Source organism: uncultured Roseobacter sp., from assembly GCF_947492555.1.
GTDB lineage: Bacteria > Pseudomonadota > Alphaproteobacteria > Rhodobacterales > Rhodobacteraceae > Roseobacter.
In genome coordinates this window covers 177,501-290,198 of sequence record NZ_CANLNE010000002.1, presented here as the reverse complement: position 1 = coordinate 290,198, position 112,698 = coordinate 177,501, and the positions used below count along the sequence as shown (strand labels likewise).

107 protein-coding genes, 1 tRNA gene and 1 rRNA gene (2 of these 109 running past the window's edge) are annotated in these 112,698 nt (G+C 60.6%); 57 read left to right on the top strand and 52 right to left on the bottom strand.

Features of this window, described 5'->3' with window-relative positions:
• Positions 1-122, top strand: partial view of an aminotransferase class IV gene (locus tag Q1A07_RS08440; RefSeq protein WP_299779747.1) — the 3' portion only. Its footprint begins 793 nt before the window's first position; only the last 122 of its 915 coding nucleotides appear in the window; its start codon lies beyond the left edge, outside the window; it ends in the stop codon at positions 120-122.
• Positions 123-293: 171 nt separating this feature from the next.
• Here the strand turns inward: Q1A07_RS08440 and Q1A07_RS08435 are convergent, their stop codons facing one another.
• Positions 294-647: a hypothetical protein gene (locus Q1A07_RS08435; RefSeq protein WP_299779745.1), complete on the bottom strand. Its 354-nt coding sequence runs from the start codon at positions 645-647 to the stop codon at positions 294-296.
• Positions 648-1,352: 705 nt separating this feature from the next.
• Between Q1A07_RS08435 and Q1A07_RS08430 the strand changes: the two genes are divergently transcribed.
• A complete protein-coding gene (locus Q1A07_RS08430; protein ID WP_299779743.1) occupies positions 1,353-1,943 on the top strand; it encodes a L,D-transpeptidase in 591 nt (196 codons plus the stop codon).
• Between the two features lie 111 nt (positions 1,944-2,054).
• Here Q1A07_RS08430 and Q1A07_RS08425 read toward each other — a convergent pair whose 3' ends face one another.
• Positions 2,055-3,482 (bottom strand): aldehyde dehydrogenase family protein, encoded by a 1,428-nt coding sequence (locus Q1A07_RS08425; protein WP_299779741.1) that lies wholly within the window; start codon positions 3,480-3,482, stop codon positions 2,055-2,057.
• Between the two features lie 161 nt (positions 3,483-3,643).
• Here Q1A07_RS08425 and Q1A07_RS08420 point away from each other — a divergent pair, with 161 nt between their 5' ends.
• Entirely contained in the window at positions 3,644-4,297 is a 654-nt protein-coding gene (locus tag Q1A07_RS08420) for a peroxiredoxin (RefSeq protein WP_299779739.1), read from the top strand.
• A 32-nt stretch (positions 4,298-4,329) separates the two neighbouring features.
• On the opposite strand, the gene Q1A07_RS08415 is transcribed toward Q1A07_RS08420, so the two are convergent.
• From Q1A07_RS08415 to rbfA, 13 genes are all read right to left on the bottom strand, one after another.
• Entirely contained in the window at positions 4,330-4,788 is a 459-nt protein-coding gene (locus tag Q1A07_RS08415) for an Lrp/AsnC family transcriptional regulator (RefSeq protein ID WP_299779737.1), read from the bottom strand.
• A 97-nt stretch (positions 4,789-4,885) separates the two neighbouring features.
• The gene (locus Q1A07_RS08410) at positions 4,886-6,022 is read right to left on the bottom strand and encodes an SGNH/GDSL hydrolase family protein (RefSeq protein ID WP_299779735.1); all 1,137 of its coding nucleotides are present in this window, start codon (positions 6,020-6,022) and stop codon (positions 4,886-4,888) included.
• 147 nt (positions 6,023-6,169) lie between these two features.
• Positions 6,170-8,308 (bottom strand): polyribonucleotide nucleotidyltransferase, encoded by a 2,139-nt coding sequence (gene pnp, locus Q1A07_RS08405; protein ID WP_299779733.1) that lies wholly within the window; start codon positions 8,306-8,308, stop codon positions 6,170-6,172.
• A 167-nt stretch (positions 8,309-8,475) separates the two neighbouring features.
• Complete coding sequence (locus tag Q1A07_RS08400; protein ID WP_299779731.1) at positions 8,476-8,991, bottom strand: hypothetical protein; 516 nt, start codon at positions 8,989-8,991, stop codon at positions 8,476-8,478.
• Between the two features lie 30 nt (positions 8,992-9,021).
• Complete coding sequence (locus Q1A07_RS08395; protein WP_299779729.1) at positions 9,022-9,456, bottom strand: ion channel; 435 nt, start codon at positions 9,454-9,456, stop codon at positions 9,022-9,024.
• A gap of 77 nt (positions 9,457-9,533) precedes the next feature.
• Positions 9,534-10,124 carry a LysE family transporter gene (locus tag Q1A07_RS08390; RefSeq protein WP_299779727.1) on the bottom strand — a complete coding sequence of 197 codons (591 nt, stop codon included), beginning with the start codon at positions 10,122-10,124 and terminating at the stop codon, positions 9,534-9,536.
• A 157-nt stretch (positions 10,125-10,281) separates the two neighbouring features.
• Positions 10,282-10,551 carry a 30S ribosomal protein S15 gene (rpsO, locus tag Q1A07_RS08385; protein ID WP_195821173.1) on the bottom strand — a complete coding sequence of 90 codons (270 nt, stop codon included), beginning with the start codon at positions 10,549-10,551 and terminating at the stop codon, positions 10,282-10,284.
• Between the two features lie 195 nt (positions 10,552-10,746).
• Positions 10,747-11,418, bottom strand: coding sequence for a hypothetical protein (locus Q1A07_RS08380; protein ID WP_299779718.1), 672 nt, complete (start codon positions 11,416-11,418; stop codon positions 10,747-10,749).
• 112 nt (positions 11,419-11,530) lie between these two features.
• Positions 11,531-12,046, bottom strand: coding sequence for a DUF1643 domain-containing protein (locus Q1A07_RS08375; RefSeq protein WP_299779716.1), 516 nt, complete (start codon positions 12,044-12,046; stop codon positions 11,531-11,533).
• Positions 12,047-12,138: 92 nt separating this feature from the next.
• Complete coding sequence (locus Q1A07_RS08370) at positions 12,139-12,627, bottom strand: hypothetical protein (protein WP_299779714.1); 489 nt, start codon at positions 12,625-12,627, stop codon at positions 12,139-12,141.
• A gap of 186 nt (positions 12,628-12,813) precedes the next feature.
• Positions 12,814-13,725 (bottom strand): tRNA pseudouridine(55) synthase TruB, encoded by a 912-nt coding sequence (truB, locus tag Q1A07_RS08365; protein ID WP_299779712.1) that lies wholly within the window; start codon positions 13,723-13,725, stop codon positions 12,814-12,816.
• A gap of 106 nt (positions 13,726-13,831) precedes the next feature.
• The gene (locus Q1A07_RS08360; protein ID WP_299779710.1) at positions 13,832-14,572 is read right to left on the bottom strand and encodes a phosphodiester glycosidase family protein; all 741 of its coding nucleotides are present in this window, start codon (positions 14,570-14,572) and stop codon (positions 13,832-13,834) included.
• A complete protein-coding gene (gene rbfA / locus Q1A07_RS08355) occupies positions 14,569-14,991 on the bottom strand; it encodes a 30S ribosome-binding factor RbfA (protein WP_299779708.1) in 423 nt (140 codons plus the stop codon). Before rbfA ends, Q1A07_RS08360 begins: the two co-directional genes overlap by 4 nt.
• Positions 14,992-15,079: 88 nt before the next feature.
• On the opposite strand from rbfA, the gene dapB reads away from it, so the two are divergent.
• Positions 15,080-15,898 (top strand): 4-hydroxy-tetrahydrodipicolinate reductase, encoded by an 819-nt coding sequence (gene dapB / locus Q1A07_RS08350; RefSeq protein ID WP_299779706.1) that lies wholly within the window; start codon positions 15,080-15,082, stop codon positions 15,896-15,898.
• 83 nt (positions 15,899-15,981) lie between these two features.
• Positions 15,982-16,338, top strand: coding sequence for a dihydrodipicolinate reductase (locus tag Q1A07_RS08345; protein WP_299779704.1), 357 nt, complete (start codon positions 15,982-15,984; stop codon positions 16,336-16,338).
• An 89-nt stretch (positions 16,339-16,427) separates the two neighbouring features.
• Here Q1A07_RS08345 and Q1A07_RS08340 read toward each other — a convergent pair whose 3' ends face one another.
• Complete coding sequence (locus Q1A07_RS08340) at positions 16,428-16,622, bottom strand: DUF1674 domain-containing protein (protein ID WP_299779702.1); 195 nt, start codon at positions 16,620-16,622, stop codon at positions 16,428-16,430.
• 83 nt (positions 16,623-16,705) lie between these two features.
• On the opposite strand from Q1A07_RS08340, the gene Q1A07_RS08335 reads away from it, so the two are divergent.
• From Q1A07_RS08335 to Q1A07_RS08305, 7 genes are all read left to right on the top strand, one after another.
• Entirely contained in the window at positions 16,706-17,977 is a 1,272-nt protein-coding gene (locus tag Q1A07_RS08335; protein WP_299779700.1) for an RsmB/NOP family class I SAM-dependent RNA methyltransferase, read from the top strand.
• Between the two features lie 118 nt (positions 17,978-18,095).
• Positions 18,096-19,847 (top strand): heparinase II/III family protein, encoded by a 1,752-nt coding sequence (locus Q1A07_RS08330; protein ID WP_299779698.1) that lies wholly within the window; start codon positions 18,096-18,098, stop codon positions 19,845-19,847.
• 12 nt (positions 19,848-19,859) lie between these two features.
• On the top strand, positions 19,860-21,446 hold the full coding sequence (gene purH, locus Q1A07_RS08325; RefSeq protein ID WP_299779696.1) for a bifunctional phosphoribosylaminoimidazolecarboxamide formyltransferase/IMP cyclohydrolase: 1,587 nt from the start codon (positions 19,860-19,862) through the stop codon (positions 21,444-21,446).
• 15 nt (positions 21,447-21,461) lie between these two features.
• Positions 21,462-21,947: a signal peptidase II gene (gene lspA, locus Q1A07_RS08320; protein ID WP_299779694.1), complete on the top strand. Its 486-nt coding sequence runs from the start codon at positions 21,462-21,464 to the stop codon at positions 21,945-21,947.
• 51 nt (positions 21,948-21,998) lie between these two features.
• Positions 21,999-22,496: a DUF3035 domain-containing protein gene (locus tag Q1A07_RS08315; protein WP_299779692.1), complete on the top strand. Its 498-nt coding sequence runs from the start codon at positions 21,999-22,001 to the stop codon at positions 22,494-22,496.
• Between the two features lie 110 nt (positions 22,497-22,606).
• Entirely contained in the window at positions 22,607-23,941 is a 1,335-nt protein-coding gene (locus tag Q1A07_RS08310; protein ID WP_299779690.1) for a pitrilysin family protein, read from the top strand.
• Positions 23,938-25,257, top strand: coding sequence for a pitrilysin family protein (locus Q1A07_RS08305; protein ID WP_299779688.1), 1,320 nt, complete (start codon positions 23,938-23,940; stop codon positions 25,255-25,257). The genes Q1A07_RS08310 and Q1A07_RS08305 overlap by 4 nt, the downstream gene beginning before the upstream one ends.
• Positions 25,258-25,341: 84 nt before the next feature.
• On the opposite strand, the gene Q1A07_RS08300 is transcribed toward Q1A07_RS08305, so the two are convergent.
• The 3 genes from Q1A07_RS08300 to uraH form a co-directional block, all read right to left on the bottom strand.
• The gene (locus Q1A07_RS08300) at positions 25,342-27,684 is read right to left on the bottom strand and encodes an aldehyde dehydrogenase family protein (RefSeq protein ID WP_299779685.1); all 2,343 of its coding nucleotides are present in this window, start codon (positions 27,682-27,684) and stop codon (positions 25,342-25,344) included.
• Between the two features lie 23 nt (positions 27,685-27,707).
• Positions 27,708-28,706 (bottom strand): deoxyribose-phosphate aldolase, encoded by a 999-nt coding sequence (deoC, locus tag Q1A07_RS08295; RefSeq protein WP_299779683.1) that lies wholly within the window; start codon positions 28,704-28,706, stop codon positions 27,708-27,710.
• Between the two features lie 99 nt (positions 28,707-28,805).
• Positions 28,806-29,165, bottom strand: coding sequence for a hydroxyisourate hydrolase (gene uraH, locus Q1A07_RS08290; protein ID WP_299779681.1), 360 nt, complete (start codon positions 29,163-29,165; stop codon positions 28,806-28,808).
• Positions 29,166-29,270: 105 nt separating this feature from the next.
• On the opposite strand from uraH, the gene puuE reads away from it, so the two are divergent.
• The 7 genes from puuE to rmuC all read left to right on the top strand — a co-directional run bounded on the left by puuE (position 29,271) and on the right by rmuC (position 37,857).
• Positions 29,271-30,683, top strand: coding sequence for an allantoinase PuuE (gene puuE, locus Q1A07_RS08285; RefSeq protein ID WP_299779679.1), 1,413 nt, complete (start codon positions 29,271-29,273; stop codon positions 30,681-30,683).
• On the top strand, positions 30,680-31,489 hold the full coding sequence (locus tag Q1A07_RS08280) for a bifunctional allantoicase/(S)-ureidoglycine aminohydrolase (protein ID WP_299779677.1): 810 nt from the start codon (positions 30,680-30,682) through the stop codon (positions 31,487-31,489). Before puuE ends, Q1A07_RS08280 begins: the two co-directional genes overlap by 4 nt.
• On the top strand, positions 31,486-31,974 hold the full coding sequence (locus Q1A07_RS08275; protein ID WP_299779675.1) for an ureidoglycolate lyase: 489 nt from the start codon (positions 31,486-31,488) through the stop codon (positions 31,972-31,974). Before Q1A07_RS08280 ends, Q1A07_RS08275 begins: the two co-directional genes overlap by 4 nt.
• Positions 31,975-32,019: 45 nt before the next feature.
• Positions 32,020-33,339, top strand: coding sequence for a nucleobase:cation symporter-2 family protein (locus Q1A07_RS08270; protein WP_299779673.1), 1,320 nt, complete (start codon positions 32,020-32,022; stop codon positions 33,337-33,339).
• A gap of 100 nt (positions 33,340-33,439) precedes the next feature.
• Positions 33,440-34,663, top strand: coding sequence for a urate hydroxylase PuuD (locus Q1A07_RS08265; protein ID WP_299779671.1), 1,224 nt, complete (start codon positions 33,440-33,442; stop codon positions 34,661-34,663).
• 132 nt (positions 34,664-34,795) lie between these two features.
• The gene (gene mutL / locus Q1A07_RS08260; protein ID WP_299779669.1) at positions 34,796-36,619 is read left to right on the top strand and encodes a DNA mismatch repair endonuclease MutL; all 1,824 of its coding nucleotides are present in this window, start codon (positions 34,796-34,798) and stop codon (positions 36,617-36,619) included.
• Entirely contained in the window at positions 36,616-37,857 is a 1,242-nt protein-coding gene (rmuC, locus tag Q1A07_RS08255; protein WP_299779667.1) for a DNA recombination protein RmuC, read from the top strand. The genes mutL and rmuC overlap by 4 nt, the downstream gene beginning before the upstream one ends.
• Here the strand turns inward: rmuC and uxuA are convergent.
• From uxuA to Q1A07_RS08235, 4 genes are read right to left on the bottom strand one after another with little or no spacing between them, the layout of a single operon-like run.
• Positions 37,854-39,035, bottom strand: coding sequence for a mannonate dehydratase (gene uxuA, locus Q1A07_RS08250; RefSeq protein ID WP_299779665.1), 1,182 nt, complete (start codon positions 39,033-39,035; stop codon positions 37,854-37,856). The genes rmuC and uxuA overlap by 4 nt on opposite strands.
• Positions 39,032-40,084, bottom strand: a complete 1,053-nt coding sequence (locus Q1A07_RS08245; protein WP_299779663.1) for a Gfo/Idh/MocA family oxidoreductase — start codon at positions 40,082-40,084, stop codon at positions 39,032-39,034. Before Q1A07_RS08245 ends, uxuA begins: the two co-directional genes overlap by 4 nt.
• Complete coding sequence (locus Q1A07_RS08240; protein ID WP_299779661.1) at positions 40,081-41,088, bottom strand: Gfo/Idh/MocA family oxidoreductase; 1,008 nt, start codon at positions 41,086-41,088, stop codon at positions 40,081-40,083. Before Q1A07_RS08240 ends, Q1A07_RS08245 begins: the two co-directional genes overlap by 4 nt.
• Positions 41,085-42,122 (bottom strand): Gfo/Idh/MocA family oxidoreductase, encoded by a 1,038-nt coding sequence (locus Q1A07_RS08235; RefSeq protein ID WP_299779660.1) that lies wholly within the window; start codon positions 42,120-42,122, stop codon positions 41,085-41,087. Before Q1A07_RS08235 ends, Q1A07_RS08240 begins: the two co-directional genes overlap by 4 nt.
• Before the next feature lie 116 nt (positions 42,123-42,238).
• Here Q1A07_RS08235 and uxaC point away from each other — a divergent pair, with 116 nt between their 5' ends.
• Both uxaC and Q1A07_RS08225 read left to right on the top strand, forming a co-directional pair.
• Positions 42,239-43,600, top strand: coding sequence for a glucuronate isomerase (gene uxaC, locus Q1A07_RS08230; protein WP_299779658.1), 1,362 nt, complete (start codon positions 42,239-42,241; stop codon positions 43,598-43,600).
• Positions 43,597-44,808: a mannitol dehydrogenase family protein gene (locus tag Q1A07_RS08225; protein WP_299779656.1), complete on the top strand. Its 1,212-nt coding sequence runs from the start codon at positions 43,597-43,599 to the stop codon at positions 44,806-44,808. The genes uxaC and Q1A07_RS08225 overlap by 4 nt, the downstream gene beginning before the upstream one ends.
• Here the strand turns inward: Q1A07_RS08225 and Q1A07_RS08220 are convergent.
• The 10 genes from Q1A07_RS08220 to Q1A07_RS08175 form a co-directional block, all read right to left on the bottom strand.
• Positions 44,795-45,667: a sugar kinase gene (locus Q1A07_RS08220; RefSeq protein WP_299779654.1), complete on the bottom strand. Its 873-nt coding sequence runs from the start codon at positions 45,665-45,667 to the stop codon at positions 44,795-44,797. The genes Q1A07_RS08225 and Q1A07_RS08220 overlap by 14 nt on opposite strands.
• Positions 45,664-46,545 carry a DMT family transporter gene (locus tag Q1A07_RS08215; protein WP_299779652.1) on the bottom strand — a complete coding sequence of 294 codons (882 nt, stop codon included), beginning with the start codon at positions 46,543-46,545 and terminating at the stop codon, positions 45,664-45,666. Before Q1A07_RS08215 ends, Q1A07_RS08220 begins: the two co-directional genes overlap by 4 nt.
• A 1-nt stretch (position 46,546) precedes the next feature.
• A complete protein-coding gene (locus Q1A07_RS08210; RefSeq protein WP_299779650.1) occupies positions 46,547-47,434 on the bottom strand; it encodes an NAD(P)-dependent oxidoreductase in 888 nt (295 codons plus the stop codon).
• The gene (locus Q1A07_RS08205) at positions 47,431-48,345 is read right to left on the bottom strand and encodes a phytanoyl-CoA dioxygenase family protein (protein WP_299779648.1); all 915 of its coding nucleotides are present in this window, start codon (positions 48,343-48,345) and stop codon (positions 47,431-47,433) included. The genes Q1A07_RS08210 and Q1A07_RS08205 overlap by 4 nt, the downstream gene beginning before the upstream one ends.
• Positions 48,338-49,339 carry a Gfo/Idh/MocA family oxidoreductase gene (locus Q1A07_RS08200; RefSeq protein ID WP_299779646.1) on the bottom strand — a complete coding sequence of 334 codons (1,002 nt, stop codon included), beginning with the start codon at positions 49,337-49,339 and terminating at the stop codon, positions 48,338-48,340. Before Q1A07_RS08200 ends, Q1A07_RS08205 begins: the two co-directional genes overlap by 8 nt.
• Positions 49,336-50,844, bottom strand: a complete 1,509-nt coding sequence (locus tag Q1A07_RS08195; RefSeq protein WP_299779644.1) for a UxaA family hydrolase — start codon at positions 50,842-50,844, stop codon at positions 49,336-49,338. The genes Q1A07_RS08200 and Q1A07_RS08195 overlap by 4 nt, the downstream gene beginning before the upstream one ends.
• A gap of 9 nt (positions 50,845-50,853) precedes the next feature.
• Positions 50,854-51,801: a phytanoyl-CoA dioxygenase family protein gene (locus Q1A07_RS08190; RefSeq protein ID WP_299779642.1), complete on the bottom strand. Its 948-nt coding sequence runs from the start codon at positions 51,799-51,801 to the stop codon at positions 50,854-50,856.
• A 10-nt stretch (positions 51,802-51,811) separates the two neighbouring features.
• Complete coding sequence (locus Q1A07_RS08185) at positions 51,812-53,437, bottom strand: TRAP transporter large permease subunit (RefSeq protein WP_299779640.1); 1,626 nt, start codon at positions 53,435-53,437, stop codon at positions 51,812-51,814.
• Positions 53,437-54,336: a TRAP transporter small permease subunit gene (locus Q1A07_RS08180; RefSeq protein WP_195821215.1), complete on the bottom strand. Its 900-nt coding sequence runs from the start codon at positions 54,334-54,336 to the stop codon at positions 53,437-53,439. The genes Q1A07_RS08185 and Q1A07_RS08180 overlap by 1 nt, the downstream gene beginning before the upstream one ends.
• 93 nt (positions 54,337-54,429) lie before the next feature.
• The gene (locus Q1A07_RS08175) at positions 54,430-55,452 is read right to left on the bottom strand and encodes a TRAP transporter substrate-binding protein (protein WP_299779637.1); all 1,023 of its coding nucleotides are present in this window, start codon (positions 55,450-55,452) and stop codon (positions 54,430-54,432) included.
• A gap of 190 nt (positions 55,453-55,642) precedes the next feature.
• Here Q1A07_RS08175 and Q1A07_RS08170 point away from each other — a divergent pair, with 190 nt between their 5' ends.
• Entirely contained in the window at positions 55,643-56,332 is a 690-nt protein-coding gene (locus Q1A07_RS08170) for a GntR family transcriptional regulator (RefSeq protein ID WP_299779635.1), read from the top strand.
• Here Q1A07_RS08170 and denD read toward each other — a convergent pair.
• Together denD and Q1A07_RS08160 are read right to left on the bottom strand one after the other, a co-directional pair.
• A complete protein-coding gene (gene denD / locus Q1A07_RS08165) occupies positions 56,296-57,279 on the bottom strand; it encodes a D-erythronate dehydrogenase (RefSeq protein WP_299779633.1) in 984 nt (327 codons plus the stop codon). The two genes, Q1A07_RS08170 and denD, sit on opposite strands and share 37 nt — an antisense overlap.
• On the bottom strand, positions 57,276-58,163 hold the full coding sequence (locus tag Q1A07_RS08160; RefSeq protein ID WP_299779631.1) for an NAD(P)-dependent oxidoreductase: 888 nt from the start codon (positions 58,161-58,163) through the stop codon (positions 57,276-57,278). The genes denD and Q1A07_RS08160 overlap by 4 nt, the downstream gene beginning before the upstream one ends.
• Before the next feature lie 197 nt (positions 58,164-58,360).
• Here Q1A07_RS08160 and Q1A07_RS08155 point away from each other — a divergent pair, with 197 nt between their 5' ends.
• From Q1A07_RS08155 to Q1A07_RS08135, 5 genes are all read left to right on the top strand, one after another.
• The gene (locus tag Q1A07_RS08155) at positions 58,361-59,122 is read left to right on the top strand and encodes an SDR family oxidoreductase (protein ID WP_299779629.1); all 762 of its coding nucleotides are present in this window, start codon (positions 58,361-58,363) and stop codon (positions 59,120-59,122) included.
• Positions 59,119-60,930, top strand: coding sequence for an IlvD/Edd family dehydratase (locus Q1A07_RS08150; protein ID WP_299779628.1), 1,812 nt, complete (start codon positions 59,119-59,121; stop codon positions 60,928-60,930). Before Q1A07_RS08155 ends, Q1A07_RS08150 begins: the two co-directional genes overlap by 4 nt.
• Positions 60,931-61,031: 101 nt before the next feature.
• On the top strand, positions 61,032-61,880 hold the full coding sequence (locus Q1A07_RS08145; RefSeq protein WP_299779626.1) for a fumarylacetoacetate hydrolase family protein: 849 nt from the start codon (positions 61,032-61,034) through the stop codon (positions 61,878-61,880).
• Positions 61,881-62,831, top strand: a complete 951-nt coding sequence (locus tag Q1A07_RS08140; RefSeq protein ID WP_299779624.1) for a 2-hydroxyacid dehydrogenase — start codon at positions 61,881-61,883, stop codon at positions 62,829-62,831. It abuts the gene before it with no gap.
• A 4-nt stretch (positions 62,832-62,835) separates the two neighbouring features.
• Positions 62,836-63,930 carry a mandelate racemase/muconate lactonizing enzyme family protein gene (locus Q1A07_RS08135; RefSeq protein ID WP_299779622.1) on the top strand — a complete coding sequence of 365 codons (1,095 nt, stop codon included), beginning with the start codon at positions 62,836-62,838 and terminating at the stop codon, positions 63,928-63,930.
• Between the two features lie 87 nt (positions 63,931-64,017).
• Here Q1A07_RS08135 and Q1A07_RS08130 read toward each other — a convergent pair whose 3' ends face one another.
• Positions 64,018-64,680 carry a ChrR family anti-sigma-E factor gene (locus Q1A07_RS08130; RefSeq protein ID WP_299779620.1) on the bottom strand — a complete coding sequence of 221 codons (663 nt, stop codon included), beginning with the start codon at positions 64,678-64,680 and terminating at the stop codon, positions 64,018-64,020.
• An 8-nt stretch (positions 64,681-64,688) separates the two neighbouring features.
• Positions 64,689-65,213 (bottom strand): sigma-70 family RNA polymerase sigma factor, encoded by a 525-nt coding sequence (locus tag Q1A07_RS08125; protein ID WP_299781372.1) that lies wholly within the window; start codon positions 65,211-65,213, stop codon positions 64,689-64,691.
• Between the two features lie 255 nt (positions 65,214-65,468).
• Between Q1A07_RS08125 and Q1A07_RS08120 the strand changes: the two genes are divergently transcribed.
• The 5 genes from Q1A07_RS08120 to Q1A07_RS08100 are packed head-to-tail and all read left to right on the top strand — an operon-like array spanning position 65,469 to position 70,080.
• A complete protein-coding gene (locus Q1A07_RS08120) occupies positions 65,469-66,797 on the top strand; it encodes an FAD-dependent oxidoreductase (RefSeq protein WP_299781370.1) in 1,329 nt (442 codons plus the stop codon).
• Positions 66,794-67,552, top strand: coding sequence for a DUF1365 domain-containing protein (locus Q1A07_RS08115; RefSeq protein ID WP_299779618.1), 759 nt, complete (start codon positions 66,794-66,796; stop codon positions 67,550-67,552). The genes Q1A07_RS08120 and Q1A07_RS08115 overlap by 4 nt, the downstream gene beginning before the upstream one ends.
• On the top strand, positions 67,549-68,784 hold the full coding sequence (locus Q1A07_RS08110; protein WP_299779616.1) for an MFS transporter: 1,236 nt from the start codon (positions 67,549-67,551) through the stop codon (positions 68,782-68,784). The genes Q1A07_RS08115 and Q1A07_RS08110 overlap by 4 nt, the downstream gene beginning before the upstream one ends.
• 4 nt (positions 68,785-68,788) lie before the next feature.
• On the top strand, positions 68,789-69,352 hold the full coding sequence (locus Q1A07_RS08105; protein ID WP_299779614.1) for a DUF3833 domain-containing protein: 564 nt from the start codon (positions 68,789-68,791) through the stop codon (positions 69,350-69,352).
• The gene (locus tag Q1A07_RS08100; protein ID WP_299779612.1) at positions 69,349-70,080 is read left to right on the top strand and encodes an SDR family NAD(P)-dependent oxidoreductase; all 732 of its coding nucleotides are present in this window, start codon (positions 69,349-69,351) and stop codon (positions 70,078-70,080) included. Before Q1A07_RS08105 ends, Q1A07_RS08100 begins: the two co-directional genes overlap by 4 nt.
• Here the strand turns inward: Q1A07_RS08100 and Q1A07_RS08095 are convergent.
• The 3 genes from Q1A07_RS08095 to Q1A07_RS08085 are packed head-to-tail and all read right to left on the bottom strand — an operon-like array spanning position 70,077 to position 72,418.
• Positions 70,077-71,138, bottom strand: coding sequence for a saccharopine dehydrogenase (locus Q1A07_RS08095; protein WP_299779610.1), 1,062 nt, complete (start codon positions 71,136-71,138; stop codon positions 70,077-70,079). The two genes, Q1A07_RS08100 and Q1A07_RS08095, sit on opposite strands and share 4 nt — an antisense overlap.
• Positions 71,135-71,755: a glutathione S-transferase family protein gene (locus tag Q1A07_RS08090; RefSeq protein ID WP_299779608.1), complete on the bottom strand. Its 621-nt coding sequence runs from the start codon at positions 71,753-71,755 to the stop codon at positions 71,135-71,137. The genes Q1A07_RS08095 and Q1A07_RS08090 overlap by 4 nt, the downstream gene beginning before the upstream one ends.
• Positions 71,756-71,764: 9 nt before the next feature.
• Positions 71,765-72,418: a histidine phosphatase family protein gene (locus tag Q1A07_RS08085; RefSeq protein ID WP_299779606.1), complete on the bottom strand. Its 654-nt coding sequence runs from the start codon at positions 72,416-72,418 to the stop codon at positions 71,765-71,767.
• A gap of 198 nt (positions 72,419-72,616) precedes the next feature.
• On the opposite strand from Q1A07_RS08085, the gene fdhF reads away from it, so the two are divergent.
• Entirely contained in the window at positions 72,617-75,382 is a 2,766-nt protein-coding gene (gene fdhF, locus Q1A07_RS08080) for a formate dehydrogenase subunit alpha (RefSeq protein ID WP_299779604.1), read from the top strand.
• Between the two features lie 12 nt (positions 75,383-75,394).
• Here the strand turns inward: fdhF and Q1A07_RS08075 are convergent, their stop codons facing one another.
• Positions 75,395-75,577, bottom strand: a complete 183-nt coding sequence (locus tag Q1A07_RS08075) for a hypothetical protein (RefSeq protein ID WP_299779602.1) — start codon at positions 75,575-75,577, stop codon at positions 75,395-75,397.
• Between the two features lie 115 nt (positions 75,578-75,692).
• On the opposite strand from Q1A07_RS08075, the gene Q1A07_RS08070 reads away from it, so the two are divergent.
• Positions 75,693-76,886, top strand: coding sequence for a hydantoinase/carbamoylase family amidase (locus Q1A07_RS08070; RefSeq protein ID WP_299779601.1), 1,194 nt, complete (start codon positions 75,693-75,695; stop codon positions 76,884-76,886).
• Positions 76,887-76,925: 39 nt separating this feature from the next.
• Here the strand turns inward: Q1A07_RS08070 and Q1A07_RS08065 are convergent, their stop codons facing one another.
• The gene (locus Q1A07_RS08065; protein WP_299779599.1) at positions 76,926-77,627 is read right to left on the bottom strand and encodes a response regulator transcription factor; all 702 of its coding nucleotides are present in this window, start codon (positions 77,625-77,627) and stop codon (positions 76,926-76,928) included.
• A complete protein-coding gene (locus Q1A07_RS08060) occupies positions 77,624-79,537 on the bottom strand; it encodes a PAS-domain containing protein (protein ID WP_299779597.1) in 1,914 nt (637 codons plus the stop codon). The genes Q1A07_RS08065 and Q1A07_RS08060 overlap by 4 nt, the downstream gene beginning before the upstream one ends.
• A 226-nt stretch (positions 79,538-79,763) precedes the next feature.
• Between Q1A07_RS08060 and Q1A07_RS08055 the strand changes: the two genes are divergently transcribed.
• Positions 79,764-81,734: an AMP-binding protein gene (locus tag Q1A07_RS08055; protein ID WP_299779595.1), complete on the top strand. Its 1,971-nt coding sequence runs from the start codon at positions 79,764-79,766 to the stop codon at positions 81,732-81,734.
• Between the two features lie 53 nt (positions 81,735-81,787).
• Here Q1A07_RS08055 and Q1A07_RS08050 read toward each other — a convergent pair whose 3' ends face one another.
• Positions 81,788-81,967 carry a hypothetical protein gene (locus Q1A07_RS08050; protein ID WP_299779593.1) on the bottom strand — a complete coding sequence of 60 codons (180 nt, stop codon included), beginning with the start codon at positions 81,965-81,967 and terminating at the stop codon, positions 81,788-81,790.
• Positions 81,968-82,055: 88 nt separating this feature from the next.
• On the opposite strand from Q1A07_RS08050, the gene Q1A07_RS08045 reads away from it, so the two are divergent.
• The 3 genes from Q1A07_RS08045 to Q1A07_RS08035 all read left to right on the top strand — a co-directional run bounded on the left by Q1A07_RS08045 (position 82,056) and on the right by Q1A07_RS08035 (position 84,798).
• Entirely contained in the window at positions 82,056-82,874 is an 819-nt protein-coding gene (locus Q1A07_RS08045) for an ABC transporter ATP-binding protein (RefSeq protein WP_299779591.1), read from the top strand.
• 332 nt (positions 82,875-83,206) lie between these two features.
• Positions 83,207-83,809, top strand: coding sequence for a hypothetical protein (locus Q1A07_RS08040; protein ID WP_299779589.1), 603 nt, complete (start codon positions 83,207-83,209; stop codon positions 83,807-83,809).
• Positions 83,809-84,798 (top strand): branched-chain amino acid ABC transporter permease, encoded by a 990-nt coding sequence (locus tag Q1A07_RS08035; RefSeq protein ID WP_299779587.1) that lies wholly within the window; start codon positions 83,809-83,811, stop codon positions 84,796-84,798. Before Q1A07_RS08040 ends, Q1A07_RS08035 begins: the two co-directional genes overlap by 1 nt.
• Before the next feature lie 33 nt (positions 84,799-84,831).
• Here Q1A07_RS08035 and Q1A07_RS08030 read toward each other — a convergent pair whose 3' ends face one another.
• Complete coding sequence (locus Q1A07_RS08030; RefSeq protein ID WP_299779585.1) at positions 84,832-85,170, bottom strand: SHOCT domain-containing protein; 339 nt, start codon at positions 85,168-85,170, stop codon at positions 84,832-84,834.
• A gap of 137 nt (positions 85,171-85,307) precedes the next feature.
• Between Q1A07_RS08030 and Q1A07_RS08025 the strand changes: the two genes are divergently transcribed.
• The 8 genes from Q1A07_RS08025 to Q1A07_RS07990 all read left to right on the top strand — a co-directional run bounded on the left by Q1A07_RS08025 (position 85,308) and on the right by Q1A07_RS07990 (position 93,281).
• Positions 85,308-85,736: a hypothetical protein gene (locus Q1A07_RS08025; protein WP_299779583.1), complete on the top strand. Its 429-nt coding sequence runs from the start codon at positions 85,308-85,310 to the stop codon at positions 85,734-85,736.
• The gene (locus Q1A07_RS08020) at positions 85,736-86,812 is read left to right on the top strand and encodes a branched-chain amino acid ABC transporter permease (protein ID WP_299779581.1); all 1,077 of its coding nucleotides are present in this window, start codon (positions 85,736-85,738) and stop codon (positions 86,810-86,812) included. The genes Q1A07_RS08025 and Q1A07_RS08020 overlap by 1 nt, the downstream gene beginning before the upstream one ends.
• A gap of 98 nt (positions 86,813-86,910) precedes the next feature.
• The gene (locus Q1A07_RS08015) at positions 86,911-88,194 is read left to right on the top strand and encodes an ABC transporter substrate-binding protein (protein ID WP_299779579.1); all 1,284 of its coding nucleotides are present in this window, start codon (positions 86,911-86,913) and stop codon (positions 88,192-88,194) included.
• A 60-nt stretch (positions 88,195-88,254) separates the two neighbouring features.
• Positions 88,255-89,091 (top strand): ABC transporter ATP-binding protein, encoded by an 837-nt coding sequence (locus tag Q1A07_RS08010; protein ID WP_195821246.1) that lies wholly within the window; start codon positions 88,255-88,257, stop codon positions 89,089-89,091.
• A gap of 18 nt (positions 89,092-89,109) precedes the next feature.
• The gene (locus Q1A07_RS08005) at positions 89,110-89,493 is read left to right on the top strand and encodes a cupin domain-containing protein (RefSeq protein ID WP_299779571.1); all 384 of its coding nucleotides are present in this window, start codon (positions 89,110-89,112) and stop codon (positions 89,491-89,493) included.
• Position 89,494: 1 nt separating this feature from the next.
• A complete protein-coding gene (locus Q1A07_RS08000) occupies positions 89,495-90,694 on the top strand; it encodes a phenylacetate--CoA ligase family protein (RefSeq protein WP_299779569.1) in 1,200 nt (399 codons plus the stop codon).
• Positions 90,695-90,705: 11 nt separating this feature from the next.
• Positions 90,706-91,575 carry an alpha/beta hydrolase gene (locus Q1A07_RS07995; RefSeq protein ID WP_299779567.1) on the top strand — a complete coding sequence of 290 codons (870 nt, stop codon included), beginning with the start codon at positions 90,706-90,708 and terminating at the stop codon, positions 91,573-91,575.
• Positions 91,576-91,595: 20 nt separating this feature from the next.
• On the top strand, positions 91,596-93,281 hold the full coding sequence (locus Q1A07_RS07990; RefSeq protein WP_299779565.1) for an iron ABC transporter permease: 1,686 nt from the start codon (positions 91,596-91,598) through the stop codon (positions 93,279-93,281).
• A 33-nt stretch (positions 93,282-93,314) separates the two neighbouring features.
• On the opposite strand, the gene yghU is transcribed toward Q1A07_RS07990, so the two are convergent.
• Positions 93,315-94,187 carry a glutathione-dependent disulfide-bond oxidoreductase gene (yghU, locus tag Q1A07_RS07985; RefSeq protein ID WP_299779564.1) on the bottom strand — a complete coding sequence of 291 codons (873 nt, stop codon included), beginning with the start codon at positions 94,185-94,187 and terminating at the stop codon, positions 93,315-93,317.
• Between the two features lie 381 nt (positions 94,188-94,568).
• On the opposite strand from yghU, the gene Q1A07_RS07980 reads away from it, so the two are divergent.
• The gene (locus Q1A07_RS07980; RefSeq protein WP_299779562.1) at positions 94,569-95,489 is read left to right on the top strand and encodes a 3-keto-5-aminohexanoate cleavage protein; all 921 of its coding nucleotides are present in this window, start codon (positions 94,569-94,571) and stop codon (positions 95,487-95,489) included.
• Positions 95,490-95,765: 276 nt separating this feature from the next.
• The gene (locus Q1A07_RS07975) at positions 95,766-97,724 is read left to right on the top strand and encodes a glycosyltransferase family 61 protein (RefSeq protein ID WP_299779560.1); all 1,959 of its coding nucleotides are present in this window, start codon (positions 95,766-95,768) and stop codon (positions 97,722-97,724) included.
• On the opposite strand, the gene Q1A07_RS07970 is transcribed toward Q1A07_RS07975, so the two are convergent.
• Both Q1A07_RS07970 and Q1A07_RS07965 read right to left on the bottom strand, forming a co-directional pair.
• On the bottom strand, positions 97,721-99,460 hold the full coding sequence (locus tag Q1A07_RS07970; RefSeq protein WP_299779558.1) for a glycosyltransferase family 2 protein: 1,740 nt from the start codon (positions 99,458-99,460) through the stop codon (positions 97,721-97,723). The two genes, Q1A07_RS07975 and Q1A07_RS07970, sit on opposite strands and share 4 nt — an antisense overlap.
• Positions 99,461-99,529: 69 nt before the next feature.
• Entirely contained in the window at positions 99,530-100,345 is an 816-nt protein-coding gene (locus tag Q1A07_RS07965) for a hypothetical protein (RefSeq protein ID WP_299779556.1), read from the bottom strand.
• A 291-nt stretch (positions 100,346-100,636) separates the two neighbouring features.
• On the opposite strand from Q1A07_RS07965, the gene Q1A07_RS07960 reads away from it, so the two are divergent.
• Entirely contained in the window at positions 100,637-101,314 is a 678-nt protein-coding gene (locus Q1A07_RS07960; protein WP_299779554.1) for an FkbM family methyltransferase, read from the top strand.
• A 142-nt stretch (positions 101,315-101,456) separates the two neighbouring features.
• On the top strand, positions 101,457-102,149 hold the full coding sequence (locus Q1A07_RS07955) for an FkbM family methyltransferase (RefSeq protein ID WP_299779552.1): 693 nt from the start codon (positions 101,457-101,459) through the stop codon (positions 102,147-102,149).
• A 105-nt stretch (positions 102,150-102,254) separates the two neighbouring features.
• Here the strand turns inward: Q1A07_RS07955 and ykgO are convergent, their stop codons facing one another.
• Positions 102,255-102,380 carry a type B 50S ribosomal protein L36 gene (gene ykgO, locus Q1A07_RS07950; protein WP_039685556.1) on the bottom strand — a complete coding sequence of 42 codons (126 nt, stop codon included), beginning with the start codon at positions 102,378-102,380 and terminating at the stop codon, positions 102,255-102,257.
• Positions 102,381-102,468: 88 nt separating this feature from the next.
• Positions 102,469-102,543, bottom strand: a tRNA-Val gene (locus tag Q1A07_RS07945).
• Positions 102,544-102,693: 150 nt separating this feature from the next.
• On the opposite strand from Q1A07_RS07945, the gene Q1A07_RS07940 reads away from it, so the two are divergent.
• The gene (locus Q1A07_RS07940) at positions 102,694-103,554 is read left to right on the top strand and encodes an N-formylglutamate amidohydrolase (protein ID WP_299779545.1); all 861 of its coding nucleotides are present in this window, start codon (positions 102,694-102,696) and stop codon (positions 103,552-103,554) included.
• Positions 103,555-103,557: 3 nt separating this feature from the next.
• Here the strand turns inward: Q1A07_RS07940 and Q1A07_RS07935 are convergent, their stop codons facing one another.
• Positions 103,558-104,811 (bottom strand): DNA polymerase IV, encoded by a 1,254-nt coding sequence (locus Q1A07_RS07935; RefSeq protein WP_299779543.1) that lies wholly within the window; start codon positions 104,809-104,811, stop codon positions 103,558-103,560.
• A 28-nt stretch (positions 104,812-104,839) separates the two neighbouring features.
• On the opposite strand from Q1A07_RS07935, the gene Q1A07_RS07930 reads away from it, so the two are divergent.
• Positions 104,840-105,175, top strand: a complete 336-nt coding sequence (locus Q1A07_RS07930) for an NUDIX domain-containing protein (protein ID WP_366944047.1) — start codon at positions 104,840-104,842, stop codon at positions 105,173-105,175.
• Positions 105,176-105,526: 351 nt separating this feature from the next.
• Here Q1A07_RS07930 and pyrF read toward each other — a convergent pair whose 3' ends face one another.
• A complete protein-coding gene (gene pyrF, locus Q1A07_RS07925) occupies positions 105,527-106,243 on the bottom strand; it encodes an orotidine-5'-phosphate decarboxylase (protein ID WP_299779541.1) in 717 nt (238 codons plus the stop codon).
• Positions 106,244-106,798: 555 nt separating this feature from the next.
• On the opposite strand from pyrF, the gene clpB reads away from it, so the two are divergent.
• The 5 genes from clpB to Q1A07_RS07900 all read left to right on the top strand — a co-directional run.
• Positions 106,799-109,417 carry an ATP-dependent chaperone ClpB gene (gene clpB / locus Q1A07_RS07920; RefSeq protein WP_299779539.1) on the top strand — a complete coding sequence of 873 codons (2,619 nt, stop codon included), beginning with the start codon at positions 106,799-106,801 and terminating at the stop codon, positions 109,415-109,417.
• A gap of 53 nt (positions 109,418-109,470) precedes the next feature.
• Positions 109,471-110,133, top strand: a complete 663-nt coding sequence (locus Q1A07_RS07915) for an HAD family phosphatase (RefSeq protein ID WP_299779537.1) — start codon at positions 109,471-109,473, stop codon at positions 110,131-110,133.
• Positions 110,134-110,232: 99 nt separating this feature from the next.
• On the top strand, positions 110,233-111,138 hold the full coding sequence (gene msrP / locus Q1A07_RS07910) for a protein-methionine-sulfoxide reductase catalytic subunit MsrP (RefSeq protein ID WP_299779535.1): 906 nt from the start codon (positions 110,233-110,235) through the stop codon (positions 111,136-111,138).
• A 23-nt stretch (positions 111,139-111,161) separates the two neighbouring features.
• Positions 111,162-111,767 carry a protein-methionine-sulfoxide reductase heme-binding subunit MsrQ gene (gene msrQ, locus Q1A07_RS07905; RefSeq protein WP_299779534.1) on the top strand — a complete coding sequence of 202 codons (606 nt, stop codon included), beginning with the start codon at positions 111,162-111,164 and terminating at the stop codon, positions 111,765-111,767.
• An 810-nt stretch (positions 111,768-112,577) separates the two neighbouring features.
• Positions 112,578-112,698 (top strand): 16S ribosomal RNA (locus tag Q1A07_RS07900) (it continues 1,339 nt past the right edge of the window).

Sequence of the window (112,698 nt, the reverse complement as noted above, 5' to 3'; positions counted from 1 at the left end):
CATTCGGGGCGCAGACGCCGGTTGCCAGTATTGACGGCAGGCAAATAGGAGACGGCGCGCGCCCTGTGACCGCGCAAATTCAGAAGCTCTACAAAGGGCTGATCACTCAGATGACTGGATAGACACACCTCTGCGTATGGTTCGCCCTAGCCGTCTTAGATCGTCGCCCATTGTTCGATTTATGCACTACAATTCGAGAGTTTTTCGTCATCCGTGCTGACACTGTCGATGTGCGTATTGACTTGCGCGCCTGCGTCTCAGTGCCAGCCCCTTCCCACCATGTCTTTGACTCCTCAGTGCATCCTGAACGGAGCGGTGAGTGGTTTGCCAACGTGATTTCTGCTGTCATTGATGGACCGGGCGGCTTGTTTGCGCGGATAAACGTTTTCCGCACCCTTAGGTACCAGAAGATGCATTACTTCATTGCGCCGACGAATGCCGACGCCTGATTTCTTGGCAACCTTGTACAGATTGACAATCACCATGGATTTCGTCCAGCCGGTTTCCGCGACGATTTGGTCGACCGAAGACCCCTGGCCCAGTGCGTCTATCAAATAGGCGGCCACCGTGCCTTCCTCCGGCAACACAACGTCTGCTTTGTGGCGTGCTGGTTTGACCAGAATGCGGTCTGAATTCAGATGGGTCAACGCTGCCACGCGTCCTGACCGTGCGAGTTCCAATGTCATAAAGCTATCCTCTCTTTAACAACTACCTGGAAGACGGGAGGAATCGCCGAATCTGTCGTGCAGCACTGCCGACGATTCTGTCGCAGGAACGGCCAGACGGGCCTGTTCGAGCCATTTTGGCATTCAACCAACTCCCAAGCTTGCCCCACCCAGATGTCGATTGCGAAAGATGCCCGAGATAAACGCGGTGCACCTGTCTTGCCCAAGTTATGCCACATTTCTGCTCGAATTCAACACACGGTCTGAATCGTCGTTGTCCGGGAAACACTCCTACGTTCCGGGCGAGATTAGGGTCACAAACGATGGTTAACCAGGGGGTAACTAGCGGTAGAAGTTGAATAAAGTATATGCTTTATAAATAGTTACCGAATTCATGCGGACGCGACTGAAAACTTCACGCGACGGTGGAAAAAAGCCGGGAACATACGAATCAGTTTACTGCCTTGTACGCAACATCCATCGACTGCTGATGCAAGTTCGACCGTAGATTGTGGTAGAATTGTGGCCTTAGGTTCCTGTTCCCTGACCATATGCCCGGGGCGTCTATCTTGATCCGGCAACGCTTTTGTTAGCGCCTTGTTCGAGGGAACCTTTTTGTAAGGCTTTGCGATATACTCAAACCAGCCAGCTTTGACGCGTAGGTGAACGTATAGTGAGGAAATTGTTATGAAACGTCGTGATTTTATCTTGGCATCAGGCGCCAGTGTTGTGACCATCGGCGCCGGTGGCGCGCTTGCGTCCGTTCCGGCCAGCCTGCCGGATTACAACATGCCGGAGGAATTCTTGCCGCGAGAGGTGCGGATCAAGAACGACTTTGCGCCCTTTGAAATCCATGTAGATCCGGCGCAATTTGCGCTCTACTGGACGCTGCCGGACCAAAAGGCGATCCGTTATTCGATTGGTATTGGACGCCCCGGACTCTATGAGGCGGGCGAATTCTATATCGGGGCCAAGAAGGAATGGCCCAGTTGGACACCCACACCTGACATGATCGAGCGTGACCCTGAAAGCTATGCGCGCTTTGCCGACGGTATGGCGGGCGGGATCAACAACCCGCTGGGCTCACGTGGTTTGTACCTGTTCCAACCGGGCGTGGGCGACACCTTCCTGCGCGTTCATGGCACGAATGACCCCAAGACAATTGGTCAACGCGTGTCCAACGGCTGCGCGCGGCTCGTGAATGATCAGATGATCGATCTCTATGATCGCGTGCCAATGAACAGCCGTGTCGTTCTCTATCCTGCCGATCTTAGCTGACGAATTTCGCGACTGTGTGACTTGCTTCGACACTACTATCCCGCTGCCCAGGGCGGTAGCGGGATCGTATGGCAGGCCTTGGATCAGGCTTGCCTACATGCTGAATGACAGCTATTCGGCCGCCCAGCCGGACACTGCTTTCACCTCGAGGAACTCCTCCAGCCCGTAAATGCCGCCCTCGCGACCATTGCCGGATTGTTTGTACCCACCAAAGGGCGAACCCTGCGCAAAGCCCTGACCGTTGGTTTCCACCATGCCCGACCGTAGGCGCCGTGCTACGCGTCGCCGTTTCTCGTCATCTTCCGTTTGCACGTAGTTGGTGAGGCCATAGGGTGTGTCATTGGCGATGGCGATTGCCTCCTCCTCGCTCTCGAAGGGAATGATCGAGAGAACCGGTCCAAAGATTTCCTCGCGCGCGATGGTCATTTCGTTGGTGACATCGGCAAAAACCGTGGGTTTCGCGTAGTAGCCGCGGTTCAGACCGTCAGGACGTCCCAGACCTCCGGCGACAAGGCGTGCTTCACCCATACCGGTCTCGATCAGCGCCTGCACCTTTTCGTATTGCGCTTTGGAGACAAGCGGACCGATGTGGCGGCCTTCTTCTGACGCAGGACCCACATGGGTGGCCTTGGCGGTTTCCGCTGCCATTTCAACAGCTTCATCATAGCGCGACTTGTGTACCAGCATGCGCGTGGGCGCGTTACAGGACTGGCCGGTGTTGCGGAAACAGCGGATGGCGCCCTGCTTGGCGGCCTTGGGATGGGCATCCTCAAAAATGATATTGGCGCCCTTGCCTCCCAACTCCAAGCTCACACGTTTGAGCGTATCGGCAGCGGCCTTTGAAATGGCGATACCTGCGCGGGTGGAGCCGGTAAAGCTGACCATGTCGACGCCGGGATGCGCGGAGAGTTGGCTGCCGACGCCAGCGCCGTCACCGTTGACCATGTTGAAAACGCCCGCCGGGAAGCCCGCCTCGTGCACGAACTCGGCGAACAACAGTCCGGAGAGCGGCGCGATTTCCGACGGCTTCAGGACCATCGTGCACCCGGTTGCCATTGCAGGCACAGCCTTGAGAATGATCTGGTTCATCGGCCAGTTCCACGGCGTGATAAGTGCACAAACGCCGATGGGTTCGAGCAGGGTCTTTTCCGTTTCAGTGAAATCCCGGTCAAAGCTGAAGTCCTCGAAAGCCTTCAGGAAACCCTCAAGGTGCCAGCTGCCCGCACCGACCTGCTGCGCCCGGCTGAGATCAATCGGCGCGCCCATTTCCATCGACATGGCCTGCGCCATCTCTTCAGATCGCGCGTTGTAGACCTCCAGCAGCTTCCGCATCAGCGCGGTACGCTCTTCCTTGCTGGTCTGCGACCAACTGTCAAAGGCCGTGCGCGCTGCGGCAACCGCCGCATCCGTATCCGCCTGATCGCCCAGGGAGATTACCGCGCATTGCTCTTCGGTCGACGGGTCGATGACGGCGAAATCATGCGCCTCGGCGGGGGCGACCCACTGGCCGTTGATATAGAAATCACGTTTTTCCAACATGGGTTCTCTCCTGTTTCTATGCTGCTGATCACTGCGACGCAGATGATTTTGCGGCACTCTGTCACCGGGGGCGACCCTCTGCAAGAGAGGGGATGAAAGACGCGAGCGAAGGTATTAGGTTAACGGCACGAGTCACTCACAGCATTGCACCGGAGGACACTATGGGCTTGCGCATCAACGACACTGTGCCGAATTTAACGGTCGAAACAGACCACGGCACGATACAACTGCACGACTGGATCGGCGACAGCTGGGCCATCCTGTTCTCGCACCCCAAGGATTTCACACCTGTGTGCACCACTGAATTTGGCGCCGTGGCGCAATTGGCGGAAGAATGGGAAAAGCGGGGCACCAAGGTGATCGGCGTGTCGGTGGACGGCGTCGAGGATCACAAGAAGTGGAAAACCGACATCGAAACTTTCGGCGGCGCCAAGGCTGGGTTTCCGATCATCGCGGATGACGGGTTAGAGGTCTCAAAAGCCTTCGACATGCTGCCTGCGGAAGCCTATTTGCCGGATGGCCGCACCCCCGCCGACAGTGCCACCGTGCGTTCGGTCTTCATCATCGGGCCGGACAAGCAGCTCAAGCTGAGCATGACCTACCCGATGACCGTGGGCCGGAATTTTGCTGAAGTGCTGCGCGCGCTGGACGGCTTGCAGATGTCCATTGGCAAAGGGGTGGCGACACCTGCAAATTGGAACGTGGGCGATGATGTGATCATCCCGGCGACGGTTTCCGATGAGGACGCCAAGGCCAAGTTCGGCGAGTTCAACAAGATCCTTCCGTATCTGCGCACGACAAAGGCGCCAGAATAGTCAGCCTTGAGGCGGCGCCTCCGGGTGTCGCCTCAAATCGGCAGCTCAGTGGTGGATTTCAGCTCTTTCAGGACGAAACTGGAATGCACTTCGCGGACGATCGTGTTGCGCAGTAATGTGTGGGTCATGAAGGTTTCGTAAGCTTCCACATCCGAGACGCGTATTTTCAGCTGGTAGTCGGCCGTGCCTGAGGTCGCATAGCATTCAACGATTTCCGGGTGACCTTCGATCAGGCTTGCAAAGCCGGATACCGTCTTTTCTGCATGGTCCCGCAGGGTGATGGAGGCCAGCACACAGAGCTTGCACCCAAGCTTGGCCGGATCCAGCAAAGCCACCCGCGCCGTGATCAGCCCGTTGGCTTCGAACTCCTGCATCCTCCGCCAGACCGTGCTTTGCGCCATGCCGCACCGCTCCGACAGCTGCGCCAAGGAAAGCGCTGCGTCCCGCTGAATTTCTTTCAGTAAATGCTCATCGGTGCCAGAAATTTTCATGTTCGCGCCCAGATCCGAGATGATCATTCGTAACCTGTTGGCTCGTACAAAAAAAGCCCCGATGAAACATCGGGGCTTTCTCTTGCCTGGGCGGAACTCACGCTGCGCGGCGGCGCCTTGCGATCACACCGAGGGCACCAAGTCCTGCAAGCATCAAGGGCAAACCTGCGGGCAGCGGCACAGGGGCCGGTATCTGGCTTTCGATGCGGGAAAGCGCGAACTTGGCAAACTCAGACTGCGCAATCCGGTTTGGGTGCACACCATCCGCAAAAAGCACCTGATCGGCGCGTGTAGGGTCAAAGAGAGGCTGTCCATCAGCATCTAATCCGACAAACGAACAATTTCCCGCGACCTGCAGGACGCGCAGGCTGGTTGTGCAGGGAAAAATCGTATCGACAATACCCAAAGTGTCTGCACGATCGATCAGGTCATTGAAGTACGAAAACTGGTCGACCCGTGTGATGGTCAACCCATCATCCGTTTCCAGTTTCTGAAGCCCGTTCTCGAGTTCCGCATTGAAGAGGAGCGATGCACCTTGAATGGCCGCTGCGCGACCGTTGAGTTTCGCCACAGTAGCCTCGGCCACGGCGATGTCCGCGGGGTCGGTCGCCGGGTCGAGCTTAAGGGCGGCAAGGGTCGCCTGCGCCACGACCAGCTCTGCATTGAAGGCCGGTGTGCGGCTGATATCCGGCAGGTTGGAGACGAGGAAATCGTCGAAATGGGCACCAGTCGCCGCCACGGCGCGGATGCCGTCGATCACCTCACCGGCGGTTCGGACGGGGTTGAACTCCGGCGTGCCCAATTGCTGAAAAAAATCGTTGGCCCCGAAGAGCACGGACACCAAAGGGTTGGACCCGGCGTTTCCAACAGTGGCCGCGAAGGTGGCAGCCTGGTTTTGGAAGGTCGAGAGTGCGGTGAGCGCTGCTACCTGCGCGGGAGGTACGGTGGCGCCGCCGCTGTAGTCGGTGGTGTTTGTGTTGCCGGCGGTGGCGCCGCCAAGCGCGTAGTTCTGAGTTTCTTTCCGGGCGGCGCGGAACCTGTCGGCGATGATTTCAGTCCAAACGGGACCGTTGGAGAAGCGCCCGCCAACGCTGGGCGGCGCGAGCTGGACCAGCTTGCCGTCGTCGGACAGGCTGTCGCCAAAGGCGTAGTAGCTGGTGAAGTCGAGCGTACCCGAATGGGCACCCGTGGCCAAGCCAATGGCCAGCCCGAATGACAGAATCTGGTTTTTCATGAGGCCCTCCCAAGCCGTGATCGCCAGAAGGTTAACACCCTTTTTACGTGCATCTAGCCTGACCCAGCGGCAAGCGGAAAAGACGCTACGTCACGAAAAAGGCCCCGGCGTTTCCACCGGGGCCCTGATTTTCACGTGCTGCGCAGATTATTCGTCTGCAGGCGCTTCTTCTTTTTTGACTTCTTCGCCGGTCTCCTGATCGACGACCTTCATCGACAGGCGCACCTTGCCGCGATCATCGAAGCCCAGCAGCTTGACCTTCACTTCCTGACCCTCTTTGAGAACATCGGAAGGATGGTTCAGGCGGCGGTTTTCGATCTGGGAGACGTGCACCAGACCGTCGCGCTTGCCAAAGAAATTCACGAAAGCGCCGAAATCGACGATTTTCACGACTGTACCGGTGTAGACCATGCCTTCTTCGGGCTCGGCCACGATGGAGTGGATCATGTCGTAGGCTTTCTTGATAGAATCGCCGTTGGGCGAGGCGATCTTGATGGTGCCTTCGTCGTTGATGTCCACTTTTGCGCCGGAGACCTCCACGATTTCGCGGATGACCTTGCCACCGGAACCGATCACTTCGCGGATTTTGTCGGTGGGGATCTGCATGGTCTCGATGCGCGGTGCGTGGATCGAGAAGTCCGCAGCACCGGTCAGCGCCTTGTTCATCTCACCCAGAATGTGCATCCGGCCATCTTTCGCCTGCGCCAGAGCTTTCTCCATGATCTCGGGCGTGATGCCCGCGACCTTGATGTCCATCTGCAGCGATGTGATGCCGTTCTCGGTGCCTGCGACCTTGAAGTCCATGTCGCCGAGGTGGTCTTCATCCCCCAGAATGTCGGACAGGATCGCATATGAGCCGTCGTCTTCCAGGATCAGACCCATGGCCACACCGGCCACAGCCGATTTCAGCGGCACGCCCGCGTCCATCATCGACAGCGACCCGCCACAGACGGATGCCATGGAGGACGAGCCGTTGGATTCGGTGATCTCGGAGACCACGCGCACTGTGTAGGGGAAGTCGGTGGCTGCGGGCAGAACCGCCTGCAGCGCGCGCCATGCCAGCTTGCCGTGACCGATTTCGCGGCGTCCGGGAGGGCCCACACGACCAGCTTCACCGACCGAATAGGGCGGGAAGTTATAGTGCAGCAGGAAGTTGGATTTGAAGTTGCCGTGCAGCGCGTCGATGAACTGCTCATCGTCGCCAGTGCCCAGCGTGGTCACGACCAGACCCTGTGTCTCACCTCGAGTGAAGAGCGCAGACCCATGGGTGCGGGGCAGAAGGCCGGTTTCGCAGACGATGTCGCGGATTTCGTCGGTTTTCCGACCGTCGATCCGCTTGCCTGTTTTCACCACGTCACCGCGCAGGATGGAGGCCTCAAGCCCTTTCATCGCGGAACCGAGGTTCGGGTCCTCTGCCTGCTCTTCAGTCAGCGCTTCCATGATCCTCTCGCGGGCGGCGGCCACGGCTGTGGTGCGCTCCTGCTTGTCGGAGATCGCGAAAGCCGCGCGCATGTCGGCCTCACCAGCCGCCGCGATTGCCGCAGACAGCTCGGAATAATCCGCTGGCTGATAGTCGAAGGGCTCTTTAGCAGCTTCCTCGGCCAGTGAAATGATCAGATCGAGCACCGGCTGGATGTTCTCATGCGCGAATTTCACCGCGCCGAGCATTTCCTCTTCGGTTAGCTCGTAGGCTTCGGATTCGACCATCATCACGGCGTCTTTGGTGCCGGCAACGACAAGGTCCAGGCGCTGCTCGGGGTTCAGACGCAGGTCCTGCATGTCGTCCACGGTCGGGTTCAGGATGTATTCGCCATCTTCAAAACCAACGCGGGCACCGGCGATGGGGCCCATGAAGGGGGCGCCGGAAATCGTCAGCGCCGCAGAGGCTGCGATCATCGCGACCATATCGGGGTCATTGACCAGATCGTGGGAAAGCACGGTGCACATCACCAGAACTTCGTTCTTGAAGCCGGGGACAAACAGCGGGCGGATCGGACGGTCGATCAGACGCGCGGTCAGCGTTTCTTTTTCAGTTGGGCGCGCTTCGCGCTTGAAAAAGCCACCCGGTACCTTACCGGCGGCGTAGTATTTTTCCTGATAGTGCACGGTCAGTGGAAAGAAATCCTGACCTGGCTTTTGTTTCTTGGCAAAGGTGACGTTTGCCATGACGCTGGTTTCGCCCAGCGTTGCAATCACCGACCCATCCGCTTGACGGGCCACTTTTCCGGTTTCCAGTGTGAGCGTCTCTTCGCCCCACTGCATCGACTTTTTCGTTTCGTTGAACATCTAGGTTCCTCAAGTTGGCCCATTGGCCATTTGCATAGGGGGCGTATTCCCCCTGACCCCGGTATCTTCTTTTGGCGGCGCTGAGGTCCGGGCGCCGGCTTTCAGATTGCGCGTACGTACACGAGATCGCAGCCATTGGAAAGGGACGGTTTACGCAGCGTTCGAGCCTAACCCCATGGCTTTTTGGGTGGCGTTTTGTAGACGGATGGCGCATCGGGGAAAAGGTCACCGGTGGCGCCCTCCGCATGGCCAAAGCGGATCATCCACGGTTTGGGTGGGGCAATCTCGCCGCCTGGGGACCATTCGAAATATCCCAGCGCGCCGCTGGCGGGGATCGGGCCAATAGGGTGTGGGTTCTCCAGCAGCAGCCCTGCGTCGCCGCCAAACCACGGGCTGTCACTCTCGGTGATGATCTCTACCACATCCACGGTGCCGATGATCGCGCCGCGCACAAGATCGTCAGGGCGTGGACAGGTGGCGCCGTGCTGCGCAAAGCGCCAGTGCAGGTAGCGGTATTCGTCTTCCTTCATGCCGGTCGCGGCGTGGATACAGATGGGACCAGGCACCATGCGCCCTGCGCGGATTGATCCGAGCGAGCGGTTTTCGATGATCTTGCCGCCATGAATGATTGCCCAGGCGGAAGGCTGTCGAACAGAGAGGGCAAGGCGTGGCAAGTCGGGCATAGGCAAGACCTAGCGCAGACGCGCGATGGATCACGGGTCGTTTTCGCCCTCGCCCAGGATGCGCGTGAAGAGGCCAACGACGAAGGCCGTCGTGATGCCAAAGGTCAGGATACCTGTGGCAGAGATCATTGCCCCGGCGATGCGGTACCCGGGGTCGAGCACCACATCGCCGTAGCCGACGGTGGTGTAGGTCACGAGCGAATAGTAAATCGGCGCTTCATAGCCGGGCAGCGCGCCCACGACCCAGATTGAGAAGGCGCTGATGTAAATCTGAATGGTATGCGAGGCCAGCAGCACAAGAAACAACGCGCAGACGATGAAAATCTGATGCCGCGTGGTTTGCTCTTCGCTGAAGTGATCATGTTTGCGCAGATGTTTTATCAGGCGGGCGATGATGAGAATGTGCAACAGGGCACAGACCAGAAGCACTGTGCCGCCGAAGGTGATCTCGAGAAGGACAGGCATGGTGCGCCCCAGGTTGGTTTTGACAAGGATTCGGAACGGTTTACGCGGCGGCGCGGGGCTTGTCCAATGGTCTGCAGTCAGGCCTGAGAGAGGGCTGCGAGCAGGACCACGGCCATCATCGAGGCGGCCATGGCGATGTTGATGGCACGCTGTGTCCGGTGCGGCAGGTTCATCCGTTGCAGGGTAATGCCGAGCCAGAGCCACGCGAAGTGGATCGGAATCCAGATCGCATTTATGATCAGGAACTTCAGGGCGATTTCAAGGGCAAAGCTCTGTGGCCAGAAACCGAAACCGCTGAAGAGCGCAGTGTTGACCGCATAGGCCTTGGGGTTGATGGCCTGCAGCAGGATGCCACCGCCGATGCCGGGCGGTTTTGCGCGTTCGATAAAGGCGACCTTGCTGCCCGCGAGCGCGATGCGCAGGGCGAGATAAGCCAGATAGGCAACGGAGGCAAAGAAAAGCACAAGGCGCAGGCGGTCGTCAGCGAGGATGGCAGCGGTGACGCCTGAGACCACGGCCAGTGAGACCAGATTGGTGCCGATGAAGAGACCCACGACATAGCGGCTGCCAGCGGCGGCACCAAAAGCGGCACCCACACCTGCAGTGGAAAGCACGCCGGGGCCGGGGGTGATGATCAGGAAGAAGACGGCGGCGGCGAAAGTGAGCATGGGGGCACTCTATGCAGCCCGTGGCGCGGGTAAAGAAAAACCGCGCCGGGTGGGGCGCGGTTTTTTGAAAACTCGACCGGGTGCCGGACCACAGGTTTGCTACGCAAACCCACTTGTCCGCACTCGGAGAAAATCGCTGAGCGATTTGTCCCCTTAATTATCTCCGGAGGCCCAGGCGTTTGATCAGGTCCTGGTAGCGGGCCTCATCCTTGCCTTTCACATAGTCGAGAAGCTTGCGGCGTGTGGCCACCATCTTCAGCAGACCACGACGGCCATGGTTGTCTTTCTTGTGGGTCTTGAAGTGCTCGGTCAGGGTCGCGATGCGCGAGCTGAGGATGGCAACCTGAACTTCGGGCGATCCGGTGTCGCCTTCCTTGGTTCCGTATTCCTTCATGACGCGGGCTTTGTCTTCAGCAGTGATCGACATCGGGGGCTCCTATACAATAAGTGTTTGAGTCAAGGCGCAGGCCGGGATGTCGTCCAGCACAGGCCGATGGAGATACCGTCCTTGAGAAAGATTCCCCAAGGCGATGCGCGCGTATAAGCGCCCTGATTGGAAATGGCAATTGTTGAATTTGGGGCTTGGCCGGAAGACTGGTCGCCAGCACCATTCGATGTCTGATCAGACGGCTTCCAGACCGATCACCATCGCGGAACTCAAGGGGATCAGCGTTAGGTCAGCAACGCTCAGTTCGGCATCCCCATAGACCTCGGCGACATTTTCACCGTTCATGGAAACCTGCATCACCTCGGGGTCATCCGGGTCCGGGGCAACGCCGACATCCGGTTCTGCCGCGCCCTCGTGCGTATCATCCCAGACCAGCATCAAGCTTTCTGTTTGTGCCTGATAGTCAAGGACCTCAGAACCGTCCCGCTGTTCAATCCAGTCACTCAACAGTACTCCGTCTCCCTCTGGAGGGGCGTCAAACTCTACCTCGTCTGCTTCAAGCATCGCGGAGCTGTAGATGATTTCTTGGGAGGGAGCAGTCTCTGCTGACGGATCTGTTTCCGCAGCTTCCGGTTCAGCCATCACTTCATTGAGAATGTCATCGCCCCAGTCGCCTGCTGGATAAGCTGTTTCAGCCGTATTGAAAGCCACTTGCGTGTCAGACTGCAGTAGCCCACCAGCATCGCTATGCTCTTTGATCTGACTGAGAAGGTCTCCGACGTCCGAGGTCTGCTCGCTCTCGTCCTGCAGCAGGTCTTCTTCTTCCTCGTCAACGTCGGCCTTGATTCCCACAAAGGCAGCAGCGCCGACTCCCGCCACACCCATCAATCCGGCCAGCCATAACATCAGATCAAGACCTTTTACCGTTCATGCGCGGCACTCTGACAGATCAACCACCATAGGCGATGCCGCAATCCACATTGGGTTCTAGGGTCAAATCCTGACCAATATGTTAACGTCAGCCGGGCCTGTCCCAGCGTTCCGGCTGTCTGGCATAGGGCAGGTAAAGAGGATGACGGGGATGTCCTTCCTTGGACAGGCCCAGGTGAAAGAGGTCACATCCCGCATCAGTCAGCAGATTGGCGACTGCCGTGCCCCGCGCCAGATGCGCGCCGTGCACACCCCAGGCGGCGATGACCTGATCCGCTTGTTGCGCAGCTTCAATCAATACCACGTCGTTCTCCGGTCCGATGGGACAGGCGGCGCGGCGCATCGCCTTGGGATCGGTGTCCCGCCAGGCAAAGATATTGGTCACCTGAAAGCCGCCAAACCCTAACCTGCGGGCGCGTTGTTCGCAGCGCTCCACCGTCGGGTCGTTTCTGATTTCATCGGCTTTCGACGGGTTGAGCATGACAAAGTTCACGCGCCTGCCTTCGGGCTGCCAGATCCGGCGCAGGCTGTAGCGATACGCAGCGCAATCAGAATAGACCGCTTCGGACCAACTGTCGGCGCTTTGATGGGTGCGGGTGAGCATGTGGCTTCATGCCACCCGGTCGGCAGCGCCGCAAGACAGACGTGCAAAAGGCCGCCCCGGTGAGGCGGCCTTCTCGAAAAGTGTGTTTGTGTTCAAGCGGTTGCGGTGACGCTTTTGCGGGGCAGCTCCAGCACTTCGCCGCGCAGTTCCAGGATTGCGGCGGCAACCAGGGCGTAGACGATGTGGCCCCAGAGCGCGACCCAGGTGATGCCGGTGAAGCCGAGAAAGGGTTTCATACCTGCCACGAGATGCGCCATGCCGTAGAGGGCAAAGACCCAGAGGGCGACGCCGTAGACAGCGGCGGTGATACCCCAGTGCAGCTGCGGCAGGACGGCACGCTGGACCGGGCGGGCAATGGCGAAGTAGCCAACCACGTAGAAGACCAGACCGGTCAGGGTATGCAGCAGATAGGCGGCACCGGACGGGGCGGCGCCAAAGACGGATTTCAGTGTGGCACCGGCAAGACCGACAGGCGCAAGTTTCGCGTAGCCAAAAAGCGGGCTGAGCGCCTGTCCGAAGGTGTCAAAAGCGATGGTTGCAAAGGCGCCGGCGGTCAGGATTGTCAGAGCTGTGCGTTTCATATCAGGGTCTCCATGTTGGAACGGGTTCGACTTCTGACCCCGATATGGCAGTGCTGGCTTGTCTTGTGCAGCCTCCTCACACAAGGCTTACCTTCCCGCGGATTTTCGTAACATTCTTTGTAACAAACCCCCGATCTCACTGACATCGGCGCGAGGTTTGCGTCAGATTGAAATATTTGGAACTGATCAGTTCTTAATATTCAGCACGCGGGTGGGATGCAACTCCCCCGATTTATAGCGCCCGATGGCCAGAGCCTGACCTTCGAAAGAGGCCCAGACCTCCTCGCCATAGTCAACATCACTTGCCAGCACCATGCCGGGATTGCCATTGCGCAACCGGGCGGCCCCTTCAGGGGTGGCCTTGACCTCGGGCAGGGCGACAAAGGCCTCCGCAACGGGGCGCAGATGCTCATCAAGCGCAGAGGTCCTTGCAAGCGCTTCGATCTTGTCCATGGTCAGCCCGTCGGTGGCATCAAATGGCCCCGACCAAATGCGGCGCAATTCCCGCACGTGCCCGAAGCAGCCCAGAGCCTCCCCCAGATCGCGCGCAATGGACCTGACATATCCGCCCTTGCCGCAGACCAGCTCAAGGGTGACGTGATCCGGGTCCGGACGGTCGATCAGCAACAGGCTTTCGACATAGAGGGGGCGGGCGGCGATTTCCATCGTTTCGCCATCGCGGGCGCGTTTGTAGGCGCGTTCACCGTCGATCTTGACGGCAGAGAATTGGGGCGGGACCTGCTCGATATCACCTACAAACGCCCCAAGCGCCTGCTTGATTGTCTCATCATCCGGGCGCAGATCGCTTTGCGCGATGACCTCACCCTCCGCATCATCGGTGTTGGTTGCCTGGCCAAGCCGCATGGTGAATTCATAAGCTTTCAGTGCGTCGGTGACATAAGGCACCGTCTTGGTCGCCTCGCCTAGCGCAACGGCAAGCACGCCGGTGGCGTCGGGGTCCAGTGTGCCCGCATGTCCCGCCTTCTTTGCGTCCAGCGCCCAGCGGACCTTGCTGACCACCGCCGTGGAGGTCAGGCCCGCAGGTTTATCCACCACGAGCCATCCCGAAATCTCTCTGCCGTTTTTCCTGCGTCCCATGATGCCTCACGTGCTCCTGCGCGCGGTGCAATAACGGTCTGTGCCCCTAACCGCCAGCGTTCTTTTTGCTGTCTTGCCGCAGAATCGCCGGATCCTGCGGGATACCCTACTCTGCCGGGGTCACGACGCCGACGATGGGCCCGAGATTGAACCCGAAGTCGCTGCGCCCCAGAGCAGGCGCATAAAGCCGCGACACCTTGCCATCAAAGTAAAGCGCGTTGGGCAGGTCCAGATGATCGCGAAACAGCAGTCCGAAACTGTGGAAATTCACCGGTTCATCCGAAATGGCAAAGACGACCCTTCGGCCATCTGACGACGTCCCCACACCGTTGCGAATGAACTCAGAGGTGCCGTCTTCCAGAAATCGCGGGTGCAGTGCGCCGTCGATGACCAGCATCGGCCCGGATTGCGTGGCGTCGCGGCACTCGGGTTGTTCCTGAAGGAAGGCCAGCGTTTCGAAGACATCCGCCCGATCTTCACGCAGGCAGAACACACCATTGGGCAGCAGGCCGAAGTTGCCGGGGCCTGCGGTGTCGATGACCCGCATGATCTCCTGCCCATCTTCGACATAATGCCCGACCGGCGCGCGGTTGTCATGATACATGCCCGCGTTCATGGCGAAGACCAGCTTTTGCTGCTGCGCTGCAAGCTTTCTGTCGACCTCTGAAAACTGGCCCAAAGGGGCGCCGTCTTCGTCATAGAGAAAGAGCTCAAGCGCTTCGGTGGCGGCATCCACTTCACAGACGGTGTAGCGCGTGTCCTGAAATGTCACGGGTTCACACTCCACAGCCCCTGCGTCATGCGCAAGAAGGCACAAAGCAGCGGTTGAGAGCAGTACGCGGATCATTCCGAATCGGGCTCCTCGCTGCTGCTTGCGTCGGTGTCGCGCCGCACGTCGTCACGGTTCAGCATTTCGCGTGTCTCATCCATCCGGTCGAAGGTCTCATCAAGCTGAAACCGCAGGTCAGGCGCGAATTTCAGCGATAGCTTCTTGGACACGACCCGGCGCAATTCACCCTTGTTGCGGGCGAGAAGGCTGATGACCTCGTCCTGTCCCCGCCCGCCCAGGGGCAGCACATAGGCCGTGGCAATGCGCAGGTCGGGCGACGTGCGCACTTCGCCGACGGTGATCGACATCCGGTTCAGATCAGGGTCATGCACGTCGCCGCGCGCCAGCACATCCGATAGCGCCCGGCGGATCAACTCGCCTACCCTGAGTTGTCGTTGCGACGGACCTGCGCCCTCGTGAAACTTGTTCTTTCCCATGCGCCCCATCTAAGGGGTCACCGGGGCTTTGCCAAGCGTGCGCTGTCGCGATAAGCAAGGCGCGGGGCAGGCAAGCGGGGATTGCAGAATGGACAAGCCGATGAGAATTGCGATCACGGGTGTGTCGGGCCGGATGGGGCGGATGCTGGTGGAGACAATCGAAGCCTCTGACCGGGCCGTGGTGTCGGCGGCCATTGAGCGGGCGGGGCATGGCTGGATCGGGCGGGATCTGGGTGTCGCCATGGGCGGGGCAAGTAGCGGTGTTGTTGTCACGGATGATATCGACGCGGCCTTGTCGGGCGCGGATGTTGTCATTGATTTTACGGCACCGACGGCCACCATCGCCTTTGCGCAGGCGGCAGCACGGGCGGGTGTTGCGCATGTGATTGGCACCACCGGCATGACAGCGCAGGAGATCGCGCAGCTTGAGGCCCCGGCGACGCAGACCGTTGTTGTGCGGGCAGGCAACATGAGCCTTGGGGTCAACCTCCTGGTGCAGTTGACCAAGCGGGTCGCGGCCGCCCTCGACGATGATTACGACATCGAGGTGATCGAGGCGCATCACAACCGGAAAGTGGACGCGCCCTCGGGCACGGCACTGATGCTGGGCGAAGCAGCGGCAGAGGGGCGTGGTGTTGACCTCGATGATGTGTCCGACCGCGCACGCGACGGCATTACCGGCGCGCGCGACAGGGGGCGGATCGGTTTCATCGCCATCCGTGGCGGCGATATCATCGGAGAGCATGATGTGATGTTCGCTGCCGATGGCGAGCGGATTATCCTGCGGCACGTCGCCTCTGACCGGTCTGTGTTTGCCCGTGGCGCCTTGAAAGCCGCGCTTTGGACCGCCGGAAAGCGACCGGGCGCCTATGATATGCTCGACGTCCTGGGTCTCTCTGAGCAATAACTTGCCGAGGGTCGTCCTTTGAGTCATCCAAGGCGCGTGCTGCTGCGTAGTACTTTCATGACGCTTAAAGGAGATGATGTGCGATGCGCTTGATTTTGAGCCTTGCGACAGGTGTAGCGGTCTTGACCGCGACCTCCGTGGCGGCTGAGTTCACCAAGGTCGACAGTCAGCAAGAGTTTCTATCGCTTATTTCCGGCAAAGAGCTCCGACGTCCGTTTGTGAAGCTCGATGTATCGCCGCAGGGGGATATCTCCGGCGTCGGTGCGGCCTGGACTGTGACCGGGAACTGGACCTGGCAGGAAGGGTATTTCTGCCGGGATCTCTTTTGGGGTGGCGATCCGCTCGGATATAATTGCCAGGCTGTTGAGGCGCATGACAACCGCATCCGCTTCACGTCCGACAAGGGGCGTGGCGATTCGGCGGAGTTTCGTTTGAAGTAGTCTGTATCGCTACTGATCCAAAGGCACGCGCTGCGCGCGTACGACATGCGCCCGTTCCGGGCAATTGGCGCGTGCATCAGCTAGATGGGTCAGAAATCGACCGCGAGGCCCTTTTTTTCCCAGTCTCCATAGCGCACGGGTTCCGGCCCGTCCCGCCCGCCCAACTCGGTCGGCAAATTGAGCGACTTGGCTTTTTTACGCCGTTCCTCCGCCTCTGCCAACGCCCGCTGCGCGGCGGGTGGGAGGTTTGATTTGTCCTGCGGTCTGTGCGCGTCGTCTGGCATTGCTACATCTCTTTGATCTGCCACCTTGATATACGCCGCTCTTTGGCGCAGACAACCCGCCAGCATTCAATGGAGCCTTGTGCATGTCCGATACCGGCGTTCCCGCCCGAAAAAGTGCGGTCTACCTGCTCGACCAGATCCTCGGAGAAGGGCGTCTGATGTCAGAGCTTTTGGGCGCAGGCGCGCTGGAGGCGCTGCCGGTGGCAGATCGCGCGCGGGCGGCACGGTTGGCGCAGGATACCCTGCGCGGGCTGGAGCGGGCAGACCGTCTGTTGCAAAAGCATCTGTCGAAATATCCGCCGCTCACCGTACGCAATGCCCTGCGGGTTGGCACGGTGGAGTTGTGTCAGGGGCAGGCGGCGCATGGTGTGGTCAACGCGATGGTCGAACTTGTTGCACGTCACAAAAGGTTGGGGCATCTGAAAGGTCTGACCAACGCGGTATTGCGTAAAATTGCCGCCGAGGGACCGGAGGCATGGGATGCGCTGCGTGCGCCGCGATTGCCAAAGTGGTTGCGTGGGCCGCTGGTGGCGGCTTGGGGGCCGGAAGCGATGGTGGCGATGGAACGGGCGCATTTTGCCGGAGCGCCGCTGGATTTGACCGCCAAAGGCGATGCGGCGGCAGTCGCCGCAGCCACCGGCGGCACGGTGTTGCCCCATGGGTCTGTGCGGATTGCAGATGCGGGGCAGGTGTCCGCCATGGCAGGCTTTGAGGCAGGCGACTGGTGGGTTCAGGACGCGGCGGCGGCCCTTCCCGTGCAGGTATTGGCACCTCAGCCCGACGAGATGGTCCTTGATCTCTGCGCTGCGCCGGGGGGCAAGACAATGCAACTGGCCGCTGCCGGGGCGCGGGTGACGGCGGTGGACGATTCTGCCGGGCGCATGTCGCGGGTGACAGAAAACCTCAAACGCACCGGGTTGGCCGCGGATTTGATTGTGCAAGATGCGCTGGCGCACGCGGGTTCCTACGATGCGATCCTTCTGGACGCGCCCTGCTCCGCGACCGGCACAATCCGCCGCCACCCCGATCTGCCCCACGCCAAGGATGGGTCTGAATTCGGGGCCCTGATCGATTTGCAGGGCGCATTGATCGATCATGCGTGGAGCCTGCTCAAACCCGGCGGCAGAATGGTATTTTGCACCTGTTCGTTGCTGCCTGATGAAGGTGAGGTGCAGATCGATGACGCGCTGTTGCGCCATCAGGATATGCACGTGGACGTGGCGGCGCTGGCTCTGCCGGGTGTCGAGAAAGACTGGCACACCGCTGAAGGCGGGCTGCGTCTGCGTCCGGATTACTGGGAAGAACTGGGCGGCATGGACGGGTTTTACATCGCTTGTCTGCGCAAGTCTGCATAACATCCGGCCCGCCGTTTTTGCATCATGTGATCCACCAAATATAATGCGGTGACTCAAATCAGCCTTCGGGTTAACATGCGTCAAAGCGCCGTCAGAGCGTCCTCAGGCAGAGAACCCCATGTCCGAAAACAGAAGTTTTGCCGCCCGCAAGGTGCATTTTCTAAACCGCTGGCATGCCGCAAAGGCAGGCAGGATGCGCGCCCGCGCGGTCGGCTTCGTCTCTTCGCCCGAGCCGCGCACCATCGGCAGCTTTGCCAAGGGGCGACAATTGCTGGCGGGAAACTTCCTGTTTGCGGGCCATTTGCTGGAGCATAAGGACACCGATCTTTGGGACCTGCCCGCGCCGAATGCAGATTACGAGCAGGAAATTCATGGGTTTGCCTGGCTGGACGATCTGGCCGCAGTTGGGGATTTGCAAGCCCGCGCGGCGGCGCAGCGCTGGCTCTGGAGCTGGATCGAGCGCTACGGGCGGGGCCGTGGACCAGGCTGGACGCCGGATCTGACCGGGCGACGGCTTATCCGCTGGATCAACCATGCGCTCTTCATGCTGCGCGGCAATGATGCACCGGACAGCGATGCCTTTTACCGCAGTCTGCACCAGCAGACTCATTTCCTGGCCAAGCGCTGGCACGGCGCGGCAAGCGGTTTGCCTCGTTTCGAAGCCCTCACCGGGTTGATATATGCGGGGCTGTCGCTGGAGGGGATGGAAAGCATGGCCGTGCCGGCGGTCAGGGCGCTGGCAAAGGAATGTCATAGCCAGATTGACGAGCAGGGCGGTCTGCCGACACGGAACCCTGAAGAACTTTTGGATGTCTTCACACTTTTGTCATGGGCGGCCGCTGCGCTTTCCGACGCTGGTCATGCAGCACCGCCGGAACATCTGGAGGCGATCGAGCGTATTGCGCCCACATTGCGCACCTTGCGTCATTCGGATGGCGGGCTTGCGCGGTTTCATGGTGGAGGTCGCGGGCCCGAGGGCTGGCTGGATCACGCGCTGGCACAAGCCAAGGTCAAGACGCGTCAGCCCGATGGCTTATCAATGGGGTTTGCGCGCCTCTCTGCCGGGCGCACCAGCGTGATTGTCGATGCCAGCAAGCCGCCGACAGGGCGCGCGTCCTACAACGCCCATGCTTCGACACTGGCGTTGGAACTGACCTCCGGGCGACGACCTTTGGTGGTCAATTGCGGCTCTGGCCGGTCTTTCGGGCCGGATTGGCGCCGGGCGGGTCGGGCCACACCGTCACATTCGACGCTGTCGCTGGATGGATACTCAAGCGCGCGACTTGGGGATGCGGATAGGTCCACAGGCCGCGAGGAATTGATCGAAGCGCCAACCAAGGTGCCGATCGAGATTGGTCATGTCAGCGATGGGTTGCGGTTTCAGGGGGGGCACAACGGGTTTGTCGCCACGCATGGTCTGACACATGCACGTACGCTGGAAATGACATTTGATGGCCGCGCCATGGCCGGTGAGGACATGTTGCTGGCGCTGGATGACGCGGAAAAGCGACGGTTCGATCTGGCGCTGGACGCGACCAAACTACAGGGCATCGCCTTCGATATCCGGTTTCATCTGCATCCGGAGGTGGACGCGACGCTGGATCTGGGCGGCGCGGCGGTTTCCATGGCGCTGAAAAGTGGTGAGATCTGGGTGTTTCGTCACGATGGAGGGCAAAATCTGACCCTGCAGCCGTCGGTCTACCTGGAAACCGGAAGATTGAAGCCCAGGGGCGCAAATCAGATTGTTCTTTCGGGCAAGGCTATGTCATACGCCACGCGTGTCCGCTGGTCTCTCTCCAAGGCGCAGGAAACTGCGATTGGTATCCGGGATCTCAGCCAGGATGCGCCTGACCTGACCGACGAGCCTTAAAGGACCCTGCCCATGAACGATCTCGCCCCGCTGCGCCGCGCCCTGTTTTCCGTATCCGACAAGACCGGGCTGGTGGATTTTGGCAAGGCGCTGGCGACACGGGGGGTGGAGCTGCTCTCCACCGGGGGGACGGCGAAGGCGCTGCGCGATGCGGGATTGCAGGTGCGCGATGTGGCCGAGGTGACCGGATTTCCCGAGATGATGGATGGGCGGGTCAAGACCCTGCACCCGGTGGTGCACGGCGGTTTGCTGGCGCTGCGGGACAATGACGATCACGTGGCGGCGATGGAGACGCACGGCATCGGGCCCATCGATCTGGTGGTGGTGAACCTCTACCCCTTTGAGGAGACCGTGGCCAAGGGCGCGGGCTACGCCGAAGTGATCGAGAACATTGATATCGGTGGCCCCGCGATGATCCGCTCGGCGGCGAAGAACCACGGGTTCGTGACAGTGGTTGTGGATGTGGAAGACTATGATGCCGTGCTGGCGGAACTGGACGCGCAGGACGGGCAAACCGGCTATGCGCTGCGTCAGCGGCTCGCGCAGACAGCCTATGCACGCACGGCGGCCTATGACACGGCTGTCAGCACGTGGATGGCGGCACAGGTGGGGGGAACACCGCGCAGACGGACCTTTGGCGGGACACTGGCGCAGACCCTGCGCTATGGCGAAAACCCGCATCAGGCCGCGGCCTTCTACACCGATGGCGACGGTACGCCCGGCGTGGCCACAACCAGGCAGCATCAGGGCAAGGAACTAAGCTACAATAACATCAATGACACCGATGCGGCCTTTGAACTGGTGAGCGCCTTTGATCCGGCGGAAGGTCCGGCCTGTGCGATCATCAAACATGCCAACCCCTGCGGTGTTGCGCGGGGCGCCACGTTGACGGAGGCGTATACGCGTGCCTTTGACTGCGACCGAACCTCGGCCTTTGGCGGGATCATCGCGTTGAACCAGCCATTGGATGCTGCAACGGCGGAAGAAATCACCGGTATTTTTACCGAAGTCGTGATTGCGCCCGGCGCTGACCAGGGCGCAATGGATATTTTCAGCCAGAAGAAGAACCTGCGTCTGTTGACCACATCCGGCCTTGCGGACCCGCGCGCAGCGGGGCTGGCCGTGCGGCAGGTGTCGGGCGGATATCTGGTGCAGGACAAGGATGTGGGTCATGTGGGTCTGGATGACCTGAAGGTGGTGACCAAACGCCAACCGTCGGAGCAGGAGATGGCCGATCTGCTCTTTGCCTGGACCGTGGCGAAACATGTGAAATCGAACGCGATCATATACGTCAAGGATGGCGCTACTGTGGGCGTCGGCGCCGGCCAGATGAGCCGGGTGGACAGCACCAGGATTGCGGCGCGCAAAGCGGAGGATATGGCCGAGGCGATGGGCCTGCCCGCGCCGCTGACCCAAGGCTCGGTCGTGGCGTCGGATGCGTTTTTTCCCTTTGCTGATGGGCTGATCACGGCGGCAGAGGCGGGTGCGACCGCGCTCATTCAACCGGGCGGGTCGATGCGGGATGAAGAGGTGATCGCCGCGGCGGATGACGCCGGGATCGCCATGGTCTTCACCGGCATGCGCCACTTCCGTCACTGATCGGGGGATATCGTCATGCGCGCGCTTGCTCTGGCGGCTCTGGTCGCTTTCATCATCGATCAGCTCAGTAAGTATCTGGTGATCCACGTGATGGAGCTGTGGCGTGTCCGCGCTATCGACGTGCTGCCCCCGGTGCTTAACTTTCGCTATGGCGAGAACCGGGGCATCAACTTCGGCCTTTTTGGTGATGCGTCGGACGCCAGCCGGTGGGTCCTGATTGGGCTGGCCGTCGTGATCTGCGCGGCTGTTCTCGTCTGGGCGTGGCGGCACGAACTAGGGCTTTGGGCGCAGGTCGGCGCTGGCTTTTTGATCGGCGGCGCGCTGGCCAATGTGCTGGATCGGCTGATCTATGGCTATGTATTGGATTTTCTGAACATGTCCTGCTGCAGGGTCGAAAATCCTTTTGTGTTCAACCTTGCGGATGTGTTCATTTTCGGGGGGGCCATCGCATTGGTTTTCCTGTCACCCGATCCCAAGGACACATCAAAAAAAGGCCAGTGACATTGCCTGCTTGCATGGCGTATCAACAGGCAGACCGCGAGGAGACCTGACATGAGCCGGATTTTGGCCCTCATTCTGATCACAGCATCTGTTGGCGCCTGCGCCAATACCGGGCTGCGCGATCTGCGGTCGAACACGCGCGGACCGGATGAATTCATCATCGAGCCGAAGGCACCGCTGCAGACCCCCGACGATCTGACCAGCCTGCCCGCGCCCACACCGGGTCAGGGCAATCTGACCGATAATGATCCGCTGTCTGATGTGGTGGTGGCACTGGGCGGTCGTCCGTCGAACGCAACCGGGGTACCTGCCACGGATGGTGCTCTGGTCACAGCGGCCAGCCGATTTGGCGTGACACCGAACATCCGGCAGAGCCTTGCCGAAGAAGATGCGGATTTCCGCCGCAGGCAGTCGCGGTTCACGCAGTACCGGTTGTTCCGCGAAGACCGCTATCTGCAAGCCTATCGCCGTCAGGCTCTGGACGCCAGTGACGTTGCGGAACGGTGGCGCCGTGCGGGTGCCAGAACGCCAAGCTACCCACCGAATTGACCATAGTGCGGGCCGCGCACTCACTTTCGTGACAGCGTGACTTGAACCGTGCGGTTTGGGACGTATTTCTTGCCCAGACCCGTTGTGCTGGACCTTTGGAAGGACTGACCATGATCCGACTGCCCGCGTTTGCTGCCATCCTTTCGTTTTTGCCCGGTCTGCTGGCCGCTGGCGAAGAGGCCGTGACAACCTTTGCCCTTGATAACGGGATGCAGGTGGTTGTGGTGGAGGATCACCGGGCGCCGGTCGTGCAACACATGGTGTGGTACCGGGCGGGGTCGGCTGACGAACCCAAGGGGTCGTCCGGTGTTGCGCATTTCCTTGAACACCTTCTCTTCAAGGCGACGGACACGCTGGAAGCTGGTGAATTGTCTGCCACTGTGGCGCGCAATGGTGGGCGCGATAACGCTTTTACCTCCTACGATTACACCGCTTACTTTCAACGCGTGGCGGCGGATCGGCTGGAGCTGATGATGCGCATGGAGAGTGACCGTATGCGCAACATTCGGCTTACCGAAGAAAACATCGAGACCGAGCGCGACGTGATTATCGAGGAACGCAACCAGCGCACGGAAAACAACCCGAACGCGCTTTTTGGCGAACAGGTCGCGGCGGCGCAATACCTCAACCACCGCTATGGCGTGCCGATCATCGGCTGGATGCACGAGATGCAGACGTTGGATATGGAGGACGCGCTGGGGTTCTACGAGATTTACTACTCGCCCAACAACGCGATCCTGGTGGTGTCGGGCGATGTGACGCCCGAAGAGGTTCGGACATTGGCTGAAAAGTATTATGGCGTCATCCCGGCCAATCCTGATTTGCCGGAACGTGTCCGGACCGAAGAGCCGCCGCAAACAGCCGAGCGCCGGTTGATCTTCCGCGATGCGCGCGTCGCGCAACCCTATGTACGGCGGTCGTATCTCGCGCCAGAACGGGACCCGGGCGCGCAGGAAACGGCAGCTGCTCTCACATTTCTAGCGGAAATTCTGGGCGGTGGCACAACATCTTACCTGACGGACGCGCTGCAGTTCGACACGCAGATTGCGACGTATTCTGCGGCCTTCTACCGTGGGGTTTCGCTGGATGATACGACGTTCAACCTCATCGTTGTCCCGCGCCCAAATGTCAGCCTGCAAGAAGCCGAAGACGCGCTGGATGCCGCGCTGGCGCAATTCCTGATCGACGGTGTGGACCCGGAACAACTGGAGCGGATCAAGCTGCAGATCCGCGCGGATCAGATCTATGCGCGGGATGATGTGGACCGGATTGCCAACCGCTACGGTCAGGCGCTGTCTGCGGGATTGACGGTAGAGGATGTGCAGGCATGGCCCGACGTGCTGGAGGCCGTGACAGCAGAGGATATCATCGAAGCCGCCCGGGATGTCTTTGACAAACGGGCCTCGGTCACCGGTTGGCTGATGCGTGAGGAGGTCACCCAATGATCCGCTTTTTCCTGTCGATTTGTTTTGTCATCGGTTTCGCGCTGCCCGCCTCAGCCGAGGTGGACATCAAGGAGGTGACATCCGACGCGGGGCTGACCGCCTGGTTGGTCGAAGACCACTCCATTCCCTTCGTGGCGTTGGAAATCCGGTTTCGGGGCGGTGCCTCGCTGGATGCGCCAGACAAGCGCGGGGCCATCAACCTGATGACGGGGCTCTTGGAAGAGGGCGCGGCGGACATGGATGCGCGCGATTTTGCGCGATCTACCGAGGCGCTGGCGACCTCTTTTGGCTTTGATATCAGCGACGATTCGCTTTCGGTCTCCGCCCGCTTTCTGACCGAAAACAAGGAGGCATCTGTCGCCTTGTTGCGGGCGGCGTTGCAAGAGCCGCGTTTTGATCAGGATGCCATCGACCGCGTGCGTGAGCAGGTCCTGTCGGGCATCCGGTCAGACGCCAAGGACCCGAACGAGATCGCGTCGCGGGCCTTTGACCAGATCGCCTTTGCCGGGCATCCCTATGCCACATCGCTCAGTGGGACGGAGCAAAGCGTCGCCGCACTGACCCGGGATGATCTGCTGGCCGCGCACCGCGCGGTGCTGGCGCGGGACCGGATCTATATCGGGGCCGTCGGGGACATCACGCCGGAGGAGTTGGGCGTGCTGATGGATGATCTGCTTGCGGATTTGCCGGAAACGGGCACGCCGATCCCGCTGCGTGCGGAGGTGCAGATCCCCAGTGGCGTCACCGTCGTGCCATTCGACACTCCGCAGTCCGTTGCGATTTTTGGCCATGGTGGCATTGCGCAGGACGATCCCGACTATTTCACCGCGCTTGTGCTCAATCAGGTTCTGGGCGGTGGGGGCTTTGAGAGCCGTCTGATGGATGAGGTGCGCGAAAAACGCGGACTGACCTATGGTGTCTATTCCTATCTGGTGGCCAAAGATCTGGCGGAGGTTTACCTGGGGTCCGTAAGCTCGGCCAATGACCGGATTGCGGAAGCCATTGATGTGATCCGGGACGAATGGGCCAAGGCCGCGGCGGAGGGTCTTACCCAAACCGAGCTGGATGACGCGAAGACTTACATGACCGGCGCGTATCCGCTGCGCTTTGACGGGAACGGGCCGATCGCGCAGATCATGGTGGGTATGCAAATGCTGGGCCTGCCCATCGACTACATCGCGACCCGGAATGATCGTGTAGAGGCGGTCACGCTGGAGGATGTGCAGCGTGTGGCGGCGGAATTGCTGGACCCCGAGGGTCTACACTTCGTTGTCGTTGGCCAGCCCACAGGGTTGGAGAATACGCCCGCCAACTGAGTCGCTGCTGCCAGAATGAGGCGCTGACGCGCCACACCATGTCCTCGACCCGGTTGGGTCGAGTGCTGTCGCCTCGGTCAGGCGTCATTCGCCGTAAGGCACCCAGATGTTTTTGATTTCTGTCGCCGCTTCGAGGAATGCGCGCCCCTGACCGGCAGCGCCTATCCAGTCGCGGGCCAAGCCGTTGTTGACCCATGTGCGTTTGAGATTTGTAGCACTTGCTTTTTCAACGTCTCCAGACAGCGATTTTGCGCCAAAACACCAGACCGCGTCGATATCCATATGGCCTGCCATTTGGGTGGCAACCTCCGCCTGTGGGCCCGTCAGGATATTGACCACGCCAGCGGGAACGTACGAGGTCTCCAGTACTTGGATGAAATCCGTTGCCGCGAGCGGGAAGGGTTCGGACGCGCTCAGGATAATCCGGTTTCCCATGGCGATGGCCGGGGCCATGCAGGAAATCAACCCCAGCAGGGGCGCCTCATTGGTGCAGAGGGCGCCGATTACACCAACGGGTTCTTTCATGGCGAGTGCGACGCCGCGGATCGGCACGCCGTGTACCTGCCCGTCGTACTTGTCCGCCCACGCGGCATAGGTGAAGAGGCGATTGATGGCTGCCTCGACTTCCTGCGCGCCCTGTTTGCCGCCCATCATCTCGTTGAGGCGGTGGGCAAATTCATCCGCGCGGGCGGAGAGGTTTTCGCCTATGTAATAGAGAATTTGTGCGCGCAGGTGGCCGGTGGTTTTGGACCACCCCTTGGCGGCATGAGCGGCTTCGACCGCGTTGCGGAGGTCCTTGCGGTTGGCGAGCGAGGCGTGCCCCAGCAGCTTGCCGGATTTGCCCCAGACCGGTGCGGAATAGCCGCCGTCCGGTCGAGCCTGTTTGCCGCCGATGTAGAGTTTTGCCGTACGATCGATTGGATCTGCCGGTGTACCCTCTCCCTGATTAGGCTGGATGTCCTTGAGGGGCTTTGGTGTGCCTTTTACTCTGGTGTAACCGGACAAACCTTCCCAGCCGCCTTCGCGCCCGAACCCGCTTTCCCGCACACCGCCAAATCCCGCGGCGGCGTCCATCAGGTTGGTGCCGTTCACCCAGACGATGCCGCAAGCTAGTTTGGGCGCGATGTCGAGGGCGAGGTTGATGTTCTCGCTCCAAACCGTGGCGGCAAGTCCGTAGCGGCTGTTGTTGGCCAGCGCGACGGCGTCATCCGGTGTGCGGAAGGTGGTGGAGACGAGCACGGGGCCAAAAATTTCTTCCTGCATGAGCGTGTCGGCAGGGTTCAGACCGGTGATCAGCGTGGGCGGATAGAAGGAACCTTCGGAAGGCAGTTCAGTGGCCGCGACATGGGTCTGTCCGGTGGTGTTGGCCGCGACCAGACCGGCGATGGCGTTGAGCTGCACCGGATCGACGATCGCGCCGACATCGATGCTTTTATCCAGCGGGCTGCCGACGCGCAGCTTGTCCATGCGGGCGCGGAGCTTGGCGTAAAACACCTCTGCCACGGGTTCATGCACCAGAAGGCGTGAGCCCGCGCAACAGACCTGCCCCTGATTGAACCAGATCGCATCGACAAGGCCCTCGACAGCGGAATCCAGATCGGCGTCATCGAAGACGATGTAGGGGGATTTCCCGCCCAGCTCCAGGCTGAGCGCCTTGCCGGAGCCTGCGGTGGCCTCGCGGATACGGCGCCCTACGGTGGTGGAGCCGGTGAAGGCGATTTTATCCACCTCCGCGGCCACGATCATTTCACCCACGGTGCCATCGCCGGTCACGACGTTCACCACGCCTTTTGGCAGGCCCGCCTGACGGCAGATGTCTGCAAAGAGCAGCGCGGTGAGGGAGGTGTATTCCGCCGGTTTCAGCACCACCGTGTTGCCCATGGCCAGCGCGGGCGCGATTTTCCACGCCAGCATCAGCAGCGGGAAGTTCCACGGGATGATCTGACCGCAGACACCCAGCGCTTCGCGGTCGGGCAATTCCTCTTCCATCAGCTGCGCCATGCCCGCGTGGAAATAGAAATGCCGCTGGGCCAGAGGCACATCAATGTCACGGCTTTCCCGGATCGGCTTGCCGTTGTCCAGCGTTTCCAGCACGGCAAAAAGGCGGCTGTGTTTCTGCAGCAACCGCGCGAGCGCATAGATGTAGCGCGCGCGGCCCGGTCCGCCCAAGGCCTCCCACTTGGGTTGCGCCTTGCGCGCGGCCTTGACCGCCGCATCCACATCGGCCTGCGTGGCCTGTGTCAGCGTCGCAAGGACCTCACCAGTGGCGGGGTTGCGGCTGTCGAAGCCTTTGCCGGGTTTGGTAAAGGCCCCGTCGATGAAATGGCCAAATCGGTCCCCCTGATCCACCAGCCATGCCAGCGCTTCGGCGGCACTTTCCGGGGCGACCCCGTAGTCCATCGTTTCAAAAATCTCGGAGATGGTCATGGCACATGGCCCTTTCGGTCGTATCAGCTGGTCGGGTGGCGATAGCTGGCAGAATAATTGCCGGTCACATGGTGTTCGAGCTGCCGTTCGATGTCATTGAGCAGCGACGAGGCTCCAAAGCGGAAGAAGTCGGGCTGCAACCAGCGGTCGCCCAGTTCCTCCTTGATCAGCGCCAGATAGGTGATCGCATCCTTGGCTTTGGAAATCCCTCCCGCTGGTTTGTAGCCGACGCGAAAGCCGGTACGCTCGAAATAGTCGCGGATCGCGCGGATCATCACCAGGGTGACCGGCAACGTGGCATTCACGCTTTCCTTGCCGGTCGAGGTCTTGATGAAATCGGCGCCTGCCATCATGCAGATCATCGAGGCCCGCGCGACATTGCGCAGCGACCCCAATTCGCCGGTGGCCAGGATCGCCTTGACATGGGCGTCGCCACAGGCGGCGCGGAAAGCGCGCATTTCATCGTAGAGCGCCTGCCAATTGCCAGACAGCACGTGGCGGCGGGAGATCACGATGTCGATCTCTGCCGCACCGGCTTTGACGCTTTCCTCGATCTCGGCAATGCGCAGATGCAGCGGTGACAGGCCGGCCGGGAAACCGGTGCTGACGGCGGCAACGGGAATGCCGGAGCCGTTCAGGGCGCGCACCGCCGCCGGGATCATCTCGTGATAGACGCAGACGGCGCCCGTCGTGATCGGGCCCATGCCCATCGCATCCAGCAGGCTTTGCGCGATGGGTTGACGGGCCTTGGCGCAGAGCCGCGCCACACGGTGTTCGGTGTCATCGCCGGACAGGGTGGTCAGATCGATGCAGGTGACCGCGCGCAACAACCATGCGGCCTGGTGCTGTTTCTTGACGGACCGTCGCGCGGGCAGGCTGGCCGCACGCCGTTCAATGGCGGATGTGTTGGCCTGCAAGCTACGCACCCAGTCCAGATCCAACGCCATGCCGGGATTGCGCGGTTCGGTGACCTGCGGCAACTGGTGGCTTGCGGTCGCTGTTTGTGTTGTCTGGCTGAGCATCGCGGCACTCCTGAACCTGCGGGACTGCAAAGTCGCATGGCCCGTCAGGCTTGGCAAGAACCGGCACGCCGCGTCACGCGCGTAATTGGTGCTGAAACTTCAGCTGCCGCGGTATGTCGAATAGCCAAAGGGCGAGAGCAGCAGTGGCACATGATAATGGCTTTCGCTGTCCGAAATCCCGAAGCGGATCGGAATGCTGTCGAGAAAACGCGGCTCTTCCGGCGCGACACCGCTGGCGGTGAGGTAGGGCCCGGCTTCAAAGATCAACTCGTAGACGCCCGCCTCGAACTTGTCCTTGCCGAGGATCGGCGCATCCGTGCGGCCATCCGCATTAGTGACCGCCTCAGCAATTTTCCGGTGGCTGTTGCCGGAGACGCGGAACAGCAGGATGCGGAGCCCTTCCGCCGGGCAGCCACGCGCGGTGTCGAGAACATGGGTGGTCAGATATCCCTCGGGCATCGGCGCGATTCCTGCTGGTTCACCCGCAACCTGCCCGGCCCAGATACGAATTGCAACGGCCCGCAACCCAGTATTGAATGGCGCTGCAGGCACAGGAGTTCGTTTGTGAAACGCTATCCCCGGGATTTTTCAGGCTATGGGGCCAATCCACCAGATGCGCAGTGGCCCGGTGGCGCCCGGATCGCCGTGCAATTTGTGCTGAACTACGAAGAGGGGGGTGAAAACTGCCTGCTGCACGGGGATGCGGCCTCAGAGGCTTTCCTGTCCGAAATCGTCGGTGCGCAGCCCTGGCCGGGACAGCGGCACTGGAACATGGAATCGATCTATGACTATGGCGCACGCGCCGGGTTCTGGCGGCTGCACCGCCTGTTTACCGGCGCGCGCGTGCCGGTCACGGTCTACGGTGTGGCCTCGGCGCTGGCCCGTGCGCCCGAGCAGGTCAAAGCGATGCAGGACGCAGGCTGGGAGATTGCCAGCCACGGGTTGAAATGGATCGACTACAAGGATCACTCCGAGGCCGATGAGGCGGCGGATATGATGGAGGCGATCCGCCTTCACGGCGAGGTTACCGGCGAAAGCCCGCGCGGTTGGTACACCGGGCGCTGTTCGGAGAATACGGTGGCGCTGGCGGCAAAGACGGGTCAGTTCGAATACATCTCGGATACCTACGACGACGATTTGCCCTATTGGGCCAAGATCGGGCGGCGCAAACAGTTGATCATCCCCTATACGCTGGATTGTAACGACATGCGTTTTGCCACGCCGCAGGGGTTCAATTCAGGGGATCAGTTCTTTGCCTATCTGCGCGATACTTTCGATACGCTCTATGCCGAAGGGGCGGCGGGGGCGGCCAAGATGATGTCCGTCGGGCTGCATTGTCGCTTGATCGGCAGGCCGGGTCGGGTGCAGGCGCTGAAACGCTTTGTCGACTATATCCAAGGCTTTGAGGGCGTCTGGTGCCCGCGTCGGATCGAAATTGCGGAACATTGGCGCAAGGTGCATCCGCCAACCCGCATGGCACGGCCCTCGGCGTTGAAGAAAACCGATTTTGTCGAACGGTTTGGAGGTATCTTCGAGCATTCACAGTGGATTGCGGAACGCGCTTTTGAGCTGGAACTGGGCCCCGCGCATGATACGGCGACGGGCCTGCATTCCGCGCTGGCGCGCATGTTCCGCTCCGCCACGGTAGAGGAACGGATGGGCGTGTTGCAGGCGCACCCCGATCTGGCGGGCAAACTGGCGGCGGCCAAACGCCTGACCGCCGAAAGCACAGAGGAACAGGCCAGCGCCGGGCTTGACGCGTTGACCGATGAGGAACGCGAGACCTTTGAGAGCCTGAACGCCGCATATGTCAAGAAACATGGGTTTCCATTCATTATTGCGGTGAAAGACTACGACAAAGCGAGCATTCTGCGCGCTTTCCAGCGGCGGTTGGAGCATGAGAGCGATGCGGAATTTGACGAGGCCTGCCGTCAGGTGGAACGCATTGCCGAGATCAGGTTGGAGGCGCTTTTGTGAGCTATGCATTTCCCCCGGGCGGGCTGCCGGATCAATCCGTACACCCCGAAGGCACGGCGATTTTCACCGAAAGTTACGCGGTCCTGCCGGCCGTCACACAGCGCGATATCGTCACCAGCTTTCTGCCGGAATGGGCAGATACGCGCGTCTGGATTCTGGCCCGACCGCTGAGCGGCTTTGCAGAAACCTTTGCGCAATACGCCGTCGAGATCGCCCCGGGAGGTGGATCGGATGCGCCGGAACCGGACCCATCCGCACAAGCCATCCTTTTCGTGGCCGAGGGAGAGGCGACCCTGACCGTGGAAGGCGATGAATACGCGCTGAAACCGGGGAGCTATGCCTATATCGCGCCGGGGGATTTCTGGACGCTGAGGAATGACAGCACGGCGCATTTTAGATGTCATTGGGTCCGCAAAGCCTACCAATCCGCCAAAAATATTGAAGCGCCCAAAAGCTTTGTCACATCAGACCAATCCGTTGCTCCGACGCCCATGCCCGATTGCGGTGGTGTCTGGGCGACAACCCGTTTCGTGGACCCGGCCGATCTGCGCCATGATTGCCACGTGAACATCGTGACGTTTCAGCCAGGGGGGCGCATTCCCTTTGCGGAAACCCATGTGATGGAGCATGGGCTCTATGTGCTGCAGGGCACCGCCGAGTATCTTTTGAACAAGGATTGGGTCACCGTGGGGCCGGGTGATTTCATGTGGCTGCGTGCCTTTTGCCCCCAAGCCTGTATCGCCACGGGCTCCGAACCCTTCCGCTACCTGCTCTACAAGGACGTGAACCGTCACGTGCGCCTATGAGCCGGGAGATCCGCTGCGCGCCGCTGACCGCAGAAGCCTTTGCGCCCTATGGTGATGTGCTCGATTGCAGCGGTACGCCCGACAAGATGATCAACGCAGGGCTCTGCGGGCGCTACCATGACCGCGCCAGGCTCGATTTCGGTGAAGGTGGTCGCGCAGGCATCAGCCTGTTCCATGCCGAGCCGCGCGCGTTGCCCTACACGCTTGACCTGATGGAACGGCACCCGGAAGGCAGCCAGGCCTTCATCCCGATGACGGATCAGTCCTTTTTGGTGACCGTCGCCCCGGACGCGGGTGGCAAGCCGGGTGCCCCTCGGGCGTTTCTGACCGCGCCCTATCAAGCGATCAACTTTCACAAGGGCACTTGGCACGGGGTGCTGACCCCGCTCGCTGCGCCCGGAATTTTTGCAGTTGTGGACCGGATTGGGGAAACGCCGAACCTTGAAGAAGTTTTGCTTGATCCGCCCTATCGCGTGGTTCCATAACCGGTTGAGGCCGACAAACAGGCTAATCAAGACAGGGACAAAATCATGACCGACACCACATCAGGCGCGTTCCGCGACCCCAATCAGACCCCGCCGCTGGCGCAGGCCGTGCCCTTGGGCTTGCAGCACGTGTTGGCGATGTTTGCCTCGAACGTGACGCCCTCTATCATCGTGGCCGGGGCTGCAGGACTGGCCTTTGGCGGGCCGGAACAGGTCTACCTGATCCAGATGGCGATGCTCTTTGCTGGGGTGGCCACGCTGTTCCAGACAGTGGGGCTGGGCCCGATCGGGGCGCGTTTGCCGATTATGCAGGGCACCAGCTTTGCTTTTGTCGGTGTGTTGGCCGGGGTGGCGGCCACCCAGGGACTCAGCGTGGCGCTGACCGCCTGCATCATCGGCGGCTGCGTGCATTTCGTTCTGGGCGCGTTCATCAAACATCTGCGCTGGCTTTTCCCGCCGCTGGTCACCGGTCTGGTGATCCTTGCAATCGGTCTCTACCTCATCCCGGTGGCAATCAAATATGCGGCAGGCGGGGCAGCGGCCTTCCAGATGGAGGCCGAAAGTTTCGGATCGCTGATGCATTGGTCCGTGGCGCTAAGCGTGGTGATCGTGGCGCTGGTGCTGAAGTTCTTCACCAAGGGCACGCTGTCCAATGCGGCCATCCTGATCGGGTTGATCGTGGGGTATCTGCTGGCACTGATGCTGGGCATGGTAAACTTCGGCGCCGTTGCCAATGCCAGTTGGTTCACCGCCATCACACCCTTGCCCTACGGGTTTGAATTTTCTCTGGGTGCGGTGATTGCCGTGACCTTGGTGTCCATCGTCTCGGCCATTGAAACCGTTGGCGACACCTCGGCCACAACCAAGGCCGGTGCCGGGCGCGAAGCCACCGATGCGGAAATCTCAGGTGCCACCTATGCGGATGGGCTGGGCACTGCCGTTGCGGGTGTCTTTGGCGGCCTGCCCAACACATCCTTCAGCCAGAACGTCGGCATCGTTGGCATGACCGGTATCATGAGCCGTCATGTGGTCACGATCGGCGCACTGGTTTTGATTCTCTGTGGTCTGGTGCCGAAAATCGGGGCGGTGATCGCCTCCATGCCGCTGCCTGTACTGGGCGGTGGTGTCATCGTCATGTTCGGCATGGTGGCTGCGGCCGGGTTGAATGTCCTGAGCGAGATCGAGATGAATCGCCGCAACATGGTGATCATCGCCGTGTCTCTGGCTGCTGGATTAGGGTTGAATCTGGTGCCCACGGCGGTTCAATATCTGCCGGGTGTGGTCAAGACGCTGGCGACCTCTGCGGTGGCACCCACCGCCTTGGTTGCCATCGTGTTGAACCTTGCGCTGCCGGATGATGTGTAGTCAGACGATGATTGATTGAACCCCTGTCCGTTCGGGCACCCCGGCGTGCTGTTGGCAGGGTTTCACATCGATTCATCACCCGCTGCAGAGGACAAATGCCATGTATGATTTCGCCGCCATGGGCGCCTGGATCGAATTCGCGGTGCGGTGGCTGCATGTCATCACCGGCATCGCGTGGATCGGTTCGTCCTTCTACTTCATTGCGCTGGACCTGGGGCTGCACCGGGATCGCAATCTTGCCAGCGGTGCGGATGGTGAGGAATGGCAGGTCCATGGGGGCGGATTTTATCACATCCAGAAGTACCTGGTGGCGCCCGATAACATGCCCGACGGGCTGATCTGGCATAAATGGCAAAGCTACTGGACGTGGATTAGCGGGTTTGTCCTACTGGTGCTGGTCTACTATCTGGGCGCCGAGTTCTACCTGATTGACCCCACGATTGCGGATCTGGCTGTGTGGCAAGCTGTTGGCATTTCGCTGGCCTCGCTGGCCTTTGGCTGGGCCGCTTACAATGCGCTGTGCCGGTTGTTTGTCGACGCCAACCAGACCACTTTGATGGTGGCCTTGTTCGGTGTCCTGGTGGCGATGTCCTATTTCTATACATCGGTGTTCTCAGGCCGCGCGGCGATGCTGCATCTGGGCGCATTCACCGCCACAATCATGAGCGCCAATGTTTTCAGAATTATCATCCCGAACCAGAAGATTGTCGTGGCGGACTTGATGGCAGGGCGCACGCCGGACGCAAAATATGGGAAAATTGCCAAGCAGCGCAGCACGCACAATAATTATCTCACGTTGCCTGTCATATTCCTGATGCTCAGCAATCACTACCCGCTGGCCTTTGCCACGGAATTTACGTGGTTGATCGCCAGTCTTGTGTTCCTGATGGGCGTGACCATCCGTCACTATTTTAACTCACTGCACGCCCGGACAGGGAACCCGCATTGGACCTGGGCGGTCACGGCGCTGATCTTCATTCTGATCGTGTGGTTGTCAACGGCACCGATGTTCCGAGCGGAAGAGCCGGAGACGGCTCAAGGAAGCGCGCTGAAGTTCGCGCAGGCGGATGGGTTTTCTGATGTGCAGGACATTGTCCTGGGGCGTTGCTCCATGTGCCATGCGGCTGAACCGGTATGGGAAGGACTGCATTGGGCACCGAAGGCTGTGCGTCTGGAAACAGAATATCAGATCGCGCGGCAAGCCCGGGAAATCTATCTGCAGGCCGGTATGAGCCATGCCATGCCGCCCGCGAACCTGTCATATATGGAAGAGGAAGAGCGGGCACTGATTGTCGCGTGGTACCTTGCCGCGACCGAAGAATGACCAAGGGTGGCCTAAAGCCCACCCTACCTGCCGCCCACGTCGGGATGAGGTAGACAGGTAAGGTGGGCTTTAGGCCACCATCTGCGCAGAAGCGGTTTTAGAATCGGGTGCGACTATGCTAAACCTTGGGGTATGGCATCTCTCGACCCCAATATAGGCGACAACCGCCCCGTCATTCGGCAACTGGATGAAGCAGCTATCAACCGTATTGCTGCCGGAGAAGTTGTCGAACGCCCCGCCTCTGCGGTCAAGGAACTGGTTGAGAACGCGCTTGATGCCGGATCGCGGCGGATCACGATTGACTATGCGGATGGTGGCAAGACCCTGATCCGGGTGCAGGATGACGGTTGTGGCATGGGCGAAGACGAATTGCCGCTGGCCTTGTCCCGTCATGCGACATCAAAGATCGACGGATCGGATTTGCTCGCCATTCATACCTTCGGGTTTCGGGGCGAGGCTTTGCCGTCGCTCGGAGCCGTGGGGCGTTTGACCATCGCCAGCCGTGCGGAGGGTGCCACAGGTGTGGAAGTCTCTGTAACCGGCGGGCAGATGAGCGCGCTCCGGCCTGCAGCACTGAACACCGGCACGACCGTCACCCTGCGTGACCTTTTTTACGCTACGCCCGCGCGCCTGAAGTTTCTGCGCACGGACCGTGCTGAAAGCCAGGCAATCACCGACGTCATCAAGCGGTTGGCGATGGCGGAGCCCTTTGTGCAGTTCATCTTGCGCGATATTTCAGGCGACGGCGAAGGACGGGAAGTCTTTCGCGCCGACGCTGAACAGGGCGACCTTTTCGGGGCGTTGCAGGGGCGTCTCGCCCGTGTTCTGGGGCGCGAGTTCGCCGAGAATTCTTTGCCCATAGACGCCGAGCGCGATGGGCTGCATCTGACGGGTTTTGCGGCTTTGCCCACATATTCGCGGGGATCGGCTGTTGCTCAGTATCTCTTTGTGAACGGACGGCCCGTGCGGGATAAACTGCTCACCGGTGCTCTGCGGGGGGCGTATTTTGATTTCCTCAGCCGTGACAGGCACCCGGTTGCGGCGCTTTTTATTGATTGTGATCCCAACCTGGTGGACGTCAACGTGCATCCGGCCAAGTCCGAGGTACGCTTTCGCAATCCTGGCGTGGCCCGTGGGTTGATTGTGTCCGGCTTGCGTCACGCGTTGGCCAATGCGGGGCACCGGGCGTCCACAACGGTTGCAGGGGCGACACTGGGCGCGATGACGCCAGAGCCCGTGGGCGCGCGGGTCTACCAGATGGACCGTCGTCCGCCGTCCTCCCACGCGCCAAGCTTTGCTGAGACCGCGCCGGTTTGGGGGCGGGTGGTCGATACGCCGGAACCAGTCCCCGAAACGGAGCCGGAAGAGACACCTGACTACCCGCTTGGGACAGCGCGGGGACAGGTGCACGAGAATTACATCATCGCGCAAACGGCAAAGGGCATGGTCATTGTTGATCAACACGCCGCGCACGAACGACTTGTGTACGAAAAGCTCAAACGTCAAATGGCGGAAAACGGTGTGGCGCGGCAAGCCCTGTTGATCCCCGAAATTGTGGAGCTTTCGGAAGCGGAATGCGCCAGACTGATGGATGTTTCCGTGGAGCTTGAAAAATTTGGTTTAGGCATTGAACCATTTGGAGGCGGCGCAGTTGCCGTGCGCGAAACCCCTGCCATTCTCGGCACATTCGACGCGCGGGCGATGGTCCTCGACATCCTTGACGAGCTTGCCGATCAGAACAGCAGCAACACGCTGCAAGCCAGGATCGAAGCCATTCTCAGCCGTGTGGCCTGCCATGGCTCCATCCGCTCGGGCCGCCGGATGCGTGCCGACGAAATGAATGCCCTGTTGCGCGAGATGGAAGCAACGCCGCATTCGGGGCAATGCAATCACGGCAGGCCGACCTATGTCGAGCTGAAGTTGAGCGATATCGAACGGCTTTTTGGACGCACATGATTGAAATTGCAGGACAAAACTATTCCATGACAGATCCACAGGTGATGGCTGTTCTGGTCGCCGCCGGTATCGCTCTGGTGATCCTGATACTGCTGATCATGACGGTGCGTGCGGCGCGGCGCAGTGCGGCGGTTGCGGCCCCCCTGATGCAGCAAATCGGCGTTCTGGGCCAGCATGTGCAGCAATTGGGCGCGGGCCAGGAACAGCTTCGCGGCGGGTTCCAGACAGTGTCTGACACACAGGCCACCGCGCAGGCGCAGGTCATCCAGACGGTAGAGGCTCGCCTTGCCACCGTGCAGCAGCAGATGCAGGACCGTCTGGCCGACAACGCCCTGCGCTCGGCCCGCTCTCTTTCGGAAATGCAGGAGCGGATGAAGGAAACGCTGCACGGGTCTTCCAAGCAGACAACCACATCGCTGACGCAACTGCAGGAACGGCTGGCAGCCATCGACAAGGCGCAGGACAATATTACCAAGCTCTCGGGCGATGTCCTGTCGCTTCAGGATATTCTCAGCAACAAACAGACGCGCGGGGCCTTTGGCGAGATTCAGCTGCGCGATATCGTCTCCAAGGCTTTGCCGAAGGATAGTTTTGCGCTGCAACACACGCTGAGCAACGGCAAACGGGCGGATTGTCTGATCCACCTACCAAACCCGCCAGGCCCGATTGTGATCGACAGCAAGTTCCCGCTGGAAGCTTACGAGGCCCTGCGCGTTGCCGACACGGACTGGGAATTGAAGGACGCCGTGGCCAAGATGAAGGTTGCGGTCACCAAGCACATCAACGACATCGCGACGAAATACATCATCGACGGCGAAACAGCGGATGGGGCGTTGATGTTCCTGCCGTCCGAGGCCGTCTATGCAGAATTGCACGCCAATTTTCCCGATCTGGTGCGCAAGGGCTTTGACGCCCGGGTCTGGATCGTGTCCCCCACCACCTGCATGGCGACGCTGAACACCATGCGTGCCATTTTGAAAGATGCGCGGATGCGCGAGCAGGCGGGCGCCATCCGGTCCGAATTGTCAAAGCTGGTGACGGATGTGGATCGCCTCGGGACGCGGGTCGGCAACCTTGACCGGCATTTCAATCAGGCCTCGAAAGACATCGAGGAAATCAAGATCAGCGCGGATAAGGCCGGTAAACGGGCGCACCGCCTCGATAACTTCGATTTCGAGGAGATCAGCCCGGATGATGACACGGCTAACGTCGTGCCACTCGCCAAGCAGGACGTCTAACCCGCGCAGGCAGCCACGATGCCGCGCAGTTCCGCCAGCCCGCGCATCCGCCCGATCAGCGGATAGCCCGGCATGCTGCCCGCTTCTTTGTCATAGAGCAGTTCCTGCCCGTGATCCGGGCGCATCGGAATTTGCCAATCTGACCGGCCCGCGTCTTTGCGTTGGGCCTGTTCCTGCATCAGGGTGCGGATCGTGGCGACCATGTCGGTGTCGCCCTCCAAATGCGCAGCTTCAAAGAAATCCGGTCGGTCAGGTTCACCGCCCAGACGCTTGGTGTTGCGCAGGTGCACGAAGTGGATGCGCGACCCAAGTCGTTCGACGAACCCCGGCGCATCGAAATCGGACCGTACGCCCAGCGACCCGGTGCAGAGGGTGGCCCCATTGGCGGGCACATCCACGGCGCTCAGCGTCGCGGCATAGTCATCGGTTGTGGACATCACCCGCGGCAACCCCAGAAGACCAAAGGGCGGATCATCCGGATGGCAGCACAGGCGCATGCCAAGGCTCTGGGCAACGGGCGCAACCTCGGCCAGAAAATCGACCAGATGGGCGCGCAGTTTTTCCGGCCCGATGCCATCGTATGTGGCCAACCGCGCGGTCACGTCTGGCAGGGTCCACGTATCGTTGGCACCCGGCAGACCGGCGATAATGTTGCGCTGGAGGTTCAGGCGCGCGGCGTCCGACATGGTTTGAAACTGCGCGCGCGCCGCCTCGCGCATGGTTTCAGAATAATCCTCTGGCGCTGAAGTGCGGGCCAGGATGTGCAGGTCGAAAACCGCAAAATCCAGCAGGCGGAACAGCATCGCGGTGCCGCCATGCGGCTGCGGCGCACGCAGCGACGTGCGGGTCCAGTCGAGGATGGGCATGAAGTTGTAGCACACCGTCCTGATCCCGCGCCCCGCCAATGCGGTCAGACTGGATTTGTAGTGCTCCAGATGTTGTTGCATCTCCGGGCCTTGCGTCTTGATCTCCTCTGAGACAGGCAGGCTTTCCACCACGTCCCAGCCCAATCCTGAAGCGCTGAGCATCTCCTGACGTATTGCAATTTCGTCTTCGGTCCAGGGCCTGCCGGGGGCGATGTGATGCAGCGCAGTCACGATGCCTTCCACCCCGACCTGGTGCAGATCGTTCAGGGCAATCGTGTCGTGTGGTCCGAACCACCGCCAGCATTGCTTCATGGTTGCCATCCTTCATACAGCGGGTGCGCGGCGTCGAGCGGGAGGTTCACCCGCACGCCATTTCGCGCCGCGTGATAAATTGCCGTCACCAGCGCGACGGAGGCCGCGCCCTCCTCCAGCGAAACGGCGTGGTTGTCTTCTCCGGCCATGTCTTGCGCGATGGCTGTCAGGAAACCTTCGAACCCAATGGGTTCGGGCGCCGTTGCGGCCACACAGGCATCCACCTTGTGCTGGTCGTCCGGTCTGCGGGCGACGAATTGCCAGTCTGTGGCGCCGGGCGCATAGGGCGTTGTGCCGGAGGTTGCGGTCAGGTGCTCAAAGATAAATCGAATGCGGGTTTCGTCCGTTGCGGCACCCAGCGTGATACTGCTGGTGCAGAGCGCGCCATTTGTCATCTGGAAACTGATGGCCGCACAGTCTTCGGTTTCGATGGGGTTCACCCGCGTCGTCGTCATGGCCGACAGGTGGGCGACCGGCCCCATGAAATGGGTCATCAGATCATGGTTGTGAATGGCGTGGCCCAGCACGGCGCCGCCCTGCTCACCCGCCCATGTCCCGCGCCAGGGCACGGCGTAGTAATCAGCGCCCCGAGACCAATGCGTCTCAATCGCGCCAACCTGCGGTGCGCCAGTCAACCCGGCGGCGATCAGCCCGCGCAACTGCGCCAATGCGGGCCCCCAGCGGTATTGGAACACCGGAAACACGCGGCGTCCGCTTTGTGATGCCGCATGGCGGATGCGATCCACGTCCGCCATGGAAGTCGCCAGCGGCTTTTCACAAATCACATGCTTGCCAGCGGAAAGCGCCTGCAGGGCCACGGGTACATGCAGGTGCGGGGGCAGGCAGATGTCGATCAGATCGATCTGCAGATTGTCCAAGGCGACCTGTAGATCGGTTTCGACGCTAAATGTATCGTTCGCGCGAATGCTCTCTGCGCGGGCCGCGTCCTGATCAACGAGGATATCCACCGAAAAGAGCTCTGGCAGTGCGCGATAGGCAGCAAGATGTTCGCGCCCGATGCCCGCGCCAAGGATAGCGACGCGGATCATGGGGCCGCGCCTTCTGCCATGGCCTGCGCTTTCAGCGCCAGTTCCATCACCGTAAAGCAGTGTCGCTGTGTCATCGCAGTTTCGGTCCGGTCGCGGATGTCATGCGCCAGTCTTTCGAAATAGGGCAATCCGGCCCCGCTTGCGTCGATTTTCTCGCAGCGCGTGCCATTGACCAGCAGCAGATGGTCCGTGCCGTCCGCACCGCCGACATCCACGTATTTGCGCAGCTCGATGTAGCCTTCGGTGCCAAGAATGGTCAGCCGCCCGTCGCCCCAGGTGGGCAGCGCGTCGGGCGTGTACCAATCCACGCGGATGTAACCCGAGGCCGTGGCGCTGCGCAGGGAAATCTCCCCAAAATCCTGTAATCCCTGATCGGCCGGGTTGGCGTGATTGGCGACCATGGCATAGGCGATATCCGCCTCCTGCGAGCCGGTGAAGTGCAAAAACTGGTCGATCTGGTGGGAGCCGATGTCCGTTAAAATGCCGCCATAGCGCTCGCGTTCGAAAAACCAGCCGGGCCGCGTGGCGCGGTTGAGCCGGTGCGGCCCAAGACCTGCCGTGTGCACAACCTTTCCAATCGCGCCCGCCTCAATAAGCTCGGTCGCGCGGGTCACGGCGGGCACTTCGAAGCGTTCCGAGAAGTTGACGGACCAGATGCGGCCCGTCTCGGCCACACAGTCTTTGATTTCTTCCAGCTGGGCCAGCGTTGTGCAGCCGGGTTTGTCGGTCATCACGTCCATGCCGTGTCGCATGGCGCGGGTTGCAAGGTTGGCCCGGTCGGCGGGAATGGCGGACACCAGCGCCAGATCGGCACCGCTGGCAAGCGCCGCGTCGAGGCTGTCAAAGCGCGACAACTCGGGAAACCGCTTGGTGAAGCCAGCAAGCGTTTCGGGCGTGCCTTCGGTCCAGTAGCCAAGGCAGGTCGCCCCGATGTCCAGCATGTTCTGCGTCATGCCGAAGATGTGCCGGTGGTCCAGCCCCAAGGCGATGAAGGAGAGCGTCATGTGGGTGTCACCTCTGTGCGTTGTCCGGATGCGTTGGCCCGTTCCATGGCGTCGATCACGCGGTGTGCCTCCAGCGCGCTGGTGCCGGAGGCAAGCGGGGGCTGCCCAGTGGTGATGCATGTGGCAAAGTCTTCGAGAATGGTCTGATGCCAGTCATGAGTAAAGGCCATGGGGTCAGCGCCGCCACCTGTGCTGGCCTCTGCGCCGAACGTCTCTACACGTCCGTCCAGATGAGTCAGCGTCAAAACGCCGGATGCCAGATGGGCGGCTGCCTCTGTGCCCTGGATTGTCAGGCTTTCAGCTTCGCCGGGAAAGGCTGCTGTCGTCGCGGTCAGATTCCCGAGTGCGCCGCTCTCCATTTCGAACACCGCGCTGGCCCAGTCTTCGGCTTCCAGATCATGCAGCGGGGTCTGCCCCATCGTGGCTTGCAACGTCCGGATGGGTCCCAGCAGCCAAAGCGCCAGATCAAGCGTGTGAATGGCCTGATTGATCATCACACCACCGCCATCGCGGGTATAGGTGCCGCGCCCCGGCGCATCGTAATAGGCTTGATCGCGCCACCACGGCACGCGGATATCGACAGTGGCGATATCCCCCAGCGTGCCTGCGGTCAAAAGCGTCTTGAGCTGTTGTGACGCGGCACGGGCACGATGCTGGAACACGATCCCGAGCGGCACTTTTGCGGCTTCACATTGCGCAACGATGGCCGTCGCCGCAGCCAATGTCCGCTCAATGGGCTTTTCCATCAGGATGGGTTTGCCCGCCGCGCTCAGCTCTGCCACCAGGTCTTGCCGCGCGTCGGGTGGCGTGGCGATGATCACGAAATCAATGGTATCGTCCTGCGCGATGTGCCGCACCGTTTCGGCAACCGGAACGGCATAGCCAAGTGCCGTTGTCGCCCTGCCGGCAAACGCCTGCGCGCGCGCGCAATCGCGGCCCATGACGGCGGCCAGTTCGATGCCTTTTGTGGAATGCTGGATCGCCGCAAGATGCGTGTCCGCGACCATGCCGAGGCCGATCAAAACAGTCTTCATACCCCCTCCCGATTGAGGCAACACTTGCAGGAAAGATCGGATAAGGCCAAGCAAAAGATGTACAAGCAGCAAAGCGTGGTATCACGTGGCACAGCGCATGGATCGGGGGGACAGCAGTGCAACATCTGACAGGAACGGCGGCCACTCTTTATGACGAAATACAGGGTTTGCCGATTGTGTCACCCCATGGGCATTGCGCGCCGGAATGGTTTGCGGCGGATGATCCCTTTCCGGACCCGGCGACCCTTTTGGTCGTGCCGGATCACTATGTTTTCCGGATGCTGTATTCCCAAGGGGTGAGCCTCGCGGATCTCGGGGTGGGCACGCCCGGCAAGGGGGCTGACCCGCGCCAGATATTCCGGCTGTTTGCCCGGCACTGGCCGCTGTTTCTGGGCACGCCGTCGCGGTTCTGGATGAGCTATGTGTTGACCCAAACGTTAGGGATCGAAACACCGCTATCCGAGGAGACAGCGGATGAGATTTACGACCGGATTGCCGAAAAGCTGGTTGATCCCGCTTTCCGCCCGCGCGCCCTTTTCGATCAGTTCGGGATCGAGGTGCTGGCCACGACGGATGGAGCCCTGGACGACCTGTCGCATCATCAGGCCATCACCAACAGCACCTGGACCGGACGCGTCGTGCCGACCTTCCGACCGGATAATGTGCTTGACCCCAGCGATCCCGATTTCCTGAAAAACCTGGGTCGCCTTGCCATGCACACCGGGGAAGACGTCAGCAGCTTTGATGGTTTCCTTGCCGCCCTGCGTGCGCGCCGCGCCTTTTTCAAGGCGATGGGGGCCACGGCAACCGACCACGCGATCGAGGTAATCCATACGGCATGGCTGGAGGATCCGGAAAGGGTCTATCAGCGGCTGCGCAAGGGCATGGGCTCTGAGACGGATGCGCGGGCCTTTTACGGTCATATGCTGATCGAGATGGCGCAGATGTCTGTCGAGGATGGGTTGGTCATGCAGATCCACGGAGGTAGCAGGCGCAATACAAATGCCGCGGTCATGGATCAGTTTGGCCGCGACAAGGGCGCGGATATCCCCATTGCCGTGGATTGGGTACGCGGGCTGGAGGCCCTTTTGAACCGGGTGGGGAATACGCCCGATTTCACGCTGATCCTGTTCACGCTGGATGAGACCACTTATGCGCGCGAGCTGGCGCCGATGGCGGGCCATTGGCCGTGCCTGCGGATTGGCCCGCCGTGGTGGTTCCACGACAGTGCTGCGGGGATTGCGCGCTACTTCGACCAAGTGGTGGAAACGGCGGGTTACTGGAACCTTGCCGGGTTCAATGATGACACGCGCGCGTTCCTGTCGATCCCGGCGCGGCACGACATGTGGCGGCGGGGCGTGGCGCTGCATCTGGAGCAGCAGGTTGCGCGGGGTGTGTTTGGTCTGGCGGATGCGCGGGAGATCGCGCCCCTGTTGGCGGTTGATCTGGCGCGGGACACCTACAGGTTAACCACATGATGCCGCGCATTCTGCATATCGGGGTGGGCAACTTTGCGCGGGCGCATATCGCCGATTACACCCAGGATGCGGGTGGCTGGGCGATCACCGGGGTGAGCCTGCGCTCGGCCACGGTGCGCGATGGGCTGCGGGCGCAGGGTTATGATTATGGGCTGTCGGTGCAGGGGCAGGGCGTCAAACAGATCACCGTTTTTGACAGCGTGCTGGTCGCGCCGGAGGACCCGCAGGCGGTGCTGGCGCAGATCACTGACCCCGATGTGCACATCATCTCGGTCACCGTGACCGAGAAGGGCTATCACCTGACGCCGGAGAACCGGTTGGATCTGGAGGATCCCCTGATTGCGCAGGACCTGGAGGGTGGTGGGCCGCGTACGGTGATCGGGTTTCTGGCACGGGGGATCGCTGCGCGGACGACGCCGGTCACGGTGCTGAGCTGTGACAACCGCGCGCACAACGGCGATGTGTTGCGCGGTGCGGTGGTGGCTTTTGCCGCGGAGGCGCGGCTGGACATGAGGGCAGCAAAAGCGCGCTTTCCCAACAGCATGGTGGACCGGATCACGCCCGCGACTTCGGACGCGCTGCGCGCCGAGACGGGAGATACGATGGCCGTGCCGACCGAGCCGTTTCGGGAATGGGTAATCGAGGATCACTTTGCCGGGCCTCGGCCAGACTGGCCGGACGTGGTCCTTGCCAGGGATGTGGCCCCGCATGAGATGCGCAAGCTGCGGATGCTGAACGGCGCACATTCGATGCTGGCCTATGCGGGCACCTTGGCGGGGCACACCTATGTGCACGAGGCGATGGCGGATGCGACATTGCGGAGGGCGGCGCGGGCGCTGATGGCGGAGGCGGCGCAGACGCTGGCGCCCGAAATGCAGAAGATGGCCTCGTCCTATGCCGCGGCGCTGGTGACGCGGTTCGACAACCGCCACATCAATCACAGCCTGCGCCAGATCGCGATGGATGGGACGCAGAAGCTGCCCTACCGGATGATCGACAGTCTGCAGACGCTGCGGGATGCTGGGCCCGCGCTCGCCGCAGGCGTCCGCGCATGGATCGCGTTCTGCCGCGCCGAGGTGGCCGCAGGGCGGGCGTTGCAGGACCCGAAGGCGGAAGAGATTGCCGCTATCGTCGGCTCCGGCGGGTCGGATGCGGACTTGCTTGCGCTGGTTGGCGCGGCGGATCTCAAGGACGTTATTCTGGAATGATCGCGCCGCGGTACTGGACCACGCGGGCGGCGCAGTCATGACCTGACCTCAGGGCTTCGGCCTGTGGCTTGCCCTGTACGAGGGCGCCGAGGTACCCGCCGTTGAAGCTGTCTCCGGCTGCGGTGGTGTCGACCACCCTGGTGGCCGGCGCATAGGTCTGATCCACGGGATCGGCGAGAGAGAGTGGTCCGGTTTCGCCACGTTTGAGCGCACCGCCGCCGGGGTAGGCTGCGAAGCGTGCCGCGACATCCGCCTCGGTCTCTTCGAAGAGGGCCATCTCGTCGTCGATGGAGGGCAGCGCAATATCGGCGCGCGCCCAGAGGGCTTGCGTCACCTCTTGGGCAGTTTGCCGATCCTCCCAGAGCTTCGGGCGATAGTTGCTGTCATAGGCAAAACGCACCGGCGTGTCGGCCAGCCAGTCGATCAGGGCCAGTCGAACCGCGTGGGGCAGGATCGCCATGGTGATGCCGGAGAGGTAGATCAGGTCGTAACCGGCCAGCAGGTTGAAGTCATAGCCGCCATCCGCCTGAAAGAGGTTCCGCGCGGCAGAGGCGCTGCGCCAGTAAGTAAAGGACCGCTCGCCCGCGTCGGTCGTGGTGATCGCGTAAAGGCCGGGTGATTTGCCCTCAATCGTGCGGATCGCCGCGCAGCCAATTCCCTGGGCACCGATAAAGGCGCGAATCTGCTCTGAAAAAGGGTCATCGCCCAGGCAGGTGACATAGTCGACCGAGACATCCCGTGCCGCGCGTTTGACATAGATTGCCGTGTTGAGCGTGTCCCCTGCCACACCGACCTGCGCGGTGGTGCCTTGCATGGAGAGTTCGATCATGGCTTCGCCGATACAGGCCACGCGTGTCATCGCTGTTCCCTTTTCCAGATGATGAGGCCGGAGACTACGATGATCACGGCCCCGATGACCGTCCACCGATCCGGCAAGTGTTCGAACACCAGATAGCTCAGGATTGAGAGGTAGATCATGAAGGAATAGGTGTAGGGCATCAAGGTGTTGGCAGAACCGAAGCGATGGGCGTTGGTCAGCAGCTGATGGCCTGCCCAGCCGAAAACACCCAGTCCGATCAGGACCAGCCAGTCGGCAGCGGTGTCCGGCCATTGCCACGCCCAGACAGCCATAGGCAGCATGACGGCGGTGCCAAGCGCGCCCATGTAGAACTGCATCGTTTCGGTGGCGACCACGCCCGCCAGTTTCCGCGTCATGATGGAGTAGAGCGCAAGGCTGAGCGAGTTGAACAGCGGCAGCAGCATCGCGATGTGAAAGGCCTCGCCAAAGGGGCGGATGACAACCAGAACGCCCGCAAATCCCAGAAGGATCGCGAACCAGCGCCACGGTCCCACCCGCTCGCCCAGCAGCGGCCCTGACAGGGCGCAGACGATGACGGGGCTGGAGAACATGATCGCCGAGGTGACGGTCAGCGGCAGGAAATTCAGCGCGTAGAAATTCGACAGGGTAGCGATGATCAGCAGCATGGCGCGGCTGACCACCTGCCACATGTGCGTGGTCTGAAAGCGGTCGCGGGTGATGCCGCCCCGGGCGATCATTGCCAGCGAGATCACGAAGTGACCGGCGTAACGCATGAAGGCCAGCTGGAACGCCGAAAACCCGGCGATCACCAGCCATTTGGCGCTGGTGTCCACCAGTGAAAACAGGAACCACGCGCCGAGCATCAGGAGGATGCCGAAATGTGGGCGATCCTCGATCAGGCGCGCGGCCACTGCCATGTTACTTGCTCATCTTGCTGGCGTAGAAATCGATCATCTGGCTGACCATATTGTCGCCGTGGCCGGTCTCGGTGGCTTCGCGCAGGGCGCTGAGCGCGCATTTCGACATGATGCTGTCAACGCCCGCCTCGTCGGCCATCCGGGCATAGTAGCCCACGTCCTTGGCGGCGTTCTTGATCGCGAAGGCCAGCTGGTTCGGATCGCCCTTGAGCCCGTAGCCCGCAACGAAATCCATCATGCCGGAATGCAGCGGTCCGGCGGCCATCACGTCGTAAAGCTGTTGGCGGTCGATGCCCGCGACATCCGCCATGGCAAAGGCTTCGGCCATGGCATTGGCGACGGTCATGCCGAAGAAATTGTTCATCAGCTTGATCGTATGGCCCGACCCCAGCGCGCCGAGGTGAAAGACGTTTTCGCCGAGGTCCTTGAGAACCGGTTCCACCTTGTCAAAAGCTGCCTTGTCGCCTGCCGCCATGATGTTCAGCAACCCGTCCTTGGCATGGCTGGGCGTGCGACCCAGCGGTGCGTCCATGTAGGTGCCCCCTGCAGCGGCAACTTCATCGCCCAGGGCCCGCGTGCTGCCGGGCAGCGAGGTGCCGAAATCAATCACCACTGCGCCGGGCTTTAGGCCTGCGATCACCCCATCCGCCCCGCGCATCCGCGACTCAACGCTGTCGCTGGTGTCCATGCAGAGCATCACGATATCGCTCGCTGCCGCCACGTCCCGCGCCGTGGCAACCTCCGTGGCCCCGCGCGACACCGCGGCATCAACGTTTGGACGGGAGCGGTTGGCCGTGACGGTCATGCCATAGCCCTTGTCCTGCAGGCGCCCGACCATGGCTGCGCCCATCAGCCCAAGCCCGATGAATCCGATTGTGGGGTGTGTCATGTCCTGTCCTTTACGTCTTTTGGTTCTGAAATGGTGCCAAAGGCCCGTTTCTTCAGGCCTTTCTGGATTTCGTAGATGGAGATCGGCACATCCGGTTGTGGCTGCGGAATGCGCACCGGAATGTCCTTGAGCCGTGGGTTCAGCGTGGTGTTTCCGCAGAGCATGCGGGTGTCATAATCATTGATTCCATCCCAGCGGGTCATCGACCCCATGATTGGAAAGGCATCTGCCGCCATCATCTCGTAAAACAGAATGCGCCGCGCGCGGTCAGAGGTATTCAGCGCCGAGCCATGCACGATGCGTCCATGATGGATGCTGATCGATCCGGCAGGGCCGGTCAGTTCCACCGCGTCCTTCGGGTCGAGCCCATTCTCTTCCGGCAGCATTGCGCCCGCAAAGACACCGTCCACGTGGTGGTCATAGACCGGCCCTCTGTGCGAGCCGGGGTAGACCATCAGCGGGCCATTTTCGCTGGCCATGTCGTCGATCAACACGCCAATGGCGAGGATGTCGTCATTCGTATGCGGGTAAAACGCATAGTCCTGGTGCCACTCGACGGCGGCGCCATAGCCTGCCGATTTCATGTTCAGCTTGGTTGTGTGCAGACGCAAGTCCGGGCCGATGAGATCACGGGCGGGGCCGAGGATATGATCGGAATACATCAGTTCCCGCATGACATCCGAGATCAGATGTGGCAGTTTGATCCGTCGTAGGCGGGGCGCGTCGGGCCGGTGGCTGTCCTCCAGGTCCAGCCGGTCGTTGCTGGCTGTCATCCCGCGTGCCTCATCCTCGAACCTTGCGATTTCGGCGTGGATACGGGCGAGCCATGCCGTAGGGATCTGGTTTTCCAGAACGAGATACCCTTGCTCCTGATAGAGCGCGATCTGATCGGGGGAGAGCACTTCAGGCATAGGCTGCCCCTTCCACTGTTTCGGTCAGCTGGGTTTCGATCTGCAGGGCGATATCGAGGGTGCGGGTGGCATCGGCGACATCAATGAGGGGCGTGGCCCCGTCGATCACGTCGAGAAAGTGGTCGAGCTGCGCCTCAAGCGGTGCCCGCGCATTCCCCGCTTGCTGAAGGGGAACCCTTTGTGCCGGTTGGCTCCATTCCGTGCCAGACCAGAGGGTCATCGACGGGAAGCTGATTGCCCCGTCCGTGCCCATGATCCACATCATGTCTTGCCCGGTGGTGCCGATGTTGGGGTTCTCACCTGTGCCCGCCTCGAACCCCCAGGGGCTGGGACTGGTGTCGGCGAAGCTGATGGTGCCGGTTGCGCCATTCTCGAAGGCCACGGCCACAGCCCCGCTTTCGATCCGGCTCTGTCCGCGCAGTCCCGCGCCGCGCAGAGCGGAGACCGCCGCGATCTCGCCAATGACAAACCGCAGAATGTCGATGTCATGTACCAGATTGATCATCACCGGGCTGCCGCCCGCCGTGCGCCAGTTCCCGGCGAAATAGTCATCCGGTTTGCGCATCGCCCAGATCAGATTGGCGCATACCACGCGGCCGATAGACCCCTCTGCGATCATGGCTTTGAGCTGTTGCACGGCGGCATGATACCGGCGGTGATGCCCGACAAGCGAGCCGACACCGGCCCGCGCCACGGCGTTACGCAGGGTCTGCGCATCTGTCAGATCGCCCGCGACGGGCTTTTCGATCAGCATATGCCATCCGCGTTTGGCGGCGTCGGTGCCGTGGCGGGCGTGCAGGTCCGTCGGGGTCGCGATGATGACGCCGTCAACCGGGTCCGCCACCTCCGCCATATCGGCAAAGCGCGGGACATTCGGCGCAAGAGACATGTCCGGATCAGCCAGCCCGACGAGGTGGCAGCCCGGATGAGCCTGCACCGCCCCGACGTGCCGGATGCCGATCAGACCTCCCCCAACGACAAGGATGCGTTTCACATCACTGCCCCGATCTGCCAGGGAACGAATTCATAATCGCCCAGGCCCTGAGCCTCGGACTTGGTCATCTCACCACTGGCGACCTTCAGGAAGAGGTTGTAGATTTCGCGGCCCTTCTCCTCGACCGTGGTGCCTTCGGAGAGGATCGTGCCCGCATTCACATCCATATCTTCCGCCATGCGCTGGGCCATCTGCGAGTTTGTCGCCACCTTGATCGTCGGGCTGGGCTTGGAGCCGAAGGCAGAGCCGCGCCCGGTGGTGAAACACACCAGATTGCACCCCCCGGCGATCTGGCCGGTGACGCTGGCCGGATCGTATCCGGGGCTGTCCATGAAGGTGAACCCGCGGGCGCGCACTGGTTCGGCGTATTTGTAGACACCCATCAGGGGGCTTGTGCCGCCCTTGGCCGCGGCGCCCAGCGATTTTTCGAGGATGGTGGTCAGCCCGCCCGCCTTGTTGCCAGGCGACGGGTTGTTGTCCATCGATCCGAGGTTGCGGGCGGTGTAATCCTCCCACCACTTGATGAGGTCTACCAGTTTCTCGCCCGTCGCCCGATCCGTGGCGCGACGCGTCAGAAGATGCTCTGCACCATAAATCTCCGGCGTTTCCGCCAGCACCCCGGTGCCGCCTTGAGCTGCCAGCAGATCGCAGGCGTAGCCGAGCGCCGGGTTGGCGGTGATCCCCGACCAGGCATCAGATCCGCCGCATTGCAGGGCCACCATCAGGTCAGAGGCCGGGCAGGGCTCTCGCGTGGCCTGATTGGCAATGGGCAACATGGCCTCGATCTTCGCGATGCCCAACTCGATTGTTTTGCGCAACCCCGCGACCGACTGAATGTTCATCACCTGAAAGGTGGGCCCCTGTTTCAGGCCGTAAGCCTCCAGCAACCAGTCGATCTGGTTCATCTCGCAGCCCAGGCCGACCATCAGCACGCCCGCATGGTTGGGGTGGCGCGCGTATCCCCACATCACGCGTTGTAGCGCTTCAAAGCCATCCCCGGAATCGGCCATACCGCAGCCAGTGCCATGCACAAAGGCCACCACACCGTCGACGTTGGGATAGTCGGCCAACACCTCGGGCGTGAAATGCGCGGCGATCATCCGGGCGGCGGTGGCGGAACAATTCACCGAGGTGACAATGGCGATATAGTTGCGCGTGCCCACCTGACCGTTTTCCCGGCGGTACCCCATGAAACTGTCGCGCTGGCTGTCGGGCACAGGCGTGACCGGGCGCAGATCGGTGGCGTAGTCGTACTCCGCGTCGGTGTTGCGAAATTCGACGTTCTGCGTGTGCACGTGATCGCCCGCCGCGATGTCACCCGCCGCGTAGCCAATAACCTGCGCATATTTGCGAATGGCGGCGCCCTTGGCGATGTCCTGCGTTGCGATCTTGTGGCCGGAGGGGATCAGCGCGCGCGTGGCAGTGCCCTCGACGGCGACACCAACTTCCAGCGCGCGGGTCGCGGTCACAACGTTATCGACGGGATCAAGGCGGACGGTGTCCATGATAACTCCTCAGGCGCAGACGGGGGCATCGCTTTGCCAGCGATGAATCGGGATGTGAGCCCCGCCAGCAAGCTCTGCGCGGGCCTCTTCCCACATCTGCCGCCATGTGCGCCAGTCGGTCAAGGCCGTCTCCGGCCGTGCGGCGCTGCGGGCGACGAAATCGGGAAAATGCGCGCGGCCGGTGGGTTGGCCGGTTACATTGTAGCGCAGATCAAAGGACCAGCGGAAGGCGTCTGTGCCGTTGGGCAGCGAGGCATGCGGCGTGAGCGGATGTAGCAGCACGATGCCCCCTGCGCGGACTGGCAGGGGCAGGGCCTGTGCTGGGTCGATGAACCCATCAGCGATGGCGGTCTGGGTCTTTGGGCAGTGTGGCAGCATGGTGTCGGGGGTGCCGGGCATCACCTGCAGGCAGCCGTTTTCCTCTGTCGCGTCTGTCATGGCGATCCAAACGGTGACCATCTCGGTCTGGTCGGCTTCTTCCAGGCCGACACCACGGTCCTGATGCCAGTCCGTCTGGGTGACATGGGCGCGGATTTCATTTTCCTGAAGCGCAGGACGGGGCGGTTTGATCCGCACGTGCTGGATCGGATTTGACGTGATCTCGGGACCGATCAGGGCCTCGACAACGTCCAGAATGGCGGGGCAGGTCAAGAGGTCGAAAACAGCGGGGCCGAAATGCATCGGCGTGTCCGGGGTGACTTCATCCCCCGGCAGGCTGATGTCCATCGGCTGGAACCAGTCACATCCGGCCTCATAGGCCGTCAGCAGTTTTTGCCAGAAATCCTGCTGCATGACCTCCTGTGGCAGCAGGCCATCTGCGACCCAACCCTCGCATAGACCGTCCAGCAGGGCTGCGTATTCGCTCTGAACCTGCGCCCTGATATCCGGCGGCAACACGTCTTCCAGCACCAGATATCCATCGGTGGCAAAAGCACGACGTTGGGCATAGGTCAGCATTTTACATCCCTCAGGGTAAGAGCAATGAGACGATGGGGGGCCAGATCAGCAGGACCGACAGGGCGCAAAGCTGAATGCCGATGAAGGGCAGGAAGCCCTTGAAGATATCCGTCAGGCTGATGTGCGGCGGCGCCACGGATTTCAGGTAGAAGGCGGCAGGGCCAAAGGGCGGGCTGAGGAAACTCACCTGCATGTTCATACAGAAGACGACACCGAACCAGATCGCCACGTGGCGGGGGTTCAGCTCGCCGAAGACGCCGATTTCCTCGATCGGCAGGCGCTGCACGATGGGCAGGAACACCGGGATGATCAGCAGCACGATGCCGACCCAATCCATGAAGGCGCCCATGAAGAGCAGGATCAGCATCATCGCAAGGATGATGCCCATGGTCGGCAGATCGGAGCCGACGATGAAATCCGCCACATAGACCGGCCCGCCCGCGATGGTATAGGCACCGGCAAGGGCGGCGGCGCCGATGGTCACCCAGATGATGGTCCCGGTGGATTTCAACGTGCGCATGAGGCTGTCCCAGACCAGCTCGAACGACGCTTCCCCCCGGCAGATGGCGATCACCAGAACGGCCAGCGCGCCCATGCCCGCCGCTTCGGTGATGCCGGTGATACCGCCATAAATCGAGCCCATGACAACGCCGATCACCACGATGGGCGGCACGAGGCCCTTGCCCATCGACCAGCCCAAGGCCGTGCGCGCCTTGCCCAGAACCGCGAACATCATCACGAAGGACAGCGCCACGGCGCCACCGAACCACGGCAACCAGTCTGCGGTGCCATAGGCGATGGCGGCCCCGGTATTGCCCGCGTTCTGGCCGGAGAGCTCAAAGAACAGGGCCCGCAGGAAGAGGGCCGTGCCAAAGCCCGCAATCAGGACACAAAGGAAGGCGAGAAAGAGTTTGGCTTTCTCCATGCCATAGGGCTCACCCTCAATAGGGTCGGGCAGGGGCGCATCCTGCGGACGCAGCTGGGTGCGGATGATGATGTAGAGGATGATGAAACTGGCCAGCATGAAACCGGGCAGGAAAGAGGCGGTGAAGAGCGCCTTGATCGAGGTTTCCGTGATTAGCCCGTAGATGATCAGCACGATAGACGGCGGGATCATCGTGCCCAGGGAACCGGAGGCACAGATGGTGCCGATGGCGAGATTCTGACTGTAGCCGAGACGCAGCATCTGCGGCAGGGCGATGAGGCCCAGCAGCACCACTTCGCCGCCAATGATGCCGGACATCGCGGCCATGATCACCGCCATGATCGAGGTCACGATGGCGATCCCGCCGCGGGTGCGGTTCAGCCAGACGTTGAGCGAGGAATACATATCCTTGGCGATACCCGAGCGTTCGAGCAGCGCCGCCATGAAGATGAAAAGCGGAATGGATATGAGGACATAGTCCGTTAAGAGCCCGTATATTTTCTGCGCGAGAATGTTGAGTGGCCCCGCACCGGGCCTGCCGGTCAAAATGCCGTCGCCAAAGGTCCAGGGCGCGGTCAGCAGTGCCGGTTCGAATTTCATCACCAGCACCAGAACGGCGAGGATGGCAGAGGCAAAGCCCAGCGGCATGCCGATGGCCAGCAAAAGGATCAGGCCCAGCATAAGGACCAGTGAAATTGTACCGATATCCATCAGTTGGATCCTTTGGACTGAATGCTGCCGCGTGTGACGTCGAGGTCGCCGGTGCCGTCCGCGCCGACGGCGGCCTTGATACGCTCCAACTCGTCCTGGTCGATGTCGTCGGCAGCGGTATGGATCACCGGCTCGGCGTTCCAGTCGGAGACCAGATTGACAACGGCCTGAAAAGCCACAAGCACGATCACCAGCAAGACCATGGGTTTCAGCGTGGCCGGAATGGGCGGGTCAAAGGCGGTTCCGAATGTTTCCCACCGATAAAACTTGTCGAAGGCCTCGCCGTAGCCGCCATAAACGAGGAAGAAGGCGAAGGTGACGATCAGCAGCGTGGAGATGCAGTCGCAGGTGCGCTGCAAGGCACGGGGCAGCATGTCATAAAGCAGGAAGATGCGGATGTGGCTGCGTTGCTGCATGGCGTAGAGCCCGGCGCAGAGGAACACAAACCCGGCGAGCCAGAGCGAGAGTTCATTGGCCCAGAGGGTTGGCGCCTCGAAGACATAGCGCAGAACCACCTCGTAGATCATCACAGAGCAGAGCAGGACAATCAGCATCATGGTCAGCCGCCCGATAAAAACGGCAAGGCGGTCCAGCGGCCGCCAGCTTTCGAATTCCATGGGTGCGCGGCGGACGGTGCGCACACCGATGAAGCCGAAGATCGGCAAGAGCAGCAGCGTGATCCAATCCACCATGTCGGCGTAACCGCCAAAAAGTCCGCCCATTTCGGGCGTCACGTCGATGCGTCCGAAAAGCGCGCTGAGCTTGTCAAATTGCGATGGATCCTCGGGGGGAAACCACGAGAGGGTAAAGGCGGGAAGATGCCATGTCAGCCACGCAGCGCAGACGATGAAGGCGAGCGGTACAAGCCATTCGATAAGGCTTCCGGATTTTTCCTGCATGGTTCTCCCCCAGCGGCCGATTGTTGGTGATTGCCCCGGCCAGAGACAAAAAAGACCCCGCCCTTGGCAGGCGGGGTCCGGTTTCAGGCCAGCTTACTGCTTGAGGCCGAGCTGCTCCAGATAGGCCAGATGGCTGTCGACCAGCGCCTTGGCTTCCGGCGTGTCGGCAAACTCAGGCCATGTGGCCTGTGCTGCTGCACGGAACTTCGCAAGCTCTTCAGGTGCCCACTGCGACAGAGTTACACCTTGCTCACGCAGCTGAGCGGCTGCTTCGGCGTTCTTCTTCTCGAACGTCAGCGCGGTGCGCAGGGCCAGCGCTTCCATTGCAACCTTCATGATCTTCTGGTGGTGCGCCGGCATCGCGTCAAACACGGCCTTGTTGCACGCCAGGTGATCCGATGGCATTGAGTGGAAGCCGGGGAAGTTGGCATATTTCACGATGTCATAGAGACCCAGACCGACGTTGTTGGCGAGGCCCGAGGCGTCCGCGCCGTCGATAATGCCGGTTTCAAGTGCGGTGAAGATCTCGGTGAAGTCCATCACGATGGGCGAGGCGCCCAGCTTTTCGAAGATCTTGGTTTCCATGCCGGGGGGCGACCGGAATTTCCAGTCCTTGAAGTCTTCAACCTTGGCAATCGGCTTGGAGGAGGCAAAGCTCTCCTGACCGTAGACCCACCAGCCGATCAGCTCCATGCCGTATTTGTTGTAGAGCGGTGCCGCTGCTTCCCGACCGCCGCCGAAGTAGAGCCAGCTCAGTTGCTGATACGGCGTGTCGTAGCCGCCCATGATGTCGCCGACGAACTGGAAGGCAGAGTTCTTGCCGGTCTGATACCCGCCGCCCGTCATGTCGCAGTCGAGAATGCCCGTGGACGCGGCATCGAAAGTCTCGACCGATTTCACGACGGATGAAGAATAGAACATCTCCACGACGATCTCGCCGTTCGACATGTCCTGAATGTCCTGCACGTATTGTGCTGCCAATTTGCCCGAAACAGTTTCAGGCGCATAATGTGTTTGAATGCGAAGATTGCTTGTCTCTGCCGACGCGGTCAGCGCAGTCGACGCAGCAAAGGCTGCTACAGCGGCGACCGTGGCCGCCTTTTTCATCATTTTCATTTTGTCCTCCCAGACGTTGAGCGCACTAATTTTCGGGACTTGAATGCCCCGGCGGTGATTACGCTAACGAAACGTTAGGCTGAGGCGGGCGCTTCAAGCAAGAAAATATTTTATTTTCCCAGAATTTCGATATTTTCTTTGATTTTCGAAATTTTGAGCGTAACGCTGGAGGGAGACTGGGAGACTTCACATGGCCACGCAGGATGCCGATATTTTTGACGACATGCGTCACCGGCTGATCACGGGCGAGTTTGGGTATGGTACCAAACTGCGCGCGGAAAAGCTACGTCAAGATTACAACTGTTCTGCGAGCACGGTGCGGGAAGTCCTGTTCCGCCTGTCCACCGTGGGACTAGTAGATTTTCAGGAGCAGCGTGGATTTAAGTCGCCATATCAATCGGTTGAGCGACAACACGAGCTGACTCACATGCGTATTTTGCTGGAGACGGAAGGCGCGTGCCTGTCGATACGTTTGGGCGGCGTCGAGTGGGAATCCCGTCTGACCGCGGCCCACCACAAGTTGTCTCACATCGAAACCAGGGTGCGCTCATCGGGCGATCTGATTCCCCTGCTGGGGCTCTGGAGCCGGGCGGAGCAGGAATTCCACGAGACGTTGATCGACGCCTGCGGGTCCGGACTGTTAAAGCGTACGCATGTAGTAATTTACGAACAGTTTCGGCAACAACTGGTCTCGGCGGAGACAAATTATGGGTATTTTCCGGAGAATATTCGCGAGCATCAGGCGATTCTGGATGCCGCTTTGCAGCGCAATGAAGACCTGATGCGCGTCTGCGTGAACGACCATCTGGCGCGCAATCTGACACGGCCCCTGCCGCGCAAATCCTACCCTGATGCCTTCGGTAAATCCTCCGCGATATAGGTCTGTACGATTTCGTCAAAACTGCTCTCTGCTCTGAAGCCAAGCGCCGTGGCGCGGGCCGGGTCGAAGTTGCGCGGCCAGCCGGCGACGATCTTCATGATGGCCTCATCTGGCTGCGGCTTGATCAGATCGACCGCCTTTTGACCCGCTGCGCGGCGCAACGCCTCGATCTGCTCGGCCACGGTGCAGCTGATACCCGGCAGGCTCAGCGCGCGACGGTCTTCGAGCCGATCCGTGTCGAGGGTTGCCGCATGGATCAGAAAGCCAGCCGCAGCGCGTGGTGATGCGTGCCAGTGTCGTACCGTATCCGGCACCGGCAGCACCGCCTCGACCCCGTTGAGCGGTTCGCGGATGATCCCGGAAAAGAAGGAGGAGGCCGCCAAGTTGGCTTTGCCGGGGCGAACACAGATCGTGGGCAGTCGCAGCGACATGCCGTCCATGAAGCCCTTGCGGCTGAAGTCCTGCAGCATCAGTTCGGAGATGGCCTTCTGCGCGCCATAGCTGGTTTGCGGAGAGCAGAGGAACTCGTCGCCGATCTTGTCCGGGAAGGGCGCGCCGAAAACCGCTATGGAAGAGGTGAAGATCACCCGCGGCACATACGCGCCACCGCTTGCGTCATGTTCGCCGCGCAGCGCCTCCAGCAGATGCCACATGGCCATCATGTTGGTGGCCCAGCCCTTATCGAAATCGGTCTCGGATTCGCCCGAAACAATGGCGGCCAGATGATAGATCAGATCAGGCCGCAGACCCGCGAGCTGGGCGATCTTTGCAGGATCGGTCAGATTGCCGGTGATCTGCGTGGGCCCCTCGGGGCAGCTGGGCGGAAAGCCGATGTCAAACAGCGAGATGTCCAGCATGTCGTGGCCCGGCAGGCCTTCAGACAGCAACCGCGTCAACAGTTTCTGGCCAACCATGCCGCCGCCACCGATGATCAGAACGCGGGTCATGTGCTCAATCCGTTTCTGGCTTTCAGTTCGAGATAGAGCCCTGAATGATCCTTCTCCGCGCCATCCATGGCGTCGATGAAATGCTGGAACCTGTCCCGCACACTTTCCGTGGCGGGCAGCGTGAGGCCAAGGCTCGCCGCCTCGTCCAGCGTGTTGTTGAGGTCCTTGACCTGAAACTTGGTCAGCCCGCCGGGGTCGAAATTGCCAGTCGTCATACGTTCGCCATGCTGTTGCAGGATCACGCTGTCGGCAAAGCCGCCCTTGAGCGCGGCGCGTACCGCTGCCGGATCGGCGCCGCCCTGTTCGGCGAGCAGCATAGCCTCGGCCACGGCGCTGATGGTGACGGCGACGATGGTCTGGTTGGCGAGCTTCGAGAGCTGCCCTGCCCCAGAGGGGCCCACGTGAACGGGTCGGCCCATGGCCTCCAAGACGGCGCGGGCGGTTTGATACGAGTCCGGCTTGCCGCCGACCATGATGGCGAGGCTGGCGGCCTCCGCCCCTTTGGTCCCGCCTGAAACCGGCGCATCAAGGTGCGCGAAGCCAAGGCTTTCGAGTAGCTTGGCCTGGGCGCGCGCGTGTTCCGGCTTGGCACTGGACATGTCGATCCAGACTGCCCCGGGGCTGAGCGCCTTTGCAGCCAGCGCCTCTTCGATCACGGCGCCGGAGGCAAAACCGTCCGAGAGCATGGTGATGACGAATTCCGCACCGCTGATGGCGGTCATGGCATCGGGTGCCACGGTGGCGCCGTCCTCAGCCAGGGGTTCGGCCCGGGCCAGGGTGCGGTTCCAGACGGTGAGGTCATGCCCTGCCTTGAGCAGATTGCGGCTCATCGGAACGCCCATCAGCCCCGTTCCGATCAGCGTGATTTTTCGCGATGTGGTCATGGTGCCGGACATCCCCCTTAATCCGTTTTCCAAAGCAGTAGCCAAACTGGCGCTGTTGTCATACGCTAACGAAAACCAGCCATTGGACCAGCCCGTCCGGTGGTTTTTTGATGAAGACGGCAAAATTTGTGCTGCGGCCAGGGGTGGATCACCCGGTGTGGAGAGCCGGCCGCAAGCACTACGGGGGACACTTTTTTATGACAGGGCAACGGCTTAAGGGAAAGCGGGCGTTGGTAACAGCGGCTGGTCAGGGGATCGGGCGTGCAAGTGCTTTGGCCATGGCGGCAGAAGGTGCGCAGGTCTTTGCCACCGACATCAACATGGACGCGCTTTCCACGATTCGGGAGGCGAATCACGAAAATATCGAAATTTTCGAACTTGACGCCCGCAGCGATGAGAGTGTCTCCGCCGGGGTGGCGCGGGCGCAGCCGGACGTTCTGTTCAACTGCGCGGGCTTTGTGCATCATGGGTCTGTGCTGGATGCAACCGATGACGAATGGGACTTTGCCTTTGATCTGAACGTGCGGTCGATGCTGCGCACAATCCGTGCCGCCCTGCCGGGGATGCTGGAACGCGGGGGTGGATCGATCATCAACATGTCCTCGGCCTGCTCAAGCGTGATCGGCGCGCCGAACCGCTTCATTTATGGCACCACGAAGGCGGCGGTGATCGGGCTGACGAAATCGGTGGCGGTGGACTACGTATCCAAGGGTATCCGCTGCAACGCGATCTGTCCGGGCACGGTGGAGAGCCCGAGTTGGCATGACCGCGTGGATGCTTTGGGCAAGCAATTGGGCAGCAAGGACGAGGCGATGACGCAGTTCGTGTCGCGCCAACCCATGGGCCGCGTGGCCACGGCGGAGGAGATCGCGGCGCTGGTCGTTTATCTGGCGAGCGACGAGAGCGCATTTACAACGGGGCATCCCCATATCATTGACGGAGGCTGGTCAGGACAGTGACAGATTCTGGGACCAAGAAAATCGGAATAGAAGACCTGCGGTCGCGCAAGTGGTTCATGAACCCGGACAATCCGGAGATGACGGCGCTCTATCTGGAGCGGTATCTGAATTACGGGCTGACGCGGGAAGAGCTGCAATCGGGCAAACCGATCATCGGGATCGCGCAGACGGGCAGTGACCTCTCCCCCTGCAATCGCCACCATCTGGAGCTGACCAAGCGGGTGCGGGACGGGATCATCGCCGCCGGGGGCACCTGCATCGAGGTGCCGGTGCACCCTATTCAGGAGACCGGCAAACGACCCACCGCGATGCTGGACCGGAACCTGGCGTATCTGTCGCTGGTCGAGACGCTCTTTGGCTATCCGCTGGACGGGGTGGTGCTGAACATCGGCTGTGACAAGACCACGCCCGCGCTGCTGATGGCGGCGGCGACGGTGAATATCCCGGCGATTGCGCTGTCGGTTGGGCCGATGCTGAACGGCTGGTTCCGGGGCGAGCGCACGGGCTCGGGCACCATTGTGTGGAAAGCGCGCGAGATGCTGGCCGCCGGAGAGATCGATGATGACGGGTTCATGGAACTGGTGGCCTCTTCGGCCCCATCGGTCGGCTATTGCAATACGATGGGCACAGCGACGACAATGAATTCGCTGGCCGAAGCCCTGGGTATGCAGCTGCCGGGCTCAGCGGCGATCCCCGCGCCCTATCGTGAGCGCGGGCAGATCAGTTACGAGACGGGTCGTCGGATCGTGGATATGGTTTGGGAGGACTTGCGCCCTTCCGACATCATGACGCGTGAGGCGTTCGAGAACACCATCGTGATCAATTCTGCGATTGGTGGGTCGACCAATGCACCCATCCACCTCAATGGCATCGCGCGACATCTTGGCGTGCCGCTCGACAACAACGACTGGCAGAAGGTCGGTCATGACATTCCTCTGTTGGTCAATTTGCAGCCTGCGGGCGAGTATTTGGGCGAGGACTATCAACATGCAGGCGGGGTGCCCGCAGTGGTGGGGGAACTGATCGCGGCGGGGCTGCTGCCGCATCCCGGAGTGGTGACGGCCAACGGCAAGACGATGGCCGAGAACTGTGGCCATCTGCGCAGCGAAGATACCAAGGTGATCAAGCCGGTGTCCGAACCGTTGAAAGAGCAGGCCGGTTTCATCAACCTGACCGGCAATCTTTTTGACAGCGCGATTATGAAGACCAGCGTGATCAGCAAGGCATTCCGCGCGAAGTATCTGTCGAATGCGGAGGATCTCAACGCCTTCGAGGGCCGCGCGGTGGTGTTTGACGGACCGGAGGATTTTCATCATCGGATCGATGACCCGGCGGAGAACATTGACGAGGATTGTGTGCTCTTCATGCGCGGGGCGGGGCCCAAGGGCTACCCCGGTGGCGCCGAAGTCGTGAACATGCGGCCGCCGTCGTATTTGCTGAAGAAGGGCGTCGAAGCACTTCCCTGCGTGGGCGACGGACGGCAGTCTGGGACGTCCGGCAGTCCGTCAATTCTGAACGCGTCGCCCGAGGCGGCGGCCGGTGGCGGTCTCGCGCTGCTGAAAAACGGCGACCGGGTGCGGATTGATCTGAACACATGCACCGCCGATATGCTGGTGCCGCTGGATGAACTTGCTGAACGGGCGCGCGCTTTCGAAGCAGCGGGCGGCTATGACGCGCCCGAGAGCCAGTCGCCCTGGCAGCAGTATTTCCGCGAGAAGGTGGGCCGGTTCGACGAGGGCATGATCCTTGAGGATGCGGACAAATATCAGGACATTTCCCGCCGGTTCATGCCGCGCGACAACCACTAGCGCTCTGGGCGCGACAATCACCGAGCCGGCCTTCGGCGCGGCGACGAGGAGCGGTGGCCTGAAAGCCCACCTTACCCGCAAACTGAGAAGGACCAAGAAACGTGAAACTTGTGCGATATGGGGAGAGGGGCGCGGAGAAGCCCGGGATGCTGGATGCCGAGGGGACCCTGCGCGATTTGTCGGCGCATGTTGCCGACATTGCAGGAGACGTCTTGTCGGATGCCGGGGTTGAAAAGTTGCGCGGAATTGATCCCGCCAGCTTACCTGTCGTCGAAGGCGACCCGCGCATCGGGGCCTGCGTCGGCAATATCGGAAAGTTCCTGTGCATCGGGTTGAACTACTCCGATCACGCGGCGGAGACGGGTGCGGACATTCCCGCGCATCCGATCCTCTTTTTCAAAGCCAACTCCGCCATTGTCGGGCCCTACGATGATGTCAGCATGCCGCGCGGCTCAACCCACACCGATTGGGAGGTCGAGTTGGGTGTGGTGATCGGCACGACGGCCAAATACGTGAGTAAGGAAAGTGCCCTCGAACACGTTGCAGGCTACTGCGTTGTGAATGATGTGAGCGAGCGGCATTTTCAGACGCAGCTCACGGGCCAATGGACCAAGGGCAAATCTTGCGACACCTTTGGACCAACAGGGCCGTGGCTGGTGACGCGCGATGAGGTGCCGGACCCGCAGACCCTCGCCATGAGCCTCAATGTGAATGGCAAGCGGATGCAGACCGGCAATACCGCTACAATGATCTTCACCGTGGCGGAGATCATCGAACATCTGTCCTCTCTCATGACACTGCATCCGGGGGATGTGATTACCACCGGTACACCGCCGGGTGTCGGCATGGGCATCAAACCGGACCCCGTCTATCTCAAGCAGGGGGACGTTATGGAATTGACCATCGAAGGTCTGGGTGCACAGCGCCAAACCGTGACGGAGGATGCGTGAATGGCTGAGCTTTTCATGATCGGCAGTGCGACAGATGTCATGCTGGAGCGCCTTGGTGAGAAGTTCACCATCCACCGGGCAAAGGATATGGATGATCCGCAGGCGTGGCTGGCAGCAAATGGCAACGGCATCGAATATGTGGCGACCAATGGCCACGACGGGGTAAAGCCCGACTTCATGGCGGCGATGCCGAACCTGAAAGCCATCAGTTGTTACGGTGTGGGCTATGATGCCATTGACACCAGCGCAGCAAGAGCCAGGGGCGTTGTGGTGACCCATACGCCCAACGTGCTGAATGCGGAGGTTGGCACCACGGCTGTTCTGCTGATGCTGGCCTGCTACCGCGAAGTGCTGCGCGACGATGCCTATGTGCGGTCTGGACGCTGGGAGACCGAGGGCAATTCGGCGCTGACACGGTCGGCAGACAACCAGACTGTGGGCATTCTTGGCCTTGGCCGGATTGGTCAGGCGATTGCGGACAAACTGGCACCCTGGGGCACCAGGATTGTCTATCACTCACGTAGCCAGAAAGAGGTGGACTACAAGTATTACCCTAAACTTGTCGACATGGCGCGGGATGTGGACACGCTCATCTGCATCACCCCCGGTGGGCCTGCGACCAACAAGATCGTCAACCGCGAGGTGCTCGATGCGCTGGGACCGCAGGGCACGTTGATCAACGTAAGCCGGGGAACGGTCGTGGACGAAGAGGCGATGATCGCAGCCTTGCAGGACGGGCGTCTTGGCTGGGCGGGGCTGGATGTGTTCGAAGCGGAGCCGCATGTGCCCGAAGCGCTGCGCAAACTCAAAAACGTCGTTCTGTTGCCCCATGTGGGCAGCGCCACGCTGGAGACCCGAGCCGCCATGGGGGCGCTGACGGTGGATAACCTGCTGCAGCACCTGCAGGATGGCACGGTTATCAGCCCGGTCCCGGAATGCGCGGATATGTAAGTCCATGAGCCAGATCGCCTCGGTCACGGCCCGGCTCTTCAATGTCCCGCTAGATGAAGTGCTGGTGGATGCCAAACATGGCTCTCACAGCCACTTTCACCTGATCACGGCGACAGTGACGCTGAAGGATGGTCGCAGTGGCACGGGGTATACGTATAATGGTGGTCGCGGCGGGCATGCCACCGCGGCTCTGATTTCCCACGATCTGGCACCCTTTCTGGTGGGACAGGAGGCCACGGACGTCGAAGCACTTTATGATGCGATGCAGTGGCATATGCATTACGTTGGGCGTGGTGGCATTCTGAGCTTTGCAATCTCGGCGGTGGACATCGCCCTCTGGGACCTGCGCTGTCAGGCAGCGGGTCAGCCGCTCTGGCAAATGGCGGGCGGTGCGGGCAAGACCTGCAAAGCCTATGGTGGCGGCATTGATCTGGCTTACCCGCTGCCCAAACTACTGGACCATGTGCAAAGCTACATCGATGCCGGACTGAACGGAGTGAAGATCAAGATCGGGCAACCCACCGAAGCCGAGGATGTGGACCGCATCCGCGCGGTACGCCAGCAGATCGGGCCGGATGCTGCCTTCATGATCGACGCGAATTATTCGATGACGGTGCCGCAGGCGATCTCGCTGGCAACTGCCGTGAAGGATCAGAACATCCTGTGGTTCGAAGAGCCGATTATCCCGGATAACTACGCAGGCTACGCTGAGATTACGTGGGCGACGGGCATGGCCGTAGCACAGGGAGAGAACCTGCACACGATCCATGAATTCGAGATGGCGCTGGCGCAGGGTGAACTGGGGTTTATCCAACCTGACGCGTCGAACTGCGGTGGAATCACCGGGTGGTTGCAGGTCTCTGAATTGGCGCGGGAAGCAGGTGTTCCAGTGTGCAGCCACGGCATGCAGGAACTGCATGTCAGCCTGGTATCGTCGCAACCACACGGCGGCTGGATCGAAGTGCACAGCTTCCCGATTGACCGCTACACAACACGCCCCCTTGTCATAAAGGACCACCGAGCGGTGGCCCCTGATGATCCCGGGGTGGGGGTTGTCTTCGACTGGCCGCAGCTTGCACCATTCGAAGTGGTGCTCTGACCCGAAGGGTGCCGGAACAACCTGTCCGACCACCCTTCATTGTTCTGAAAATATGCAAATCCCGCCGCTTGCACGGGACGACAAGGATCAGATCTGCAGAAACCGCTGCGCAATCTTCGGGATCAGCCGGTCGAACTGCAACGGTGCGTCGGCCACGGCCAGACAGATGCAATCCTCGTGAATGTCCGCCACGGGCGTGTGATGCATGTCGCTGTCCGCAATCTCCACATCGCCACGGGCGAAGTAATCGTCGTCATCTTGAAACGCGCCCTTCAGCACCATGGTCATCTCTGTTCCGTGGTGTCCGTGATCCGGCATCGCGGTGCCGGCAGGGATAAAGAGCAACCGCGCAGAGGCATCCTTTGACGTCGGCAAGATGGCCTGTTTGACCCCCATGCCCACCGGTTTCCAACGGATCGCTTCCAGATCCCCGCCTACGTAGTCGCGCAGCGGCTTGGGCAGCACGCCGCAGGCATCGGTCTCGGCTGCATGCGGTTTGTCCACGGGGCCTCCGAGGATCAGCGCCAGCGTCGCCTCAAGACTTTCCGGCTGAAGGTCGGCCACGTCGTCTCTGCGCATCTGGTCCAATACTTCACCGCCCAGAGCGTCAAAGCTCTCGGCCTGCGCCCGACAGCTGTCACAGAGCGACAGGTGAGAGGCCACCATTAGGTTGAAGGCCTCGGGTAACGATCCCGCGGCATAGGCCATCAGGATGGCGTCATTCAGGTGATGTTTGATTGTCTCGGTCATCTTACATTTCACTTCATTGCGTGGCGCAGACGGTCCAGCGCCAGTCGAATTCTCGATTTGATCGTGCCCAGGGGCAGACCGGTTTCGGCGGCGATTTCGCTGTGGGTCAGATCCCCGAAATACGCCTTTTCAATCAATTCCCGCTGCGCATCCGGTAACTCTGCCAGCGCCGCACCGAGAATTTCGGTTTCCTGTTGCAGTGTCAGGACATCTTCCTGATCTGGTTCTTCTTCGGGGCCCCACGTCAGGTCCTCCGGTTCCGGTCGCCGTTGCCGGCGGATAAGGTCAATGCGCCGGTTCCGCGCAATGGTGAAAATCCACGTCGCCACGGAAGCCCGGGCGGGGTCGAACTGATGCGACTTGTGCCAAAGCGTCGCCATCACGTCCTGGGCACATTCCTCTGCGAGGGAGGCATCCGCGCCGGACTTCATCAAAAAGCCCTTCACCCGGGGGGCGAAATGGGCAAACAACTCGGCAAACGCCTGCGTATCCTGATCGTCACGGATACGGGCCACATGCTCCACCCAAAGCATCCGCGCAGGTCCGGTCGTTGCAGTCACTTTTCTTTGCCCAGCCTTCTTCATCGATACCGCAGGTGCCGCCGATGGCGTGCCCATCGATCGTGCTCTTGCGTCTATTACATCTGGTTCTACACCCGCTAACATGCTCAGATTACGCTGCGCATGCAGAATTAGATCAAAAAAACTTTGTTTTTAATGCAATGCATCCATTTTATCCAACACGCCGTATACATGGCACTGCAACCAGAAAGACCGGACACGTCCTTTATGCCCTTTGAAGCCCTGACCGAAGGCACCTTTGCTCCCTTTGACATTCCCAGGAAAACTCGAAAAGTCGCCGTCATTGGCGGCGGTATCTCGGGGATGGGTGCGTCCTTTATGCTGGGCAAGGACAGTCACGTTACCCTGTTCGAGGCGGAGCCGCGGCTGGGTGGCCATGCCCGGACGGTGATGGCGGGCAAACGTGGTGACCAGCCTGTGGACACCGGTTTCATCGTCTTCAACCGCGCAAACTATCCCTACATGACGGCCCTGTTTGAGCAGTTGAACGTGCCGGTTGTGGAGTCGAACATGAGCTTTGGGGCGTCCATCGACGGCGGGCGTCTGGAATATGCGCTGACCTCGCTCGACGCCCTCTTTGCGCAGCGCAGGAACGCGGTCACCCCTGCTTTTCTGGCCATGGTGCGTGATATATTGCGGTTCAACAAACACGCGGTCAGCATCGCGGAGGATCGCAGCCTGAGCCTCGGCGCCTTTCTCGACAAGCTTGGGACCGGCAGCTGGTTCCGCGATTACTACCTACTGCCGCTTTCGGGGGCGATCTGGTCGACGCCGACAGAAAAGATCATGGATTTTCCCGCCTATGCCATGATCGAGTTCTTCAAGAACCACGCACTGCTAGGCGTGCACGGACAGCATCAGTGGTACACGGTTGACGGCGGATCCGCCCAATATGTCAGCCGTCTGGCGGCGGCGTTGGAAGGCGCAGGCACTGACATCCGGCTTGGCGCGCCGATAAAATCTGTGACCCGTGGGGCCGGCCATGTGATCCTGCACCCCTTTGGCGGCGCCCCTGAGGTTTTCGACCACGTGATTTTCGCCACTCACTCGGATGACACGCTGCGGATGATTGGTGACCCGACTCCGCAAGAGAAGAAAGCGTTGGGCGCCATTGCCTACCAGCCGAACGACATCGTTCTGCACGCGGACACGGACATCATGCCGAAAAACCGCAAGACCTGGGCCAGCTGGGTCTACACCGAAGACAAGGACGCCCAATCCGACCGGATCGACCTCACCTACTGGATGAACTCTTTGCAGCCCATTCCGCAGGATGACCCGCATTTCGTCACCCTCAACACCAAACGCCAGATCCGCGAAGAGCTGATCTATGACGCCGTGACCCTGCGCCATCCGGTGTATGATCTGGCAGCACTTGAGGCCCAAAAGGACATCAGGACTTTCAACGGGACGGCGAACACTTGGTTCTGTGGTGCCTGGATGAAAAACGGTTTTCACGAAGACGGATTGTCCAGCGCCGTGGACGTGGTGCGCAGCCTGCGCATGGTACACCGCGAGCGGGTTGCAGCCGAATGACCGCCCGGGTCGATCATATCTCGGGCCTGACGTTTCACGGTCGCAAAGGTGCCATTGAGAATGCCTTTCGCTATTCCGTGGATTACATCCTGCTGGATGCCGAAGCACAGGTACGCTGCCCGCGCCTTTTTGCGCGCAACGGATCGGCGCTGACCTCGCTGCATGACAGCGACCATGGCGGCCCGCCCAAAGCGGGTCGGGGTGCACTTTGGGTGCGCGAGGTGCTGGAACAGCATCAGATCACCGGCGTGGCACAGATCGAACTGCTCGCGCAGCCGCGCATGCTGGGACATGTGTTCAACCCGGTCAGCTTTTGGCTCTGCCGCCGTGACGATGGCGCGTTGATCACGGTGATTGCCGAGGTCAGCAATACTTTTGGCGATCGCCACAGCTATCTATGCCACCACCCCAATCTGCGTCCGATTGAGCCCAGCGACACGCTCAAGGCGCAAAAGATTTTCCACGTCTCACCGTTTCAGCCCATCGAGGGCGGGTATAGCTTCCGCTTCGACATCAACGACGCGCGGATCGGCATCTGGATCGACTACACACGAGGCAACGGCGGATTGATTGCCACGCTGACCGGCAAACGCAAGCCGCTGACCAATCGGGCCATCCTGCGGTCCGCCCTTCTTCGGCCACTGGGCGCACGTCGTGTCCTTGCCTTGATCCATTGGCAGGCACTCAAACTCTGGGCCAAGGGGGCGCGGTACCGGGCCCGTCCGATGCCACCTGAGAAAGAGGTCTCACGGTGACGCAGGAAAGCGAGCGATTACCGGCCTATTCCCTTTTCGCGGCGCTTTTGGCAGCCGCTGGCCTGCCTATCTATATCCACGCACCAAAATTTTACGTGGATGAATACGGCGTGTCGCTGGCAGCCCTCGGGGCTGTCCTCTTTGGCCTTCGGCTGCTGGACGTGGTGCAGGATCCGCTGCTGGGCAAGCTGGCGGAAAAGCTGCGGGATCAGCGGGCTATCGCGGTCGCCGCAGGCTGCGCCGTGATCGCCCTGGCAATGGTCGGCCTTTTTGCCATTCCGCCAGTTTTGCCACCGCTGGTCTGGTTCGGCCTTACGCTGACACTGGTGTTTTCCGCCTTCAGCTTTCTGACCATCAACTTTTACGCCCAGGGGGTGATGAAAGGCACGCGCATGTCCGGCCAGGGCCACTTCCGGCTGGCGCGCTGGCGCGAGAGCGGCGCGCTGCTGGGCGTTTGTGTCGCGGCGGTGGCACCCGTTGCTTTGGCATCGGTCTTTGCCGCGCCCTTTGCGTGGTTTGCCATGGGTTTCGCCGTCCTCGCCGTGATCGCCGCTTTGGCGATGCGGTCGGAATGGAGCACGGCTGGCCTTGCGGCGTCCACCGGCTTCGGCGTGGTTCTGAAGGACAAACTGGCGCGCCGCCTGTTGCTGATCGCGCTGGTAAACGCGGCTCCCGTCGCCGTCAGCTCAACCCTGTTTTTGTTCTTTGTCGAAAGCAAACTGGACGCCCCGGGCTTCGAAGGGCCGCTTCTCCTCGTGTTCTTCCTGTCGGCCGCTGCTGCCGCGCCGTTCTGGGGCGCGATGGCCGAGCGATTTGGCCCAAAAGACGTATTGATCGTCGCCATGATCCTCGCAATCTGCGCCTTTGGGCTGACACTGACGCTGGGCCCTGGCGACTGGGTGTTTTTCGCGATCATTTGTGTGATGTCCGGGGCGACGCTGGGGGCTGACCTCACGCTGATGCCCGCCATTTTTGCCAACCGGATGGCGCGGATTTCGCCCTCCGCAGCGGAAGGGTTCGGGCTTTGGTCCTTCGTGTCGAAACTCACACTGGCCTTTGCCGCCGTCACCCTGTTGCCGATGCTGGAGCGGGCGGGGTTTCAAAGCGGTAGCGCGGCGCAGAACACCCCAGAGACGCTGGCCTTGCTGGCGATCCTCTATGCTGCCGTTCCCTGCGGTCTCAAGGTGATCTCCATCGCCTTGCTGGCCATCACCGATCTGAGCGAGGTCTGAGACCATGACTGAGTGGATGTTTTTGGCCTTCGGTGCCGTGGCCGCTCTGGTGGCCCTTTGGCTCTGCAAACGCATCGTCGGATTTGCAGCGCAAAAATCGGAAGACTACGAAGACGGCACACCGGACTTTGACATCCGCAAGCATCTCAATGGCCCGCTCCTCTGCGAAGGCGTCATTTACGGCCCGACAGGGCGGGTCAGCAGCCGGTTTGTTGCAGATTTCGATGCCACGTGGGAGGGCAACTCCGGCTCGATGAAAGAGCATTTTGTCTACGACGATGGCAGCGTTCAGGACCGCGAGTGGCATTTGCAGATCGACGCTCACGGCAAGATCTGTGCACAGGCCGACGATGTGGTGGGGGAGGGGTCCGGTCAGCAACTCGGACCGACGGTGCAGTTGAGATACCGGATCAGATTGCCCGAAGGGTCCGGTGGGCACGTATTGAACACCGTCGACTGGATGTACCTGACGCCAAACGGCACGATCATGAACCGGTCCCAGTTTCGCAAGTTCGGGATCAAGGTTGCCGAACTGGTCGCCACCATGCGGCCAAAGGACATCACATGAAAAACTGGAACGGAAAACGGTATTGGCTGGTGGGGGCCGGGGACGGTCTTGGAGCTGCACTGGCCACCCGTCTGAGCGCGGCAGGCGCCCATGTGATCGTCTCCTCCCGGTCAGAGGACAAGTTAAAGGCATTGGTCGAGGCGCTGCCGTCGGACGGCAGCTACCAGACGGTGGATGTTGCTGATGATCAAAGTGTGAAGGCGGCAGCAGAAGCAATTGGCCCGGTCGATGGCGTCGTTTTTCTGGCCGGGGTCTACTGGCCCTTTCCCGCACAGGAATGGAATGCCGATCAGGCGACCGCCATGGCGGATATCAACTTCACCGGGTTGGTGCGTGTCATGGGCGCCGTCGTGCCGGGCATGGTGCGCCGGGATGCGGGCCACATCGTGATCACCGGCAGTCTCAGCGGTTTTCGCGGTTTGCCGGGGTCCATTGGGTACACCGCCTCCAAGGCCGGGACCATGTCGCTGGCGGAGTGTATGTATGCCGATCTGCGCCAGACTGGCGTGCAGGTGCAGGTGGCCAATCCCGGCTTTATCAAGACGCAGCTGACCGACAAGAACGATTTCAAGATGCCCTTCTTGATGACGCCAGAAGAGGCTGCGGAATACATGTTCAAACATATGAACAGCGACCGGTTCAAGCTGAGCTTCCCGCGTCTTTTTTCGCTGGTGTTCCGGGGCAGCCAGTTGCTGCCGGATTGGCTGTATTTCCGGATTTTTTCCTAAAGACGCGCGGCGTGTTCCTGAAAGGTCTGTGCGGCGCGGGTCCAGACGGCTGCGTCCGGTGTCCCAAGCTGGGCCAGCACCGGCAGGAGCTGTTCAGCGTAGTCCTCGCTGCTCTCCAGCGGCAGCATTGATGGCAAGTTGTCGATGGCGGTTACATCGAGCATCGGTTCGGCATGCACACGCAGGGCGGGCGCGTCCCAGGTTGTCGTCCTGTCGTAGACCTTGATCGGGGAAAAATCGCTGTCCGGGTCACAGGCGATATCGCCAATTACGCTGAGCTTGCGCGGGCGGGTTGGCGCATCTGACGGCACGAAGACCGGCGTGCCGGGACGTGCCAGCACACAGTTGAAAAACAGCTCATGCGCCAGCACCTGGGGGAAGGGACCGCCCGAAGTAGTTTCCGCCATGTCCCACCTGGTGGTCGCCACACCCATGGCCGTGCAGAGATCGGCAACGCCCTTGCCGACGCGCCCCAATGCGCCGATGATCAGGGCATTGGGTCGGTGGCTGCCCGTTGCAACCAGATCAGCCTGCAATTTGGACAGCAAGTGGGTGGAGCTGTCATACGCCGTGATCGGACCCGCAATGTTGCCGGATTGCTGAGCAGCCCAGCACTTCAGCGCCACTGCCGCCCCGGCATACCCGGCCCAATAGCCAAAGGCCGCCACCCGGCGCCCTTCGTCATCCAGCAGGTATTCGAGGTCCAGCAAGGTGCCACCGCCCGCCTTGAAACGCTGCAGCAGGCGCAACCCGGCAGGCTGCCCCTTGAAGGCGTGCCCGAACATGATGTGGCGGTGACGCAGCGGCGTGCCGTCCTCGGGCAGTTCCTTGAGGCCAAAGATAATCGCGTCCCCGGGCGCGTCGGGCCAGCTGTGAGGGCGTTCCATCTGGCACCCTGCGTCGGCGTAGGCCGCATCCGAGATGACACGCGTGGGAGAGTGTTCGACGCTGACCTTCATACCCGTCGCCAAAAGGGAGGCGGCCCCTTTCGGCGTCAGTCCAACACGGGTCTCATTGTTGCGCTGTTCTGCCCGGACCCAAAGATGCAGCTGGCTCATAGCATGCCCTTGGCGGTGACCGCCTGGATCGATGGGCGCGCTGCCATACGCGCCAGATAGGCCTTGATCTCGGGGAAGTCATCCAGGGACACGTTATCCCGTTCGAGCCAGCTGCACAGCATGTAGGCATGTGGATCGGCGATGGAGAATCTGTCCCCCAGCACATAGTCGCCTTCAAGGCAGTCGCTGGTGAAGTAGCGCGCACAGTCGGTCATGGTTTCGGGCACTTTGGCCGCCATGTCGTCAAAGCTTGATTGCTGCGTTGCCCATCTGTCGCCGCGGCGCATATGCGCGTGGTTCACATGCATCGTCGCTGCGAGGAAATGGATCACGCTGCGCATCTGGGCGGCCCGCTCGGGGTCTGCTGGCACCAGATTGGCCCCCGGTGCAAGGGCCGCGACATAGTCCAGCAAGGCGCCCGTTTCGGTCAGTAACGCCCCCGCATCGGTCTCCAGCGTCGGAACGCGGCCCTTGGGGTTCAGCGCCAGATACTCGGGCTTTTTCTGCTCCCCGGACTGGAAATCCACAAGCACCGGCTCATAGGACAGCCCTGCTTCTTCCAGGGCGATGGCCACAGCAATCGAAATCGTCCGCGGGGCGTAATAAAGACGCATCATGATATCCTCTTAAACATGGGTCTGGGCATAATGCCGGTCCGGGTCTTCAAGATGTGGAATGGCGTTGAACATGGTGGGCGACAGCGTGCCGCCGATCGGGAACAGCCGGTGTTGTGAGGTGTTGTAAATGGCCAGTGCCATCTGCGCCATCGCCGTGATGTCGAGCCGGAGTACCTGCCGCATCGCCATGGAGATCAACCCGCCCGAGGTCACCACAAGCGCGGGGCCGTCGCCTTCTGCGATCTCTGCCAGTGCGGCGCTCACCCGGTCTTCGAAATCGCTGAACCGTTCCGGCGCGCCCGCAATCTCGTCACGCTGCCAATAGGCGAAGACCTGTGGCAAATGGGTGGTGAATCCGACCTGATCGGTTGGAAAGGGGATGCCGTGTTCTTCCTCCAGCGCGCGGGCCAGCGTCAGGTATTCCAGCTCATTGAGGCGCGCATCCCGCGTGGGCGTCAGCCCGGTGTCCATGGAGCGGGCTGTTTCAATATGCCTTTTCAACGTGCCGGTGTAGAGTCGTACGTGATGCTGATTCTGGTTGCGCAGATGGGTGCCCAGCCAGGCGGATTGTTGATGGCCGAGTGCGCTCAGCTTGTCGTAGCTGGCTTCATCCTGGGCACCGGAATTGGCCTGACCGTGGCGTATGAGAGTGATGTGAGACATTGGCTCTTCATAGGCGAGCGGTCGCGCGGTGGAAAGGGCGGGTGCCTCCGGCGGGCATATTTGCGGAACAATGAATAGACAGGTGCCTCTTATCGGAAACTTTCTGCCGTGAATCCTGTGCGAGGTGTCGGGATTGGGGCTACGGTGGGGGATGCGCCGTCGCTATAGTCGGGCGGAATTTTGTGGGAGACGGGTGCGATGAGCGACAAAATCACCTTTACGCTGGACGGTCAGCAGGTTGAGGCCGAGGCGAGTCTGACCATTTGGGAAGTCGCAAACGGTCGTGGGCTGGTGATCCCGCATCTGTGTCACAAGCCCGCACCGGGGTATCGCCCGGATGGGAATTGCCGCGCCTGTATGGTCGAGATTGAGGGCGAGCGCACGCTGGCCGCCTCCTGCATTCGTGAGCCCTCCGAGGGGATGGTGGTGACGACCAATTCCGCGCGGGCGGAAGGGGCGCGTAAGATGGTGGTGGAGATGTTGCTGGCCGATCAGCCAGAGCAGGAGGTGGCGCATGATAAGTCCAGCCATCTTTGGGAGATGGCAGCGCTGAATGGCGTCTCCGAGAGCCGGTTTCCGAAGCTGGAGGAGGGGCGCATTCCGCTGCTCGACGACAGCCATGTGGCGATGTCGGTGAATCTGGATGCCTGCATTCAGTGTGGGCTTTGTGTGCGGGCGTGTCGCGAGGTGCAGGTCAACGATGTGATCGGCATGGCCGGTCGGGGGCATGATGCGTACCCGACCTTTGATATGGCGGATCCAATGGGCGAGAGCACCTGCGTGGCCTGTGGGGAATGTGTGCAGGCCTGTCCGACGGGAGCGTTGATGCCTGCGACGGTCGTGGATGACAACCAGGTGGGCGACAGCGCGGATTTCGACAAGGAGGTTGAGAGTATCTGCCCCTTCTGCGGCGTTGGCTGTCAGGTCTCGCTCAAGGTTAAGGACAACAAGGTCAAATACGTCGAGGGCATCAATGGTCCGGCGAACGAGGGGCGGTTGTGCGTCAAGGGGCGCTTTGGGTTTGACTACATCCACCATGACCATCGCCTGACCAAGCCGCTGATCCGGCGCGAGGATGCGCCTGCCAAGGGGCTGAATGTGGACCCGGGCAACTGGTCCGAGCACTTCCGTGAGGCCAGCTGGGAAGAGGCGTTGGATTTTGCCGCTGCGGGCATGAAGGGCCGGGGGCGTGAGATTGCGGGCTTTGGCTCCGCCAAGTGTACGAATGAGGAGGCGTATCTTTTCCAGAAGATGATCCGTCAGGGGTTTGGACACAACAACGTGGATCACTGCACGCGTCTTTGCCACGCATCCTCGGTGGCGGCGCTGATGGAGAATGTGGGTTCGGGCGCCGTGACCGCGACCTTCAACGAGATCGAAAACGCGGATGTGGCGATTGCCATCGGGTGTAACCCGATCGAGAACCACCCCGTGGCGGCGACTTATTTCAAGCAGTTCACCAAGCGGGGTGGCAAGCTGATTGTGATGGACCCGCGCGGGCAGGCATTGAAGCGCTTTGCCAGCCATATGCTGCAATTCCGCCCCGGCGCGGATGTCTCGATGCTGAACGCGATCATGCACACGATTGTTGAGGAGGGCCTCTACGATCAGCAGTACATCGACGCCTATACCGAGAACTGGGAAGCTGAAAAGGCGCATCTGGCGGATTTCTCGCCTGAAGACATGGCCCGGATCTGCGGGATTGAGGCGGAGGTACTGCGCGATGTGGCGCGGACTTTTGCGGGTGCCAAGGCCGCGATGATCTTCTGGGGCATGGGTGTGTCGCAGCATATCCACGGCACGGATAACTCGCGCTGCCTGATTTCGCTCGCGCTGATGACCGGGCAGGTGGGGCGGCCCGGTTCCGGCCTGCACCCGCTGCGCGGTCAGAACAACGTGCAAGGCGCGTCCGACGCGGGCCTCATTCCGATGTTCCTGCCGGACTATCAACCTGTGACCGATGACGGTGTGCGGTCCGCCTTTACCAAGGTCTGGGGCTCTGCGGATTTCTCGAATGAACGCGGGCTGACCGTGACCGAGATCATGGACGCGGTGCATGAGGATAAGATCAAGGGCATGTATGTGCTGGGGGAAAACCCGGCGATGTCCGATCCGGATGTGGAACACGCCCGCGCAGCCCTGGCCAAACTGGATCATCTGGTGGTGCAGGATATCTTCCTGACGGAGACGGCGAATTTCGCCGATGTGATCCTGCCGGCCAGTGCCTTTGCCGAAAAATCGGGCACCGTGACCAATACCAACCGGCAGGTGCAGATGGGTCGTCCGGCGGTGCCGCCCCCCGGTGAGGCGCGGGAAGACTGGTGGATCGAGGTTGAACTGGCAAAGCGGCTGGGCCTTGGCTGGACCTATGAGAGCCCGGCGGATGTCTTTGCGGAGATGAAGCACAATATGCGCAGTCTCGAAAACATCACCTGGGATCGGCTGATGGGCGAAAACGCGGTGACCTACCCGTCGCTCAGCCCGGAAGACCCCGGTCAGGCGATTGTCTTTGGCGATGGATTCCCGCGGCCGGAAGGGCGTGCGCGGTTCACGCCCGCGAGTGTGATCGCCCCCGATGACGTGCCGGATGAAGAATTCCCGATGATCCTGACCACGGGGCGCCAGCTGGAGCATTGGCACACCGGCTCCATGACCCGGCGGTCTGCGGTGTTGGATGGTCTGGAGCCCGAGGCAAACTGTTCGCTGCACCCCTCCACGCTGCGCAAACTGGACGTGGCGCCCGGCGAGCATGTGGTGCTGACCACCAAGCGCGGTAGCATTTCGATCATGGCGCGGGAGGATCGCGCGGTGGCCCCCGATATGGTCTTTGTACCCTTTGCCTATGTCGAAGCGGCGGCGAATATTCTGACCAACCCGGCAATTGACCCTTATGGCAAGATCCCGGAATTCAAGTTCTCCGCCGTGCGTGTCGAGAAGGCGGAAAAGCAGGTCGCGGCGGAATAGCCGCGACCACGATCATTCGTAGCGCTCACCCGGGCTGAGAAGCTCGAAGCCGGTGATTTCGAATTTGTACATATCCGAACGGTCCGGTTTTTCCGCCCGGGCGATCAGCTTGCCATCTGCGTTGGTGTAAACCGCATACGTTGTGTGCAAGGCGCGGTAGCAGTATGTTCCGTTGGGATAGTCGTATTTTATCATGAAGGCTCCTTTGATCGGGTCTACGGCCTGCTGATGCCCGTTTCTGACAGGAGGCCGATCTTCTCCTTTCCAGTGACGGCACCTAGGATCGCCAAAAACCGGAGCGTATTTGTCCATGGTGAACCCTGATCGTTTTCTCGCTGATCTGCACAAGCTGCGGTCCTTCGGAGCCGCGGGCGTCGGCAAGGGTGTTGTGCGCCCGGCCTACTCGGAGGCCGATGTGGCCGCGCGGCGGTGGCTGGCAGACCAGATGCGCGCAGCCGGATTGCAGGTGGCGGTTGACCCCATGGGCAATCTGTTTGGCTTGACCGAAGGTCCGTCCCTTCTGCTGGGTTCGCACAGTGACAGCCAGCCCGAAGGCGGTTGGCTGGATGGCGCCCTTGGCGTGATTGCCGCATTGGAGATTGCCCGCGCCGCGCGCGAAAATGATGGACCGCCTGTCTCGGTTGTCTCCTTTCAGGATGAAGAAGGTCGTTTTGGCGTGACCACGGGATCTGCGGTTTGGTCAGGCCACATGTCGCAGAGGCAGGCAGATGCGCTGACGGATCACGCGGGCGTTCCGCTTTCACAGGCGCGGCAGGTCATGGCGGATATGGTCACGGGCGAGGTTGATCCCGCGCAGTTTACAGGGTTCATCGAGATGCATATCGAACAGGGCCCCACGCTGGACACAAGCAGAGAAAAAATCGGGGTGGTCACGGATATCGTTGGTATTCGCGACATGAAATTCACCTTTGAGGGGCAGCAAAACCATGCTGGCACAACCCCGATGCCACTGCGCTGGGATGCGTTTCAGGCTGTGTCAGCTTTCAACACGCTATTGAATGAGCGGTTTCAGAACGTGGTGACCCCGCAGACGGTCTGGACTATTGGGCATGTTAGCCTGCACCCCAATGCGTCCTCGATCGTGCCAGGGCGGGCGGTGTTTTCGATGCAGTGGCGGGATGCCGATGCCGACCGGCTACAGCGCATGGAACAGATCATCCGCGAGACGGCGCAGGAAGTTGCTGTGCAGCGCGGAATGCAGCTCTCTTACGGGCCGATGCTGGGGTTGGAGCCGGTGGCCATGGATGCGGGATTGCAAGACGCTCTGGTGCAATCGGCACGATCCATTGTGCCGGACAGCTGGCGCAGAATGACATCCGGTGCCTTGCATGACGCCACCAATCTATCGCGATTGATGCCGGTTGCCATGCTGTTCGTGCCGTCGATTGATGGCATCAGCCATGCGTTCGAGGAAGACACCTGTGAAGCGGATCTGGTGACCGGTCTGAAGGTCTTGGCGCAGGCCGTCGGGCTACGGCGCTAAGGTGGCCTGAAGCCCTCCCTACCTGCTGTCTGCCAGCACTCAGCTCCAAGCGACGTCACCGAGGAAAATATAGCCCGCGCCATAGATCGTTTTGATCAGCTGCGGGTTCTTCGGATCTTCGCGCAGCTTGGTGCGCAGGCGAGAGATGCGCACGTCCATCGCCCGGTCAAAGCTTTCGCTGGCCGCCCCCCCCAGATGGTCCTGCATCTGCGCCCGGCTGATCAACCGTTTGGGGTTTTCAAGAAACAGCCGGAGTACTTCACCTTCTGCGTGGGAAAAGGGCGTTTGTTTCCCCTCTGAATCCTCTATTAGATATTGGTCGAAAAACACCTGCCACCCGGCAAAGCGGGCAATCTGGCCCGCTGCGGCTGCGGGCTTCGAGGTGCGCAAACGGGCCCGGATGCGGGCAACGACCTCTGCCGGGTCGAAGGGTTTGATGATGTAGTCATCCGCGCCCAGTTCCAGACCGGTCACCTTGTCCTGCACCAGTGCCCTGCCGGAGATGATGATGACAATAGCCCCCTGTTCCAGCGCCAGCTTGTGCACCAGCGTCAGGCCATCCGTGTCGGGCAGCGACAGATCGACAAGACAGACGTCCGGTTGATGCTGCGCCAGCGCCGCGGTGAAGGCCTGCGCGCGTGCAAAGCTCAGCGTGCGAAAGCCTGCCTCCTCCAGCGCGTCGGTCAGCATGGTACGGATGGCCGGTTCGTCGTCGAGGATGGTCACCAAGGGCGCGGTCATGAGGCGATTGCCTTGCTGTTTGACGGGCCCAGGACGGTGCTGATGTCCTCTGCCGTAAATGGTTTTTGCAGCAGAGGCGCAATTCTCTGGGCGGATTGGTAGAGCGCATGGTCCGCAGGCAGGGAGGTCATCAGGATGACCGGCACGACACCGATCAGACGCTGTGCGAGGTCGATGCCCGTGGCGTCTCCGGCCAGTTGAATATCTGACAGCACCAGTGAGATTTCCGGCAGATCCGCCATTAATGCGCTGGCTTCATCGGCGCTGACCGCCTCGATGACCGAGTGATTCAGATCGGTCAGCATATCGCGGTAGAGGGCGCGCAGATCATCACGGTCTTCCACCAGCAGTACCAGCGCCTGCGGGGTTTCCACCGCCGGCCTGAAGGGCAGTCGCAGGACCACGCGGGCGCCGGCATCGGTGTTTTCCAACCGCAGATCGCCGCCTGCGAGCTTGGTCATGTCGTAGACCATCGGCAGGCCGAGCCCGGACCCTTCGGCCCCTTTGGTGGTGAAAAACGGATCGAACCCGTGGCTGAGCGCGCGGTCCGAAAAGCCCGGCCCTGTGTCCGTGACCTGCCATTCAATCCAGGTGTCATGTACGATGCGCAGCCTGACCAGAATGCGACCCGTCGCCCCACAGGCATCACGGGCGTTGAGGATCAGGTTCAACAGGCTGTCCGTCGCCATGCCACCGTCCAGCATCACCAGACCCTCGGGCGCAGACACATCCAGATCCAGCGCGATGCCCTCTGGCAAGGTGTGATCCGCAAGTCTGCGCAGGTCGTCCATCAACTGACGGAGGCTGGTGGCGCTGGGGCGCAGGGCGCGCTGTTCGGTCATGCCGGCAATGCTGCTCAACAGAGCACCCCCCCGTCGGGCTGCGGCCAGCGTGCCTTCTGCCATTTCGATCACGTCACCGGGCAGATCCTGGTGCCGCAAAAGCTTGGATTGCAGCCCGAGAATGATCGTGAGCAGGTTGGAGAAGTCATGGGTCAGGCCAGAGGTCATCTGGGCTGCCAGAGCACGGCGGTGGGTTTGCTGCAAGGCCACGCGGGCCTGCATTTCGGCGGTCACATCCATGGACAGAATGTAGATGCCCCCCCGGGTGTCGGGGGTAAACGCCGCCCGGATGCGGCGTGCACTGGCATCATCGGTGAACTCGAAAACGGAGGCCTGACCCCCATAGGCCTGCTCCAGATGCGGCACGATCCGGTTGTACGCGGAGGCGCCCAGGGCGCTGCTGATGTGCATGCCGTGAATGTCTGACGGGCGTCCCGGGATCACAGCGTTGAGCTGTCGGTTGGAATAGGTGTAGTGCCCTGCTGCATCGATATGCGCGATATGCGCGGGCATCATTTCCGTGGTGAGCCGGGTGCGGGCCTCGATCTCCGTCAGCTCACGCTTGGCTTCTTGCAGCGCGGCATTCATGGCAGCCAGCGCACGGTTCGTACTGGAAAGTTCCTCTGCATAGGTGTTGAGCTGATCGGACAGTTCCTCCGACCGGCTTTGCAGCAAGGCCTCCTGTCGCTTGGTGCGCGTGATGTCTGTGTAAACCGTGACCCACCCACCCTGCGGCAGCGGTGCACCTTCGACGCTGATGATACGCCCGTTCGAGCGTGTGCGTTCCATGTAATGGGGTTCGAACGCGCGCGCCTGGTCGACCCGTTCAGCCACAAAGGCGTCAATGTCGGTCACATCGCCATACTCGCCGCGCAGGACCAGATGCCGGATCGTGTCCTCAAAAGTGGCACCCCGTGTGACCAAGGCATCTGGCAGATCGAACATGCGTTGAAACGGGCCGTTGCAGACGGCCAGTTGCAGGTCGGAATCGTAGATCGTCAGAGATTGACCGATCAGGTTGAGACCGGCGGCGGTCAGCTCCTGCGTTCTGGAATCGGAAAGGGCCAATGCTGCTCCTGTGACTGCGCGCGGACGGCGCAAACCTATCACGGATTGAGGCGGTGAAAATCCAAATCGTCCCAAAAAGCGGTGTGAGAGATGCGTGTAACAATTCGTAAGGATTGAGAAATCATGACGAAAAAGTTGACGCCGAGCCTAAAAGCAACATTGTTACTGATATGACGGCGTCAGCGCCGCGCTTGTCTGCAAAAGACAAGGTCTGGGAGGACAACAGTTGACTGATCGCACCAAGGGCGCTGACGGACCGCAGTCCGTTCCGGCGCTGTTGCACCGCAATGCCACCGAGTTTGCGAACGCGCCTGCGTATCGTGAAAAGGAGTATGGCATCTGGCAGAGCTGGACATGGGCGGAGACGCGCGAAGAGATCGAAGCGCTGGCGCTGGGCCTGCTGGATCTGGGTGTGGCTGAAGGGGATTTTGTCGCGATCATCGGGCGTAACCGACCCAAGCTTTACTGGTCCATGGTGGCGGCTGAGATGTGCGGCGCCGTGCCTGTGCCGCTTTATCAGGATGCGGTTGCGGAAGAGATGTCATACGTGTTGAGCCATTGCGGCGCGCGCTTTGTGATCGTGGGGGATCAGGAGCAGGTCGACAAGGTGATTGAAGTGCAGGCCGAGCTGCCGAACTTCGAGCAGATGATTTACCTCGATCCCCGGGGCTTGCGGAAATACGATCATTCCCGGTTGCATCAATACAGCCACATCCAGGACGTCGGGCGCGCCAAGCGCGATGAGTTGACCGGGGAGTTGACCGAGCGGCAGAACAAGCTCGACTACGACAGTACCTGTGTGATGCTTTATACGTCCGGGACGACGGGCAAGCCCAAGGGCGTGGTGCTGAGCAACCGCAATGTGATCGAGACGTCGAAGTCCTCGTCTGAATTCGACGATTTGCGGCAGACAGATGATATTCTGGCCTATCTGCCGATGGCCTGGGTGGGGGATTTCATTTTCTCGGTCGGGCAGGCGATGTGGACGGGGTTCTGCACCAATTGCCCTGAAAGTGCCGATACGATGCACGTGGATCTTCGGGAAATCGGGCCGACGTATTACTTCGCGCCGCCGCGGGTGTTCGAGACGCAGCTGACCAATGTGATGATCCGCATGGAGGACGCAGGGCGCTTCAAGAAGTGGCTGTTCGATGTCTGCATGGCACAAGCGCGCAAGGTGGGCCCTGCGATTCTGGACGGCCAGCCGGTGAGCCAGTGGGACCGGTTCAAGTACAATCTGGGCGAGCTGTTTATCTACGGACCATTGAAGAACACGCTGGGCTTTAGCCGGGTGCGTGTCGGGTATACGGCGGGGGAAGCGATCGGCCCGGAAATCTTCGATTTTTATCGGTCTTTGGGCATCAATCTCAAGCAGCTCTATGGTCAGACTGAGGCGACAGTGTTCATCACGGCACAGCCCGATGGCGAGGTGCGTAGTGATACGGTGGGCGTCTGCTGCCCCGGTGTGGAGCTGAAGATCGCGGAGAATGGCGAGGTCTTCTATCGCTCGCCCGGTGTGTTCGTAGAGTACTACAAGAACGCGGAAAGTACCGCGGACACCAAGGATGCCGAAGGCTGGGTGGCGACGGGGGATGCGGGGTTTGTTGAAGAGGACACCGGGCATCTGCGCATCATCGACCGTGCGAAGGATGTGGGGCAGATGGCGGATGGATCGCTGTTTGCGCCCAAGTATGTTGAGAACAAACTGAAATTCTTTCCCAATATTCTGGAGGCTGTGGTCTTTGGAAACGGGCGCGATGAATGCACGGCCTTCATCAACATCGACCTCACGGCGGTGGGCAATTGGGCGGAGCGGAACAACATTGGCTATGCGTCTTATCAGGAGCTGGCCCGGCATCCGCAGGTGATGGACACGATCCAGGCTCATGTGGAGGAGGTGAATACCTCCATCGCGCAGGACGAGATGCTGTCAGGCTGCCAGGTGCACCGCTTTGTCGTGCTGCACAAGGAGCTGGACGCGGACGATGGTGAGTTGACGCGGACCCGGAAGGTGAGACGGCGGATCATCGAGGAGAAATACGCGGATATTATAGCCGCGCTTTACGATGGATCGACGTCGATAAGCACGGTCACGGAAGTGACCTATGAGGACGGGCGCAAGGGCTCGATTTCGGCAACTTTGGAAGTGCGATCAGCAGCGGTACAAGCCGTGGCGCAGAAGATGGCGGCGGAATGATGGGACGACGCTCGGCTGCGCCATCGCCCCGCCCACCCTCCCGCAGGGTGCGCTCAGAACTCTGTGATTGGTCCATTGTAGGCGGCGCTGACCGCGCGGCTGATGTGGAACCTTGTGGAGAAGCCGCGCAGGGTCGTGTCGATGTCGTGAATGGCTTCGGTACGGGTGAGGCCGCGGCTTTTGCGTTTGGCGGCCATCGAGATCAGGCAGGTGCGTTCCCAATCGCTGTGCATTGTGACGATCCTTTTTGCTGCTCCTGGGATCATCATAGACAGACAATGGTTAACATATCGCGGAGCCTGCGGGCGTTGGGGGTAAGCCATGCTTGATCAGGCCGAAGGATACACCACCGAGGACGGTCGTAAGATTGGCGGCGTGGTCATGGAGATGCGCAATATTACCCTGCGATTCGGGGGAGTTGAGGCGATCAAGGACATCTCCTTTGACATCCGCGAAGGGGAGATTCGCGCGATCATCGGGCCCAATGGGGCGGGCAAATCATCGATGTTGAATGTCATCTCGGGGTTCTATGTGCCTCAGGAGGGACAGGTGTTCTACAAGGGTACGCCGCGGCCGCCGATGAAGCCCTATCAGGTGGCACAACAGGGGATCGCGCGGACGTTTCAGAACATTGCCTTGTTCGAAGGCATGAGCGTGCTCGACAACGTGATGACCGGGCGGCTGACCCATATGAAGACCTGGCTGTTTTCGCAGTCGTTCTGGCTGGGCAAGGCGGAGAAAGAGGAAACCGAGAACCGGGAAGTCGCTGAAAAGATTATCGACTTTCTGGAAATTCAGGCGATCCGTAAGACGCCTGTCTCGCGGCTGCCGTATGGGCTGAAAAAGCGGGTGGAGCTGGCGCGGGCGCTGGCGGCGGAGCCGTCGCTCTTGCTGCTGGACGAGCCGATGGCGGGCATGAACGTGGAGGAGAAAGAGGACATGAGCCGCTTTATCCTCGATGTGAATGACGAGTTCGGCACGACGATTGCACTCATTGAGCACGACATGGGTGTGGTCATGGACCTCTCCGACCGGGTCGTGGTGATGGACTACGGCAAGAAGATCGGCGACGGGACACCGTCTGAGGTGCGCGGCAATCAGGCGGTGATCGACGCCTATCTGGGGGTCGCGCATGACTGAATTAGCCCCGTCAGTGGCGCGTCTGTTTTGGGTCGGTATCGCGTCGGTATTACGTTGGTGCGTGGCGAACGGTCGGCCCAGCACGTCTTTAGATCTTCATTTGGGCGTGGCGCCTGTGTTCTGTGCGGCGCGAACATACGCTCACGAACACTCCACTCCTGTTATATTTTTTGAACAAAAGGTTAACCATCGGCGGATTGTTTCCGTGGTACCACCCAAGCATGGGCGAGATCATGCTTAGTCTGCCGGCGATCCTGTCCTTCATGCAATGCCGCGCCCCTCGGGCTGGTGTCACAGAGCAGACGGACAATGGATACCTTTTGGAGGGTACAATGAGTAATTGGTGGTTAATGGGCGCGTTCGCTCTTGGAAGTGTGGTTTACACGAGCACGGACGCGGAAGCGGCGCCTCAATTCTGTGCGGAGCCGAGCCCGGCGATGCAGGAGACTTGCGAGGTTTATCAGTCGTATTGCGCGGCTTATCTGGAGGACCCGTCCTCGCTGGATCGCTCGACCTTGCGCGAAATTCCCAGTGGCGCGCGGGCGCGATTTGCAGCGAGCGAGTTGACGCAGGTCACGCTGGGGTATTTGACGACGCCGAACCCGCAGGTGGCTGTGGTTTATGGTGATGAATATCCGTCGTGCGAACTGCTGATGACGGGGATGCAATACTCGGATCTCTTAATCGCGTATCGCGACTGGCGCGGCGGCGAGGGGGCCAAGTTTGCGGCCACGGCCCCGTTCGAGCCGGTGTCGAAGCGCGAAATGCCGCGGGCCTATGCGGCGGTGTTTTTGGCCGCGCCCCGTGAAGACGGGCGAGTCACGGAGATCACCCTGAACTGGAACCTGAGCGAGGCGGGTCTGACCCGGCTCAAAGTCTCATATCAGCCTGAGCGCGAGCACACGCGGCTTCTGCTGGGACAAGGAGCAAACTGATGCCGGAACAGCTGGCCTTCACCATCGAGGTGTTTCTGAACGGGCTCATGGCGGGGGTGCTCTATGCGCTCGTGGCACTTGGCTTTGTTCTGATCTACAAGGCCAGCGGCATCTTCAACTTTGCGCAAGGGGTCATGGCGTTGTTCGCGGCCATGACCCTCTACGGGATCATGAATGGGCAGGTGCCGTTTGCCCATCTGATCAACGCGATTTTCGGCACGGAGCTTCATTACTTTGGCTGGAACGTGCCGGCCCTGGCGGCGATCTTGCTGACCATAGGCGTGATGATCCTGCTCGCCTGGATGGTGCAGCGGTTTATCTTTCGATATTTGGTCGGGCAGGAACCGATCATCCTGTTCATGGCGACCATTGGGCTGGCGTATTTCCTTGAGGGTGTGGGCGACCTCATGTGGGGCTCTGACATCAAGACACTGGATGTGGGCCTGCCGCAGGGGATCAATGAAACCATTGATGAGACTACCTTCGGGTGGTTCGGTTACGGCTTCTTTATCGACAATCTGGACATCGTGGCGAGTATCGTGGCGATCATTCTGGTGGCGGCGCTGGTGATGTTTGCGCAGTACACCAAGCAGGGCCGCGCGATGCGGGCCGTGGCAGACGACCATCAGGCGGCGCTCTCGGTTGGTGTGTCGCTGAATTTCATCTGGATCTTGGTGTGGTCGCTCGCAGGCTTTGTGGCGCTGGTGGCGGGCATCATGTGGGGGGCTAAATCCGGCGTGCAGTTCTCTCTGTCGCTGATTGCCCTGAAGGCGCTGCCGGTGCTGATGCTGGGCGGGTTCACCTCGATTCCGGGCGCGATTGTCGGCGGGTTGATCATCGGCGTGGGCGAGAAGCTTTTCGAATTCCTGATCGGCGCGCCTTACCTCGGCGGGGCCACGGAGAACTGGTTCGCCTACATGCTGGCGCTGCTGTTTCTGGTATTCCGCCCGCAGGGCTTGTTCGGGGAGAAGATCATTGAGCGTGTTTGAGCGGCGTCTTGCAAAACTTCTGGTGGCGCGTCGCTATTCTTCCAGTGAACGGAAGAGCGCTACGGTGAGTGCGGCTAGGATCGTGACCCCTAATGTGAGCGCCAGGTTCATGTCCCCAAAGACCAGCATGGCAAAGCAAAGGCAGACGCCGACGACACCCAGACAGATGACGATTCCAAAGCCCCATGTCATGGAACCGGAGAGCCTTTTCTCTGGCGGTGCGGCAGGCGTCTCGGTTCCGACGAATTCGGTTTCGACGACATCGACACTGTCGATCAGCAGCGCCCGCCGCGCTGTGTATTCCACGTCCGTAATCTCGCCGCGCGCCAGACGGGCGTCCAGCTCGCGCAGATCTTTCAGGATGGCCGTCATCAGTCCCACTCCTGCCCCCACGCTTGGGTGTGGCAGGGCAAATGGGGCGAAATTGGGAAAATCCGTGAAAGACTGTGACGTGGTTAACGCAGGTGGTGTGAAGCTGAAGGCCAAGGCCGTGTTTTGGGAAGGCGTGCATGCTCATACTTAAATGCCTTCGCTTCGCCGTTCTTTGGGGTCTGTGTTTGACTGGTTCAACCATGGCCGCTGGCGGTGCATGTTCAGGTTTTGCAAATCCTCAAGGAAGCGCCGGACTTGAACGCGTCAAGGGATTGATCAGCGAAGGGCGTTTCGCGGAAGCTTTTGAACGATTTGATGTCTCTGAAGATGCCAAGCGGCGCTTGGCCGAAGGACTGGAGGCTGTCGTATCGGAGGAAGCCTTGGAATGCATCACAATCAAACGATCACGCCAAAACCCCGATTTCATTTCCGAGGTTTTCATGACGGTCGGCGAGAGCGGAGCCCTCTACTGGACAGTCTCGGGCATCGTTGATGGGCTGGCGTTTCGGATGATCAGTTTCACTTATACCGACGAATTCGAAGATATCAGGGAGCTGATCTACTAATGTTTTATCGTGAAGCCGGGGATTTCAGCACCACCTATCCGCAGGACAGCCAGACCTTTCCGATCAAATTCGACCGCTGGCGGTACTATGTGGTGCTGTTCATCGCCGTCGTGGTCATTCCCTTCATGATCAATGACTACTGGGTTAATTCGATCTTCATGCCCTTCCTGATCTATGCGATTGCGGCAATCGGGTTGAACATTCTGGTGGGCTACTGCGGGCAGGTGAGCCTTGGGACGGGCGGGTTCATGGCCGTAGGGGCCTATGCCTGTTACAAGCTGATGACGGGCTTTCCGGAGGTCAGCATGTTCATCCACGTGCTGCTGGCCGGTGGGATCACGGCCATGGTCGGCGTGCTCTTTGGCCTGCCGTCCCTGCGGATCAAGGGGTTTTATCTCGCCGTGGCAACGCTGGCCGCGCAGTTCTTCCTGGTATGGCTTTTCAACAAGGTGAGCTGGTTCTACAATTACTCCGCCTCCGGCCAGATCAACGCGCCCGAGCGGGACACCTTCGGCATCCTGATCACGGGACCCAATACAGAAGCTTGGGCGACCTATATGTTCTGCCTTATCTTCACGATCTTTTCGGCTGTGGTCGCGCGCAACCTGACGCGCGGGTCCGTGGGGCGGCAGTGGATGGCGATCCGGGATATGGACATCGCGGCTGAGATCATTGGGGTGAACCCGCTCAAGGCAAAACTGACGGCCTTTGCGGTAAGCTCCTTCTTCGTAGGCATCTCCGGCGCGCTTTTCTTCGCGGTCTATCTGGGGGCTGTGGAAGTGGGCGAAGCCTTTGGCATCACCAAGTCGTTCCTCGTGCTCTTCATGATCATCATCGGGGGCCTCGGCTCGATCTTCGGTTCCTTCGCCGGGGCCGCCTTCCTCGTGCTGCTGCCGGTCGCGCTCAAGGTGATCGGTGTGGACTGGCTGGGCTGGCCCACGGATATCGTGGCGCATCTCAACCTGGTGATCGTCGGCGGGCTGATCGTGGTCTTCCTGATCGCGGAACCGCATGGGCTGGCGCAGCTCTGGCGGGTGGCCAAGGAGAAACTCAGGCTGTGGCCATTCCCACACTGAGCAACAGACAGGTAGGGTGGGCTTTCAGGCCACCCTCAACAAGAAAAACAGCGCCGGGCAACCGGCACATCGGACAAAAACCAAGGGAGGTAACACCGATGAATTATAAACTGGGAACATGGGCCGTGGCAGGCCTGATGGCGGCAAGCCCCGTGATGGCGGATCTTGTCTTTCCATCGCTGAGCTACCGCACCGGGCCATATGCTGCGGGCGGCATTCCGTTTGCCGACGGCTACGCAGACTACTTCACGCTTCTGAACGAACGCGACGGTGGCATCGGCGGCGTCATGACCCGCGTGCTGGAGTGCGAGACCGGTTATAACACCGAAAAAGGGGTGGAGTGCTATGAGAGCACCAAGGGTGAAGGCGCGCTGGTCTATCAACCGCTTTCCACCGGGATCACCTATCAGCTGATCCCCAAGGCCACCGCCGATGACATCCCGATCCACTCCATGGGTTATGGCCGGACGTCCGCTGCCAATGGCGATGTGTTCAGCCATGTCTTCAACTACCCGGCCAACTACTGGAACGGCGCATCCGCTGCGATTAACCATATCCTTGATGAGAACGGCGGTGATATTTCCGGCAAGAAAATCGCGCTGGTCTATCACAACTCTGCCTATGGTAAGGAGCCGATCCGTACCTTGGAAAAGCTGAGCGAGAAGCACGGGTTCGAACTGAGCCTGCTGGCGGTCGATCACCCCGGTCAGGAGCAGAAGTCCCAGTGGCTGCAAATCCGCCGCGAAAAGCCGGATAATGTGATCATGTACGGCTGGGGCGTGATGAACCAGGTCGCCGTGCAGGAAGCAGCGAACATCCGTTTCCCGATGGAGAATTTCATCGGTATCTGGTGGTCTGGCGCGGAGATCGATGTGCAGCCCGCGGGTGATAAGGCCAATGGCTACAAGGCGCTGGCGCTGACGGCGGTGGGCGACGACTTCCCGCTCTACGATGAGCTGCGTCAATACGTGGTTGATACGGGCAAAGCCGCAGGCGCGGGCGATCAGCTCGGCACCGTGCCCTACAACCGCGGGATCTATGCCGCCATGCTGGCCGCCGAGGCCGTGAAAGTGGCGCAGAAGATGCACGGCACAGATGACATCACCTCCGGCCAGATGCGCGATGGGATGGAGAACCTCGTGATTACCGAAGAGCTGATGACCGAACTGGGCCTGCCGAACTTCGGCCCGACCTTCTCCGTCTCCTGCCAGAACCACGGGGGCGAGGGCCTGGTGGCCGTCACGCAATGGGATGCGGCAGCGGGCGAGTTCGTGACGATCTCGGACTTTGCACCGACGGACATGGACGTCATCCAGCCGCTGATCGATGAGGATTCCGCTGCCTACAAGGCGGAGAACAACATCGAAAGCAACTGTAACTAAAACCATTGCCCCGGCAGGTCCACTGCCGGGGCATTCAACCTTACGCTGAGGTCACTGGCCATGCTGGATGCTGCCAAGGAACAGGACATTCGCGCCGACACGGTGCTGGACGTCAACAATATCGAGGTGATCTACAATCACGTGATCCTCGTCCTCAAAGGCGTCAGCCTGGCGGTGCCCAAAGGCGGCATCACCGCGCTTCTGGGCGGCAATGGCGCGGGCAAGACCACGACGCTCAAGGCGATCTCGGGTCTTCTGGCCTCCGAGCGGGGTGAGGTGACCAAGGGCACAATCAAGTATCACGGGCAGGACATTCATCACGCCGATCCGGCGGAGACCGTCAAGCGCGGGGTCGTGCAGGTCATGGAAGGCCGGCATTGTTTTGAGCACCTCACGGTGGAGGAAAACCTGCTGACTGGCGCCTACACGCGGCGCGATGGCAATGCCGCGATCCAGGCAGATCTTGAGATGGTCTATGGCTATTTCCCGCGCCTGAGGGAGCGGCGGAAGTCTCAGGCGGGCTATACGTCAGGCGGAGAGCAGCAGATGACGGCGATTGGCCGGGCGCTGATGTCCAAGCCCGAGACGATCCTGCTGGATGAGCCCTCCATGGGGCTCGCGCCGCAGCTGGTGGAGCAGATTTTCGAGATCGTGAAGTCGATCAATGAAGAGCAGGGCGTGACGATCCTTCTGGCGGAGCAGAACACCAATGTGGCGCTGCGCTTTGCACACTACGGCTACATTCTGGAATCGGGCCGCGTGGTCATGGACGGCCCTGCCGCCGAGCTGCGCGAAAATCCGGATGTTAAGGAATTCTATCTGGGCATGTCGGAGGAGGGCCGCAAATCCTTCCGCGACGTGCGCAGCTACCGCCGGCGCAAACGCTGGCTGTCCTGATAAATTGGGGGAAATGCGATGAGACAGTTGGGTTTGACTTTCGCGGCACTGATGCTGGCATTGCCGGTCTGGGCAGAGGACCTGGCGCAGCGCAACGTGTTGAACGAGCAGCCGCTGAGCGGGGCGGAGGGCATGGTGGTGATTGTCTCCGAGCTCAAGCTGATGCCCGGCGGGCGCATTCCACTGCACACACATCCCGGGGACGAACATGCGGTGATCGTTGTGGGCGGGTTGGCGCTCTTGCCGAATGGTAAGGAGGTGGAATTTGCTGCCGGGACGCCGATGTTCTTTCCGGAAGGTCAGGTGCACGGCGGTGTGACCAACCTCGGCACGGCACCGATGGAGATCGTTACCACCCATATCGTGCGTGCGGATGAACCCTTCCAGACAGCGGCGGAATGACATGACCCCGTATTTCGACGAGCTTGAAACACGCAGTGCGGATGCGCGCGAGGCAGCGCAGACCGCCTCTTTGATGGCGCAAATCGCGCGGGTCCGCGCCGCAGAGGATACATGTCTGCTCGAAGACGTGGATGTCACGGCGATTTCCGATCTGCCCAACCTGCCGGTGTTGCGCAAATCCGATCTGGCGCAATGGCAGAAAGAGAAACCTCCATTCGGCGGTATCCCCGTCTCGAACGCAGCACATGTGTTCCAGTCGCCGGGGCCGATTTACGAGCCCGGCGGGGTCAGCCACGACTGGTGGCGCATGGGCCGCTTTCTGCATGCCGCAGGGATTGGCGCGGGTGACGTGGTACAGAACTGCTTTGGCTACCACCTGACCCCGGCAGGCATGATTTTCGAAAGCGGCGCGCGCGCCGTGGGGGCCTTGGTGTTGCCCGCCGGCACCGGGCAGACCGAGTTGCAGGTGCAGGCGGCGGCAGCGGTGGGCACGACGGCTTACGCGGGCACACCGGATTATCTCAAGGTGATCCTCGACAAGGCCGCCGAGATGGGCGTGACCCTGAACATCACCAAGGCGGCGGTGGGCGGCGGCGCGCTCTTCCCCGCTATGCGCCAGGATTATGCGGATCGCGGGATCAGCTGCCTGCAATGTTACGCGACCGCCGATCTGGGCAATATCGCGTACGAGAGCGCCGCGATGGAGGGATTGATCCTCGACGAAGGCGTGATCGTGGAGATCGTGACGCCGGGCACCGGTGATCTTGTGGCGCCCGGCGAGGTCGGTGAGGTGGTCGTCACCACGCTGAACCCCGACTATCCGCTGATCCGGTTTGCCACCGGTGATCTGAGCGCCGTGATGCCGGGCCAAAGCCCCTGTGGACGCACCAACACGCGCATCAAGGGGTGGATGGGCCGCGCCGATCAGACCACCAAGATCAAGGGCATGTTCGTGCGCCCCGAACAGGTGGCCGCGCTGGTGGCGCGGCACGACGAGATCGTGAAGGCGCGTGTGATCGCCAGCCGGGACGGCGCACAGGACGCGATGACCGTTCAGGTTGAAGCAGCAGGCGGATCGGCAGAGAGTTTCTCCGCCAGTGTCGTAGACGTGCTCAAAATGAAGGGCGCGGTGGAAATCCTGGCGCCGGGCAGTCTGCCCCGGGATGGATTGGTGATCGAGGATCAGCGCAGCTACGATTAGAGGTGCGCGAGATGACCAAACCTGGAAACACGTCTGATGCGCATGCTCCCCTGATCTACGACGCCACTGCCGTCAAAAATGCGAAGAAGCTTGTGATCTGCGTGCCCGGTGCGCTGACGCGGGTGGAGATCTTCGATGCGATTCTGGATTGGCGCGCGCAGGGGTGGGAGCCGGTTTTCTATCCGTTTCCCGGGTTGGATGGGCGCGCATTGTCACCTCCTTTGGACATTGCAGAGGCTGCAGACGATATCGCCGAGTTTGCCCGCCGATACGCCGAGAAACGCATTTGCCTGCTGGGGTTCTCGACAGGGGGCGCCATTGTGGTCGCGGCTGCTGCATTGTTGGGTGATGACGTGAAGACGGCCGCTATTGCCCCCGCCTTGCCCTACGCCGGGGGCTGGGCGACGATGAAGGCCACGACAAAAGATCTGTGCGCGTCCGCGCTGCGGGCCCGGTCCATTGGCGTGCGCTCGGCCTGGAACGCCTACTATCACACGCTGCTCGTCGGGAGGGGCGGGGTGAGAGATGATCATCTCATGCAAACCGCCCGCACCGTCACAGCGAAACGATTGGAGCATATGGTCTATCCCGATGGGGGTTTGCTGCGTGCCCATGCACGGGGTTTGCGACGATGGCCGGGACCGGAGAAACCGCTGCGTAACCTGCAGCGATTGGCCTTCTTCGTCGGGGCTGAGGATCCTGTCTTCTCAAGAGAGGCCACCAAGGCCTATGCCGCGAAACTGGGGCGCGTGCAGCTGCGCGAATATGCTGGTCACGGCCATCTGTTGTTTCTCACGCATCCGGCCGTCTTTGACGATGTGCGCGCCTTCTTTGATGCGACCGATGCGGAGCCCGGCAAAGCCTCTGGCCTTTCCGACTAAAATTGTCGAAAAAGGCGCTCATGTCCGACGCACCGCCCGTTTCAACCGCATTGCCCGCCTCAGCCCGTCGCCGGGCGCAGGACGGATTGCGCGTTCTGGCGGGCTTTGCCGTGATGATTGCAAGCATCTGCGCCTTACCCATGCTGGCCGTCGCCATAGCCGCCCTGAGCGGTGGAACGGAGACCATCACTCATTTGATGCAGACCGTGCTGCCCCGCTATGCAGGCACAACCATATGGCTTGTCGCCTTGGTCTCGTTTGGGACGTTCTGTCTGGGGGTGGGGGCCGCCTGGCTGGTCACGATGACCCGGTTTCCCGGTGTACGCCTCTTTGAGATTGCGCTGGTGCTGCCGCTGGCCTTCCCGGCCTATGTGCTGGCCTATGCCTATACGCATATCCTCGATCATCCGGGCATCGTGCAAACCCTGCTGCGCGATGTGACAGGCTGGGGCCCACGAGACTACTGGTTTCCCGAAATCCGGTCTGTCGGGGGGGCGGCGGTCATGCTGATCCTCGTGCTCTACCCCTATGTCTACCTGCTGGCGCGGGCCGCATTCCTGCAGCAAAGTGCCACGACCTTCCTGGCCGCACGGGCGTTAGGCGCCAGCGCCTGGGCCGCGTTTTTCAAGATCAGCCTGCCGCTTGCCCGACCTGCGATTGCCGGGGGCGTTTTGCTGGCCGTCATGGAGACCATCGCGGATTTTGGCACGGTCGCCTATTTCGGGGTGCAGACCTTTGCGACCGGTATCTACACCAGTTGGTTTTCCCTCGCCGACCGTGCGGGGGCAGCACAGCTGGCGCTTTGCCTGCTCAGCTTTGCCCTGCTGCTGGCCTTGCTTGAACGGGCGCAGCGGGGCGGGGCCAAGTATCACGATCCGGCGCGTCGTCAACAACGTATGGAGCCCGCTGTGTTGAAGGGCCCACGGGCCGCGATGGCCGCAATCCTCTGCGGCATCCCGGTGGCGCTGGGGGCGGTGCTGCCGGTTGTCATTCTCTTTTCCATGGGGCTCGGATCGGAGCAGAACCTCCTGAGCCCGCGCTATCTCGGGTTTATTCAGAACTCCCTGACACTGGCCTCCGTTGCCGCTGTTTGTACTGTCGCCGCTGCGATCACCGTCGGGTTTTTCCAGCGGCTGCGCCCCGGTCGGCTATCGCACGGATCGGCTTATGTCGCGCGGTTGGGATATGCCGTGCCGGGTGGCGTCATTGCTGTTGGCCTGATGGTCCCCTTCGCAGCTTTCGACAACGCGTTTGATGCGTTTATGCGGGCCCGGTTCGACCTGTCGACGGGGCTCTTGATCACCGGATCCATCTGGCTGCTCGTCGCCGCTTATATGGTGCGGTTCCTCGCGGCGGCTCTGGGCGCTTACGAAGGCGGGCAGGCAATGGTGCCCGCGAACATGGACGCCGCGGCGCGCTCTCTGGGTCAAACGCCGACGGGCACGCTGCGCCGGGTTCACCTGCCTATTCTGGCGCCCAGCCTGCTGACCGCCCTGTTGATCGTCTTCGTGGACGTGATGAAGGAACTGCCCGCAACGCTTATCATGCGGCCCTTCAACTACGATACGCTGGCGGTGCAGGCCTACCGTCTGGCCTCGGACGAACGGCTCGAAGGCGCTGCCGTGCCCAGTCTCGTGATTGTTGCGATCGGTCTGCTGCCTGTCATCCTGATCTGCCGTCAGGTGAGCCGTCGCGGCAACAGGTAGGGTGGGGCTTGCGCCACCACCCCGCGCGCTGATTCACGCATCCTCGCCGATTTTATCCTGCGTTCTGGTCTCGAAATCGCTTGCGTCATGGCGCTCGTGCAACTGGCCTTCCAGCGGCCCGCTGGTTCGGTTCACCATGACACCGCGCTGCACCGGCTTGCGTGCGGCAATCTGCTTTTCCCAACGGATCACGTTGTGGTACTCATGCACGCTAAGAAATTCACCCGCATCATAGCTCTCGCCGCGCACGGTGCGCCCGTACCAGGGCCAAGTGACCATATCGGCAATCGTGTAGGCCTCGCCCGCCAGATACTCATGATCCGCCAGATGCCGGTCGAGCACGTCAAGCTGGCGTTTGGCTTCCATGGCAAATCGATTGATCGGATACTCCTGCTTGGTCGGCGCATAGGCATAGAAATGGCCAAAGCCGCCGCCAAAATAGGGCGCGGAACCCTGCAGCCAGAACAGCCAGTTCAGGCATTCGGTGCGCGCCTTCAAATCAGTAGGCAGAAAGGCGTTGTTGAATTTCTCGGCCAGATACATGAGGATTGCCGCGCTCTCGAAGACCCGCAACCCGGTTGTTGTGTCGAACATCGCCGGGATCTTGGAGTTCGGGTTGATCTCCACAAACCCGCTGCTGAACTGGTCGCCTTCGCCAATCCGGATCAGCCAGGCGTCATACTCGGCCTCCTTGATGCCAAGCGCCAAAAGCTCTTCGAGCATGATGGTGACCTTTTGCCCGTTTGGCGTGGCCAGGGAGTAGAGCTGTAGCGGGTGTTTGCCCACCGGCAGCGCCTTGTCATGTGTCGCCCCGGCGATGGGGCGGTTGATGCTGGCAAAGGTGCCGCCGCTTTCCTGCTCCCATGTCCAAACCTTTGGGGGGGTGTAGGTTTCCGTGTCGCTCATGGGAGATGCCTCTTGATCAAAGTTATGTCGGACTGACGTATGGCGGATAATATCCAGCGCAAGGGCAGACGCCAGAGTAAGCGGTCACATATCGTTGTCCCGTCTCTTCGGGTGCTGGAGTCGGGCGGCAGAGCGACGTGTAAAGCCACTCATCGCGAACGCGGTGTTTTCCGGCCCTCGGATAAGGAGTTGTCGGACCCGGAAGAAACGGCAATCGGACTGCGAAACGTGCCATCCGCCCTCGTCGGGCTTGACCGGGATGCCCAAGGGTGCACTCTCGGACCACCGTCGGCGGGTGGCCATACGGACCATCACTTCGCCGATCTTGCATGCCCCCATCCAAAGAGGACGACGGGGCGCGTCCCCAGTCAGGAGAGCACCGTGGCCCAAAGACGCTCCGTTATCATCACCTGCGCCATCACCGGCGCGATCCATACCCCTTCCATGTCGCCGCACTTGCCCGCAACGTCCGAGGCGATTGTCGCCTCCGCCGTAGAGGCCGCCGAAGCCGGAGCGGCAATCCTGCATCTGCACGCGCGAGATGACGCCACCGGCAAGCCGGATCAGAGTGTCGCGGGTTTTGGTCGCATCGTGCCGCATATCGCCGCGCAAACGGATGCGGTGCTCAATCTCACAACCGGTGGCAGCCCGTACATGACGGTGGAGGAACGCGTGCAACCTGCGGCTCACTTCGCGCCGCAGCTGGCCTCCCTCAACATGGGGTCGATGAACATGGGGCTCTTCCCGATGCTCAAGCGCCATCCGCAAATGCCTGGGTGGGAAAATGATCATCTGGAAGGGTCGCGCGATCTGGTGTTTCGCAACAGCTACAAGGACATCGCCTACGTGCTGGAAACATGTCGCGCAGGAGGGACGCGTTTCGAGTTTGAATGCTATGATACCGCTCATCTCTACAATCTTGCGTATTTTGCGGACCAGGGCGCGGTGGAGCCCCCGTTCTTCGTGCAAACTGTGTTTGGCCTGCTGGGCGGGATTGGCGCCCATGTCGATGACATCTCTCACATGCGGCGCACCGCCGTGCGGCTTTTCGGCGACGATTTGGTTTGGTCCGCGCTGGGGGCCGGTGCGCATCAGATGCGCGTGGCGGCCACCGTCGCCGCAGCAGGGGGCCATGTGCGTGTGGGATTGGAGGATTCACTCTGGTCCGGCCCAGGAGAGCTCGCCACCTCCAATGCGGAGCAGGTACGGGCCGCAATTCGGTTGATCGAAGGGCTCGGGTGCCGTCCGGCGACCCCGAACGAGGCGCGGGAGATCCTCAAGCTGCGTGCCCCGGCGCATTGAACCAGACAAGCCCGCGTTAAACGTACGGCCCTTTGCACGCTGGATGCGTCGTCAGCCCAACGGAGGCAAATCACGCTTTTTACCTTGATCACGGTGTGAGAACCGCACAGAGTTGCCGGTATTCCAAGGCGCTTTCCCGTCGTTACAGACAGCGAATGCCACAGACTGGGACGCAGTATGTCAGAGCCCGATACGGCCTCTTCTTCAAGGCGCATTTTTGAGCCGCCGCCGGTCGCCGTGTCTGCTCGGGAAGCCGTTGGACAGAACGCGTTCATATTGAAATCCGATCTCGTGGACGCCTGCTTTTTCCGGCGCTCTCCCGTTCTATTTGTCTCCTTCGACAATCTTGCATCGGTTGGTGAATATGACCCGCCGCAGCCGTGGATGCACGCGCGCCTGGCAAAGATGGGTTTTTCGGTTCTGGGTCTGATCGCCCGGCGGAAAGACTGGTATCGCAATGCGGATACACCGGCTTTGCTGACCAATCTGCGCGATGCCGGGCTGTTCGAAGGTTTTGAGCGGATCATTTTCACGGGAACATCAATGGGTGCTTATGCAGCCTTGACCTATTCACGGCTTTTGCCGGGGTCACAGGTGCTGGCTTTCAGTCCACAAACGACGCTGAACCGTGAGATCGCGCCTTTCGAACGCCGCTTCAAATATGGGTTGCGGAAGTGGGAGTGGGATGACCCGGCTTTCCTCGATGCGGCAGAGGCGACGCCGGATGCGGGGCGGGTCTGGCTCTTTTATGACCCGATGGTGCCAGAAGATCGTGCGCATGCCATGCGCATTGCCGGTCCGCATGTGCATCACATGAAATGCCGACACTTCGGGCACCGGTTGATCCGACAGGTCAAGGCCTGCGGTGTTCTGGAAGATCTTATATCAGATATCGGCACGGGTACTTTTGACGCCCTTGCCTTCCACAAAAAGCGCCGAGCGCGACGAAAAGTGCGACCCTGGTGTCGCGCGCTGCTCGGCGATCTCATCGAAGCGGGCCACCCGAAACTGGCCCGGCAGGCGATCCAACACTTGTTGAAGACCGACCCAAAGGCCGGTTATCTCCAAAAGGCGCAGGCACGGCTTGAGAAAGCTTTGCGCCCAACGATGATCGCCGAGGACATCATCGTGACGGATGGCGACCCGCAACCGCCTTTCACCGGGGCCATCGTAAGAGCGCAGCACGCCATTGTCGTGCCGGAACGCGAACATGACAGCAAACTGGCGTCCGGTGTGCTGCTGGCAGATGGTCAATACTGCGAGATGTCCCGCACATGGATTCGCGCAACGAAATCCACGCCAGCCCCGGTTCTGTCGCCGCAAGAGCCCATCGAAGAGCTCAGTGGCCGCCATCTTTTTGCCGGTCATTTCAGAGGCCATTTCGGTCACTTCCTTGTCGAGACGACCGCGCGTCTTTGGGCCTTGCAGAAACTCCAAGGCCAGGTGGATGGTATTCTGTTCCTGCCGTATCGCGGGGCCGTGAGGCGGGCCAGACGTGGGATAAAAACTTTCAAGGGGTTCTTTGACCAGCTGGGGATATCCCTACCGATCCAGACATTTGATACCGCAATGAGGGTCGAGGAACTCTATGTGCCCGAGCTCGGGTTTGGCTGGAAGGAAAGATACGCAGGCTCTCCGCTCTACCGACAATTCATGCGTGAGCGGCTCGGGAGGGACATTGCCTCCGAAGGCAGCGAAAAGCTCTACATCAGCCGCGCGCGGCTGTCGTCTCAGCGGGGCGGCATTTTGGGCGAGCAGGTGATCGAAGAAAACCTTGCCCGGCAGGGGTATGAGATTTTCCATCCCGAGAAACATCCGCTTGAAGTGCAGATTGCGCGGTACAAGGCTGCCAAACGCATCGTTGCTCTGGATGGGTCCGCGCTGCACTTCGCTGCATTCTTCATGCAGGAGAAAGGCGATGTCTGCATCATCCTGCGTCGCTCAAAGACCAATGTGGCAGACTACATTTTGCAGTATCAGTCGTTCTGTAGCACGACGCCCGACGTGGTTGATGTTATCGTGAAGAATTGGGTTTCCGGCGGGGCTCGACGAACGGATTTCCGCTCGGTTGGGGAGCTGGATTTCGCGGCACTTTTTACGCAACTCAAGGGGCTTGGCTACGTGGACAAGGGGTTCAAACCGGAGTTCGCTTCGGCCTCCGAGACAGGCGCGTTGATCTCGGAGTTTTCGGAGCGTCGCGGCGAAGACTTCGTTGAGGTCGACGTGAACGTCTAGCGCATTGCCCGATCAAGCACGATTGCACCGGATTTATGCGGTTCCGCCGGGGTCGCAAAGCCAAGAGGGCCGAGAGCACCGGGGAAACCATCTGTCTCCAGCCGCGCAGACACGACGATGCGACGGACAGCCGGTGTGATTGAGGTCGCAAAGATTTCCGGCGTCAGGCGCGGGTCGTCCACGAACAATACCGTTGGCGCGAAGTCCGACACCATCGCTTTCAACCCGCTGGATGTCTTGCCTGCTTCGTCGCTTGCAAAAAAAAGTGGACCATCGACAATCTTCAATCGGTTGCTGGCAATGTCGTGGCTTGCTGCGATCTCTCGTCCGATAGCGGACAATCCCTTACGTTCTTCATGCGCCAGCAGGACGCTATCGGGACGCGTGAGGCACGCGAGGATTGGCAGGAAGCTGACACCTGCGCCGAGCATCAGGATGCGCCGGTGACCGTCGAGCAGAAACGGGAGGTGCCGGGCATGGCGTCGGTCAAATTTCCCGGCGCTGATCTCTGCCAGCGCCTCGGATTTGAAAACGCGCGGGTCGGCAGGCAGTTGCACACCGTGGTTCGCCACGCTTTCAAAGGTGATATCGCTGCTGCGATCAATTGAGCCGGACAGGTATGGATCTGCCGCATGCGCCGTTAAGATGGCTCCAGGTGTTGGGGTGTTTCGGCGTTCCGACTTTGGGCGCGCTGCGGACTTCTTCTCTACTTCGCTCATCAATGCCGCGATCTTTGCCGGATCGCGCGCCTTGGGCGGTTTTGCATTTACTTTCGACAAGGGGGTTTTTGAGGCCTCCAAGAGCTCCGCCTTGAGCGCGGCATAGGCATCCGTCTGTTTGAATTCGGCCAGACGGGCATCGACCCTGTCCAAGGCTTCATTGTGCAACCGACCAAGGACCGGGTCCTTGAGAAGTTCGGAGACGATCCGGGCGCGGTCCTCTGCGTATCGCAGGATGCTTGTGTCGCGTACCTCGTTGCGGTCTTGAAGGGCCCAGTATTCGCCGTTGTATTTGTCTTTCTTGAGATTCACATTTCCACGAAACTTGCGGATTGCGTATGAATCGATGGATTTGACCGCGTAGTGGTTCATTTGGGCCCAGTCGTATCCAAGCGTGCGCCGGATTGATCGCCAACCCCGGAACTTGAAATAATCTTCCATCGGCAGACCCGACCCGTTTAACCACTGAACCGTGTCCGGGAAGCCGGTATTCAGATGTTTGGCTTTTATCTTGGGCCGGTGGATGCCGAGTTTCCAGTAATCGGCGTCATGCTTGAAGAGCGTTTTCACGCCCCATCCCTTGTTCCAGAGTGGGGGAGCCGCGTATTGATATTGTTCTGTGACTGGCGCGCGGCTCCAGTCTGTCACGCCGCCAGAGCCAAATATCCGCCAGGTGATCACGATGCCATTGGCTTTTCCGGCAGCGCTCAGCAGGCTGTCGAGCTTGCCGTCCCCATAGTTGATGCACAGAAATTCATCCGCATCGAACAGCAGAACCCAATCGCTTTCCTGCACCAGAGGTTCGACCTGCGCATGTTTGATTGCGGAAGGTTGCGGCTTTATCCCCTTGGGGATGACATTTCTGCGGTGATGTCCAAGACCCAGCTCTTCCAGCCGGATCAGCATGTCATCCGTGCCGTCCGTGCAATCGTTGGTGTAGACAAGGATATCGGTAAAGCCGACGGCCAGATGATGTGCAAACCACTCGATCAGGTAGGGCGCTTCGTCCTTCATCATCGACACGGCCAGGGTGCGGCCATGCGGGCTGACATGTTTTTTCAGATTGATCTCGGCGTTCCCGATCGATCAGTCCTCCAGCGCAAGCGCCGGGTCTATGCCAACCTTTTCGCACATGCGGGCCGCATAGGAGCCTTGTTCCGGCACGTGCTTGCGCCACCAGCGACGGGTGCCGTTGGTGTAAAGGTGAACCGACAGCGTTTCGTCCGTAAAATGCCCCTCGACCCGGCCAAAGGGGTCATAGAAAACATCATTCAGCTGAAAGGGTACCGGGTAGAGCGCTTCGCGCGGGCGGGCCTGATCAAAGATGCCCGTGACCTTTGCGAAATGCGTGAAAGCCTGCGGTCCAAAGGCGGTACGTTCTGTCGCATATATCCTGGCGGCGTGAGACAGATTGTTGTTTTGCTCATCCATCTTCTTGCGCTGCCGCTTGCCCCACCAGGGCGGATAATCCGGTAGATTATCATAATAGTCCAACAGCTGATCCATGACATCGCACTGTTGCGGCAGGCCGATCACGCCGCAATTCAGGGCACCGCGATAGCTGTGCTCGCCAAAGATATAGGCGTCTTCCTCCGGAAATGGACGATGGCAGAAGGCATCGCAATCAATCCAGATCGCGCCGGTTTTACGGATCATCTTGTAGCGAAAAACATTCGACAAAAACGAGGCGCTTGTCTTGGCCACAAGGCTCATGTCGATATCGAAAATCTCGGAGGCCGGGCGGATTTCCACGCCGTCGGGCGCATTGTGGACCTCGTCGGTGCAATAAAGTATGGTGGGGTGCCCCGCGACCACATGAGATTTCAGACAAAGTTGATTGAGGTAATGAAGGCGTGAGCCAATCCAGAGCGATGCCACTGGTCTGCGGTTCAGTTCGGGCATGAGGATTGTCTGATCACCAAGTTGTTTCGTTGCCTGAATCGTTACACCAACTCCGGTATGTCAGAAACAGGTAATTTGATGGGCGAGGAATACGCCGCCACAGCTTCGTCTGCCAACGGCTTCATCACGATCTCAGAGTGAGTCCCGGCGGCTACGGTCGCAACTCAAAATGCCGGAACGCCAAGCTAAGTTTTGACCAAAGCAGGCCAATGCTCTAGGCGATCTGGGCAGAGATAAAAACATCCCCTGACGGTCGATGCCTCGAACGCGGGCAACATGGAGAGCAGACCCATGCCAGACTTGAGCGCGGATGAAGAACTGGCGAAACTGAAGCGGCGTCAGCAGCGCAACATGCGCCATGCCCATGCGAAGGGTTTGATGCAGGGTATCCTTTCGATGTTGAAGCCCGGCGAAATCGTTCTGGACTGCGGCGCAAACATTGGTGACGTCACCGGACCGCTGGCCGCAACCGGGGCCGCCGTGCATGCCTATGAACCGGACCCTTATGCGTTTGGCAGATTGCTTGGTGCATTTAAGGACACGCCCAACGTAAACCTGCACAACGCCGCCGTAGGGGTTTCGTCAGGAACGATAAAGCTCATGCGGGCGGAAAACTTCGAGGCAAATCCAAAAGGGGCATCGGTGAAAAGTACGGTCATGGTCGGTGGCAGGCGGATTGACGAGCACCCGGACAACACCATTGATGTGAATCTTGTCGATCTGCCCGCCTTGGCACGTGATCTCATTGACGAACATGGTGAGATCGCATTTTTGAAAATGGACATTGAGGGCGCGGAGCTTGAAGTTCTTGAAACCATGTTGGAGCAGCGTCTTTTCGACAATATTCGCCTGACGGTGGCAGAAACTCATGAAAAGAAGTTTCGTGACCTCGCCCCCCGTTTCAAAGCTCTGCGCACAAAAGTAGCAGAGAGGTACCCGCCAACACAGGTCAACTTGGATTGGATTTAGATGGTTTGGAGGGGGCTGCCGGTTTCGGGGTTCAGTGTCCAGGGGCCTGACCTCTGATGGCGCATTGCCTTTCCGCGTGACCGGAGGGCAGATTTTTGAAAGAGTGCCCCAATCGGCAGTCGTCAGATAGCAGGTCAATGAATTGGCAGATGTAACCCCCACCATTGTTGCCCGGTGCCATGGGATCGAAGTGCCCGATGCGCCGCACTTTGGGCCAGGCATGATCAAATCGATGCAAGACGGTCGCTATGAGCGAAACGAGGTGCGCGCCGGATTGGCGGCCATCGAACCGGGCGCGCGCATTCTCGAGTTGGGGGCAGGCTCCGGCATCGTCGGGGCGGTCATCGCGCAAAACTGCAAACCGGACAAGATGCTGTCCGTGGAGGCGAACCCCGAGCTGATCGAGCACATCACCCGCCTGTATGCGCATAATCAGTTGTCAGATGTCATCGAGGTCCGCCATGGCGTGGTGCTCACAGAGCCAGATCCGCCCTCGGTGATTGATTTTTTCCTGCGCGGGAATTTCCTGGGGTCGGCTCTGAACGTGATAAAGAAACCGGAAAAAGCCCGTAAAGTTCAGGTGCCGGTCATGGCCTATGAGACCCTCAAGGCTGAGTTCCCCCATGATGTGATTGTCATGGATATTGAGGGGGCAGAACGCGCGTTTTTTGAACATGCGGATCTTGACGGGGTTCACATGGTGATTTTGGAGGTGCATCGCCAGATTTACGGGCGTGAAGGCATGCAGGACCTTCGCAGGTCATTTGATCGGAACGGCCTGGTTCTGGATGAGGAGCATTCTTTGCCTGGCGTGCGGGTCTACGCGCGGTCTTGAGAAGCGCGTCAATTCGTTAGAATGAAAGTATTTCGTTTCCCGTCTCTTCCACATGAAAAAAGCCGCCCCTGAAGGAGCGGCTTTTTTAACGTCATCGTCGTTCGATCAGCCCTGACGGGCTTTGAACCGACGCTGGGTTTTGTTGATCACGTAGACGCGGCCTTTGCGACGCACAATGCGGCAGTCGCGGTGCCGGTTCTTGAGCGAGCGGAGCGAATTGCGAACCTTCATGGTCGTCTCCTCATGTCTTCTTCTCAGTCGGCGCGCTGGCCAGCGCCGGGGTTGCGGGTCGTCCGGCGGGCCGGACGGGTGAAACAGGTGGTGGGCGATACTGGGATCGAACCAGTGACCCCTTCGATGTCAACGAAGTGCTCTACCGCTGAGCTAATCACCCACTTTACCTGCGCGAAACCCTGTGCCCCAAATAAAAATGGGGCGCGAAAAGTCGCGCCGGTAGCGGGGTCTTTAAAAGGAGTCGCGCACAAGATCAAGGGCTTTTGGTTTTTGGTTTTTCTGCGCTATGGTCGGGGTCGGAGGAAGGTGTATGCCAAAGTCAGCGTTTGAAGTCAGTTATCCCCACAGCAACGAATCCTGCGTGGTTTTTGCGTCTCCTCACAGTGGACGGGAATACCCGTGGTCCTTGCTGCGCTCAACCGTTCTGGATGATATGGCGATCCGGACCTCCGAAGATGCATTTGTGGATCAGTTGTTTGACTGCGCACCGCAATTTGGTGCCACCTTTCTCAAGGCTGGTGCGCCGCGTGCTTTCGTTGATCTGAACCGCAGCAGTGACGAGCTTGACCCGGCCCTGATCGAAGGGGTGCGGCGCCAGGGACATAACCCGCGTGTGGCCTCCGGCCTTGGGGTTATCCCGCGTGTGGTTGCCAATGGCCGCGCGATCTATCGCGGCAAAATCAGCCTCGTGGAAGCCAGACGGCGGCTCAATGACTATTGGCACCCCTATCACGACATGCTGCAGGGTCTGCTGGATGATGCGGTGAACCATCATGGGCAAGCGGTTTTGATCGATTGCCACTCCATGCCACATGAGGCGGTGCAGGGCATTGCCCGCTCGGGTGCGAAGCGGCCCGAGATTGTGCTGGGGGATCGTTTTGGTGCCGCAGCGGCAGGGGATGTCGTGGACCGCGTCGAGGCGGCATTTGCCTCCGCCGGGTTTGTCGTCACCCGCAACGCACCTTTCGCCGGGGCTTACGTGACGCAGGCCTATGGACGTCCAACACGGGGCCAGCATGCCGTACAGGTGGAGATTGATCGTGCCATCTATATGGACGAATCCCTGATCCGCCCGTCCGCGCATTTCGCCGATGTTCAGCGTACATTGCGTGGCGTGATCGCGGAAATTGCGCAGATCGGTCAGGAACGGATGCCGTTGGCCGCCGAATAGGCGCTATCGCAGCGCCCGGCCTTTCAGAATCGCGTCTGGACCAAAGCGGGCGCGGATCGCGTCCGTGGCGCGCTCGGCGTCGCCGCGGCGCTTTGCTTGCGGATCAAGCAGATCGCTTGATCTGTCCGCATCCTCCGCTCCGATCAGATCGGAAATGCCGCAGCCCAGCAACCGGTAGGGGCCCTGATCACCAACCTGGTCAAAAAGCCCGCGCGCGGTGCGATAGACCGTATCAGCCATCTGCGTCGCGTCCCGCAAGCTCAGCCGCCGGGAGATCAGCGAATGGTCCGCCCGTTTCAGTTTAAGTGTTACGACACGGCCCGCGAGCCCTTTGGCCTTGGCGCGATCGGCCACTTTTTCGGCCATCCGCCAGAGATGGCCGTCCAAGAGCTCAGGGTCGGAGGTGTCCTCGTGAAACGTGGTCTCGTTGGAGATCGATTTCATCGGCGCATGCGCGGACACCCGGCGGCGGTCCTGACCCCGTGCCAGGTGCCACAGGCGGTCCCCCATCGATCCGAACCGCGCAATCAGTTCGGTGCGGTCCCAGCGCAGCAGATCCGAAAAGGTGCGGATACCGGCCTTGTCGAGCGAGGCTTGCGCGGCGGCCCCAACGCCCCAGATCAGACGCACCGGTTTGTCACGCAGAAAATCATCCGTCTCCGCCTTGCCGATGATCGAAAACCCGTGCGGTTTATCGAGATCGGAGGCGACCTTGGCGAGGAACTTGTTGTGGCTGAGACCGATGGAGCCGGTCAGGCCCAGCTCGTCACGCATGCGCCTGATCAACCGCGCCAGCATCACTGCGGGCGGGTGACCATGCAGCCGCGCGGTGCCGGAGAGATCCATGAAGGCCTCGTCCAGCGACAGGGGTTCGATGTCGGGCGTCAGCTCTTCCATCATCTTGCGAATGGCGCGGGAGGCATCAACATAGGCCTCCATACGCGGTTTGATGATCACCGCGTCGGGGCAGAGTTTCAGCGCCTGGAACATCGGCATCGCCGAGCGGACGCCCCGAATGCGCGCCACATAGCAGGCGGTGGAAACGACACCGCGCCGCCCGCCGCCGATAATGACCGGTTTGCTCATCAGGCTGGGGTCATCACGCTTTTCCACCGAGGCATAGAAGGCATCGCAGTCCATATGGGCGATAGAGAGCGTGTAAAGCTCCTCATGGACAACCACACGCGGGCTGCCGCAGGCGGGGCAGCGGCGGCTATCGTCAAATTCGGTCAGGCAATCGCGGCAAAGGGCGGGCATAATCCGGTGGTTCGGTTAAGGTGCGTGCATGTCCCGATCTTATGCCACCGCAGATGAAATGAACATGCCGTTCACCGGGGCCAAGCTGGCCCTGCTGATGGGGGAACAGGTCATCGTGATCCTGCGCGATGACATTCCGACGATTCCCTTTCCGGGCTATTGGGATCTGCCGGGTGGTGGGCGCGAGGCGGACGAGCCGCCGCTGGCCTGCGTGATGCGCGAGACCTTTGAGGAGCTGGGTCTGACGATCCGGCCAGATGTGATTTCATGGGGGCGGTGCTTCACCTTAAGGGAAGAGGTGAACTGGTTCTTTGTCGCGCGTGTGCCGGAAGAGATCGTGGGGTCCATCCGGTTTGGGGGATGAAGGTCAGCATTGGGAGTTGATGGCTGTCACCGACTTTCTGAACCACCCCAGGGCCGTGCCGGATTTTAAGACACGGTTGGCCATCTACCTGGCAGAAGAACGGGAGCCTTTAAGGAAAAACCCCCCGCTGATCTGAGCGGGGGGAGGTAACGAACCTCAGGAAGACGTGGTTCGTTGGGGAGTATCACCTAACGTCAACTTACCACCTAAAGGCGAATTCGCCTAATGACCAAAAGGTCTTAAAACCCACATCCTGTGGTCTGTTGTCTTACGGCCACAGTGTCTTGCGGTTCATCTGTTGGCTTAGCAAGCGCGTTCAGGTTGTGGACAACCCTGAATTCCGACGTGGGATCAGTGGTTTGGACTGTGGGCCTGCGGGCTGTTCAGCTCCGCCAGAATCGCCTCTGCCGCTGCGCGCGGACTGGCCGATTGCCAGACCGGTCGGCCCACGACGACATGGTCCGCACCCGCGGAAATAGCATTCGCGGGGGTCGCCACACGTTTCTGGTCACCGAGATCCGCGCCTGCGGGACGGACACCGGGGGTGACGATCAGGCGATCCCTGGCTTCGGGCAGGGCCCGGATTCGCGCCGCTTCCTGGGGGGAGGCGATCACACCGTCTGCGCCTGCCTCGAAGGCTGCGGCGGCACGAGCAACAACCAGCTCCGGCACGTCGCCCTGCCGGATCTGACAGGCGTCCAGATCGGATCGATCCAGTGATGTCAGGATGGTGACGGCAAGGATTTTCATCTCAGATCCGCCAGCGCCTTCTTTTGCGGCGGCAACTACATGCGGGTCGCCGTGCACGGTCAGGAAGTCGAGATCGAATTGCGCCAATCCACGGACAGCAGCCTCCACGGTGGCGCCGATGTCGAAAAGCTTCATGTCCAGGAAGATTCGCTTGCCATGTTCCTGCTTGAGCTCATTGGCCAGCGCCAGACCGCCCCCCGTCAACATGCCAAGGCCGATTTTGTAAAAACTGACGGCGTCGCCGAGTTGTGCGGCCAGCTTGTGACCTGCGAGCGCATTGGGCACATCCAGCGCCACGATCAGTCTGTCATCTACCATTTGCCGCTCCTTTTCCCGTCGATGTCTCTTAGGCGGAACAGGTCAGCCTGTCCATCTTATGGCGGGGCAGAAAAAGACCCGGAGGCATCTCCCATGCGCTCCGGGTTTAGGTGGTGAGCCGATCAGGAGCGCGCAGACCCTGCCCGTCGAGCGGGCAAGTTATCGACAAACCGAGGTTTGCTCCTGTGGCAAATTGCGTCCCGGGCCTGATGTGGAACTGTGAGGACCCGGGACGCAATTGGAACTGGCAGAACATGCCGACTGGTTACATACGATGAAGGACTGCGGTACGGGTACGCCTTCACTTAGCACCAAAGATAGGGGATCAGAGAGGGTCAAAAACGGGGAAAGGGCGGCGGCTATTCCCACAAGGGCTGCTCGTTTGATTCACATCAGGGCAACCACTTGCAGGATAAGGTATCGCAAACGCGGAGCGTAGCAGCCTCTTGAAGCGGGCTCGCCTGCGCCCCAAATAAACCTCAAGGTCCTGACCGCTGTCGTGCCGCTATGCCGGGCGCAGCACATCCGGGACGCTTTACATAAAGGAGAATACCCATGGACTTGACCAAGTTCACGGAGCGATCGCGCGGTTTCATTCAGGCGGCACAGACAATCGCGACGCGCGACAGCCATCAGCGGCTGGCGCCTGAACATATCCTCAAGGCACTGATGGACGACGATCAGGGGTTGGCGAGCAACCTGATTGCCGCTGCGGGCGGCAAGCCTGCAGATGTCGTGCAATCGGTTGAGTTGGCCTTGTCCAAGATGCCAAAGGTCAGCGGCGACGCCGCCCAGGTCTATCTCGACAATGCGACGCAGAAGGTGCTGGCCGAGGCCGAGGCCCTGGCCAAGAAGGCAGGCGACAGTTTTGTGCCGGTCGAACGCATCCTGATGGCGCTCTGCATGGTGAAATCGCCTGCAAAGACCGCGCTGGACGCGGGGGGCGTGACGGCGCAGGGGCTGAACACGGCGATCAACGATGTTCGCAAAGGCCGCACCGCAGACACGGCCAACGCCGAAGAGGGGTACGACGCGTTGAAGAAATACGCGATGGACCTGACGGAGCGCGCCGAGGCAGGCAAGATCGACCCGATCATTGGCCGTGACGAAGAGATTCGCCGCGCCATGCAGGTGCTCAGCCGCCGGACCAAGAACAACCCCGTCCTCATTGGTGAGCCTGGTGTTGGTAAAACGGCGATTGCCGAAGGCCTTGCCCTGCGTATCGTGAACGGCGACGTGCCCGAATCCCTGCGCAACAAGAAGCTGCTGGCGCTGGACATGGGCGCGCTGATCGCGGGCGCAAAGTACCGGGGAGAGTTCGAAGAGCGGCTGAAAGCTGTTCTGACCGAGGTCACGGAAGCTGCAGGCGAGATCATCCTCTTTATCGACGAAATGCATACGCTTGTGGGTGCGGGCAAGGCGGATGGCGCGATGGATGCCGCCAATCTGATCAAGCCAGCGCTGGCGCGGGGTGAGTTGCATTGCGTGGGCGCGACCACGCTTGATGAATACCGCAAGTATGTGGAGAAGGACGCGGCCCTTGCCCGGCGGTTCCAGCCGGTCATGGTGTTGGAACCGACGGTGGAAGATACCGTATCTATTTTGCGCGGTATCAAAGAGAAGTACGAGCTGCACCACGGCGTGCGGATTTCGGATTCGGCGCTGGTGGCGGCGGCGACGCTGAGCCATCGCTACATCACGGACCGTTTCCTGCCGGACAAGGCCATCGACCTGGTCGATGAGGCGGCGAGCCGGTTGCGCATGGAGGTGGACAGCAAACCCGAAGAGCTGGACGCGCTGGACCGTCAGATCCTGCAGATGCAGATCGAGGCCGAGGCCTTGCGCCTGGAGGATGACGCGGCAAGCAAGGACCGCCTGGCCACGCTGGAAAAGGACCTCTCCGAACTGCAGGAGAAAAGTGATGCGCTGACCGCCAAATGGCAGGCGGAGCGGGACAAAATGGCAGGCGCGCGGGACATCAAGGAAAAACTGGATCACGCCCGTGCCGAGCTTGAGATCGCCAAGCGTGAAGGTAATCTGGCCAAGGCCGGTGAGCTGTCCTATGGGGTGATCCCGCAGCTGGAAAAACTGCTGGGCGAGGCCGAGGGCCGCGATGAAACCGATGTGCTGGTGGAAGAGGCCGTGCGCCCCGACCAGATCGCCAGTGTTGTCGAACGCTGGACCGGTATTCCGGCGGGCAAGATGCTGGAAGGCGAACGCGACAAACTGCTGCGCATGGAAGATCAGTTGCACACGCGCGTGATCGGTCAGGAAACCGCCGTGCGTTCGGTTGCCAATGCGGTACGGCGCGCGCGCGCCGGTCTGAACGACGAGAACCGGCCGCTGGGCTCGTTCCTCTTCCTTGGGCCGACCGGTGTGGGCAAGACCGAGCTGACCAAGGCCGTGGCCGAGTTCCTCTTTGACGATGACAGCGCGATGGTGCGCATCGACATGTCGGAGTTCATGGAGAAACACAGTGTGGCGCGTCTGATTGGAGCGCCTCCCGGCTATGTCGGCTATGATGAGGGTGGTGTGCTGACGGAGGCCGTGCGGCGCAGGCCGTATCAGGTTGTGCTCTTCGATGAGGTCGAGAAGGCGCACCCGGATGTCTTCAACGTGCTGTTGCAGGTACTGGATGACGGGATGCTGACCGATGGTCAGGGCCGCACCGTGGATTTCAAACAGACGCTGATCATTCTGACGTCGAACCTCGGCGCGCAAAGTCTCAGCCGCTTGCCGGATGGGGCGGATGCCTCGGATGCCAAACGCGACGTGATGGATGCGGTGCGGGCGCATTTCCGGCCGGAGTTCCTCAACCGTCTCGACGAAACCATCATCTTTGATCGTCTGGGCCGTGAGGATATGGACGGCATCGTCGATATCCAGATGGCGCGGCTGCTCAAACGGCTGGCGACGCGGAAGATCACCCTTGATCTGGATGACGGCGCGCGGACATGGCTGGCGGACGAAGGCTATGATCCGGTGTTCGGCGCGCGACCACTCAAACGCGTGATCCAGCGGGCGCTGCAGGACCCCCTGGCAGAGATGCTGCTGGCCGGTGACGTGAAGGACGGTGAAACCGTGACCGTCAGTGCCGGCAGCGACGGGTTGATCATCGGCGACCGGATTGCCGCGTCGAACCGCCCGAAACCGGATGATGCCGTCGTGCATTGACGGCGCGATCAAAATGACTGCACAAAGGCCGGGACCTAACCCCGGCCTTTTTCATGAATTTCCCCCCCGATTTGGTACTCTTCGACTGCGACGGTGTTCTGGTGGACAGCGAGCCGCTGTCGAATGTCGTTATTCAGGACAACCTGGCGCGTCACGGGCTGAACATTTCCATCGATCAGGTTGAAGACTATTTTGTCGGCGGCACCTTGGCAGGGGTGATGACAACGGCGCGCGAGATGGGGGCAAGGCTGCCGGATGACTGGCTCGACAGTATGTATAGTGAGATTTTCGATGTGCTGGCGGCAGAGGTCGAGCCCGTGCCCGGGATTGTCGGCGTTCTGGACGCGCTGGATGCTGCCGGGATCGGATATGCCGTTGGCTCCAATGGGCCGCACCGCAAGATGGAGATCACCCTGACCCGCACAGGTCTGTGGACACGTCTGCTGGGATGCATCTATTCGCGCGAGGATGTGACCCATCCCAAGCCTGCGCCCGACGTTTATCTCAAAGCCGCAGCGGACGCGGGTGTGCCGCCGGAGAGATGCGTGGTGATCGAAGACAGCCCCAGCGGTGCCCGCGCGGGCAAAGCGGCCGGAATGGCCTGCCTTGGCTATGTGGCAGGGACCGATCCGGAACGTCTGGCACCGATCTGCGACGCTCTTTTCAGGAGCATGGATGACCTGCCGGGCCTGCTGAACCTGCGCACGCTGGCGTGAATAGTTACAGACTGCTGTCTCATTCGTGACTCGAATTGGTTTGGTCCTGCACGTACTACTCTCTACATGAGCTGAAACGCGATTGCTTTGGAGTAGATGATGGCACATCGGTGGACCAACACGCTGACGCATAAAGATGTGACGCCGCGGGCGCATTTCATGAACCGTCGCCAATTGATGGCGGGTGCCGCGGCGGGCGTGGGCCTGGCCGGGGTCGGTGCGGGCGCGCAGGCCGAAGAGACGCTGGAGCCGAACCCTTGGGAAGACATCACGCAATATAACAACTTCTATGAATTCGGCACCGGCAAGAGCGATCCCGCGACGTACGCCGGCGCGTTGACGACCGATCCCTGGACGGTGGCGATCGATGGCCTTGTCGAAAAGCCGGGCGACTACAGCTTCAAGGACATCATGGCCGAGATGACGGTGGAGGAACGCATCTACCGTTTCCGCTGTGTCGAGGCCTGGTCGATGGTCATCCCGTGGAACGGATTTGAACTGGCGGACCTGCTGGCGCTGGCCGGTGTGATGCCCGAAGGCAAATACGTGCGCTTCGAAACGCTCTACCGGCCCGAAGAGATGATCGGTCAGAAGTATCGCACCATCGACTGGCCCTATATCGAAGGTCTGCGCATGGACGAGGCGCTGCATCCGCTCACCATCATGGCGACGGGCATTTACGGCAAAACCATCCCGAACCAGAATGGCGCGCCGATGCGTCTGGTGGTGCCGTGGAAGTATGGATTCAAATCGATCAAGTCGATTGTGCGGATCACGGTGACCGAAGATCAGCCCGTGAACACATGGCAGGCGCTGCAAGCCCGTGAATATGGCTTCTATGCAAATGTGAACCCGACTGTGGATCATCCCCGCTGGAGTCAGGCAACGGAACGCAAGGTGGGCGGTGGCCTGTTTTCGAAACGTGTGCCGACGCTGATGTTCAACGGCTACGAAGATGAAGTGGCCAGCCTTTATGAAGGTATGGACCTGACCGTCAATTATTAAGCCATCTGTGCTAGGTTGATGCCATGACAGTTGTTGACCGTATCAACGCCTTCGCGCGCCGGGTGCCCACATGGGTTCTCTATATACTGTATCTGCTGCCGGTGCCCTGGCTGCTCTATCTCGCGCAGACGGGCGGTCTGGGCCGTGAACCGATCAAGGCGCTGGAGCATGAACTGGGCGAGATTGCGCTGCAGCTGCTGATCATCGGCCTGACCATCACGCCGCTGCGCCGTCACCTCGGGATCAACTTGCTGAAGTTCCGCCGCATGTTCGGCCTTCTTGCCTTTACATATGTGTCCCTGCACCTGTTGGTGTGGCTGGTGCTGGACGTGGGCATCCTGAGCCAGATCTGGGCGGATATTCTCAAGCGTCCATATATCACAATCGGTATGGCAGGCTTTGTGCTGTTGATCCCCCTAGCGCTGACGTCAAACAACTGGTCGGTGCGCAAACTTGGAGCCGGTTGGCGCAAACTGCACCGTCTCTCCTATGTGGCCGTTCTTCTGGGCGGGGTGCACTATATGATGCTGACCAAGACCTGGGCGCTGGAGCCGGTCATCTATATGGCCGTGATTCTGGGCCTGTTGGCGCTGCGGCTGCCTAAGCTGCGCAGCAAACAGGCGGCCTGAGACCATTCAGCATCATTGTTGAGCGGTTTCGAAACCCGTGATGTCCGGATTCGACCGCAAATCACCCCGTAAGACCGATTCATTTTTGACCATTTGGACGAATCCTTTGGCCCGGTGCACCTGAATCGGCCGCGATTCACCTGATTCATGCTCCGAGTCGTGCCTGATTTGTCCGGTGACTCGCGGAGTCTTGGGGATAGCTCTGTGGATAACGCTATATATAGCGGAAGCAGGGTGGGCCTCGGATGCAGCGAAACGAAATAATCCTGCTCAAAACCCGTATTTTGCGAAATTATGAGTAAGCAACCGACTGTTTTCAAAGGAAAAACAAGAAACATGTAAAAAAAATGACGTTTCCTGAAAAAAGGGGTTGCGGGTACCCCGTACTAACCGTAGAACCCCCCTCACCGGCGGCGCAGAGATGCACCAACGGGGCGCCAGACGGGCGGGACACACCGGAAACGGGACGGACCGAAACGAGACGCAAGAAGAAAAATCAGAGGTAACCGAGGTGGGGCGCGCCAAAGAAGTTAGGGCGCACACTGTCACTTTTGTCTCTACGCTCTTTGAAATTGATGAATATCTGAAGAGATATGTGGGCGGTTTGGTTCATTCGATGGATCAACGTCTGTATATCGCGCTCTTAGGCTTCGGCCGATGATGGAGTGTCAGCTTCACTGTTTGGACGGCTTTCCGGTTACTTTGGTAACCTGAAGCACAACAAACAGAGACTGTTCTGCAAGTTACAGTAATGCTTGTAGAACGATGTGCAGAGGTTCGAACGTCAAGGATAAGCTCGTAAGAGCTTTTCAACTTGAGAGTTTGATCCTGGCTCAGAACGAACGCTGGCGGCACGCCTAACACATGCAAGTCGAGCGCACCTTCGGGTGAGCGGCGGACGGGTTAGTAACGCGTGGGAACATACCCTTTT

Excerpts from the sequence above, each read along its gene's own strand:
- Q1A07_RS08430 (WP_299779743.1), top strand. The coding sequence starts at position 1,353 with ATGAAACGTCGTGATTTTATCTTGGCATCAGGCGCCAGTGTTGTGACC.
- Q1A07_RS08425 (WP_299779741.1), bottom strand. The coding sequence starts at position 3,482 with ATGTTGGAAAAACGTGATTTCTATATCAACGGCCAGTGGGTCGCCCCC.
- Q1A07_RS08420 (WP_299779739.1), top strand. The coding sequence starts at position 3,644 with ATGGGCTTGCGCATCAACGACACTGTGCCGAATTTAACGGTCGAAACA.
- Q1A07_RS08415 (WP_299779737.1), bottom strand. The coding sequence starts at position 4,788 with ATGAAAATTTCTGGCACCGATGAGCATTTACTGAAAGAAATTCAGCGG.
- Q1A07_RS08410 (WP_299779735.1), bottom strand. The coding sequence starts at position 6,022 with ATGAAAAACCAGATTCTGTCATTCGGGCTGGCCATTGGCTTGGCCACG.
- pnp (WP_299779733.1), bottom strand. The coding sequence starts at position 8,308 with ATGTTCAACGAAACGAAAAAGTCGATGCAGTGGGGCGAAGAGACGCTC.
- Q1A07_RS08400 (WP_299779731.1), bottom strand. The coding sequence starts at position 8,991 with ATGCCCGACTTGCCACGCCTTGCCCTCTCTGTTCGACAGCCTTCCGCC.
- Q1A07_RS08395 (WP_299779729.1), bottom strand. The coding sequence starts at position 9,456 with ATGCCTGTCCTTCTCGAGATCACCTTCGGCGGCACAGTGCTTCTGGTC.
- Q1A07_RS08390 (WP_299779727.1), bottom strand. The coding sequence starts at position 10,124 with ATGCTCACTTTCGCCGCCGCCGTCTTCTTCCTGATCATCACCCCCGGC.
- rpsO (WP_195821173.1), bottom strand. The coding sequence starts at position 10,551 with ATGTCGATCACTGCTGAAGACAAAGCCCGCGTCATGAAGGAATACGGA.
- Q1A07_RS08380 (WP_299779718.1), bottom strand. The coding sequence starts at position 11,418 with ATGTTATGGCTGGCCGGATTGATGGGTGTGGCGGGAGTCGGCGCTGCT.
- Q1A07_RS08375 (WP_299779716.1), bottom strand. The coding sequence starts at position 12,046 with ATGCTCACCCGCACCCATCAAAGCGCCGACAGTTGGTCCGAAGCGGTC.
- Q1A07_RS08370 (WP_299779714.1), bottom strand. The coding sequence starts at position 12,627 with ATGAAACGCACAGCTCTGACAATCCTGACCGCCGGCGCCTTTGCAACC.
- truB (WP_299779712.1), bottom strand. The coding sequence starts at position 13,725 with ATGGGACGCAGGAAAAACGGCAGAGAGATTTCGGGATGGCTCGTGGTG.
- Q1A07_RS08360 (WP_299779710.1), bottom strand. The coding sequence starts at position 14,572 with ATGATCCGCGTACTGCTCTCAACCGCTGCTTTGTGCCTTCTTGCGCAT.
- rbfA (WP_299779708.1), bottom strand. The coding sequence starts at position 14,991 with ATGGGAAAGAACAAGTTTCACGAGGGCGCAGGTCCGTCGCAACGACAA.
- dapB (WP_299779706.1), top strand. The coding sequence starts at position 15,080 with ATGGACAAGCCGATGAGAATTGCGATCACGGGTGTGTCGGGCCGGATG.
- Q1A07_RS08345 (WP_299779704.1), top strand. The coding sequence starts at position 15,982 with ATGCGCTTGATTTTGAGCCTTGCGACAGGTGTAGCGGTCTTGACCGCG.
- Q1A07_RS08340 (WP_299779702.1), bottom strand. The coding sequence starts at position 16,622 with ATGCCAGACGACGCGCACAGACCGCAGGACAAATCAAACCTCCCACCC.
- Q1A07_RS08335 (WP_299779700.1), top strand. The coding sequence starts at position 16,706 with ATGTCCGATACCGGCGTTCCCGCCCGAAAAAGTGCGGTCTACCTGCTC.
- Q1A07_RS08330 (WP_299779698.1), top strand. The coding sequence starts at position 18,096 with ATGTCCGAAAACAGAAGTTTTGCCGCCCGCAAGGTGCATTTTCTAAAC.
- purH (WP_299779696.1), top strand. The coding sequence starts at position 19,860 with ATGAACGATCTCGCCCCGCTGCGCCGCGCCCTGTTTTCCGTATCCGAC.
- lspA (WP_299779694.1), top strand. The coding sequence starts at position 21,462 with ATGCGCGCGCTTGCTCTGGCGGCTCTGGTCGCTTTCATCATCGATCAG.
- Q1A07_RS08315 (WP_299779692.1), top strand. The coding sequence starts at position 21,999 with ATGAGCCGGATTTTGGCCCTCATTCTGATCACAGCATCTGTTGGCGCC.
- Q1A07_RS08310 (WP_299779690.1), top strand. The coding sequence starts at position 22,607 with ATGATCCGACTGCCCGCGTTTGCTGCCATCCTTTCGTTTTTGCCCGGT.
- Q1A07_RS08305 (WP_299779688.1), top strand. The coding sequence starts at position 23,938 with ATGATCCGCTTTTTCCTGTCGATTTGTTTTGTCATCGGTTTCGCGCTG.
- Q1A07_RS08300 (WP_299779685.1), bottom strand. The coding sequence starts at position 27,684 with ATGACCATCTCCGAGATTTTTGAAACGATGGACTACGGGGTCGCCCCG.
- deoC (WP_299779683.1), bottom strand. The coding sequence starts at position 28,706 with ATGCTCAGCCAGACAACACAAACAGCGACCGCAAGCCACCAGTTGCCG.
- uraH (WP_299779681.1), bottom strand. The coding sequence starts at position 29,165 with ATGCCCGAGGGATATCTGACCACCCATGTTCTCGACACCGCGCGTGGC.
- Q1A07_RS08275 (WP_299779675.1), top strand. The coding sequence starts at position 31,486 with ATGAGCCGGGAGATCCGCTGCGCGCCGCTGACCGCAGAAGCCTTTGCG.
- Q1A07_RS08270 (WP_299779673.1), top strand. The coding sequence starts at position 32,020 with ATGACCGACACCACATCAGGCGCGTTCCGCGACCCCAATCAGACCCCG.
- Q1A07_RS08265 (WP_299779671.1), top strand. The coding sequence starts at position 33,440 with ATGTATGATTTCGCCGCCATGGGCGCCTGGATCGAATTCGCGGTGCGG.
- mutL (WP_299779669.1), top strand. The coding sequence starts at position 34,796 with ATGGCATCTCTCGACCCCAATATAGGCGACAACCGCCCCGTCATTCGG.
- rmuC (WP_299779667.1), top strand. The coding sequence starts at position 36,616 with ATGATTGAAATTGCAGGACAAAACTATTCCATGACAGATCCACAGGTG.
- uxuA (WP_299779665.1), bottom strand. The coding sequence starts at position 39,035 with ATGAAGCAATGCTGGCGGTGGTTCGGACCACACGACACGATTGCCCTG.
- Q1A07_RS08245 (WP_299779663.1), bottom strand. The coding sequence starts at position 40,084 with ATGATCCGCGTCGCTATCCTTGGCGCGGGCATCGGGCGCGAACATCTT.
- Q1A07_RS08240 (WP_299779661.1), bottom strand. The coding sequence starts at position 41,088 with ATGACGCTCTCCTTCATCGCCTTGGGGCTGGACCACCGGCACATCTTC.
- Q1A07_RS08235 (WP_299779660.1), bottom strand. The coding sequence starts at position 42,122 with ATGAAGACTGTTTTGATCGGCCTCGGCATGGTCGCGGACACGCATCTT.
- Q1A07_RS08225 (WP_299779656.1), top strand. The coding sequence starts at position 43,597 with ATGATGCCGCGCATTCTGCATATCGGGGTGGGCAACTTTGCGCGGGCG.
- Q1A07_RS08220 (WP_299779654.1), bottom strand. The coding sequence starts at position 45,667 with ATGACACGCGTGGCCTGTATCGGCGAAGCCATGATCGAACTCTCCATG.
- Q1A07_RS08215 (WP_299779652.1), bottom strand. The coding sequence starts at position 46,545 with ATGGCAGTGGCCGCGCGCCTGATCGAGGATCGCCCACATTTCGGCATC.
- Q1A07_RS08210 (WP_299779650.1), bottom strand. The coding sequence starts at position 47,434 with ATGACACACCCCACAATCGGATTCATCGGGCTTGGGCTGATGGGCGCA.
- Q1A07_RS08205 (WP_299779648.1), bottom strand. The coding sequence starts at position 48,345 with ATGCCTGAAGTGCTCTCCCCCGATCAGATCGCGCTCTATCAGGAGCAA.
- Q1A07_RS08195 (WP_299779644.1), bottom strand. The coding sequence starts at position 50,844 with ATGGACACCGTCCGCCTTGATCCCGTCGATAACGTTGTGACCGCGACC.
- Q1A07_RS08190 (WP_299779642.1), bottom strand. The coding sequence starts at position 51,801 with ATGCTGACCTATGCCCAACGTCGTGCTTTTGCCACCGATGGATATCTG.
- Q1A07_RS08185 (WP_299779640.1), bottom strand. The coding sequence starts at position 53,437 with ATGGATATCGGTACAATTTCACTGGTCCTTATGCTGGGCCTGATCCTT.
- Q1A07_RS08180 (WP_195821215.1), bottom strand. The coding sequence starts at position 54,336 with ATGCAGGAAAAATCCGGAAGCCTTATCGAATGGCTTGTACCGCTCGCC.
- Q1A07_RS08175 (WP_299779637.1), bottom strand. The coding sequence starts at position 55,452 with ATGAAAATGATGAAAAAGGCGGCCACGGTCGCCGCTGTAGCAGCCTTT.
- Q1A07_RS08170 (WP_299779635.1), top strand. The coding sequence starts at position 55,643 with ATGGCCACGCAGGATGCCGATATTTTTGACGACATGCGTCACCGGCTG.
- denD (WP_299779633.1), bottom strand. The coding sequence starts at position 57,279 with ATGACCCGCGTTCTGATCATCGGTGGCGGCGGCATGGTTGGCCAGAAA.
- Q1A07_RS08160 (WP_299779631.1), bottom strand. The coding sequence starts at position 58,163 with ATGACCACATCGCGAAAAATCACGCTGATCGGAACGGGGCTGATGGGC.
- Q1A07_RS08155 (WP_299779629.1), top strand. The coding sequence starts at position 58,361 with ATGACAGGGCAACGGCTTAAGGGAAAGCGGGCGTTGGTAACAGCGGCT.
- Q1A07_RS08140 (WP_299779624.1), top strand. The coding sequence starts at position 61,881 with ATGGCTGAGCTTTTCATGATCGGCAGTGCGACAGATGTCATGCTGGAG.
- Q1A07_RS08135 (WP_299779622.1), top strand. The coding sequence starts at position 62,836 with ATGAGCCAGATCGCCTCGGTCACGGCCCGGCTCTTCAATGTCCCGCTA.
- Q1A07_RS08130 (WP_299779620.1), bottom strand. The coding sequence starts at position 64,680 with ATGACCGAGACAATCAAACATCACCTGAATGACGCCATCCTGATGGCC.
- Q1A07_RS08125 (WP_299781372.1), bottom strand. The coding sequence starts at position 65,213 with ATGCTTTGGGTGGAGCATGTGGCCCGTATCCGTGACGATCAGGATACG.
- Q1A07_RS08120 (WP_299781370.1), top strand. The coding sequence starts at position 65,469 with ATGCCCTTTGAAGCCCTGACCGAAGGCACCTTTGCTCCCTTTGACATT.
- Q1A07_RS08115 (WP_299779618.1), top strand. The coding sequence starts at position 66,794 with ATGACCGCCCGGGTCGATCATATCTCGGGCCTGACGTTTCACGGTCGC.
- Q1A07_RS08105 (WP_299779614.1), top strand. The coding sequence starts at position 68,789 with ATGACTGAGTGGATGTTTTTGGCCTTCGGTGCCGTGGCCGCTCTGGTG.
- Q1A07_RS08100 (WP_299779612.1), top strand. The coding sequence starts at position 69,349 with ATGAAAAACTGGAACGGAAAACGGTATTGGCTGGTGGGGGCCGGGGAC.
- Q1A07_RS08095 (WP_299779610.1), bottom strand. The coding sequence starts at position 71,138 with ATGAGCCAGCTGCATCTTTGGGTCCGGGCAGAACAGCGCAACAATGAG.
- Q1A07_RS08090 (WP_299779608.1), bottom strand. The coding sequence starts at position 71,755 with ATGATGCGTCTTTATTACGCCCCGCGGACGATTTCGATTGCTGTGGCC.
- Q1A07_RS08085 (WP_299779606.1), bottom strand. The coding sequence starts at position 72,418 with ATGTCTCACATCACTCTCATACGCCACGGTCAGGCCAATTCCGGTGCC.
- fdhF (WP_299779604.1), top strand. The coding sequence starts at position 72,617 with ATGAGCGACAAAATCACCTTTACGCTGGACGGTCAGCAGGTTGAGGCC.
- Q1A07_RS08075 (WP_299779602.1), bottom strand. The coding sequence starts at position 75,577 with ATGATAAAATACGACTATCCCAACGGAACATACTGCTACCGCGCCTTG.
- Q1A07_RS08070 (WP_299779601.1), top strand. The coding sequence starts at position 75,693 with ATGGTGAACCCTGATCGTTTTCTCGCTGATCTGCACAAGCTGCGGTCC.
- Q1A07_RS08065 (WP_299779599.1), bottom strand. The coding sequence starts at position 77,627 with ATGACCGCGCCCTTGGTGACCATCCTCGACGACGAACCGGCCATCCGT.
- Q1A07_RS08050 (WP_299779593.1), bottom strand. The coding sequence starts at position 81,967 with ATGCACAGCGATTGGGAACGCACCTGCCTGATCTCGATGGCCGCCAAA.
- Q1A07_RS08045 (WP_299779591.1), top strand. The coding sequence starts at position 82,056 with ATGCTTGATCAGGCCGAAGGATACACCACCGAGGACGGTCGTAAGATT.
- Q1A07_RS08040 (WP_299779589.1), top strand. The coding sequence starts at position 83,207 with ATGAGTAATTGGTGGTTAATGGGCGCGTTCGCTCTTGGAAGTGTGGTT.
- Q1A07_RS08035 (WP_299779587.1), top strand. The coding sequence starts at position 83,809 with ATGCCGGAACAGCTGGCCTTCACCATCGAGGTGTTTCTGAACGGGCTC.
- Q1A07_RS08030 (WP_299779585.1), bottom strand. The coding sequence starts at position 85,170 with ATGACGGCCATCCTGAAAGATCTGCGCGAGCTGGACGCCCGTCTGGCG.
- Q1A07_RS08025 (WP_299779583.1), top strand. The coding sequence starts at position 85,308 with ATGCTCATACTTAAATGCCTTCGCTTCGCCGTTCTTTGGGGTCTGTGT.
- Q1A07_RS08020 (WP_299779581.1), top strand. The coding sequence starts at position 85,736 with ATGTTTTATCGTGAAGCCGGGGATTTCAGCACCACCTATCCGCAGGAC.
- Q1A07_RS08015 (WP_299779579.1), top strand. The coding sequence starts at position 86,911 with ATGAATTATAAACTGGGAACATGGGCCGTGGCAGGCCTGATGGCGGCA.
- Q1A07_RS08010 (WP_195821246.1), top strand. The coding sequence starts at position 88,255 with ATGCTGGATGCTGCCAAGGAACAGGACATTCGCGCCGACACGGTGCTG.
- Q1A07_RS08005 (WP_299779571.1), top strand. The coding sequence starts at position 89,110 with ATGAGACAGTTGGGTTTGACTTTCGCGGCACTGATGCTGGCATTGCCG.
- Q1A07_RS08000 (WP_299779569.1), top strand. The coding sequence starts at position 89,495 with ATGACCCCGTATTTCGACGAGCTTGAAACACGCAGTGCGGATGCGCGC.
- Q1A07_RS07995 (WP_299779567.1), top strand. The coding sequence starts at position 90,706 with ATGACCAAACCTGGAAACACGTCTGATGCGCATGCTCCCCTGATCTAC.
- Q1A07_RS07990 (WP_299779565.1), top strand. The coding sequence starts at position 91,596 with ATGTCCGACGCACCGCCCGTTTCAACCGCATTGCCCGCCTCAGCCCGT.
- yghU (WP_299779564.1), bottom strand. The coding sequence starts at position 94,187 with ATGAGCGACACGGAAACCTACACCCCCCCAAAGGTTTGGACATGGGAG.
- Q1A07_RS07970 (WP_299779558.1), bottom strand. The coding sequence starts at position 99,460 with ATGATGAAGGACGAAGCGCCCTACCTGATCGAGTGGTTTGCACATCAT.
- Q1A07_RS07965 (WP_299779556.1), bottom strand. The coding sequence starts at position 100,345 with ATGCCCGAACTGAACCGCAGACCAGTGGCATCGCTCTGGATTGGCTCA.
- Q1A07_RS07960 (WP_299779554.1), top strand. The coding sequence starts at position 100,637 with ATGCCAGACTTGAGCGCGGATGAAGAACTGGCGAAACTGAAGCGGCGT.
- ykgO (WP_039685556.1), bottom strand. The coding sequence starts at position 102,380 with ATGAAGGTTCGCAATTCGCTCCGCTCGCTCAAGAACCGGCACCGCGAC.
- Q1A07_RS07940 (WP_299779545.1), top strand. The coding sequence starts at position 102,694 with ATGCCAAAGTCAGCGTTTGAAGTCAGTTATCCCCACAGCAACGAATCC.
- Q1A07_RS07935 (WP_299779543.1), bottom strand. The coding sequence starts at position 104,811 with ATGCCCGCCCTTTGCCGCGATTGCCTGACCGAATTTGACGATAGCCGC.
- Q1A07_RS07930 (WP_366944047.1), top strand. The coding sequence starts at position 104,840 with ATGTCCCGATCTTATGCCACCGCAGATGAAATGAACATGCCGTTCACC.
- pyrF (WP_299779541.1), bottom strand. The coding sequence starts at position 106,243 with ATGGTAGATGACAGACTGATCGTGGCGCTGGATGTGCCCAATGCGCTC.
- clpB (WP_299779539.1), top strand. The coding sequence starts at position 106,799 with ATGGACTTGACCAAGTTCACGGAGCGATCGCGCGGTTTCATTCAGGCG.
- Q1A07_RS07915 (WP_299779537.1), top strand. The coding sequence starts at position 109,471 with ATGAATTTCCCCCCCGATTTGGTACTCTTCGACTGCGACGGTGTTCTG.
- msrP (WP_299779535.1), top strand. The coding sequence starts at position 110,233 with ATGGCACATCGGTGGACCAACACGCTGACGCATAAAGATGTGACGCCG.
- msrQ (WP_299779534.1), top strand. The coding sequence starts at position 111,162 with ATGACAGTTGTTGACCGTATCAACGCCTTCGCGCGCCGGGTGCCCACA.